84 protein-coding genes, 1 other RNA gene and 1 pseudogene (1 of these 86 running past the window's edge) are annotated in these 94,045 nt (G+C 70.2%); 46 read left to right on the plus strand and 40 right to left on the minus strand.

Annotated features, from left to right (window positions below):
• Positions 1-507, plus strand: partial view of a bifunctional SulP family inorganic anion transporter/carbonic anhydrase gene (locus tag ABZ911_RS19890; RefSeq protein WP_358057349.1) — the end only. It extends 1,728 nt beyond the left edge of the window; only the last 507 of its 2,235 coding nucleotides appear in the window; its start codon lies off the left edge, out of view; the stop codon is at positions 505-507.
• A 34-nt stretch (positions 508-541) separates the two neighbouring features.
• Positions 542-1,588, plus strand: coding sequence for an NAD-dependent epimerase/dehydratase family protein (locus ABZ911_RS19895; protein WP_358057352.1), 1,047 nt, complete (start codon positions 542-544; stop codon positions 1,586-1,588).
• 58 nt (positions 1,589-1,646) lie between these two features.
• Here ABZ911_RS19895 and ABZ911_RS19900 read toward each other — a convergent pair whose 3' ends face one another.
• On the minus strand, positions 1,647-2,327 hold the full coding sequence (locus tag ABZ911_RS19900; RefSeq protein ID WP_358057355.1) for a GNAT family N-acetyltransferase: 681 nt from the start codon (positions 2,325-2,327) through the stop codon (positions 1,647-1,649).
• 48 nt (positions 2,328-2,375) lie between these two features.
• Here ABZ911_RS19900 and ABZ911_RS19905 point away from each other — a divergent pair, with 48 nt between their 5' ends.
• Entirely contained in the window at positions 2,376-2,852 is a 477-nt protein-coding gene (locus ABZ911_RS19905; protein ID WP_358057358.1) for a hypothetical protein, read from the plus strand.
• 157 nt (positions 2,853-3,009) lie between these two features.
• Here ABZ911_RS19905 and ABZ911_RS19910 read toward each other — a convergent pair whose 3' ends face one another.
• The 4 genes from ABZ911_RS19910 to ABZ911_RS19925 are packed head-to-tail and all read right to left on the minus strand — an operon-like array spanning position 3,010 to position 8,095.
• Entirely contained in the window at positions 3,010-3,858 is an 849-nt protein-coding gene (locus ABZ911_RS19910) for a carbohydrate ABC transporter permease (RefSeq protein WP_358057360.1), read from the minus strand.
• Positions 3,858-4,838 carry a sugar ABC transporter permease gene (locus tag ABZ911_RS19915; RefSeq protein ID WP_358057363.1) on the minus strand — a complete coding sequence of 327 codons (981 nt, stop codon included), beginning with the start codon at positions 4,836-4,838 and terminating at the stop codon, positions 3,858-3,860. Before ABZ911_RS19915 ends, ABZ911_RS19910 begins: the two co-directional genes overlap by 1 nt.
• An 11-nt stretch (positions 4,839-4,849) precedes the next feature.
• Positions 4,850-6,172: an ABC transporter substrate-binding protein gene (locus tag ABZ911_RS19920; RefSeq protein WP_358057366.1), complete on the minus strand. Its 1,323-nt coding sequence runs from the start codon at positions 6,170-6,172 to the stop codon at positions 4,850-4,852.
• Between the two features lie 42 nt (positions 6,173-6,214).
• Entirely contained in the window at positions 6,215-8,095 is a 1,881-nt protein-coding gene (locus ABZ911_RS19925; protein ID WP_358057369.1) for a DUF5107 domain-containing protein, read from the minus strand.
• A gap of 544 nt (positions 8,096-8,639) precedes the next feature.
• Between ABZ911_RS19925 and ABZ911_RS19930 the strand changes: the two genes are divergently transcribed.
• A complete protein-coding gene (locus ABZ911_RS19930; RefSeq protein ID WP_358057372.1) occupies positions 8,640-9,716 on the plus strand; it encodes an ROK family protein in 1,077 nt (358 codons plus the stop codon).
• A 69-nt stretch (positions 9,717-9,785) separates the two neighbouring features.
• Positions 9,786-12,773, plus strand: coding sequence for a discoidin domain-containing protein (locus ABZ911_RS19935; protein ID WP_358057375.1), 2,988 nt, complete (start codon positions 9,786-9,788; stop codon positions 12,771-12,773).
• A gap of 95 nt (positions 12,774-12,868) precedes the next feature.
• On the opposite strand, the gene rnpB is transcribed toward ABZ911_RS19935, so the two are convergent.
• The 4 genes from rnpB to ABZ911_RS19955 form a co-directional block, all read right to left on the minus strand.
• Positions 12,869-13,265, minus strand: an RNA gene (rnpB, locus tag ABZ911_RS19940) — RNase P RNA component class A.
• 234 nt (positions 13,266-13,499) lie between these two features.
• Complete coding sequence (locus tag ABZ911_RS19945) at positions 13,500-14,702, minus strand: bifunctional RNase H/acid phosphatase (RefSeq protein ID WP_358057378.1); 1,203 nt, start codon at positions 14,700-14,702, stop codon at positions 13,500-13,502.
• Positions 14,699-15,439: a C4-type zinc ribbon domain-containing protein gene (locus tag ABZ911_RS19950; protein WP_358057381.1), complete on the minus strand. Its 741-nt coding sequence runs from the start codon at positions 15,437-15,439 to the stop codon at positions 14,699-14,701. The genes ABZ911_RS19945 and ABZ911_RS19950 overlap by 4 nt, the downstream gene beginning before the upstream one ends.
• 2 nt (positions 15,440-15,441) lie before the next feature.
• The gene (locus ABZ911_RS19955; RefSeq protein WP_358057384.1) at positions 15,442-16,251 is read right to left on the minus strand and encodes a Nif3-like dinuclear metal center hexameric protein; all 810 of its coding nucleotides are present in this window, start codon (positions 16,249-16,251) and stop codon (positions 15,442-15,444) included.
• Positions 16,252-16,349: 98 nt separating this feature from the next.
• On the opposite strand from ABZ911_RS19955, the gene ABZ911_RS19960 reads away from it, so the two are divergent.
• From ABZ911_RS19960 to ABZ911_RS19985, 6 genes are all read left to right on the plus strand, one after another.
• Positions 16,350-17,834 carry an NAD(P)/FAD-dependent oxidoreductase gene (locus tag ABZ911_RS19960; protein ID WP_358057387.1) on the plus strand — a complete coding sequence of 495 codons (1,485 nt, stop codon included), beginning with the start codon at positions 16,350-16,352 and terminating at the stop codon, positions 17,832-17,834.
• 14 nt (positions 17,835-17,848) lie between these two features.
• Positions 17,849-18,871, plus strand: coding sequence for a dipeptidase (locus ABZ911_RS19965; protein ID WP_358057390.1), 1,023 nt, complete (start codon positions 17,849-17,851; stop codon positions 18,869-18,871).
• Positions 18,868-19,950: a M20 family metallopeptidase gene (locus ABZ911_RS19970; RefSeq protein WP_358057393.1), complete on the plus strand. Its 1,083-nt coding sequence runs from the start codon at positions 18,868-18,870 to the stop codon at positions 19,948-19,950. The genes ABZ911_RS19965 and ABZ911_RS19970 overlap by 4 nt, the downstream gene beginning before the upstream one ends.
• A gap of 19 nt (positions 19,951-19,969) precedes the next feature.
• On the plus strand, positions 19,970-20,752 hold the full coding sequence (locus tag ABZ911_RS19975; protein ID WP_358057396.1) for a GNAT family N-acetyltransferase: 783 nt from the start codon (positions 19,970-19,972) through the stop codon (positions 20,750-20,752).
• A gap of 83 nt (positions 20,753-20,835) precedes the next feature.
• Positions 20,836-21,792: a YafY family protein gene (locus ABZ911_RS19980; protein WP_358057399.1), complete on the plus strand. Its 957-nt coding sequence runs from the start codon at positions 20,836-20,838 to the stop codon at positions 21,790-21,792.
• Positions 21,793-21,827: 35 nt separating this feature from the next.
• Positions 21,828-22,952 (plus strand): C45 family peptidase, encoded by a 1,125-nt coding sequence (locus ABZ911_RS19985; protein WP_358057402.1) that lies wholly within the window; start codon positions 21,828-21,830, stop codon positions 22,950-22,952.
• On the opposite strand, the gene ABZ911_RS19990 is transcribed toward ABZ911_RS19985, so the two are convergent.
• Genes ABZ911_RS19990 through ABZ911_RS20000 form a run of 3 tightly spaced genes read right to left on the minus strand, consistent with a single transcriptional unit; the run spans position 22,938 to position 26,616 of the window.
• A complete protein-coding gene (locus ABZ911_RS19990; RefSeq protein WP_358057405.1) occupies positions 22,938-24,437 on the minus strand; it encodes an AMP-binding protein in 1,500 nt (499 codons plus the stop codon). The two genes, ABZ911_RS19985 and ABZ911_RS19990, sit on opposite strands and share 15 nt — an antisense overlap.
• A complete protein-coding gene (locus ABZ911_RS19995) occupies positions 24,437-25,480 on the minus strand; it encodes an acyl-CoA dehydrogenase family protein (protein WP_358057408.1) in 1,044 nt (347 codons plus the stop codon). The genes ABZ911_RS19990 and ABZ911_RS19995 overlap by 1 nt, the downstream gene beginning before the upstream one ends.
• Positions 25,477-26,616, minus strand: coding sequence for an acyl-CoA dehydrogenase family protein (locus ABZ911_RS20000; RefSeq protein ID WP_358057411.1), 1,140 nt, complete (start codon positions 26,614-26,616; stop codon positions 25,477-25,479). The genes ABZ911_RS19995 and ABZ911_RS20000 overlap by 4 nt, the downstream gene beginning before the upstream one ends.
• Positions 26,617-26,775: 159 nt before the next feature.
• On the opposite strand from ABZ911_RS20000, the gene ABZ911_RS20005 reads away from it, so the two are divergent.
• From ABZ911_RS20005 to ABZ911_RS20040, 8 genes are all read left to right on the plus strand, one after another.
• A complete protein-coding gene (locus ABZ911_RS20005; protein ID WP_358057414.1) occupies positions 26,776-28,113 on the plus strand; it encodes a HAMP domain-containing sensor histidine kinase in 1,338 nt (445 codons plus the stop codon).
• 2 nt (positions 28,114-28,115) lie between these two features.
• Positions 28,116-29,474, plus strand: coding sequence for a HAMP domain-containing sensor histidine kinase (locus ABZ911_RS20010; protein WP_358057417.1), 1,359 nt, complete (start codon positions 28,116-28,118; stop codon positions 29,472-29,474).
• A gap of 14 nt (positions 29,475-29,488) precedes the next feature.
• Complete coding sequence (locus ABZ911_RS20015) at positions 29,489-30,088, plus strand: TetR family transcriptional regulator C-terminal domain-containing protein (RefSeq protein WP_358057420.1); 600 nt, start codon at positions 29,489-29,491, stop codon at positions 30,086-30,088.
• Positions 30,089-30,146: 58 nt separating this feature from the next.
• Positions 30,147-30,374 (plus strand): hypothetical protein, encoded by a 228-nt coding sequence (locus ABZ911_RS20020; protein ID WP_358057423.1) that lies wholly within the window; start codon positions 30,147-30,149, stop codon positions 30,372-30,374.
• 281 nt (positions 30,375-30,655) lie between these two features.
• A complete protein-coding gene (locus tag ABZ911_RS20025; protein ID WP_358057426.1) occupies positions 30,656-31,627 on the plus strand; it encodes an ATP-binding cassette domain-containing protein in 972 nt (323 codons plus the stop codon).
• On the plus strand, positions 31,624-32,379 hold the full coding sequence (locus ABZ911_RS20030; protein ID WP_358057429.1) for an ABC transporter permease: 756 nt from the start codon (positions 31,624-31,626) through the stop codon (positions 32,377-32,379). Before ABZ911_RS20025 ends, ABZ911_RS20030 begins: the two co-directional genes overlap by 4 nt.
• Positions 32,380-32,487: 108 nt before the next feature.
• Positions 32,488-33,231 carry a copper resistance CopC family protein gene (locus tag ABZ911_RS20035; protein ID WP_358057432.1) on the plus strand — a complete coding sequence of 248 codons (744 nt, stop codon included), beginning with the start codon at positions 32,488-32,490 and terminating at the stop codon, positions 33,229-33,231.
• On the plus strand, positions 33,228-34,265 hold the full coding sequence (locus tag ABZ911_RS20040) for a CopD family protein (protein ID WP_358057435.1): 1,038 nt from the start codon (positions 33,228-33,230) through the stop codon (positions 34,263-34,265). Before ABZ911_RS20035 ends, ABZ911_RS20040 begins: the two co-directional genes overlap by 4 nt.
• On the opposite strand, the gene ABZ911_RS20045 is transcribed toward ABZ911_RS20040, so the two are convergent.
• Both ABZ911_RS20045 and ABZ911_RS20050 read right to left on the minus strand, forming a co-directional pair.
• Positions 34,223-35,371 (minus strand): hypothetical protein, encoded by a 1,149-nt coding sequence (locus tag ABZ911_RS20045; RefSeq protein WP_358057438.1) that lies wholly within the window; start codon positions 35,369-35,371, stop codon positions 34,223-34,225. The genes ABZ911_RS20040 and ABZ911_RS20045 overlap by 43 nt on opposite strands.
• Positions 35,372-35,451: 80 nt before the next feature.
• Positions 35,452-36,798, minus strand: a complete 1,347-nt coding sequence (locus ABZ911_RS20050) for a cytochrome P450 (protein WP_358057441.1) — start codon at positions 36,796-36,798, stop codon at positions 35,452-35,454.
• 52 nt (positions 36,799-36,850) lie between these two features.
• Here ABZ911_RS20050 and ABZ911_RS20055 point away from each other — a divergent pair, with 52 nt between their 5' ends.
• The 4 genes from ABZ911_RS20055 to ABZ911_RS20070 all read left to right on the plus strand — a co-directional run bounded on the left by ABZ911_RS20055 (position 36,851) and on the right by ABZ911_RS20070 (position 43,590).
• A complete protein-coding gene (locus tag ABZ911_RS20055; protein ID WP_358057444.1) occupies positions 36,851-37,258 on the plus strand; it encodes a PaaI family thioesterase in 408 nt (135 codons plus the stop codon).
• A 120-nt stretch (positions 37,259-37,378) separates the two neighbouring features.
• Positions 37,379-40,006: a CocE/NonD family hydrolase gene (locus tag ABZ911_RS20060; RefSeq protein WP_358057447.1), complete on the plus strand. Its 2,628-nt coding sequence runs from the start codon at positions 37,379-37,381 to the stop codon at positions 40,004-40,006.
• Positions 40,003-40,884: an ABC transporter permease subunit gene (locus tag ABZ911_RS20065; protein ID WP_358057450.1), complete on the plus strand. Its 882-nt coding sequence runs from the start codon at positions 40,003-40,005 to the stop codon at positions 40,882-40,884. Before ABZ911_RS20060 ends, ABZ911_RS20065 begins: the two co-directional genes overlap by 4 nt.
• A gap of 663 nt (positions 40,885-41,547) precedes the next feature.
• Entirely contained in the window at positions 41,548-43,590 is a 2,043-nt protein-coding gene (locus tag ABZ911_RS20070; RefSeq protein ID WP_358057453.1) for an AAA family ATPase, read from the plus strand.
• Positions 43,591-43,597: 7 nt separating this feature from the next.
• On the opposite strand, the gene ABZ911_RS20075 is transcribed toward ABZ911_RS20070, so the two are convergent.
• Positions 43,598-44,602: a hypothetical protein gene (locus ABZ911_RS20075; protein WP_358057456.1), complete on the minus strand. Its 1,005-nt coding sequence runs from the start codon at positions 44,600-44,602 to the stop codon at positions 43,598-43,600.
• Between the two features lie 63 nt (positions 44,603-44,665).
• The gene (locus ABZ911_RS20080) at positions 44,666-45,058 is read right to left on the minus strand and encodes an ankyrin repeat domain-containing protein (protein WP_358057459.1); all 393 of its coding nucleotides are present in this window, start codon (positions 45,056-45,058) and stop codon (positions 44,666-44,668) included.
• Positions 45,059-45,174: 116 nt separating this feature from the next.
• On the opposite strand from ABZ911_RS20080, the gene ABZ911_RS20085 reads away from it, so the two are divergent.
• Together ABZ911_RS20085 and ABZ911_RS20090 are read left to right on the plus strand one after the other, a co-directional pair.
• A complete protein-coding gene (locus ABZ911_RS20085; RefSeq protein ID WP_358057462.1) occupies positions 45,175-46,086 on the plus strand; it encodes a PAC2 family protein in 912 nt (303 codons plus the stop codon).
• A gap of 37 nt (positions 46,087-46,123) precedes the next feature.
• A complete protein-coding gene (locus ABZ911_RS20090; RefSeq protein WP_358057465.1) occupies positions 46,124-47,170 on the plus strand; it encodes a Gfo/Idh/MocA family oxidoreductase in 1,047 nt (348 codons plus the stop codon).
• 11 nt (positions 47,171-47,181) lie between these two features.
• Here ABZ911_RS20090 and ABZ911_RS20095 read toward each other — a convergent pair whose 3' ends face one another.
• Positions 47,182-47,973 carry a tyrosine-protein phosphatase gene (locus tag ABZ911_RS20095; protein ID WP_358057468.1) on the minus strand — a complete coding sequence of 264 codons (792 nt, stop codon included), beginning with the start codon at positions 47,971-47,973 and terminating at the stop codon, positions 47,182-47,184.
• A gap of 100 nt (positions 47,974-48,073) precedes the next feature.
• On the opposite strand from ABZ911_RS20095, the gene ABZ911_RS20100 reads away from it, so the two are divergent.
• Positions 48,074-48,946 carry a hypothetical protein gene (locus ABZ911_RS20100; protein WP_358057471.1) on the plus strand — a complete coding sequence of 291 codons (873 nt, stop codon included), beginning with the start codon at positions 48,074-48,076 and terminating at the stop codon, positions 48,944-48,946.
• Here ABZ911_RS20100 and ABZ911_RS20105 read toward each other — a convergent pair.
• Positions 48,927-51,482, minus strand: a complete 2,556-nt coding sequence (locus ABZ911_RS20105) for a tetratricopeptide repeat protein (protein ID WP_358057474.1) — start codon at positions 51,480-51,482, stop codon at positions 48,927-48,929. The genes ABZ911_RS20100 and ABZ911_RS20105 overlap by 20 nt on opposite strands.
• 238 nt (positions 51,483-51,720) lie before the next feature.
• Here ABZ911_RS20105 and ABZ911_RS20110 point away from each other — a divergent pair, with 238 nt between their 5' ends.
• The gene (locus ABZ911_RS20110) at positions 51,721-52,467 is read left to right on the plus strand and encodes a hypothetical protein (RefSeq protein WP_358057477.1); all 747 of its coding nucleotides are present in this window, start codon (positions 51,721-51,723) and stop codon (positions 52,465-52,467) included.
• 38 nt (positions 52,468-52,505) lie between these two features.
• Here ABZ911_RS20110 and ABZ911_RS20115 read toward each other — a convergent pair whose 3' ends face one another.
• Complete coding sequence (locus ABZ911_RS20115; protein WP_358057480.1) at positions 52,506-53,798, minus strand: transposase; 1,293 nt, start codon at positions 53,796-53,798, stop codon at positions 52,506-52,508.
• Between the two features lie 59 nt (positions 53,799-53,857).
• Positions 53,858-55,954, minus strand: a complete 2,097-nt coding sequence (locus ABZ911_RS20120; protein WP_358057483.1) for a M6 family metalloprotease domain-containing protein — start codon at positions 55,952-55,954, stop codon at positions 53,858-53,860.
• A 107-nt stretch (positions 55,955-56,061) separates the two neighbouring features.
• Between ABZ911_RS20120 and ABZ911_RS20125 the strand changes: the two genes are divergently transcribed.
• Together ABZ911_RS20125 and ABZ911_RS20130 are read left to right on the plus strand one after the other, a co-directional pair.
• Positions 56,062-57,201: a helix-turn-helix domain-containing protein gene (locus ABZ911_RS20125; protein WP_358057486.1), complete on the plus strand. Its 1,140-nt coding sequence runs from the start codon at positions 56,062-56,064 to the stop codon at positions 57,199-57,201.
• Positions 57,202-57,260: 59 nt separating this feature from the next.
• Positions 57,261-58,322: an amidohydrolase family protein gene (locus tag ABZ911_RS20130; protein WP_358057489.1), complete on the plus strand. Its 1,062-nt coding sequence runs from the start codon at positions 57,261-57,263 to the stop codon at positions 58,320-58,322.
• On the opposite strand, the gene ABZ911_RS20135 is transcribed toward ABZ911_RS20130, so the two are convergent.
• Complete coding sequence (locus ABZ911_RS20135) at positions 58,265-58,696, minus strand: MarR family transcriptional regulator (RefSeq protein ID WP_358057492.1); 432 nt, start codon at positions 58,694-58,696, stop codon at positions 58,265-58,267. The genes ABZ911_RS20130 and ABZ911_RS20135 overlap by 58 nt on opposite strands.
• Positions 58,697-58,748: 52 nt before the next feature.
• Between ABZ911_RS20135 and ABZ911_RS20140 the strand changes: the two genes are divergently transcribed.
• From ABZ911_RS20140 to ABZ911_RS20160, 5 genes are all read left to right on the plus strand, one after another.
• On the plus strand, positions 58,749-60,482 hold the full coding sequence (locus ABZ911_RS20140) for an ABC transporter ATP-binding protein (RefSeq protein ID WP_358057495.1): 1,734 nt from the start codon (positions 58,749-58,751) through the stop codon (positions 60,480-60,482).
• A gap of 69 nt (positions 60,483-60,551) precedes the next feature.
• Positions 60,552-61,244 (plus strand): Crp/Fnr family transcriptional regulator, encoded by a 693-nt coding sequence (locus ABZ911_RS20145; RefSeq protein ID WP_358057498.1) that lies wholly within the window; start codon positions 60,552-60,554, stop codon positions 61,242-61,244.
• A gap of 69 nt (positions 61,245-61,313) precedes the next feature.
• Positions 61,314-62,024 (plus strand): hypothetical protein, encoded by a 711-nt coding sequence (locus ABZ911_RS20150; RefSeq protein ID WP_358057501.1) that lies wholly within the window; start codon positions 61,314-61,316, stop codon positions 62,022-62,024.
• Positions 62,021-64,153, plus strand: coding sequence for a hypothetical protein (locus ABZ911_RS20155; protein ID WP_358057504.1), 2,133 nt, complete (start codon positions 62,021-62,023; stop codon positions 64,151-64,153). Before ABZ911_RS20150 ends, ABZ911_RS20155 begins: the two co-directional genes overlap by 4 nt.
• Positions 64,153-64,920, plus strand: a complete 768-nt coding sequence (locus ABZ911_RS20160) for a hypothetical protein (protein WP_358057507.1) — start codon at positions 64,153-64,155, stop codon at positions 64,918-64,920. Before ABZ911_RS20155 ends, ABZ911_RS20160 begins: the two co-directional genes overlap by 1 nt.
• Positions 64,921-64,924: 4 nt before the next feature.
• On the opposite strand, the gene ABZ911_RS20165 is transcribed toward ABZ911_RS20160, so the two are convergent.
• The gene (locus ABZ911_RS20165) at positions 64,925-65,431 is read right to left on the minus strand and encodes a hypothetical protein (RefSeq protein ID WP_358057510.1); all 507 of its coding nucleotides are present in this window, start codon (positions 65,429-65,431) and stop codon (positions 64,925-64,927) included.
• A 179-nt stretch (positions 65,432-65,610) separates the two neighbouring features.
• Here ABZ911_RS20165 and ABZ911_RS20170 point away from each other — a divergent pair, with 179 nt between their 5' ends.
• Both ABZ911_RS20170 and ABZ911_RS20175 read left to right on the plus strand, forming a co-directional pair.
• A complete protein-coding gene (locus ABZ911_RS20170; RefSeq protein ID WP_358057513.1) occupies positions 65,611-67,080 on the plus strand; it encodes a gamma-glutamyltransferase in 1,470 nt (489 codons plus the stop codon).
• Between the two features lie 32 nt (positions 67,081-67,112).
• Positions 67,113-67,430, plus strand: coding sequence for a DUF5709 domain-containing protein (locus ABZ911_RS20175; RefSeq protein ID WP_358057516.1), 318 nt, complete (start codon positions 67,113-67,115; stop codon positions 67,428-67,430).
• A gap of 21 nt (positions 67,431-67,451) precedes the next feature.
• Here ABZ911_RS20175 and ABZ911_RS20180 read toward each other — a convergent pair whose 3' ends face one another.
• The 3 genes from ABZ911_RS20180 to ABZ911_RS20190 are packed head-to-tail and all read right to left on the minus strand — an operon-like array spanning position 67,452 to position 68,915.
• Positions 67,452-68,102, minus strand: a complete 651-nt coding sequence (locus ABZ911_RS20180) for an HAD family hydrolase (protein ID WP_358057519.1) — start codon at positions 68,100-68,102, stop codon at positions 67,452-67,454.
• A complete protein-coding gene (locus tag ABZ911_RS20185) occupies positions 68,063-68,275 on the minus strand; it encodes a DUF5360 family protein (RefSeq protein WP_358057522.1) in 213 nt (70 codons plus the stop codon). The genes ABZ911_RS20180 and ABZ911_RS20185 overlap by 40 nt, the downstream gene beginning before the upstream one ends.
• Positions 68,276-68,321: 46 nt before the next feature.
• The gene (locus tag ABZ911_RS20190; RefSeq protein WP_358057525.1) at positions 68,322-68,915 is read right to left on the minus strand and encodes a DedA family protein; all 594 of its coding nucleotides are present in this window, start codon (positions 68,913-68,915) and stop codon (positions 68,322-68,324) included.
• Between the two features lie 60 nt (positions 68,916-68,975).
• Here ABZ911_RS20190 and ABZ911_RS20195 point away from each other — a divergent pair, with 60 nt between their 5' ends.
• Entirely contained in the window at positions 68,976-69,848 is an 873-nt protein-coding gene (locus ABZ911_RS20195; protein ID WP_358057528.1) for an enoyl-CoA hydratase/isomerase family protein, read from the plus strand.
• A 2-nt stretch (positions 69,849-69,850) separates the two neighbouring features.
• The gene (locus ABZ911_RS20200) at positions 69,851-70,471 is read left to right on the plus strand and encodes a TetR family transcriptional regulator (RefSeq protein WP_358057531.1); all 621 of its coding nucleotides are present in this window, start codon (positions 69,851-69,853) and stop codon (positions 70,469-70,471) included.
• Here ABZ911_RS20200 and hrpA read toward each other — a convergent pair.
• From hrpA to ABZ911_RS20220, 4 genes are all read right to left on the minus strand, one after another.
• Complete coding sequence (gene hrpA, locus ABZ911_RS20205) at positions 70,461-74,333, minus strand: ATP-dependent RNA helicase HrpA (RefSeq protein WP_358057534.1); 3,873 nt, start codon at positions 74,331-74,333, stop codon at positions 70,461-70,463. The genes ABZ911_RS20200 and hrpA overlap by 11 nt on opposite strands.
• Positions 74,334-74,473: 140 nt before the next feature.
• Positions 74,474-75,193 (minus strand): polyphosphate--glucose phosphotransferase, encoded by a 720-nt coding sequence (gene ppgK, locus ABZ911_RS20210; protein WP_358057537.1) that lies wholly within the window; start codon positions 75,191-75,193, stop codon positions 74,474-74,476.
• A gap of 61 nt (positions 75,194-75,254) precedes the next feature.
• The gene (locus tag ABZ911_RS20215; RefSeq protein ID WP_358057540.1) at positions 75,255-75,851 is read right to left on the minus strand and encodes an HAD-IA family hydrolase; all 597 of its coding nucleotides are present in this window, start codon (positions 75,849-75,851) and stop codon (positions 75,255-75,257) included.
• A 10-nt stretch (positions 75,852-75,861) separates the two neighbouring features.
• A complete protein-coding gene (locus ABZ911_RS20220; RefSeq protein ID WP_358057543.1) occupies positions 75,862-77,373 on the minus strand; it encodes a carboxylesterase family protein in 1,512 nt (503 codons plus the stop codon).
• Between the two features lie 142 nt (positions 77,374-77,515).
• Between ABZ911_RS20220 and ABZ911_RS20225 the strand changes: the two genes are divergently transcribed.
• Positions 77,516-78,334: a DUF4253 domain-containing protein gene (locus ABZ911_RS20225; RefSeq protein ID WP_358057546.1), complete on the plus strand. Its 819-nt coding sequence runs from the start codon at positions 77,516-77,518 to the stop codon at positions 78,332-78,334.
• A 165-nt stretch (positions 78,335-78,499) separates the two neighbouring features.
• A complete protein-coding gene (locus ABZ911_RS20230) occupies positions 78,500-78,859 on the plus strand; it encodes a hypothetical protein (protein WP_358057549.1) in 360 nt (119 codons plus the stop codon).
• Positions 78,860-78,902: 43 nt separating this feature from the next.
• Here ABZ911_RS20230 and ABZ911_RS20235 read toward each other — a convergent pair whose 3' ends face one another.
• Entirely contained in the window at positions 78,903-80,825 is a 1,923-nt protein-coding gene (locus tag ABZ911_RS20235) for a Xaa-Pro dipeptidyl-peptidase (protein ID WP_358057552.1), read from the minus strand.
• Positions 80,826-80,915: 90 nt separating this feature from the next.
• Between ABZ911_RS20235 and ABZ911_RS20240 the strand changes: the two genes are divergently transcribed.
• The gene (locus ABZ911_RS20240) at positions 80,916-81,905 is read left to right on the plus strand and encodes an ADP-ribosylglycohydrolase family protein (RefSeq protein WP_358057555.1); all 990 of its coding nucleotides are present in this window, start codon (positions 80,916-80,918) and stop codon (positions 81,903-81,905) included.
• Here the strand turns inward: ABZ911_RS20240 and ABZ911_RS20245 are convergent.
• Positions 81,868-82,545, minus strand: coding sequence for a class F sortase (locus ABZ911_RS20245; protein WP_358057558.1), 678 nt, complete (start codon positions 82,543-82,545; stop codon positions 81,868-81,870). The genes ABZ911_RS20240 and ABZ911_RS20245 overlap by 38 nt on opposite strands.
• Positions 82,538-83,284: a hypothetical protein gene (locus ABZ911_RS20250; RefSeq protein ID WP_358057561.1), complete on the minus strand. Its 747-nt coding sequence runs from the start codon at positions 83,282-83,284 to the stop codon at positions 82,538-82,540. The genes ABZ911_RS20245 and ABZ911_RS20250 overlap by 8 nt, the downstream gene beginning before the upstream one ends.
• A gap of 255 nt (positions 83,285-83,539) precedes the next feature.
• Between ABZ911_RS20250 and ABZ911_RS20255 the strand changes: the two genes are divergently transcribed.
• Positions 83,540-84,067, plus strand: a complete 528-nt coding sequence (locus ABZ911_RS20255) for a carboxymuconolactone decarboxylase family protein (RefSeq protein WP_358057564.1) — start codon at positions 83,540-83,542, stop codon at positions 84,065-84,067.
• A gap of 35 nt (positions 84,068-84,102) precedes the next feature.
• On the opposite strand, the gene ABZ911_RS20260 is transcribed toward ABZ911_RS20255, so the two are convergent.
• Positions 84,103-85,257 carry a 4-hydroxybenzoate 3-monooxygenase gene (locus ABZ911_RS20260; protein ID WP_358057567.1) on the minus strand — a complete coding sequence of 385 codons (1,155 nt, stop codon included), beginning with the start codon at positions 85,255-85,257 and terminating at the stop codon, positions 84,103-84,105.
• A gap of 71 nt (positions 85,258-85,328) precedes the next feature.
• Here ABZ911_RS20260 and ABZ911_RS20265 point away from each other — a divergent pair, with 71 nt between their 5' ends.
• The gene (locus ABZ911_RS20265) at positions 85,329-86,105 is read left to right on the plus strand and encodes an IclR family transcriptional regulator (RefSeq protein WP_358057570.1); all 777 of its coding nucleotides are present in this window, start codon (positions 85,329-85,331) and stop codon (positions 86,103-86,105) included.
• Here the strand turns inward: ABZ911_RS20265 and ABZ911_RS20270 are convergent.
• The 5 genes from ABZ911_RS20270 to ABZ911_RS20290 all read right to left on the minus strand — a co-directional run bounded on the left by ABZ911_RS20270 (position 86,069) and on the right by ABZ911_RS20290 (position 90,178).
• Positions 86,069-86,665 carry a DUF4872 domain-containing protein gene (locus tag ABZ911_RS20270; protein WP_358057573.1) on the minus strand — a complete coding sequence of 199 codons (597 nt, stop codon included), beginning with the start codon at positions 86,663-86,665 and terminating at the stop codon, positions 86,069-86,071. The genes ABZ911_RS20265 and ABZ911_RS20270 overlap by 37 nt on opposite strands.
• A gap of 95 nt (positions 86,666-86,760) precedes the next feature.
• Positions 86,761-86,943: a hypothetical protein gene (locus ABZ911_RS20275; RefSeq protein WP_358057576.1), complete on the minus strand. Its 183-nt coding sequence runs from the start codon at positions 86,941-86,943 to the stop codon at positions 86,761-86,763.
• Between the two features lie 422 nt (positions 86,944-87,365).
• Complete coding sequence (locus ABZ911_RS20280; RefSeq protein WP_358057579.1) at positions 87,366-89,570, minus strand: germacradienol/geosmin synthase; 2,205 nt, start codon at positions 89,568-89,570, stop codon at positions 87,366-87,368.
• A 117-nt stretch (positions 89,571-89,687) separates the two neighbouring features.
• The gene (locus tag ABZ911_RS20285; RefSeq protein ID WP_358057611.1) at positions 89,688-89,804 is read right to left on the minus strand and encodes a BBE domain-containing protein; all 117 of its coding nucleotides are present in this window, start codon (positions 89,802-89,804) and stop codon (positions 89,688-89,690) included.
• 236 nt (positions 89,805-90,040) lie between these two features.
• Positions 90,041-90,178 (minus strand): hypothetical protein, encoded by a 138-nt coding sequence (locus tag ABZ911_RS20290; protein WP_358057582.1) that lies wholly within the window; start codon positions 90,176-90,178, stop codon positions 90,041-90,043.
• 298 nt (positions 90,179-90,476) lie between these two features.
• Between ABZ911_RS20290 and ABZ911_RS20295 the strand changes: the two genes are divergently transcribed.
• Positions 90,477-90,764: a hypothetical protein gene (locus ABZ911_RS20295; protein WP_358057585.1), complete on the plus strand. Its 288-nt coding sequence runs from the start codon at positions 90,477-90,479 to the stop codon at positions 90,762-90,764.
• Between the two features lie 377 nt (positions 90,765-91,141).
• Here ABZ911_RS20295 and ABZ911_RS20300 read toward each other — a convergent pair whose 3' ends face one another.
• Complete coding sequence (locus tag ABZ911_RS20300; protein WP_358057588.1) at positions 91,142-91,525, minus strand: hypothetical protein; 384 nt, start codon at positions 91,523-91,525, stop codon at positions 91,142-91,144.
• Between the two features lie 328 nt (positions 91,526-91,853).
• Between ABZ911_RS20300 and ABZ911_RS20305 the strand changes: the two genes are divergently transcribed.
• Positions 91,854-92,174 (plus strand): GYD domain-containing protein, encoded by a 321-nt coding sequence (locus ABZ911_RS20305; RefSeq protein ID WP_358057591.1) that lies wholly within the window; start codon positions 91,854-91,856, stop codon positions 92,172-92,174.
• A 617-nt stretch (positions 92,175-92,791) separates the two neighbouring features.
• Here the strand turns inward: ABZ911_RS20305 and ABZ911_RS20310 are convergent.
• Positions 92,792-93,556, minus strand: coding sequence for a transposase family protein (locus tag ABZ911_RS20310; protein WP_358057594.1), 765 nt, complete (start codon positions 93,554-93,556; stop codon positions 92,792-92,794).
• Between the two features lie 124 nt (positions 93,557-93,680).
• Here ABZ911_RS20310 and ABZ911_RS20315 point away from each other — a divergent pair.
• Positions 93,681-94,045: pseudogene (locus ABZ911_RS20315) on the plus strand (IS5/IS1182 family transposase); the annotation flags it as partial.

Below are 94,045 nucleotides of genomic sequence, written 5' to 3' on the forward strand. Positions count from 1 at the left end.
ACCTGCGCCGACTCGCGGATCATCCCCAGCCTGATCACCGCCAGCGGGCCGGGCGACCTGTTCACCGTGCGCAACATCGGCAACCTCGTGCCCCGGCACGGCTCGCCGCACAGCGACGACTCCGTGGTGGCCGCCATCGAGTACGCCACGCAGGTGCTGGGCGTACGGACGATCACCGTATGCGGGCACTCCGGGTGCGGCGCGATGGCCGGGCTGCTCAGCGCCGGGGTCCGGGCGGGCGGCCTGCCCGGTCTGCGGCGCTGGCTGCGGCACGGCAACCACAGCCTGGCCAGGTTCATCGCGACCGACGCCGACGGGAGTGAGCAGGGGCCGCTCGACCGGCTGTGCCGGGTGAACGTGATCCAGCAGTTGGAGAACCTGCGCACCTATCCGAAGGTGGACCGGCAGGTCCGGGAGGGGCGGCTGGAGCTGGTGGGGCTGTACTTCGACATCGGGTCGGCGCGGGTGCACATGCTGTCGGCTCCTACGCTCTCGGTGAAGCCATGAGGGGTATCGCGTGCCGTACCCGAAGAATGCAGGTATGAGAGTTCTGGTTATCGGAGGTTCGGCGTTTCTCGGGCGCGCGGTCGTCGAGGAGGCGCTTCGCAGGGGGCATGAGGTCACCACGTTCAACAGGGGGCGCAGCGGCGAGGATCTGCCGGGGGTGGAGGCGGTGCGCGGCGACCGGGAGGTCGGCGCGGATCTGGCTCGGCTCGTCGAGGGGCGTCACTGGGACCTGGTGGTGGACACGTCCGGCTATGTACCGCGGGTGGTGGGCGACTCGGTGCGCGCCCTGTCCGGACACGCGGGGACCTATGCCTTCATCTCCACCATCTCCGCCGTCGCCGGTTTCCCCGAGAAGCCGGTCTCAGAGGAGTCCGGGCTGCAGGAGTGCCCGCCGGACGCCGGGCCCGACTTCGCGGACGGCGACTACGGGGTGTTGAAGGCCGGGTGCGAGCGAGCCGTCGAACAGGGCTTCGACGGCAACGCGCTGATCATCCAGCCCGGTCTCATCCTCGGCCCGCACGAGAACGTCGCCCGCCTGCCCTGGTGGCTGACCAGGATCTCGCGCGGCGGCCAGGTCCTGGCGCCCGGCGACCCGTACGTGCCCATGCAGCTCATCGACGCCCGGGACATCGCGATCTTCACGCTCGACCGGGCCGGCACCAGCGACCGCTTCATCGTCACCGGGCCGGAGGGGAACGCGACCTACGGCGGTTGGCTGGAGATGTGCCGGGAGGTCACCGGGTCCGACGCGGAGTTCGTCTGGGTGGACGACGCCTTCCTGCTGGAGCGTGAGGTGGACGTATGGTTCGAGTTGCCGTTGTGGGCACCGGCCGCACCGGAGACGTCCAGCTTCTGGCGGGCTTCGACGGCCAAGGCGGAGCGGGCCGGGCTGCGGTGCCGGCCGGTGGCCGAGACGGTCGCGGACACATGGGAGTGGTTGCGCCACATCCCGGTGGAGTCCCGGGTCTTCGGGGCGAAGCGGGAGCACGGCATCGCGGCGGACAAGGAAGCGGCGATCCTGGCTGAATGGGCTGCCCGTTCTGTGGATTCCTCCACAGAACGGGAGGGCGGGGCGCACTAGCGTCATCGGTGCCGCAGGCGGTCATTCGACCCCCGGACACCGCCTGCCGGCACGGTCCTCACTCCCAGGGGCCGAGGGGCGGAGGCGTCGGCGCCTCCGCCCCATCACGCGGACCTATTGCGGGAACCAGCAGCGCTTCGGCACCCATCGGGACATACCCCGCGGCCAGGAAGGCTCTGACGCTGGCGGCGTTGCCCGGCGCGATCTGCGCCCACAGGGGCCCGGGGGCCAGGTGCCGCGCGGCGCGGGCGAGCGCCCGGCCGGCCCCGCGCCCCTGGTGCTCGACCTCGACCTCGACCGCGACCTCCCACCGCCCCGCCACCCCGCGCCCGAGCACCACCACTCCGGCTTCCCCCGCCCACACCCGCACGTCGTCCCGATGCGACCGGGCCCGCTCCACCCGCGGATGCCCGCTGTCGGTGATCTCCCGCAACGCCACAGGCACCCCACCCTCCAGCGGTACGGCCAGCGCCAGCATGTCCACGTTGTCCACCCTGCGCCCCGTCTCCTTCTCCAGCGCGTTGAGAAAGGGCGGGTTGAGCGGAGCGGACAGGTCGTCGCCGGGAAGGTGCCCGCTGATCCAGTCCGGATCGACGTCAGCGAAGATCACATTGTGAGCCGTGAAGGCGATGACCCCGGCGTCCCTGGGCGAGGGTTGCGGGAGGATCGTCGGCCCACCTCCCGGGACCGGCATCACCCCGTTGGCCGCCTGAGCGAGCAGTTCCGCCAGCACACCCATCCCTCCAAATCGTCAAGAACTCCTGACGCGTCAAGGTATCTTGACGGCATGAGCATCGTCTTCAGCGACATCCCCGGCCACGAGGGTTTCGCCGCCCCCGTCCTCGCCGACGGCACACTGTCGCAGACCTCGGCGGCCTTCGTACAGAACTGCTTCGGCTACCAGGCGGCCTGCTCCTGCGGCTGGACCCACAGCCGCCGGTACCCGCCGACCCCCGAAGGCGCCAAGTCCGCCGAGGACCAGTGGTACCGGCACGCCCAGCCCCTCCTCGCGCTCGCCCCGCCGAGCTGGGTCGTCGTCAAGGCCGACCTGCTCTGCCAGGAGGTGGCCCGCGTGGTCCAGGAACGCCCGCGGGCGGCGCTGTCCCTGCTGGCCCGGGTGGACTCCTGGCAGCGCGCGCTCACCCAGCAGGCGGTCGCCGCCGCCCGAAGCGAGGGCGCGTCCTGGGCCGACATCGGCACCGCCCTCGGCATCTCCAAGCAGGCCGCCCACGAACGCTTCCGCGATTCAGACGTCTCCGGATAACGATTGGCAACGCTTTGACGACGCCTTGATACCGGTCCTGTCAGCCGGGCGCGAAGGACTGGTAGCGTCCCACGCCAAGAGCTCGTCCAGCCTTCCCCTCAACTGGACGCGACGGAGCCCCGGCCGCCACCGCCTTGGCCGCCGGGGCTCCTCCATGTCACTTATCGGCGCCCACCGTCATACCCTCGATAATCCGGCTGCCCAGCCAGATGTAAACGATGATGATCGGCAGCACCACGATGACGACGCCGGCGAACAGACCGCCCCAGTTCGACGTGTACTGCATGGTCTGATAAAGGCCGAGTAATGCCTGCGGCAGGGTGTACTTGTCGTTCTCCACGATGAGCATCAGGGCGAGGAGGGTCTCGTTCCACAGGCTGACCACCGTGAGGATGAGTGCGGTGATCAGGCCTGGCTGGGCCAGTGGGAGCATGATTGTGGCGAATATGCGCAGTCCGCCGGCTCCGTCGAGAGCGGCCGCCTCCTCCATTTCAGGAGGCAGCGTTCGGAAGAAGCCGGTCAGCAGAAATATGCTGAAGGGCAGCGACATGGCCACGTAGATGACGTAGAGGCTGATGCGGTCGTCCCACCAACCGAACGTGTCGCTGAATATCAGCGACACGTTCTGCATGAGGACGAAGATGGGAATGATCGCGGCCTGGAGCGGTATGCCCATGCCGACGGCGAAGAAGGTGGTCAGTGGCCCGGCCGAACGCATGTCGCGGCGGCTCAGCATGTACGCGGCTGGAGCTGAGAGGGCGATCGTGGTGACTGACGCTGCCGCGACGATGACGAGCGAGTTGATGAAGCCTTCGCCCATCTGCGACACGCTCCACGCGCTCTCATAGTTGGCCCATTGCGGGCTGGCCGGGAGCTTGAGCGGTGCGTCGAAGACTTCACGGCTGCTTTTCAGCGACGTGAACGCGATCCAGGCGAACAGGAAGACGTTGAATGCGGCCCACAGCCACACGAGGCTGCGTGCCGTACGGACCAGAAATTTACTCATCAGAACGTCACCGCCTCGCGGTGCATGACCCGCCGTATCAGCACGACCAGAACGACGATCAGCACCACCATGGCGACACCCATCGCGGACCCATAACCCATTTGGTATGCCGGATTACGGCCGCCCATTGTCATCACGAACTGGTAGATCGGTACTGTGCGCGCCTGCTCGGGTGGAGCGTCGGTGGTGCCGGTGAAGGCGTAGACGAACTCGAAGATCTTCAGCGAGTTGATGACCCAGAGCACCGCGGAGATGGCGACGACGTCCCAGCTCAGCGGCAATGTCACGTACCACCACTGCTGAAATTTGTTCGCGCCCGCCAACTCGCTGTCCTCATAGAAGTACCCCGGGATCCGGTCAGCGCTGGCCATGAGCAGCATGACATAGAAGCCGGCGGTGACCCACACGATGCCGACCAGGATGGTGGCGAACAGGCGGTCCGGCGACAGCCAGGGCTTGGCGAGCGACGAGAGGCCCACTCCTCGCAGCCCGGTGTTGACCAGGCCGTTCGGGTCCAGGAGAAGTCCCAGCCCCACACCGATGGCTATCGGCGAAATGATGTAGGGAAGGAACAGCAGCGCTTGCAGGCCCTTGCGGAACTTCATTTCACGGAGAACCGCGCTGATCACGAAGGCCAGGACGAAGATGGCCACGCCGCAGACGACCAGGATCTTCAGGGAGTTGCCGAACGCGGTCATGAAAGCGGTGTCGTTCCACAGGCGCACATAGTTTCGCGTGCCGACGAACCGCATCTGGTCCCCGGAGCCGCGCCACGACTGGAAGCTGATCCAGATGCCGGTCAGTGCCGGGCCGAAGAAGAGCGTCAGGTACACCACGAGGGCCGGTGCGACGAACGGCCAGTACAGCTTTCTGCGCTGCCGGCTCAGGGCACCGACCTGCTTCGGTGGGGCCGATCTCCGGGAGGAGCCTGAGGTCTGGGCGGCGGCAGCGCCACCGCCGCCCGCGATGTTGTCGCTCATGAGCGGATCTGTCAGCCGTTCTCGTAGAGCTTGACGGTCTCGTCCTTGAGCCGCTTGACGAAACCAGCCGCGTCCAGCTTGCCGTTGAAGAAGTCCGCGTTGGCCTGCTCCCACACGTTGCTCACCCACTGCGGCGCGACCGCGGAGGCGTTGTCGCCGGGCAGGAAGAAGTTCGAGCCGGCGGCCAGGAACTCCTTCTGGTAGTCGGCGAGCGCGGCCGGAGCGGCAACGTCGGCACGCGGGGTGAGGTTCTTGGCTTCGGACGAGATTCCGGCGAGACGATCCTTGTTCATGAAGAACTGAATGAACTTCTTGGCTTCAGCCGCATGCTTGGCTTTGGCCGGAATCGCGAAACCGATGACCCCGGCATCGGCGGCGCCGTTGCCCTTGCCTCCGGCGACCGAGGGGAAGGGGAATGAGCGGTACTCGAACCCGGGCGCGGCCTGCGGACCGGTCTCACTCGGCGCCCAGGTGCCCATGAGCAGGATGTCGGTCGGCGTCTTGCCGGCGGCCCAGTTGTTCTGCTGCGCCGGCCACTTCGTTCCGTTGAAGTCCTTGACGATGTAGCCGCCCTTGATCAGCTTCTCGATGTCCTTCGCCGCCGCGAGGAACGCCGGGTCGTCGAACGTCGCGCCGGTCTTGTCCTGTGCGGCCTTGTTGAGCAGGCCAGGGCCGCCGTGCCGGATGATGGACCAGGTGGTCCAGTAGGCGTCGTAGAACTTGATGTCCCCGTCGAGCGCCAGCGGCGTCCGGCCCTTCGCCTTCTGGGCGTCGAGCCAGGCGATGAATTCATCCCAGGTCCCCGGCGGCTTGGCGGCCAGGCCGTTGTCGGCGCCGGCGTTGTACCAGATGGTCGAGCCCACGACCTCGTAGGGCACGATGTAGGGCTCACCGCCGCTCGTCTTGTACGTGTTCAGCAGGCCGGCGGGGATCACGTCGCCCACCTTCTTGCTCTCGCCGTCGATGGTCGCGGAGTACAGGTCACCGAGGCCCATCACGCCGTTGACCTTCGCGAGGTTGCCGGCGATCGCGCCGCCGTCCTGGTCGGTCAGGTCAGGCGGGTTGCCGGTGTTCAACCTCGCGGCGACGGTCTTGAGCACGTCGCGGCCACTCCACTGGACATTGACCTTGATCTTGGTGGTTTTGGTGAACTGGTCGATGGCAGCCTGGAGCACCTTCTGCTGATCCTCGCCCTGCTTCCACATGGACCAGTAGGTCAGCTCGCCACCCGCTTCGGTGGCGGCCCCCTTGCCACCACAGGCGGCAAGGGGTGCCGTGACCAACATCGCGACCGCGACGGCGCGGAACACTCGCCGTTGCCGGAAAACCTTCATGGACATCCTTCTTCCAGTTGAGACAGTCCGTTTGGAGCCGTGTCACCCCATCCGGAAGTCGTAGGGTCTGGGGACAGGGTTCTCTTCACGCACACGCTGCGGTGGCAGTGAAGAATGACGGGCCTCGTGGTAGCGGAACCACAGTTCGCCGAGAGAGTCCTCGCCCTCGCGCAGGTCGTCGACGACCAGGCTGGCGTCGGCCATGCGCGTTGCCCGTTCCAGTCGGCCGGCCCCGACCGCGGCCGTACATTCGAGCATGCGGATCCGGCCATGTGTGCGCAGCTCGGGGGCGAGCTCGTCGATGAACGCCAGTGCTTCTGCGGGATCGATTTCCAGAAGCGCGTCCACGGCTTCCACGGCGAGCGCGCGCACGAGCGGCACCATGCCGTGTGCTTCGCGAAGCAGGTCTGCCGCCAGGTGGATGTCGCCGGACTGCCGCGCGAGCACGGCCAGATTGCGCAGTGCCCATGGGTTGCGCGCACTGGCCACCGACGACGTCCATGCCGAGAACGCGCCGTCGGGGTCGCCGGAGTGGTGCAGCGCGACGCCCAGATGCAGCAGCGTCACCCAGTTCGGGGTGGCCGCCTCCAGGAGCGCCTGCCACGCGGGGCCGACCTGGTAGGACACCGGCGCCTTCGTAGGCGATCCCGCGGTCATCTGACCGGTTTCCAGCAGTTGCCGCCAAGGCTCCTGATCCGGACCCAGAGTGGAAGCGGCGAAGGGGGTACCGGGCAAGTCGAGCCTGCGCAGCCGGGACTCCAATGCGCCCCAGCCGGAACCCGCGTAGAGCATTTCGGTGGGTGGCTGGTCGAGGCATCCCTCAATACCGTCCACAGTGGACCTCGGCAGCATGGCCTCCAGTGCCGCCTCTGGATCGCCGTCCGCACGCAGCAGCCCATAAGCCTCGACCCACGACCAGCTTTCGCCGGCAGGCAGGGGAAGGTGCTCCAGTTGCGTACGGGCCAGGCCCCCTTGAATCTCCAGATAGGGCAAGCCCGGCGGGGACAGCCACTCCTGCCAGCGTTGTCCGCCAGTGCCCTGGCCCCACACGAACAGCTTCCGCCCGGCCAACCGGTCCGTTGACGTGTGCACCAGGCCCGAACCGTCCGCCATGAGCGCGGCGATCCACTTTCTCTGCTCGCGGGGGATATCGAAGAAGTGATCAGTAGCGCGCTTCAACGCGAAGGGATCATCATCGGGGGCGGTGACGTACTCAAGCGTCACGCCGTCATGCCCGCGCCAGGCGTGGGACGCGGGCGCCAGCACGCGCATGCCCGGTTCCTCGGGGACGGCGATGTTGGACCACCAGTAGACAGGCACCTCGTGCGGATTCGGGTTGAGGATCCTGACCTGGACGAACAAGACCGGTGAGTCGGCCGGGGCCCATACGTCGAGCTGATACACCAGCCCGCGCATCCGTTCCCACTCCCACAACCGGAGCACCTCGATGCCATCCGGCCGGAGGACCCGAGCGGCGTGTACGGGCGCGCAGGTCAGCGCGGTATGGCCGGTCGTGCCCAGATTCCACTCGACACCACCGGCGAACCAGGCGTTCCGCAGGGACAAGTTCGCCAGTTGCACCACGGGGTTGCGGTGCAGCAACTCCCGCCCGGTCGGCTTGTGCACAAGCGACCACATCCGCCCGCCCAGGCCAAGAAGGAACTCGGCCCGCAGGACGTTGCTTTCGACAACGGCGGTCGGGAGTGCCCGGTCGGTCAGGTCCCGGGGGTATCCGTCCTGAATGGTGTACGGCAGCACGGACGCCACCCGCCCGTAGCCCAGGTTGCGGGCCATAGTCTCGTCGGCCTCCGCCACCTGTGCGGGAGCGGTGACCAACTCCGTGGTGACCAGCGAGGGCAGCGGATTGTCGTCGCCCAGATCAGCCACTGGGATTCTCATAGCCGACAAACGGACCTTGCTCATCGGCCCACCTCAGCGACGGGTCGTCCTGTCGGAGTGACCACAACGACCACTGCCCATGTCGCCTTCATTCGCCAACCACCTTCACGATCGGATCGATCGACCTGCCGGAGACGAGGGTCGCCCGCAGACTTTTAGATGTCACATAAATAAGTGCTCGAAGTAAAAGTCCAGTCCATGCGCGTCGTCAAGGGGTGGCGGCCATGCCGTTACCGATTCGTTCCCCGGCGGGCCGGCAGGCGGACAGGGTGCGACGCCGTTGCTACGGCTTGACAGGCAGCCCAGCATGGGACGGCGCTCACTTCGTCAACATCGGTGGCTTACGGCATGCCTGCGGACTCCAAGCCGCTCAGCACCCGCAGGTCCTCATGTATTTTCGTAGTCGCATACAAATAGCGGGAAGGACCGCAAAGCCCAAGGTGGATGTCAAGGAGAGAGCAGGGTCGTGACCGAGCCGATGCCAAGTGCCGCCAGGGATCAGACGATAGTCCGCCGAGCCAACGAGCTGTCAGTGCTGGCCGTGCTACGTGATGGGACACCTCGGGTCATGCGGGAGATCGCCGACCAGACCGGGCTGTCGTGGCGCACAGCGAACGTGGTGACCGAGTCGCTGGAGGCGCACGGCTGGCTGGCCAGCAGCGAGGCCGGTCCGAACGGGAAACGCCTGGGGAGGCCGGCGCGCGGGTACCGGTTCCGGGCCGACGTCGGCCATGTGGCCGGGATAGACATCGGAGCGCACGCGATCTCCGTCTACGTCGCCGACCTTGCCGGGACGATCGTCGGCAGCCACCGCGTCAAGGTGTCGCCGTATGATTCCGCGCCCGACCGGCTGGCCGCCGCCGAGGCCGTACTGCGGGCAGCGCTTGCCGCCGCCAAGCTCGACGAGGTCGGCGTGTGGGCCGGGGCGGTGGGGACCACGGGCATCGTCGATCCGGAGGGCGGCGTCACCAAGTCGGCCGTGCTTCCCGGCTGGGTGGGCGTCAACCCCGGCAAGCACCTGGCCGGCATTCTGCGCTGCCCGGTCTCCGTGGCCAACGACGGAAACCTGGCCGTCCTGGCCGAACGCTGGCGTGGGCACCACGCGGACACCATGATCTACCTGCTGACCGGTGTACGGCTGGGGGTCGGGCTGGTCATCGCCGGCCAACTGCACCGCGGCTCGGCCGGCGCCGCCGGCGAAATCGGGGAGATCCACGAGTTCGGCTGGCACGACGCCGCAGAACGGCTGGCCGCGGCCGCACCCGACCCGGTGAGCGATCGCAGCCATGCCGCGAAACAGGTGTTCCAGGCCGCACGCGACCACGACGCCACCGCCGTCGCGGCCGTGGAGCAGTTCGCCACCGATGTGGCCCGCGGGCTGACCGCCATGGCCTTGACGATCGACCCCGATCTGGTGGTGCTCGGCGGCGGCTTCGCCTACGCCGCCGACCTGCTCCTCCCCCTCCTCGGCGAACGGCTGGCCCGCAGTTGCCCCCACAATCCACGCCTGGAGGCCTCCCAGCTGGGCGAGGAGTCGGTGGGCTTCGGCGCGGTCCGGCTGGCCTTGGACACTGTTCAGCAGCGCATATCGACACTGGACAGCGGCACCCAGCTGACGCCGGCCGCGATCCGGATGGCCCCTTGACAACCTGGCGGACCCACCTCTTTACTCAAGGCACTTATTTATGTGCCTCCGAAAATACAGGGAGGGTTCATGTCAGGCTTAGGCCAGATTCTCGCAGCCTTCACCACCACCGTCGCGACCACCGCGGTCGTCGTGACGGCACCGGTGGCCGCGTGGGCAGCACCCCCGCTTCCCCCGGACACCACGTACAGCGTCACGACGGGGGCCTCAGGCCGCAACCAGTACGTCAGCGACTCCCCGGCGTCGCTGTTCGTCGACAAGGACGGCACCTTCTACACCCAGCAGTCCGCGGCCCTGTACGGCCCGAAAGACCCGCGGCACTGGGACTTCTTCACAGGCACGAATCTGGACGACGCATCACGATCGTCAGCGATCAGCGACGCCGTGAACCCGGCCAACAGCCTGGACCGCAACAACGACACCACCTGGCGCTGCAACAACAGCCCGACGGGCCGCATCGCCACCACTCCCGCCGGGAGCACGCTCCAGAAGAACTACTGCGATCTCATCGGGACCTGGGTCGATCCCGACACCGGCGACTGGATCGGCCTGGTGCACAACGAGTTCACCATGGGCCCGTTCGGCGACGGGATGCACTACGATTCGATCGACTACGCCGTCTCGACCGACCAGGGTAAAACCTGGGACATCAAGGGCCACGTGCTCACCTCGCCGTACAGCACGAACCGAGGTGACACCGCGGCGTTCCCGAACCAGACCTACTACTACGGGGACGGCGACCAGCGCCTGTTCGTCGATGCGGCATCCGGCTACTTCTACGTCTACTACGGCTCCACGATCATCAACAAGCCCGGCGGTTCCGGCAACTGGAGCATGCGGTACGAGCATGTGGCCAGAGCGCCCATGTCGGGCAAGATGGCGACCGGAACCTGGCAGAAGTGGTTCGACGGGGCCTGGGGCGAGCCGGGCGTCGGTGGCAAGGAAAGCAACATCGTCCCGGTGACGTCGTCGAACCCCAACGGCTACACCCCCGTCGCCGACGAGTACGACCCGGCCAACACCGGCTACATCGACGAACAAGTTGCCGCCGGCAAGATGCCCGGCCAGTCGCCACTCCTGTACATGAGCGTCACCTACAACGCCTACCTGGGCTTGTACCTCGCCGCAGCCAACCCGATCAACCCGAACGATTCCCGGCATGCCGAGCCGCTGTTCGTGACCGATGATCTCTCCACGCAGAAGTGGCACCAGATCGGCGACACCGGAGACATCACCTACGGCGACTACTGGTACCACTGGTTCGCCGATACGGGAAGCAAGACCAGCGGGACGATCGTGGGCCGCACCTACCGCGAGTACTGCGACTACAGCTGCCCGAGCGGGCGTGCGGAGTGGCGCGAGATCACCATCGGCACCTCCAACCCGGCCGCGCCGGTCGACCCAAGCCTGTCGTACCGGATCACCAGCACCTCCGGCAGGACTCTCGCCCAGGTGTCCGGCTCATCGGCGACCACATCCGTGTCCTCACCCACCGGCTCCGCCCTGAAAGCCTGGTCATTCCACCCAACCGGGGACGGATCTTACACCATCATCAACTCCGGCACGGGGCACGCCCTCGGAGTCGACTCCTCCACCACAGCCACCCGCGCATGGGCGACTCAGCTCACCGCCACCCCGGTGAACTGGAGTGTCGGACAGCAGTGGTTCATCATCAAGAACACGTCACCCTCCAATTCCTACCGGCTCGTCAACCGGTACAGCGGCCTCGTTCTCGGTATGTCGTCGGATTCCGACCGCCTGGCCGAGACCACCCCGTCACGGTCCTGGACGGATAAGACCGGCAGTCCGGTGGGCGACGCCCGCAAGGCATCCGAGCAGACGCTCAAGCTCAAGCCGGTCGGGCAAGCCCCCAATCTGGCCCTGGACAAGCCGGCCACGGCCCAGAGCAGCGAGCCTGGCGCCACCCCAGAGCGAGCCGTCGACTCGGACACAGGCTCCTACTGGGCGGCCGGACCGCTGCCGCAGTGGTGGCAGGTCGACCTGCAGAACGTCTACGACCTGAGCAAGGTCACCATCGCCAACCACGTGCGCGGCGCCCGCTACTACCACTACGACATCCAGGCCAGCATCGACGGCACCACCTGGACCACCGTCGCAACCAAGAACAACGACACTCGGGCCACCAAAAAGGGTGACAGCTACGCCGTCCATGCGGCTGCCCGATACCTGCGGGTCAACATGACCGCGAATTCCACCGGTTCCAGCGGATACATCACCAACTTCACCGTCAACGGACTACCAGCACCCAATCTGGCGCTGGACAAGCCCGCCACGGCCCAGAGCAGCGAATCCGGCGCCACCCCCGAGCGAGCCGTCGACTCGAACCCGGAAACGTCCTGGGCCGCCACCGGGCCGCTGCCGCAGTGGTGGCAGGTCGACCTGCAGAACGTCTACGACCTGAACAACGTCGCCATCACCAACTCCGCGGACGGCACGCGCTACTACCGCTACAACATCCAGGCCAGCACCGACGGCAGCACCTGGACCACCGTCGCAACCAAGGACAACGATTCTCCGGCCACCAGCACCGGTGACAGCTACGCCGTCAACACGACAGCCCGATACCTGCGGGTCAACATGACCGCCGGTTCCGGCGGACACATCACCAACTTCACCGTCAACGGACTACCAGCACCCAATCTGGCGCTGGACAAGCCCGCCACGGCCCAGAGCAGCGAGCCCGGCGCCACCCCAGAGCGAGCCGTCGACTCGAACACCGGCTCCTACTGGGCGGCCGGACCGCTGCCGCAGTGGTGGCAGGTCGACCTGCAGAACGTCTACGACCTGAGCAACGTCACCATCACCAACTACGCGGACGGCACCCGCTACTACCGCTACAACATCCAGGCCAGCACCGACGGCACCACCTGGACCACCATCGCCACCAAGAACAACGACACTCGGGCCACCACCACCGGTGACAGCTACGCCCTCACCACAACAGCCCGATACCTCCGGGTCAACATGACCTTCAACTCCGCCAACCCCAGCGGACACATCACCAACTTCACCGTCAACGGGAAGCAGCACCCCTAGGGATGTGAACCAAGACAGCCCCGATCCCCCACAGGGCGGATCGGGGCACCCGTTCCTGAAACCTCGCGTTCGCGAGGCGCGGCCGGAGGGAGAAGAAGACGAGCCGGCCTGTAGGCCGGGTTCTGTGATCGGCTTGCGCCGACCGGCGACCATCCATCTAGGGCCGTCGTTGCCGACGGCCTCAAGCGGTCTACCCGCGCGACTCGGACGGGCCGTCCTCGAACGCCGCGCGCGGAACGTCTCTTACGAGGCGCCCCTTCTTGACCTTGCTCCGGGTGGGGTTTACCTAGCCGCCCACGTCACCGTGGGCGCTGGTGGTCTCTTACACCACCCTTTCACCCTTACCTCCCGCAGGCGGGAGGCGGTCTGCTCTCTGTGGCACTTTCCCGCGGGTCACCCCGGGTCGGTGTTACCGACCACCCTGCCCTGTGGAGCCCGGACCTTCCTCGGCGGGCTCCCGGAGGAACCCGACGCGGCCGCCCGGCCGGCTCGTCTGCGCACAGCTTAGCAACCCCCAACCGATCTCCAACCGATCGACAAGATCAACAAGGTGGAATGGTCCACGTCACCGCCTGAGGGGGCGGTGGCGCCCTTCGGCCGCGCCGGGCCACCTGGCGGTGTCCGGCGCGGCCGACCATACGGTCGGCGGGGATCCACGACCACCGGAGGGGCGACGGGGCGGGTGCGGCCCGCCTTCAGCCCGGTGGTCGAGGTACGGCTACCGCTTCAGCGCAGGTGTGAGGTGTCGTTGAACGCCTTCACGACCTCGTTGCCGTCCGCGTAGTACTCGATCAGGGACAGGCACGCCAGGTCGAGATGCATGCGGTACAGCGCCTCCGGCGGCGCCATCAGCGCGAACCGCAGCAGCAGCTTGATCGGCGTGACGTGCGAGACGGCCAGGATCGTCCGGCCCTCGTAGCGTTCGACCAGCCTGTCCCTGGTCGCCTGGACCCGCCGCGCCGCCTCCTGGAAGCTCTCCCCCTCCGGCGGCGCGACGGCCGGGTCCGCCAGCCAGGCGGCCAGTTCGGCGGGCCAGCGTCGCTGGATCTCGGTGAACGTGTAGCCCTCCCAGGCGCCGAAATCGGTCTCCCTGAGCCCTTCGTCCACGACGACGTCGAGCCCGGCCCGCCCGGCGACGGCCTCGGCGGTCTGCCGGGCCCGCTTCAGCGGCGAGCTGACGATGACATCGATCCGGTACGGCTCGCGCGTGAGCCTCTCGGCGGCGGCGGACGCCTGGGCCAGGCCCCTCGGCGTGAGTTCGGGATCGCCCAGGCCGGAGAACCTGCGCTCGACCGACAGCGGGGTCTCGCCGTGCCTGAGCAGCAGCAGCGAGGTGGCCACCCTGGTCGGCGGCGCCCAGCCGGTGCCCTTGGTCCGCTCGCCGGAGACCTGCGAGGCGGACGGAGCCGACAGATCGGAAATGTCGCCCGAGTCAAGCAGATCGGTCTGCTCGTGCGCCCCGGTCCGCGGCGTCCGGGAGGGGGCGGTCGTGCCGCTCGCCTTCCAGGTCAGGCCCTTGGCGGCGGCGTCCATGGCCTCGTTCGCCAGGCGGTCGGCGTGCTTGTTGCGTTCGCGGGGGATCCATGTCCACTCGCGGACGCGCAGGCGGCGCGCCAGGTCGCGGGCTTCGAGGGCGAGCGGGCGCAACCCCTCGTTCTTGATCTTCCAACGGCCGGCCATCTGCTCGATCACCAGCTTGGAGTCCATCCGGACCCGGACCTCGGCCCCGTCCCCGGCCAGCCGCAGCACCTCGGCCAGCCCGGCGATCAGCCCCTTGTACTCGGCGACGTTGTTGGTCGCGACGCCGATCGCCTCGGCGGCCTCGGCCAGCACCTGGCCGTCGGCGGCGTCCATGACCACGGCGCCGTACCCGGCGGGGCCGGGGTTGCCCCGGGAACCGCCGTCTGCCTCGATGACGTACGTGGTCACAGGCCTGACTCGGGGGTCCGGACCAGGATCCTGCGGCACTCCTCGCAGCGCAGCACCTCGTCGTGCGGGGCGGCCTTGATGCGGTTCATGTCGGCGATGGACAGCGACACCTTGCAGCCCTGGCAGCGTCCGCCGTGCAGCATCGCGGCGCCCACGCCGTACTGGCCCCTGAGCTTCTCGTAGAGGCTGAGCAGGTCGGCGGGGATGTCGGCGGCGAGGGTGCCGCGCTTGGCCTGGGCCTCGGACGCCTCCTTGTCGATGACGACGAACGCGGCGTCGCGGCGGTCCTCGGCGGCGGCGCGGGCGGCGGACAGCTCGTCGCGCTGCGCGCTCAGCTCGGTGACCTTGGTGTCGGCCGCCTCGCGGCGCTCCATGATCTCCAGCACGACCTCTTCGAGGTCGCCCTGGCGGCGGTGCAGGGAGGCGATCTCGGACTGCAGGCTGGACAGGTCCTTCGGGGAGGTGACCTGGCCGGAGTCGAGGCGCTTCTGGTCGCGTTCGGCGCGGGTGCGCACGGTGTCGACGTCGCCTTCGGCCTTGGTCTGCTCGCGGGCCAGGTCGCCGGCCTCGGTCTCGGCGGCGATCACCTGGGTGGCGAGCTTGGCGTGGCGCTTCGACTGCTCGTCGATCTCCGCGAGCTCGGGCATGGTGCGCCGGCGGTGCGCCAGGCGGTCGATCACCGAGTCGAGCGCCGCCAGGTCGAGCAGTCGCTTCTGGGCTTCAGGGGCTGCTTTCATGATCAATATCCTCTTGTCCAAGCATCGGTGACCGTGGCGGAGACGCGCGTCTCAACGTTAACGCCACTCGAGGCCAGGATGGACGCCGCGCTGTCGAGCCAGGGCCACTCGGTGGCCCAGTGCCCGGCGTCGATCAGGGCGGGGCCGCCCGCCTCGACGAACTCGCTGACCGGGTGGTGGCGGAGGTCGGCGGTGAGGAAGACGTCGACGCCGGCGGCGCGAGCCGTACCGAGGAGGGAGTCGCCCGCGCCCCCGCTGACGGCCACCCTGGAGACCGGGCGGGACAGATCGCCGGCCACGCGCAGGCCGCCGGGCGCGCGCGGCAGCCCGGCCGCGGCCTGCTCGGCGAACTCGCCGAGCGTCATCCGCCGGGGCAGGTCGCCGACGCGGCCGAGGCCGCGCCACGGGTCGTCGTCGAACGGCCGCAGCGGCACCAGGTCGCCGACCAGGCCGACCGCGCGGGCCAGCGCGTCGGAGACGCCGGGATTGGCGACGTCGGCGTTGGTGTGGGCGGTGTAGAGGGCGATGTCATTCTTGATGAGGGTGTGCACCAACCGACCCTTGGGCGTGGTCGCGGCGACGCTGGTGGTGCCGCGCAGGTACAGCGGGTGGTGGGTGACGATCAGGTCGGCGCCCCAGTCGAGCGCCTCGTCGGCCACCGCCGCCACCGGGTCGACCGCGAACAGCACCCGGCGCACGGTCAGGGCGGGGTCTCCGCACACCAGGCCCACCGCGTCCCACGATTCGGCCCTGGCCGGCGGGTAGGCCGCCTCCAGCTTTTTGATGACATCTGTCAGTGTCGCTCCAGCCACCTGGGCAGACTACCGGCCGGGGAGCATGAACACCGGGACTGTCATCCGAACATGGTTCGGCGTACGGTAAGCGCATTCTGACATGCGGAGGGGCGGGTATGACGCCAAGGGTCGCGATCATCGGCGCGGGATTCGGCGGGCTGTGCATGGCGATCCAGCTCGAACGGGCCGGGATCACGTCGTACACGGTGTTCGAGAAGGCGGGCGATCTCGGCGGGACCTGGCGGGACAACACCTATCCGGGGGCGGGCTGCGACATCCCCTCGCATCTGTACTCCTTCTCCTTCGAGAAGTACGCGAGCTGGACCCGCCGCTACCCCGAGCAGCCGGAGATCCTCGAATACCTCAACCGATGTGCTGATAAATACGACGTCAGGCGAAAAATCCGGTTCGGCACCGAGGTCGCGTCCGCCGCGTTCGACGGCTCCCGCTGGCAGGTGACCACGGCTCCCACGACGGCCGGCGCGCCAGGCCCGGCGGCGACCTCCGCGCCGGTCTCCCCGGCGACGGAGTCGTTCGACGTGGTGGTGGCCGCGGTAGGTCAGCTCAACCGCCCCGCCCTCCCCGACATACCCGAAATTTCCACCTTCGAGGGCACGAGTTTCCACTCGGCCCGCTGGAACCACGCCCACGACCTCACCGGCAGGCGCGTGGCCGTGATCGGCAGCGGCTCCTCCGCCGCCCAGTTCATCCCCCGCATCGCCCCCAAGGTCGCCCACCTCGACGTCTACCAGCGCACCCCCAACTGGGTCATCCCCAAGGCGGACGCCACCTTCGGCCCCCTGACCAGGCTGGCCTTCCGCGTCGTCCCCGGCCTGCAGCGCGCCTACCGCGAGTGGATCTACCGCTACGCCGAGGCCGTCCTGTACTCCGCCCTGGCCCGAGGCTGGTCGGAGAACCTGGCCAGGAGAAGCGCCCTCGGCCACCTGCGCGCCCAGGTCCCCGACCCGGAGCTGCGCGCCAAGCTCACCCCCGACTACCCCCTCGGCTGCAAGCGCGTGGTCATCGACAGCAGCTTCTACCCGGCCCTGACCAGGCCGAACGTCGAAGTGGTGACCGAGAAGATCAGCCGGATCGTCCCCGCGGGGGTGGAGACGGCCGACGGCGAACTCCGCGAAGCGGACACGATCATCTACGCCACCGGCTTCCGGACGACGGAGTTCCTGTCGCCGATCGAGTTCACCGGACGCGGCGGGCGCACGCTGAGCGAGCAGTGGCGGGACGGCGCCGAGGCGTACCTCGGCATCGCGGTGCCGAACTTCCCGAACCTGTTCCTGCTGTACGGCCCCAACACCAACCTGGGCCACAACTCGATCATCTTCATGCTCGAATGCCAGGTCAGGCACATCATGTCCTGCCTGCCACACCTCACGGAGCACGGCCCGATGGAGGTCAGGCCGGCGGCGATGGCCGCGTGGCGCGGCCGGCTCGACGCCACGCTGGAGACCATGGTGTGGGGCGACGGCTGCCAGAGCTGGTACCAGAACGCGGCGGGCCGTGTCACCAACAACTGGCCGGGCCCCACTCCGCTCTACCGCAGGCTCACCGGCATGCCCCCGCTTCCCGCCTACCGCTTCGGCTAGATAACGTCGCCGTCATGACGTTGCACCACAGGGCCGTCGTGGCCGACACGCATAACGACCTGCTCATGGCGGTCTCCGCCCGGCCTCCCGGGCGATGGTCCGCCTTCTTCCGCGAGCGATGGCTGCCGCAACTGGAAGCGGGCGGGGTGAACCTCCAGGTGCTGCCGGTGTTCATCGACAGCGAGTACCGCCCCGAGGGCGCGCTCAGGCAGACCCTCCGCATGATCGAGTGCGCGCACGTCCTCGCCGAGGGCAACGCCGACCGGGTACGGCTCTGCCGCGACTCCGCCGAGATCGACCAGGCCCTGGCCGACGGCAGGATCGCCCTGGTCCTGGCCATGGAGAGCATGCCCGGCCTGGACGCCAGCGTGGAACTGATCCCGACGCTGTACCGGCTCGGCGTCCGGGTCGCCTCCATCGCGCACTGGGGCCGTACCCCGCTGGCCGACGGCAGCGGCGAGGACGCCACGGGCAGCGGCCTGACCTCGCACGGCGTGGCCGCGCTCCAGGAGATGGAGCGCCTCGGCATCGTCTTCGACGTCTCCCACCTGGGCGCCTCCGGCGTGACGCACGTGCTGGAGCTGGCCACCAAACCGCTCATGGCCACCCACTCGGCGGCCCGCGCGCTGCGCGACCACCACCGCAACCTCACCGACGAGCAGCTCAGGGGCGTGGCCGCCACCGGCGGCGTGGTCTGCGTGAACTTCCTGGCCGCCTTCCTCACCGAGGACGCCCGCTCGTGCACGATCGACCACCTGGTCGACCACATCGAGCACGTGGCGCAGGTCGCCGGCATCGACCACGTCGGGCTCGGCCCGGACTTCATGCGCGAGGTCACCACCGACCTCACTCCCCCGTGCTGCGACGACGCCAGCTACAGCGGGATCGATTCACTGGCCGCCATCCCCGGGCTCGAAGGTCCCGAGGGCCTGCCCATGGTCACCGACGCCCTGCTCAAGCGGGGTTTCACCGAAGAGGAGATCGTCAAGGTGCTCGGCACGAACGTCCAGCGGCTGTTCAAGGCGGTGCTCGCGTGATCGAGGACCTTGAGGAACTGGTGCGCTGCGAGTCCTTCTCCGCCGACCTGGAGGCGGTCGCGCGCAGCGCCAAAGTGGTGGCGGCGCAGGGCAGCAGGCTGCTCGGCGCCGAGCCCGAGTACATCGTCATCGACGGCGTCACCCACCTGCGCTGGACCTTCGGCACGCCGAGGGTGCTGCTGGTCGGCCACCACGACACGGTGTGGCCGATGGGCACGCTGGAGCGGCACCCGTGGTCGCTGGTCGACGGCGTCGCGCGCGGACCGGGCGTCTTCGACATGAAGGCGGGCCTGGTGCAGATGTTCCACGCGCTGTCCGGGCTCGGCTCGCTCGACGGGGTGAGCGTACTGATCACCGGTGACGAGGAGGTCGGGTCGATCAGCTCCACGCCGCTGATCCAGGACAGCGCCCGCGGCCTGGCGGCCGCGTTCGTGCTGGAGGCCAGCGCCGACGGCGGCGCGCTCAAGACCGAGCGCAAGGGCACCTCGATCTACCACCTCGACGTGTACGGCAAGGCCGCGCACTCCGGCCTGGAGCCGTGGAACGGCGCCAACGCGGGCGTCGAGCTGGCCCACCAGATCCTGCGCATCGCCGGCATGGCCGCCGAGGAGGGCACACCGGGGGTCACGGTCACCCCGACGGTCCTGTCCGGCGGCACCACGCTCAACACGGTGCCCGCCGAGGCGCGGGTGGGCGTGGACGTGCGGGTGCCGACGGTACGCGCCCAGACCCGGCTGGACGAGCTGATGCACGCCCTCACCCCGCACACGGCGGGCACCCGGTTGGAGGTGCGCGGCGGGCCCAACCGGCCGCCGCTGGAGGCGGCGAGTTCGGCGGGGCTGTTCGAGCTGGCCCAGTCGATCGCGGCGCGGCTCGGTCAGCCGCCGCTGCTGTCGGCGTCGGTGGGCGGCGCCTCGGACGGCAACTTCACCGCCGGGGTGGGCTGCCCGACGCTCGACGGCCTGGGCGCGGTGGGCGGCGGCGCGCACGCCGACCACGAGCACGTGATCGTGGCCGAGATGCCGCACCGGACGGCGCTGCTGCGCGGCCTGGTCGAGGCGGTGCTAGCGACGTCCTGAGCCTGGGTAGGTTCCAGGCGTGGACTACCAGCAGGCGGCCGCCAGGAGCGGCGTGGAGATCCGCGAGCTGCGCGAGATGCGCGAGTTCGCGGAGGTCTTCCGGCTGTTCGACGTCATCTGGCGGCCCGAGCCCGGTAACCCGCCGGTGACGGTCGAGCTGATGAAGGTCATCTCGCACGCCGGCGGGTACCTGGCGGGCGCCTACGAGGACGGCGCGCTCGTCGGGGCGTCCGTCGCGCTCCTGGCGGCGGGCGGCGGCCTGCACTCGCACGTCACCGGCGCGTCGATCGGCCGGGGCATCGGGTACGCGCTCAAGCTGCACCAGCGGGAGTGGTGCCGGGAGCGCGGCATCGGATGGATCACCTGGACGTTCGACCCGCTGGTACGGCGTAACGCGCACTTCAACCTGGTGAAGCTGGGCGCCATGCCCGGGGAGTACCTGGAGGACTTCTACGGCCCGATGGCCGACGCGATCAACGAGGGGGACGCGTCGGACCGGGTGCTGGCGGTGTGGCGGCTGGAGGAGGAGCAGGTTCCGGCGCGGGAGCCGTACCGGGGCGTGGTGGGGTTGCGGGAGGTGGAGGGGCGGCCGGTGGCCGGGACGGTCGAGGGGGACGTGGTGCTGGTGGGCACGCCGGAGGACATCGAGAAGCTGCGCCACACCGACCCCGAGGCCGCCAAGGCGTGGCGGTTCGCCGTACGGGAGGTGCTGGGCGGGCTGATGGCCGCCAGGGGGAAGGTCGTGGGATTCACCCCCGAGGGCGAGTATGTGGTTAACCGGGGGATTCACGGGGATTCCTGAGGCTGCTGGAGTCCCAAGAGCTAGTCGGCAAGGCCGTCCTATCGCGGAAGGCATTCTTCCGCGATAGCGGGCAAAATGGACGCATGCTGGAAACCTCGGCCCGCCTGCTCAAGCTGCTCTCCCTGCTGCAGGCGCACAAGGACTGGTCAGGGCCGGAGCTGGCGGAACGGCTCGGCATCTCCACCAGGACGGTGCGCAACGACGTGGAGCGGCTGCGCAGCCTCGGCTATCCGGTGCACGCCACCCCGGGCGTCTCGGGCGGCTACCGCCTGGGCGCGGGGGCGGCGCTGCCGCCGCTGCTGCTCGACGACGACGAGGCGGTGGCCGTCGCGGTCGGGCTCGGCCGCGCCGCGGGCGGCGGGGTGGCCGGTATCGAGGAGACCTCGGTGCGCGCGCTGGCCAAGCTGGAGCAGGTGCTGCCGTCCCGGCTGCGGCGCCGGGTGAACGCGCTGCACGCCTACACGGTCCAGATCCCCGGCACGGCGCCCGAGGTTCCGCCGGAGACGCTGACCACGATCGCGAACGCCGCCCGGGACCGCGAGCGGCTGCGCTTCGACTACACCGGGCACGACGGCACGGCGACGACGCGCGACGTCGAGCCGTACCGGCTGGTGCACCGGCGTGGCCGCTGGTATCTGGTGGGCTGGGACGTGGAGCGGCAGGACTGGCGGACGTTCCGGGTGGACCGGCTCGTCCCGCGCACGCCCACAGGGCCGCGCTTCGCGGCGCGCCAGCTCCCGGAGGACGGGGATTTCGCCGGGTACGTGGAGAAGGGCATCAACACCGCGATGTGGCGGTACCAGGCGACGGTGCTGCTGCACGCGCCCGCGGAGCGGATGCGGGGGCTGCCTGCGGGAATGGACATCGAGCCGGTCGACGAGCGGAGCTGCCTGATGCGGACGGGCGGCGACGACCTGACGGCCATCGCGGTGTGGATCGGCTACCTCGACGTGGACTTCGAGGTGCTGGACCCGCCGGAGCTGGCCGACCGCCTGCTGCGCGTCGCCGCCCGCTACCAGCGCGCGGTCAGCGGCCGGTAAGGGGACGGTCAGCGCCCCGCCGCACGCTGTACGGCATGGACATCAAGCAGATCGCGGGCAGCAGGAACGACTTCCAGCTCGTCCGCCACCTCACCGTCACCGGCAGCCAGTTCGAGATCGGCCGGGCGCTGGCCGAGGAGGCCAGGCGGCTCGGCTGGGCCCCCGTCCCCGGCGATCCGGTGGTGAACCGGGCCCGGATGGCCTGGTTCGAGCGGCACTGGCCGCAGCACCACGCCCGGATGGACGGCGCCGCCGCCGTGCTCGGCCTCGACCCGAACCAGGACGACCTCGTGCTCGACGGGCAGTACGGCCTGCCGGTGGACTCCGGCTGCTCGGCCCTGTGGTGCCCGCCGTCCGCCTCCTCCGACGGCCATGGACGGATCGGCCGCAACTACGACTTCTTCACCAGCACCACCGGCGAGGTGATGGGCGGCGCCGCCACCCCGGGCGAACTGCCGATGGCGGCCAGGCCGCACGTCATCACCACGCTGCCCGACGAGGGCCTGGCCAGCACGGTCATCACCATGATGGACCTGGACGGCTGCATGGACGGGATCAACGAGGCGGGCCTGTCGGTGGCGCTGCTGATGGCCGACGTCGCCACCGCCGAACCGCCGCAGGACTCCACGGCCCAGGTCGGGCTCGGCCAGCTCCACCTCCCCCGGTTCCTCATGGACACCTGCGAGAACGCCGAGCAGGCCAAGCAGGCGCTGCTCGGGGCCAAGCAGTACGACCACGGGCTGCCCTGCCACTACCTCGTCGCCGACGCGAGCGGGCGGGCGTTCGTGTGGGAGCGCGGCTCGGACGGCCGGGAGCACATCGTCGACCTCGGCGACGGGCCGCTGTGCGTCACCAACCACCTGCTGCACCGCCACCCGGATCCGATGAACCTGCCGGAGGACACCGAGCTGACCTTCGACACCTTCCGGCGGCTGCGCACGCTGCACGAGCGCAGCAAGGGCGTCACGATGTCGCCGGACGACCTGCGGGAGAGCATGCGGGCCGTCCAGGTGGACGCCGATCCGGCCAAGCCGTGGCGGACCACCTGGAGCAGCGTGTTCGACACGGCGGACCGTACCCTGTCCACCCGCTTCTACCTGGGCGACGGCCCGGACGGTCCGCGTTACACCGAGGAGGTCGTGCTCTCAGCCGCCCGCTGAGGCCAGGTACTGTTCGCGGACCTTGCCGCGCGACAGCTTCCCCGTCGGCGTGCGGGGCAGCTCGTCGCGGTACTCGACCACCTTGGGGTGCTTGAACCTGGCGAGGCGCGGCACGCAGTGCGCCATCAGCCCGGCGGTCAGCTCGGGGCCGGGCGTGACGCCCTCCACGGGCTGGACCAGCGCGACCACGTTGTGCCCCCACTCCGCGTCGGGCACGCCGATGACCACCACGTCGGCGACGGCCGGGTGCTCCAGGAACGCGGCCTCGATCTCGGCGGGGTAGATGTTGACCCCGCCCGAGACGATCAGGTCGGTGCGCCGGTCGCACAGGAACAGGAAGCCGTCCTTGTCCAGGAAGCCGATGTCGCCCGGGGTGTACCACTCGCCGCGCATGCTGGAGGCGGTCTTCACCGGGTCCTTGCGGTACTCGAAGGTGCCCAGCGAGGACTTGATGTAGATCATGCCGGGCTCGCCCGCGGGCAGCTCCATGCCGGCCTCGTCGAGGATCTTCGCCTCGAACGTGGGCGCGGGCCTGCCGACGGTGCCGGGCCTGGCCAGCCAGTCGCGCGGCTTGACGGCGAAGGCGATGGCGGACTCGGTGGAGCCGTAGTACTCGTACAGCACCGGCCCCCACCAGTCCATGATCCCCTGTTTGACCGCGATCGGGCAGGCGGCCCCGGTGTGGATCACCTGCCGCAGCGAGGACACGTCGTACGCCGCCTTGACCTCGTCGGGCAGTTGCAGCATCCGGTGGAACATGGTCGGCACCATCATCGCGTTCGTCACCCGGTGGCGTGCGACGAGTTCGAGGATGCCGACCGGCTCGAACTTCGGCGTGATCACCACGGTGTGCCCCAGGTGCAGCGCGAACTGGGTGTGCGCGCAGGGCGCGGAGTGGTACATCGGCGAGGTCACCAGGTGCACGCCGTCGCCCGGCCTCAGGTCGCACACCTCGCCGAGGAACCAGGTGTAGAGCGGCACGACCGACTCCGGCGGCGCGCCGGGCAGCGCCCGCTGCACGCCTTTGGGGAAGCCGGTGGTGCCGGAGGTGTACCACATGACCGCCCCGGAGGTGCGTTCCGCGGGCGCGCCGGTGGGCTGCCCGGCGGCCAGCCCTTCCACCCCGACCTCGGCCCCGGGTACGGCCCGCGCGTACGCCTCCCCGGCCACCACCACCCGGGCTTCGGAGTCGCCCAGGATGTAGGCGATCTCCGGCTCGGTGAGGTGCCAGTTGACCGGCACGTGGTAGAGCCCGATCTGCCCGGTCGCCATCAGCATGACCACGGCGTCCAGGCCGTTCGGCAGCACGCCCGCGACCACGTCCCCCTCGCCCAGGCCGCGGGCCCGCAGGCCGTGCGAGACCTGGTTGACCCGGGCGAGCAGTTCGCCGTAGCTGGTCGTGCAGCCGTCGGCGTCGATCACGGCGGGCCGGTCGGGGTCGGCCTCGGCGATCGCGTAGAAGCCTGGCGACTGGCTGATGTCCATCACAGCTCCAGCAGGTCGGCGAGTCGGACGCGGTGCGTCCTCGGCGGGCCGAGCAGGACCTCGTCGGCCTTGGCCCGCTTGTAGAACAGGTGGGCGTCGTGCTCCCAGGTGAAGCCGATGCCGCCGTGCAGCAGCAGGTGGTCGCGGGCCACCTCGAAGCAGGCCCGGCCGACGTAGGCCTGGGCGAGGGCGGCGGCCTCGGGCAGCTCCGCCGGGGACTCGTCGGCGGCCCAGGCGGCGTAGCGGACGATCGACTCGGCCTGTTCGAGCTTGCCGTGCATGTCGGCGAGCTTGTGCTTCACTCCCTGATAAGACCCGATATATCGGCCGAAAGCCACCCGGACTTTGGCGTAGGCGACGATGGCGTCCAGCGCGGCCCTGAGCACGCCGAGCTGCTCGGCCGCCAGCGCGACCGCGAACAGGTCCCGGATCCCCTCGACCGGGCCGGGGATCACCCGCGCGCTCGCCCGCTCGAAGGTGACCCTGGCCTGGCGGCGGGTGAGGTCGAAGGTGGTGAGGGCTTCGCGGGCGACCCCGGAGGCGGTGGCGTTCACGGCCACCAGGCCGTGCTCGGTCCCGGCGAGGATCACGTCCGCGTCGAGGCCGTTGATCACCTGCTCGGCCACGCCGTCGAGCAGGAGCTCGCCCTGCCCGCCGGGCCCGCCGGTGAGGGCGCCGTCCAGGAGGTAGGTGGCGGTGATCCGGCCCTCGGCGATGCCGGTGAGCAGGTCCTTGTCCGGGGCGCGGGTCAGCGCGATGGTGGCGAGGACGGTGGCCAGGAACGGGCCCGGGAGCAGGGCGGCGCCGGTCTCCTCCAGGGCGACGGCGAGGTCGGCGTGGCCCGCGCCGGCTCCGCCGTACTCCTCGGGGATGATCAGGCCGGACAGGCCGAGTTCGCCGTTGAGGCGCGCGTAGACGTCGCGGTCGTAGCCGTCGGCCGAGTCGAAGGCGGCGCGGACGGCGGGCAGCGGTGCGGCGGAGGCGAGGAAGGAGCGGACCGCGGCGCGCAGTTCCCGCTGTTCCGGGCTGAGGACGAGTTTCACGCCTGGGTCCCCACCTTCAGGTCCTTGAACGGCACGGTCTTGTCCACGCGGGGCTCGGGCGGCAGGTTCAGCACGCGGTCGCCGACGATGTTGCGCATGATCTCGTTCGTGCCGCCGCCGAGGGCCATCGCGGGCGCCAGAGCCAGCGCGTGGGCCAGTGGGTCGTCGCCGACGAGCGCACCGGGCCCGGCCAGCGAGGTGGCCAGGTCGGCCTTGAACATGGTCAGCTCGGCCAGCAGCAGTTTGGCGGCGCTGCCCCGGGCGCCGGGGAAGATCCCCGCCCGGGTCTCCTGCGACAGGCGCTGGTTGAACAGGGCCAGCGCGCGCGAGCGGATGTGCAGCTCGACGAGCTGGTCGCGGACATAGGGATCGGCGGCGTCGACCCTGCGGCGCAGCGCCTCCAGCGAGGTGGGGTCGTCCTTCTGGCCGCTCATGCCGACGCCCGCGGAGATCGACAGCCGCTCGTGCAGCAGCGTCGTGACGGCGACGCTCCAGCCGTCGTCGGCCTCGCCCACCCGGTGCGCGTCGGGGACGCGCACGTCGTCGAAGAAGATCTCGTTGAAGAAGGCCCGCCCGGTCATGTCCTTCAGCGGGCGCACCGTCACGCCGGGATCGCGCATGTTCACCACGAACATGGTCAGGCCCCGGTGCTTGGGCACGTCCACGTTGGTGCGGGCGAGCAGCAGGCCCCAGTCGGCGTGCTGGGCGACCGACGTCCAGACCTTCTGCCCGTTGACGATCCAGTCGTCGCCGTCGCGGACCGCGCGGGTCTGCAGGCTGGCCACATCGCTGCCCGCCCCCGGCTCGGAGAAGAGCTGGCACCAGACCTCCTCGCCGCGCAGCAGCGGCCGGACGAAGCGCGCGCGCTGCTCGTCGCTGCCGCGGTCGACCAGGGTGGGCCCGGTCATGCCGAGGCCGATGGAGAAGATGTAGAGGGGCAGCGAGTAGTGGCGGGCCTCGGCGGCGAAGGCGCGCTCCTCCTCCTGGGTCAGGCCCTGTCCGCCCCACTGTTCCGGCCAGGTGATGCCGGAGTATCCGGCGTCGTAGAGCTTGGCCATGAATTCCCGGGGGTCGTCGGTGCCCGCGTTCTCCGCGAGCCAGGCCCTGGCCGTGCGCCGGTAGTCATCAAGGTTCACGACGTCTCCTTGGCATCAGTGTTCACTTACTCTAACCAGCCGCCCCGGAGCCGTACAGAGCATTGCTCTGTAGGGAGATTTGTTGGCTTTTGGGGTCGAATCTCCGAAAATTGGAGGTGAGGCCACCTAGTGTGATCATCTGATCACCGGGGGGAAGGCGTGGTCAAACGGTTCGGGGGCTCAGTGCGCGCCCGGCTGACGCTCATTGCCAGCGTCGTCATGGCGCTGCTCTGCATCGTGGTGAACTCGCTGCTCCTCTACGCGGTGAACGACGCCGCCGTGGAGTACGAGACCAACCGGGTGACGAGCGCCGCGATGCGGGTGATCCACCTGCTCAAGCGCGGCGAGCTGCGCCCGGTGGTGGTCGTGGACGTCTACGGCGCCCAGGTGGTCAACAGCACCGGGCAGGTGGTCTCGGCCTCACCGAACTTCGTGGGCCGCCCGCGCATCATCCAGGACGAACCAGACATCGACGCCACCACCCACCACCGGACCTACTGCGACATGCCGGAGCTCCCCGACACCTGCCTGATCGTCTCGGCGTTCCGCGTCTACCAGGACGACGGCGACTGGGTGGTGTACGCCTTCGGGGAGACGGTCCCCTGGTACGTCCACCCCTGGGGCCTCGCCTTCCTGATCGGCATCACGATCTGCGCGGTCGCCATCACCTGGTACGGCACGTCCCACACGATCGCCAGAACCCTCGCCCCGGTCGACGCCATACGCGCCAAACTTGCCGACATCACCGCCACCGACCTCGGCCAGCGCGTCCCGGTGCCGGACGACGACGACGAGATCAACGCCCTGGCCCGCACCGCGAACCAGACGCTGGACCGGCTGGAGGCCGCCGTCGAGCAGCAGCGCCGGTTCGCCTCCGACGCCTCCCACGACCTGCGCAGCCCCATCACCGCCATGCGCGCGCAGGTCGAGGAGACCCTGCTGCACCCCGAGGACGCGGACTGGCCGCACATGGCCGAGGCGCTGCTGGCCAGCCTCGACCGGCTGCAGGCCATCGTCACCGACCTGCTCATCCTGGCCAAGCTCGACGCGGGCGCGCCGACCGCCCAGGAGCACGTCGACCTGGCCGAACTGGTCTCCTCCGAGCTGGCCACCCGGCACGGCGACAAGGAGATGGCCACCGATCTGCGGCCAGGCGTGACGGTGGTCGGGGACCGGCTGCGGCTGTCCAGGCTGCTGGCCAACCTGCTGGACAACGCCGCACGGCACGCGGAGAAGGTCATCACGATCAAGGTCAGGTCCGAGAACGGCGACGCCGTCCTCGAAGTGCTCGACGACGGCGCCGGGATCGCTCCCGAGCAGCGCGAGGTGGTCTTCCAGCGCTTCACCCGGCTGGACGCCTCGCGCAGCCGCGACGCCGGCGGCACCGGACTGGGCCTGCCCATCGCCCGCGAGATCGCCCGGGCCCACGGGGGCACGCTGCGGATCGCCGACTCCGCGGGCGGCGCGCGGTTCGTCCTGCGGCTCCCAGGAGGCTGACCATGCTGACGAACTGGTCGGTACGCCGCCGCCTCACCATGCTGGCCACGGTGATCTCGCTCGCGGTCTGCCTGCTGGGCGGGACCCTGATCACGGCGCTGGGCCACCTCGTGCTGACGGAGTACGCGACCGAGCGGGTGGCCGGCGCGGCCCGGCGGATCACCTACAACGTGGAGCGCCTGGCCCCCGACGGGATCAGGGGCATCACCACGACCGAGCAGATCGACCTGATCCAGGTGGTCGACGAGCAGGGCCGGGTCCAGCAGGCCAGCCTGCGGCTCGTCGGCGACCCGCCGCTGACGACCGCGAAGCCCCCGGGGGACGACGGGCGCGTCGACGGCACGATCTGCACCACCGAGGTGCCGGGCGAGCGCTGCCTGATCATGGTCGGGTTCCGGGTCCGGGTGGAGGACGCCTACTGGATGGTCTACGCCTTCACCGGCACGATCCCCTGGTACATCCATCCCCTCTACCTGCCGATCATGGGCCTGGTCACGCTGCTGATCGTCGGCCTGATCACCTGGATCACCTCGCTCACCGCGGGGAAGGCGCTGCGGCCGGTGAAGACCATCAAGAACGAGCTGGCCGAGATCACCACCACCGACCTCGGCCGCCGGGTGCCGCCCACCCCGCACCGGGACGAGATCGGCGACCTCGCGCTGACCGTGAACCAGACGCTGGACCGGCTGGAGGCCGCCGTCGAACAGCAGCGCCGGTTCGCCTCCGACGCCTCCCACGACCTGCGCAGCCCCATCACCGCCATGCGCGCCCAGGTGGAGGAGGCGATGCTGCATCCGGAGGACGCCGACTGGAACGCGACGGGCGAGGCGCTGCTGTCCAGCCTCGACCGGCTGCAGGCCATCGTCTCCGACCTGCTCACCCTGGCCAAGCTCGACGCGGGCGCGCCGGGGGCCAAGGAGCCCGTCGACCTGGCCGAGCTGACCACCTCGGAGCTGGCGCGGCGGCAGGTCGGCAAGCGGATCGTCCACGACCTGGCGCCGGGCGTCGTGGTGACGGGCGACCGGCTGCGGTTGGCCCGCCTGCTCACCAACCTGCTGGACAACGCCGAACGGCACGCCGAGACCACCATCACCGTCACCGTGGCCCGAGGCGAGGAGGGCGCGGTCCTGGAGGTGCAGGACGACGGCGCGGGGATCGCCGCCGAACAGCGCGAGGCCGTCTTCCACCGCTTCACCCGGCTGGACGCCTCGCGTAACCGCGACGCCGGCGGCACTGGACTGGGCCTGCCCATCGCCCGCGAGATCGCCCAGGCCCACGGCGGCACGCTGTGGCTCGCCGACTCGGGGAGCGGTGCACGGTTTGTCCTTCATCTGCCCCTACGCAACAGTTACCATGAGTAATACAGTTTTCCTCTGTGACACGGGGTTTCAGCCGATTGCGGCGCGACGACTTACTCAAGACCGCCTGCGAGGTGATCTCGGCCAGGGGGTTCGGGCACACCAGGACGCTGGACATCGCCCGCGAGGCGGGGGTCAGCCAGGCACTGCTCTTCTACCACTTCGAAAGCAAGGACCATCTGTTCGCGCAGGCCTTCGCCTACGCGGCCAGGCGCGACATCGAGGCGCTGGCCAAGCTGGAGCGCTCCGGAGGCTCGGCGCTCGACCGGCTGCGCGCGCTGCTGCGCCTGCACTCCCCCACCGGGTCCGCCAAGAGCTGGCGGCTGTGGATCGACGCCTGGGCGGAGTCGATGCGCAGCACCGACCTCGAGGAGACCACCCGCCGGCTCGACCTGCGCTGGCAGGAGGCCTTCCAGGCGATCGTCGAGGACGGCGTGGCGGCGGGGCAGTTCGTCTGCCCGGACCCCGAGGGGACGACCTGGCGGCTGCTCTCGCTCTCCAACGGGCTGGCGGTGCAGGTGACCGTACACAAGAAGGTGCTGCCGCGGCGGCGGGTGGCCGAGCTGCTGCGTACGGCGGCCGCCACCGAACTGGGGCTCTCCCCCGAGGACCTGTGAGCCATCCGTTTCACCGCTACCGAATAGGACATAAACGCCTATATCGGGAGGTGGTGTCGTGAGCTCCAAGTCACGCAAGACGCGTGAGCAGCACGAAGAGAAACACGAGAGCCGTCAGATGGAGGCGCCGGTCTCGCTGTCCAAGGCGCGAGAGGCGTCACGGGCGATGACCGAGCGCACGGCCTCCGGTGGTGCCCTGTCCAAGCGGCTGGCCAAGCAGTCGCTCCCGCTGCGCAGAGGGCAGCGCGGCGGCACCAACAAGCAAGGCGGAGGCCGCCAGAGCTAGCTGGTGAATCCCAAGATGCCGGTCCCGGGCCATCCCTCGGACGCCGTCTGGCCTGACCGTCCCAGGCCTCGGGACCGGTACACCGGGAAAGTTTCCTAAGAGCCTGGTCAGAGCTCTCAGCCTTCCGACCTCTATGACGTTTCCGCAGGTCAGAGCAAACATGAACGCACGTTTCACGTTTGCCAAACGCGGATCTCCTGGTCAAGGATGAATCATCACCCAGACGAACCCCCCAAGAGGGGTGTGTTCGCCGTGCCCGCCGATCCCCCGAGGACGCGATGATGATCCATGCCCGTGGGCTGACCAGGCGATTCCGAATCAAACGCGAGAGCGTCGACGCCGTTCGCGGCATCGACCTGGACGTCGGGAAAGGCCAGCTCGTGGCCTTCCTCGGCCCGAACGGCGCAGGCAAGTCCACCACCCTGCGCATGCTGACCACCCTGCTTCCCCCGACCTCCGGCACCGCGACCGTCGCGGGCCTCGACATCGTCGCCGACCCCGCGGCCGTGCGCGCCCGCATCGGCTACGTCGGCCAGAAGAACAGCGCGGGCGAGTACTTCCGCGTCCTGGACGAACTGGTCACCCAAGGCCGCTGCTACGGCATGACCAGGACCGAGTCCCGCCGCCGCGCCGACGAACTGCTCGACCTGCTGGACCTGCGGCCGCTGGCCGCCCGCAAGCCCGGCACCCTCTCCGGCGGCCAGCGCCGCCGCCTGGACATCGCCATCGGCCTCATGCACCGGCCCGCGCTGCTCTTCCTGGACGAGCCGTCGACCGGCCTCGACCCGCAGAGCCGCGCCAACATCTGGGCGCACATCCTGCGCCTGCGCGAGGAGCAGGACACCACGCTCTTCCTGACCACGCACTACCTGGAGGAGGCCGACAGCATGGCCGAACGGGTGGTGATCATCGACCACGGCCGGATCATCGCCGACGGGACGGCCGCCCAGCTCAAGAGCGACCTGGCCGGTGACCGCATCACCGTCACAGTGCCCGACCCGGCCTCGGCCGCGCGGGCCGCCGACCTGGCCGCGCGGGCCGTCTCGGCCAGCGAGGCCGTCACCGAGGACTCGACGGTACGGCTGCGCGTGCCCCGCGCCGACACCGCCCTGCCCGAGTACCTCCGCGTTCTGGAGGCGGCGCAGATCAAGGTGTGCGCCGCCGAGACGGCCAGGCCGACGCTCGACGACGTCTTCCTCGCCCTGACCGGCCGTACCCTGCGCGAGAGCGACGCCGAGGGGGTGGCGGCGTGAGGGCCTTCGTCCGCGACACGCTCACCGTCTTCGAGCGCGAGATCGCCCCCAGCCTGCGCGAGCCGCTCGGGCTGCTGTTCACGATGGCGCAGCCGCTGCTGTTCCTGTTCCTGTTCGGCCCGCTGCTCGGCGGGACGCAGGGGTTCTCCGGCGGGTCGCCGTGGCAGTGGTTCGTGCCCGGCATCCTGATCATGATGTGCCTGTCGGGTCCGATGATGTCCGGCTGGAACCTGCTGGTCGAACTCCTCGGCGGATCACTGGAGCGGATGCTGGTGACGCCGCTGAACCGGGCGGCGATGCTGGTCGGCAGGACAATGAAGGAGTTCGTGATCCTGTTCGCCCAGGCCGTGCTCATCATCGCCCTGGCGCTGCCGCTGGGTTTCCGGCTGCATCTCGGGGGCGTGCTGGCCGGGATGGCGCTGCTGGTCGTGTTCGGGGTCGGGCTGGGCGCGCTGTCGTTCCTGCTCGCGCTGCGCTCCCACCCCGGCGGCGACCTGTTCTACGGCGTCACCCAGATCATCATGTTCCCGCTGATGCTGCTGTCCGGGGTACTGCTGCCGATGGACTACGGCCCGCAGTGGCTGCAGACCGCGGCGGCGATCAACCCGGTCTCGCACATCGTCGCCGCCGAACGCGAACTGTTCGCCGGCCGCTTCACCGACATCTCCCTCGTGTACGGCACGCTCGCGGCCTGCGCGGTCGCCGCGCTCGGCCTGTGGCTCGGCACCCGCGCCATGCGCAAGGGCATCTGAGCTTTACTCACAACGGTACGGAAGGGCTTTCCCAGACGAGGGTCTGCGCAGGTCGTGACCAGTGGGAGCATGTCTTGGTCAAGACGGTTCAAAGGAAGGTCACGATCGGTGAGGCGGCTACTCACGGTTCTGCTGCTCGCGTGCTGCGCGGTCGGTGTCGGGGCCGGTCCTGCGCAGGCCCACAACAAGCTGGTCGGCAGCGACCCCGCCGACGGCGCGCGGCTCGCGGCCGGGCCGTCCCGGGTGACGCTGGAGTTCGACCAGCCCGCCCGGCAGGGGTACGCGGTGGTCTCGGTCACCGGGCCCGGGGGCGGGCGGTTCGAGAGCGGCGCCGCGACCGTGCAAGGGGTCAAGGTGGGCATCGGGGTGAAGCCCCTCGGGGCGGCCGGTGAGTACGTGATCGGCTACCGCATCCTCTCCTCCGACGGCCACCCCGTCTCCGGCAAGATCACTTTCACCCTGACCGCCGCCGCGGCACCCGCCGAGTCCGTGCCCGCGCCGTCCGCCGGCGGTGATGCCGCGGCCACGCCCGCCACCTCGACCGCCGACCCCGAGTCCGCGTCGGAGCCCGCTCCCGCGACGGACGCCACCGCGCGGCCCGGGGCGGGTCCCGCGGACCAGGACCTCAGCGCTCAGGCGGCCGAGGCGGCGGCCAACGGCGGCGCGGGGATGGCCATCGTGTGGGTCGTCGGCGCCCTTCTTCTGCTCGGCGCGGGCACGATCGTGGCCCTGCGGCGCGCCGGCACCTCCGGCCCGGACTCCGGTCCCGCGGACTCGGGTTCCCCGGACGCCGGAGGCGGGGGCGACGGGCACGAGGGTGCGGGAGCCGTACAGCGTGGGGGTTCGGTGTGAGTGCTGTGGTGAGTGTGCCCGTCGCCGCGACCGGGCGGGCCCGTGGGTGGAGTGTGGTCGGGGGGCTGGTCTTCTCGTCGGTGGTGGCCGTGGTCGTGGGCAGTACGTTCACCGCGGAGGAGGCGGTGCCGGGGATCGTGATGCCGGGGCCGGTCGTGGAGTACGGCCTGCCCGTCGTGCGGGTGCTGCTCGATCTCGCCTCGGCGGCCGTCGTCGGGCTCAGCGTGCTGCCCAAGCTGCTCGGGTTCGACGATCCGGACCGTACCGAGCCGGTGATGCGCAGGGCCCGGTCCTACGCGGTCGGCGCCGCCTGGCTGTGGGCGATCACCGCCCTGGTCGCCGTGGTCTTCTACACCGCCGAACTGAACCCGGGCGGGGTGCCCACGCTGGGGATGATCGCCGCCTACATCGGCTCCGTCGGCGCGGGCCAGGGGCTGCTGTTCACGATGGCGTGCGCGCTCGGCTACGCGGGCATCGGCCTGCTGGCGGTGCGGTTCGGCGAGAAGGTCCCGGCCGAGCTGCGGATCGTGGTGGCGCTGTTCGGGCTGCTGCCCATCCCGGTCACCGGCCACGCGGTCGACTCCGTCTGGCACGACCCCATCATGATCTCGATGGAGCTGCACGTGATGGGCGCCGCCGTCTGGACCGGCGGCCTGCTCGCCGTGGCCGCCCTGGTCGCGCGCGACCGCGAGCTGCTGGCCAGGGCGCTCCCGGGATTCTCCAGGCTCGCCACCGTCAGCCTCGCGCTGGTCAGCGTGTCCGGCCTGGTCAGCGGCCTGTCCACGATGGCCCTCACCACGGGCGTGGAGCTGCCCGGCGACATCCTCACCACCGGGTACGGCCTGCTCGTGGTGGCCAAGGTGGCGCTGGTCGGCCTGCTGATCCCGCTGGCCGCCAACATCCGGTACCGCCTGATGCCGCGCATCGCCCGCCTGGAGGGCACCTCCGTCGCCGCCTGGGCCGCGACGGAGGTGGCGGTGATGGGCCTGGCCTACGGCGTGGCGGTGGCCCTCACCCGGGCGCCGATCGGCTGATCGGCGGCCCGCAGCTCGAACCGGGTGACGAACCACTCCATCACCAGCCAGGCGACGGCCAGCCCGGCCCCCGCGTAGACCGCCGAGTACACGGCCAGGGGCGGGGCGGCCAGCACCTGCTCCTGCACCATCAGCGCGCCGTACACGGCGGCGGTGGCGAGCACCGCGCCGAGGACGGCCCGCACGGCGGGCAGCCGTACCAGGAAGGCCAGGTCGACGCAGATCGCGGCGATCACCAGGAAGTACGGCACCGCGGACGGCGGGAAGTCGCTGACGGTGAGCAGCGGCCAGATGAGTGAGCGGTAGGCCACCAGCGCGCCCGCGACCAGCGTCGCCGTGCCGAACCTGCCGGTCATCATCCGGGCGGCGACCAGCACGATCAGGCCCGCGACGGTGAAGTAGACCGGGTAGAGGAAGTCGGGGACGGGCAGCGAGAAGGCCACCATCATCGGCCGGTCGATGTCCCGGCCCATCTGGTCGGCGGCGAACTGCAGCAGGATCGGCTCGGCGTACGGCTGCTGGCGGTCCCAGGCGGCGATGGACAGCACGCCGTACTCCTGGTGCTGTGCCGGGAAGAGCACGTTCTCCAGGAAGAAGACGAAGAAGGCGCCCAGGATCAGTTTGCTTCTGGAGTCCGATGGGGCGCCCTGGTACCAGCCGCGGATGATGCCGGCGATCATGAAGAAGGTGCCGACGTACAGCATGATGTGCGACGGGCTCCACGAGGTGATGTCGAGCCCGTTGACGCGGTGGTTGATCAGGTCGAGCGGCACGGCGACCAGGAAGATGCCGGTGCCCCACTGGATCAGCCGCAGCGCGGTCCTGTCGACGCCGTAGCCGGTGTAGCCGTGGATGACGGTCAGCGCGAGGGCGAGGGCGGTGCCCACCGAGTTGAGCAGGTGCGGCGGGGCGAGGTCGTCGCGCAGCCATTTGAAGTGCCAGGAGACGTCCCAGGACGATCCCAGCACTTTGAAGGTGAACGCCACGAGCCATCCGTAGTAGAGGACTCTGAACAGGTCGGGCGGCGTCTCGCGCCCCGCCGGTCCACGGGTCCAGTAGGGCATCGCCCAGGTGACCGCGGATTTGAGGACTGCTTGTGGCTTCACGCCTGGACATGATGCCGGGCCTTTACCTTCTCCGCAATCGGGGCACAATTGCGACATTTCACCTGAGTGGGGAGTTTTTCCTAGGGCTGTCTCGGGCGAAGCCGTACAGGGAGGTGTTTGAGGCCGTTCTGGAAGTTGGACGTCAGCCTGACCGGGGTGCCCGCCAGGTCGACGTCCCAGGCGAGCAGCCGCCTGAACACCGCGCGCAGCTGCACCCTGGCCAGGTGCGCACCGAGGCAGAAGTGCGGGCCGAAGCCGAAGCTGACGTGGTCGTTGGGGGTGCGGGCGATGTCGAAGCGGTCGGGGTACGGGAAGACCGTCTCGTCCCGGTTCGCGGAGGCGTGGTAGACGACGACCTTCTGTCCCGCGGCGATCGGCACGCCGCCGAGTTCGAGGTCGCGCGTGGCGGTACGCCGGAAATCCATCACCGGCGGCCAGAACCGCAGCATCTCCTCCACCGCCGAGTCCAGCAGCGACGGGTCCGCGCGCAGCCTGGCGAACTCGGCCGGGTGCCGCAGCAGCGTCAGCAGGCCGCCCGGGATGCCGTTGCGCAGCGTCTCGTTCCCGGCGACCGCGAACAGGAAGAACATGTTCTCGAACTCGGCCTCGGTCAGGCCGCCCGCGAGCATCCTGGACATCACGTCCTGGCCGTTCCCGCCGCGCGCGGCCAGCGCGTGGGCGTACGCGAACATGTCCGCCAGCGCCGCCCGCGACCGCGGATTCACCCCCGGCCGCGGCTCGGGACGCGAAGCGCAGGCCAGGCGGCCCATCAGACTGAGCGAGCCCACCTCGGCCGTCGACAGGCCCGCGTAGTCGGCGTCCTGGTAGCCGATCACCCGCGACGCCCAGTCGTACAGCAGCCGCCGGTCCTCCGCGGGCACCCCCATGACGTGCGCCAGCGTCCACACCGGCAACTCCGCCGCCACCTCCACGAAGTCGCACTCCCCCGCCGCGAACAGCTCGCCCGCCCGCGCCTCGACGGTTTCCTCAAGCGCCCGTACGGCCCGCGGCGTGAACGCGGCGGCCACGATCCGGCGCAGCCTGGAGTGGTCCGGCGGATCGGTGTTGAGCATCATCGCCTGGACGAACGCCAGGTCGGAGGGCGTTTCGGGGTCGCGGATCTGGGTGGCGCCCAGGTGCGAGGAGAAGTCCTCGGGCGTACGCAGGACGTGCTTGACGTCGGCGTGCCGGAAGACCGCCCAGTACCCTGTTCCGGCGGGCCAGGGACCTATCGCGGGCTCGTCGATCCAGCAGACCGGCGCGTCTCGGCGAAGCCGGGCGAACACCTCGTACGGCACTTCCGAGGCATAGGTCTCCGGCAGGAACACCTCGACCGGCCCTGTGCTTCCATTCCTCTGGCCCGCTTGGCGGCCACCTGCCGTCCGCTCCATGTCCACAGCCGTTCCGTCCTCGGGCGTGTCGTCCACAGGCCCGCGTCCGCCGCTCCCCAACACGCTCTCCAGCCTGCATGATGAGCGCGTGACACCTGAAGAAGGCGACGCGATCCTGAAGGACTATTTCGCCCCCTGGGTCCAGGATCTGGGGTTGCGCGTGGAGGAGGTGGGCGAACGGCGGGCCGTGCTCAGGCTGCCGTGGTCCGGCCGGCTCGCCCGCGAGGGCGGCGGCATGTCGGGGCAGGCGCTGATGGCCGCCGCCGACACGGCGACCGTCATCGCGATCGCCTCCGCCCGCGGCGGATTCGTCCCGATGACGACCGTCCAGCAGTCGACCACCTTCCAGCGCCCGATCATCGACGCCGACGTGCTCATCGAGGTGCGCGTCACCAAGCTCGGCCGCACCCTGGCCTTCTCCGAGGTCACCCTGACCCCGGAGGGCTCCGCCGATCCGGCGGCGCACGCCTCCACGGTCTACGCGATCCTGGGCTGACCTGGGGCGGGGGAGCGTCTCAGGAATCTCTCAGGTCGTGAAAGTAGGCTGCGCCCAGGTGCGAGCGCGGCGGGTCAGGCGAGCGGGTGCGTTCGCCATGACCATCTCCGAGGGGAACGCATGAAGCGAGTCGTCGCGCTGGTCGCGGCCGTGGCCGTCATCGCCATGACGGCATGGTGGGTGTGGCCGTCGGCTCCGGAGCCGCGCGGTCAGAACCAGCGGATCGACGTCGTCGACGGCCCCGCCGACGACCAGCGGATCACCCTCGACGCCACGTTCTTCGCACCCGCCGACGGCGGCAAGGCTCCCGCGATCCTGCTCGCGCACGGCTTCGGCGGGAGCAAGCAGAGCGTCAGGGAGCAGGCGAGCCGCCTCGCCCAGGACGGCTACGCCGTCCTCACCTGGTCGGCGCGCGGCTTCGGCGCCTCCACCGGCCAGATCGCACTCAACTCCCCCGACTACGAGGTCAAGGACGTCAAGCAGCTGATCGACTGGCTCGCGAAGCGTCCGGAGGTGCGACTCGACGCGGCGGGCGACCCCCGCGTCGGCATCGCCGGCGGCTCGTACGGCGGAGCCATCGCGCTGATGACCGCCGCCCACGACGCCAGGGTCGACGCCATCGTCCCCATGATCACCTGGCACGACCTGGCCGACGCGCTCTTCCCCGACGCCACCGGCGCGGGCCCCGCCAACGGCGTGTTCAAGCGCATGTGGGCGGGCCTGTTCTTCAGCCGCGGCGCTCCCGTACAGGGCCAGGGCGGGCTGGGCGGGCTGGGCGCGCTGAGCGAGACGCCGCGCCCCGTCTCTGCCGAGGAGGCCCGCTGCGGCCGGTTCCTGCCCGCCATCTGCGAGATGTACCAGCAGGTCGCCACGACGGGCAAGGCGACGCCCGAGGCGATCGAGACGCTGCGGAAGTCGAGTCCCGTCTCGGTGGCGGGCCAGATCAAGGCGCCCGCCCTGCTGCTGCAGGGCCAGCGGGACTCGCTGTTCCCGCTGAGCCACGCCGACGCCAACGCCAAGGCGATCGCCGCCACCGGCACTCCCGTGCAGGTGGCCTGGTTCGACGGCGGACACGACGGCGGCAACGGCGAAGTCGACTGGCTCCACGAACAGACCCTCGCCTGGTTCGACCACTGGCTGAAGGGCACCACCCCGGCGGCCGGCGGCGGCTCCGGAACCGCCGCGGGCGCGAGCGCAGTGGGCGCCGCGCCGCCCGGGCAGCAGTTCACCGTCACGCGTGACGCCGGGCGCGATCCCGGAACCCGGCAGCGAGTGCGGGCGCATCCGGGCGCCGACCGCTACCCGGGCCTGTCCGGCACTGCCACGACGCCCGTGACCCTGACCGGCCCCGAGCAGAACGTCGCCACCCCGCCCGGCGGCTCGCCCGCCTCCATCTCGGCGGTGCCCGGCTTCGGCGGCCTGCTCGGCGGCGGCCAGTCCAACCTCAGCGTCTCCCTCGACATGCCCGGCCAGAGCGCCGCCTTCGAGTCGGCCCCGCTCACCGCGCCGCTGCAGCTCACCGGAAGCCCGACCGTCAAGGTCAAGGTGCGGGGCAAGGGCGAGGTGACGCTGTTCGCCAAGCTGTACGACGTCGCCGACAGCGCCCAGCCGCCCAACCTGCCGCAGGGCCTCGTGGCCCCGGTGCGGGTGACCGTTCCCGAGGGCGGCGACTCGGCCGAGGCGACGATCACCCTGCCCGCCGTCGACCACCTCTTCGCCGTCGGGCACAAGCTGCGACTGACGCTGACGACGACCGACCTGGCCTACTCCGCGCCGAGCCAGCCCGCCACCTACCAGATCGGCCTGGCCTCCCCCACCCTCACCGTCCCGACCGTCGAGGCGCTGACCACCCCGGCGACCGGCCCCGCGTGGTGGACCTGGGCCATGCCCTTGGCGGCCGTCGCGCTCGCCGCCGGTCTCCTGCTCCAGGGCCGCATACGAGCCCCCTCAGGCAGGCCGGCGGGTGGGACACCGGTGGACCTGCCCGGCGGTTCCGAGGGTGGGGCCGCGGGCGGGATTCCGCTGGAGATCAGCGGGCTGACCAAGGCGTACCGCAACGGCGAGCTCGCCGTCGACGGGCTGTCCTTCACGGTGGAACAGGGGCAGGTGCTCGGGCTGCTCGGGCCGAACGGCGCGGGCAAGACGACCACGATGCGGATGATGCTCGGCCTCATCCAGCCCGACGCGGGCGAGATCCGCATCTTCGGCGACAAGGTGACACCGGGTGCCCCGGTGCTGTCCAGGCTCGGCTCGTTCATCGAAGGCGCGGGGTTCCTGCCGCACCTGACCGGGCGCGACAACCTCGACCTGTACTGGAAGGCCACCGGCCGGCCCGCCCAGGACGCCCACCTGGAGGAGGCGCTGCAGATCGCCGGGCTGGGGTCGGCCCTCGACCGCGCGGTGCGCACCTACTCCCAGGGCATGCGCCAGCGCCTGGCCATCGCCCAGGCCATGCTCGGCCTGCCCGACCTGCTGGTGCTCGACGAACCCACCAACGGTCTCGACCCGCCCCAGATCAGGGAGATGCGCGAGGTGCTCAAGCGCTACGCGCTCACCGGCAAGACCGTGATCGTCTCCAGCCACCTGCTGGCCGAGGTGGAGCAGACCTGCAGCCATGTCGTCGTCATGCACCGCGGCCGGCTGATCAGGACGGGCCCGGTCGACGTCCTGCTGAGCACCGCCAAGTCCAACGGCCACGGCCCGCGCCTCGAGGACGTGTTCCTCGATCTGATCGGAGAGAACTCATGACGACCGCGCCCGCCCCGGTGCGCTCGCGCTCCACGACGGCCCCCGGCTACGCGCCCGGCCGTACGCTGACGCTGCGGGTGGAGATCGTCAGGCAGTTCAAGCGCCGCCGGACGATCGTGATGTTCGGGCTGCTACTGGCGCTGCCGTGGATCCTGGTGATCGCCTTCAAGTTCGGCCCCACCCAGGGCGGCTCCCAGCAGGCGTCGCTGCGCATCTCCGACCTGGCGACGGCCAGCGCGCTCAACTTCAGCGCCTTCGCCCTGTCGGTGTCGGCCGGCTTCCTGCTGGTGGTCGCGGTGGCGCTGTTCTGCGGCGACACCGTGGCCAGCGAGGCGAGCTGGTCCTCGCTGCGCTACCTGCTGGCCGCCCCGGTGCCGCGCGACAGGCTGCTCCGCCAGAAGCTCATCGTCGCGCTCGGCTACTCCGCGCTGGCGGTGATCTGCCTGCCACTGATGGCGCTGCTGGCGGGGACACTCGCGTTCGGCTGGCACGACATCCAGGTCCCCGGCACCGGCGAGACGATCCCCGCCCTCGACGTCCTGCCCCGCTTCGGCATCGTGATCGGCTACGCCCTGGTCAGCCAGCTCGTCATCGCCTCACTGGCGTTCCTGCTGTCCACGGTCACCGACTCCCCGCTGGGCGCGGTCGGCGGCGCCGTCGGCCTGGTGATCGTGAGCAACATCCTGCAGGCGGTCGAGGCGCTCGGCGCGCTGCGCGAGTTCCTGCCGACGTTCTGGAACACGGCCTGGCTCGACGCCCTCGCCCCGGAGCTCGACTGGAGCGGCATGACCAAGGGCGCGGCGGTCTCGGTGACGTACTCCGCCATCCTGATCGCCATAGCCTTCAGACACTTCCGCAAGAAGGACGTCGTCAGCTGAGCCCCCCTCCCTCCACGCTCGCGTAGTCGGGCCGCAGATGCGGCTTCATAGGCGGCGGGGCCATGAGGTCGGGGCTTCTGTGGAGCCGATGCAGGCTGTGGGTCTCGGCGCACTCGAAGATCGCGCTGTGAAGGGCGATCTCGGGCCGAGGGGTGGCGTCAGCCCCAGTGCGGGGGCTTGTCGTCGAGGTAGTGGGCGTCGTCGAAGGCGGAGGAGTCGTCACCCCAGCCGAGGTCGGTGTCGTCGCCGGTCTGTTCGGGCAGGTGTTCACTCACGCCAACCATGCTATCCGGGGCAGGAACCGCGGCGTGGAGTCGCCGGTCGGCGGCGGGTACAGGCCCGCCGCCAAGATGATCGCGGTGATCGTCCCCTCGGCCATCTGGGCGACGCGCGCGGATGTGGATTCACCCCAATGCCCCCTATTGGGGTTCCGGTTATGTCAAAAGGGGTGGAGGGGCTGCTACCTGGAGGGGGAAACGGTTGCCCCGTACATGTGCGGCACAAAGGACAGTGATAGTCGCCCGGGGTACAGTGAATCAGCGGGTCGGCGACGGCGCGCGCAACGTGAGATGCAGGTGTCGGCTACCCCCCGTGAGGCTGCCCATGGCCACCCCGACAGGTTGGCGTCGCGAAGGCAATCTACCCGCAGAGCTCACGAGTTTCGTGGGTCGCACCCGCCTGCTCGCCAACCTCAAACGCCACCTCTCCGAGTCACGCCTGGTGACCGTCACGGGAATCGGCGGTGTCGGCAAGTCGCGCACGGTGCTCCGGCTGGCCCACCAGGTGCGCTCGCAGTACGACGACGGTGTCTGGTTCGCCGACCTGGCCAGGCTGCAGGACGCGGGGATGGTGAAGCACACGATCGCCTCCGCCCTGGGCATCGCCGACCAGTCGTCGCGCGCGGCGTCGGAGACGCTGTCGGAGTGGGTGGCCGACCGCAACATGCTGCTCATCATCGACACCTGCGAGCACCTGGTGGACGGCTGCGCGGAGCTGGTCGACGAGCTACTCACCGCGAATCCGAACCTGAAGGTGCTGGCCACGAGCCGGCAGTCGCTGCATCTGCCGTACGAGCATGTGGTGCCGGTGCCGCCGCTGGTGGTGCCGGGGGATGATCCGAACGAGAGCCTGTTCAACAACGAGTCGGTGCTGCTGTTCGCCGCGCGGGCGGGCGCGGTGGTGCCCGATTTCGTGCTGGACGAGCACAACATCGGCGCGGTGGCGGAGCTGTGCCGCAGGCTGGACGGCATCCCGCTGGCGATCGAGCTGGCCGCGGTGCGGCTGCGGGCGCTGTCGGTGGAGCAGATCCTGGGGCTGCTGGCCGACCGGTTCAGCCTGCTCGCCGGTGCGAGCCGTACGGCGCTGCCGCGGCATCAGACGCTGCGGGCGGCCATCGGCTGGAGCCATGAGCTGTGCGAGCCCGCCGAGCGGCTGCTGTGGGCGCGGCTGTCGGTGTTCGCGGGGGACTTCGAGCTGGACGCGGCCAGGTTCGTCTGCTCGGACGCCCGGCTGCCGTCCGAGGCGATCACCAACCTGGTGACCGGCCTGGTGGAGAAGTCCATCCTGCTGATCAGGAGCGACCACGCGGGCGTGCGGTACAAGCTGATCGACACGCTGGCGGAGTACGGCGAGGAGTGGCTGGACAAGCTGGGCGAGTCCGAGCAGCTACGCCACCGCCACCTGGAGTACTACCTCGGCCTGGCCGAACGCAGCGAGGACGCTTGGTCGGGCCCGCGGCAGGTGTACTGGTTCGTGCGCATGCGCCAGGAGCACGACAACGTCCGCATGGCGCTGGAGCACGCGCTGCGCACGCCGGGCGAGTCGCTGCTGGCGCTGAAGCTGTTGTCGTCGCTGTGGTTCATGTGGGTGTGCTGTGGTTTCGCCCGTGAGGGCCGGGTGTATCTGGAGCGTGCCCTGCACGCCAACCAGACCCCGAGCAAGGAGCGCTGCAAGGCGCTCTGGGTGCTGTCGTACGTGCGCAGCGCGCAGGGTGACAGCGCGGGGGCGCTGCAGGCGGCCGAGCAGTGCAGCACGGAGGCGGTCAGGGTCGGCGACTCCCGGGCGGTGATCCTGGCCTCGAAGATGCAGGGCACCGCGGCGCTGCTGCAGGGCGACCTGCAGAAGGCGAGCGCGCTGCTGGGCGTGGCGATCGAGTTCAACACCGACAACAAGGAGCTCAACCCCGGCCTGCTGCCGGCGATCGTGGAGCTGTCACTGGTGCTGAACGCGCAGGGCGAGCTGTACGAGGCGGAGTCGCTGCTGCTGGACTGCCTGCAGGTGTGCCGGGAGCGCGGCGAGCTGTGGGTCAGCTCGTACGCCAACTGGGCGCTGTCACTGCCGAGGCTGGCGGCGAACCGGACGGCCGAGGCGCTGACCTGCGCGCAGGAGGGGCTGCGGATCAAGCGGCACTTCCACGACACGGTGGGCACGCTGCTGGCGCTGGAGACCACCGCCCGGATCTTCGTCGCGCAGGAGCAGGCGAAGCTGGCCGCCTGCCTGCTGGGCGCCCTGCACCAGAACTGGAAGACGTCGGGCCTGCCGATGCTGGGCGCGCCGTTCCTCACGGCCGATCACGAGAAGTGCGTCAAGGAGTGCCAGAAGCTGCTCGGCGAGGAGGAGTACCTGGTGGCTTTCGCGCAGGGCGCGCGGCTGGACCTGGACGAGGCGTCCTCGCTCGCGCTCGGCGAGCTGGACGCCCCGTCGTGATCCGCGCTCAGACGGCCTCGGGCCAGCGGGTGTCGCTCGGCCAGGCGTGCACGTAACGGGCGCTGTTCAGCGAGTAGTCGATGTGCCCGCGCACCCAGTGTTCGAGCCCGCGCACGTACCTGCGGACGGGCAGTGACGCCCAGCCTTCGAGTACGGCTCGCCGTTCGATGAAGCCGGCGAGCGTGTCGTTGTGCATGGTGGACACCACTTCGAGCGCCTTCTGCAGGTCGTAGGAGCGGTGCGTGGCCAGCACGGTGACGAGGTTGTGCCTGGCCTTGTCCCGGTCGCGCTCCTTGGCGTACGACAGCAGGTCGTTGTCCCAGCCGATCAGGTCGCAGGCCAGGTCGGACAGGGCTCTGACGTCGGGGTGGTGCCATTCCTCCGCTTCGAGGCGGTAGCCGCCGCCGATGTCGATGAGGGCGAGGCAGGTGAAGGTGGCGCCGGTGATGCGGCGCATGAGGACGTAGTCCTTGGGCGTGGGGATGAGGTCGACCTCCCGGTTGGCCGCCTCCCAGATCTGGGCGAAGAGGTACTCCTTGACCGTCGTCCGCCAGCGTTCGAGCTGGGCGGGCGTGCCCACCTGGGCCAGGCGGGCCTGCACCTCGTTCAGGGCCAGCCCGAAAGGGTCACTCCGGAGGGGTTCCCGGCGGCCGTCGAGGATCTCCAGCAGCGGCGGCAGGGCGCGGGCCAGGGCGGAGGCCCGGTGGCCCATCAGCTCGCCCTCGCAGAAGGCGTCGTCGAAGGCGAAGAGCCAGTTGTACCAGTCGGTGATCAGGCGGAGGCTGTCGCGGGAGACCAGGGGGTTGGTGCGCGCGGCGAGGTGCCCGATCTTGGATCGTTTGAAGTGCTCCAGCGTGTCCAGGCCGGGGAGCATGCCCGAGGCGGCGAGCCAGGCGTGGCTCTCGGCGTCGGCCTCGTCGGCGTGGACGTTGATCTCGCTGGGGAAGGGGCAGGGGAGGGAGGGGATGCGGAGTGGTCGACCGCTGAACGTGTGCGCAGAAGTTGTAGCCACGCGTCCAGCATGACGATCGACCATTCGAAAAGCCACAGTATAGATGAACCACCATATTTCCTACTAATTCTCGTGGAACCACGCCAGAAATTGCTCGTTCGCGAACATCCGCGCGGTGTCCACCGCCGACGGGGTGCCCGCCTCGGGGTCGGCTCCCGCGTCCAGCAGTGCCCTGACCACGGCCGACTCCTTCTTGAACACGGCGCCGGACAGCGGCGTCTGCCCTCGGTCGTTGGCTCTGTCCGGGTCGGCCCCGTGCTCCGCCAGCATCCGCACTGTCGCGGCGTGACCGTGATAAGCCGCCAGCATCAGCAAGGTGTCACCGTTGTGGTTGGCGAGATTCGCCGGAACCCCGGCCTTCACATAGGCAGCAAGTGCCTCCGTCTCCCCGGCCCGAGCCAGGTCGAACATCTTGGTGGCGAACTCCTCGAGCTCCGGATCTTCGGCTGTGTCCATGCACGTATTGTGCCCGTGTCCGAAACCCTCGCCCGCCTCGATAGGGTGCGCTGCACGGAATCGTTGCGGCTCGCCGTAGGTTCAGGAAAGAGTACCGACGGAAAGGCTGATCAACCGTGTTCGACCCGACGGATCTCTACCGGCTCGCGGAGGATTCCCCCGAGCTGACCGATCCGGTGCTGCTCTACCACTTCGACGGCTTCGTCGACGCCGGCGGTGCCGGGCGCCTGGCCGTGGGCCACCTGCTGGCCGAGCTGGAGCACCGGGTCGTGGCGACCTTCGACGTGGACCGCCTGCTCGACTACCGCTCCAGGCGGCCGATCATGACGTTCGACACCGACAGGTGGGTCGACTGCGAGAGCCCCGAGCTCGCCGTCCACCTCGCGCACGACTCGACAGGCACGCCGTTCCTGCTGATGAGCGGCCCCGAGCCGGACCGGGAGTGGGAGCTGTTCACCCGCGCGGTCGGCGCGCTCGTCGAGGAGCTCGGCGTGAGCAAGATGATCACCGTGCACGGCATCCCGATGGCCGTGCCGCACACCAGGCCGCTCGGCGTCACCGCGCACGCCAGCAGGCCCGACCTGATCAGCCCGCAGACCAGCTCGTTCGGCCGGGTGCAGGTGCCCGGCAGCGTGGCCGCGCTGCTGGAGCTGCGACTGGGCGCCGAGGGCCGCGACGCGGTGGGCTACGCCGTCCACGTCCCGCACTACCTGTCCCAGGCGGAGTATCCGCAGAGCGCGGTCTCCGCGCTGGAGGCGGTGACCAGGAGCACCGGCCTGGTCTTCCCGATGGAGAGCCTGCACGAGGCCGCCGAGCGGACCACGGCGGAGATCGAGGAGCAGATCCGGTCCTCCACCGAGCTGTCGACCGCGATCAGCGGCCTGGAGCAGCAGTACGACGCCTTCGCCGGGGGCGCGGAGCGGGAGAACCTGATCGCCGAGTCGACGCCGATGCCCACGGGCGACGAGCTGGCCGCCCAGTTCGAGCAGTTCCTGGCCGAGCGCGACGACCGCGACGGCCTGGGCTGAGCCAGGGAAGATCGCCCGCGGGGTCTAGGCTGGGCCGATGAGCGAGATCCGGGTCGGCCTGGTCGGATACGGCCCCGCGGGCGCCTTCTTCCACGCCCCGCTGATCCACGCGACGCCGGGCATGCGCCTGTCCGCGGTGGTCACGCGCAATCCCGAACGCGCCGCCGAGGTCGAGCGGCGGTACGGCGCCGCCACGGTGGCCGAGGCGGACCACCTGTGGGAGCGCAGCGACCTGATCGTGATCGCCGCGCCGAATCGCACCCACGTCCCGCTGGCCACCGCCGCCCTCACCGCCGGACTCCCCGTCGTGGTCGACAAACCACTGGCCGGGACGGCCGACGAGGCCCGCTCGCTGATCCGGCTGGCGCATGAACACGGCCTCATGCTGACCGTCTTCCAGAACCGCCGCTGGGACGGCGACTTCCGCACGCTGCGCGCTCTGGTGGCGGCGGGCGCGCTGGGCGAGGTGTACCGGTTCGAGTCGCGTTTCGAGCGCTGGCGGCCCACGCCGAAGGGCGGCTGGCGCGAGGCGGGCGGCGTGGACGACCTCGGCGGCCTGCTCTACGACCTGGGCAGCCATCTGGTCGACCAGGCGCTGCGCTTGCTCGGCCCGGTCACCGGCGTCTACGCCGAGTGCGACGCACGCCGGCCCGGCATCGCCGCCGACGACGACACCTTCCTGGCGCTCACCCACGCGAACGGCGCCAGGTCCCACCTGTGGGCCAGCGCGGTGGCCGCCCACCTGGGCCCCCGCTTCCGGGTGCTCGGCTCCTCCGCGGCCTACCTGAAGGAGGGGATGGACGTGCAGGAGGAGCGGCTGCGCGCCGGGACGAGGCCGGACGAGCCCGGGTTCGGCGAGGAGCCCGAGGACCGGTGGGGCGTGCTGGGCACCGCCGAGTCGAACCGGCGGGTGCGCACCGAGCCGGGGGCCTACCTCGACTTCTACCAGGGCGTCGTGGCCTGCCTCAGGGCCGGCGGGCCGGCGCCCGTGGACCCCGCCGAGGTCGTCGAGGCGCTGGAGGTCCTGGAGGCGGCCCGGCGCTCGGCCACCGAGCGCCGAGTGGTCAGGCCCGGGCAGGCCTGACCGGGCCCGGGTCAGTCGCGCAGGCGGGCGCGCAGCAGGGTGGTGTCCGCGTCGGTCCAGCCCTGGGCGGTCAGCCAGCCCAGTGGCCCGCCGAAGCGGTCGTCGAGCACCTGCAGGAACCGCTCGATGTAGGCGCTTCTCGGCATGTGGTCGTCGGCGGGCCTGGAGTCCAGGTCGTCGCGGTAGGTGGCGCTGCCGCGCAGCCGTACCAGGATCCGCTCCAGGCGGTCGCCGGTGGCCGTGTAGTCGGCCACGATCGACTCGCGGGTGGCGCCCGCGATCTCCAGCGCCAGCGCGCTCAGCACGCCCGTGCGGTCCTTGCCGGCCGCGCAGTGCACCAGCGCGGCGCCGTCGCCGACGGCCATGACGCGCAGCGCCTCGACCACCGAGTCGGGCCGCTCGCGCAGGTAGCCGTAGTAGTAGCCGGTGACCCTGAGGTCTTCGTCCTCGGCCCGCTCCCGCCAGGGCAGCACCTTGTCGGCTTCGATGGTGTCGGCCTCGACGTCGGTGTGCCGGCCGCCTTCGGCGAACAGCGACAGGTGGTGGATGCTCACCTCGGGCACCGCGTTCAGCGGTCCGGGGCCCTCCAGCGACACCTCGGCCCCCGAGCGGAGGTCGACGACGTGCCTGAGCTTGAGTTCCCCGACGAGCAGGGCGATGTCGGCGGGGGTCAGAGCCTGCAGATTGTCGGATCTGAGGATGCGTCCCGGCCGGGTGGTCCCGCCGTCCACGGTGGGCAGGCCACCGAGGTCGCGGACGTTGACGGCACCCTGCAGGTCGATCCATCGTGTGAAGTTCGTCATCAGCAACGATCCTATATATCCGCATTAATCTGTGCGGATCGACGTTTCATAACGCAGCATGAAGAAAAAGGGAACCTGTCTCAAGGGGCAAGGAGGTCAGGTGGATCCGCGCGCGTTTCCCCCGCGGCTGGTCGTGGACCCGTCGCTACCGCCGGAGGTCTCGGCCCAGTTGCGCGCCGCGCCACACGCGATGCGGATGGCCAGGCAGGGGCGCAAGCACGAACCCGCGCGCAACTCCGCCCTGCTGTTCGTCCTCCCGGGCTTCCTCATGCTGATCTGGATGCTGACGAGCACCTCGGGCATGATCGTCGCCTTGGTGTGCATGGGACTGATCTCGCTGATGAGGTGGATGGCTGTGGACGAGACCAACCGCACCGCGCGCAGGCGCGTGAAGCTGGCCTACGAGCACGCGGGCAGGTACGTCCTGCCCGAGGATCTCGACTACCCCTGCCAGGTGCTCCTGCGCAGGGCGCAGAACGCCACCGACACGATCCTCGCCTCGGAGGTGCACCGGGCCGGGCTGATCGACACGATCGACAACCGGGTGACGCTGCCCGAGGAGGTCTGGCAGATCGCCAGGCGCCTGGCGAAGCTGTCGGCGATGCACTACGAACACGGCAGGATCGTTCCCAAGAACGTTCCCCAGGGGCTGGCCGAGGCGTTCCAGCCGTACACCACCGCGCTCGACACGGCCTGGACGTCGCTGTCGCAGCGGGTGCGCCATCTGGAGGAGTACGCCCTGCAGGTGCTGCGCGCCGACGACGTCTTCCGGGCGCACCGGCGGCTGGAGGTGCTCATCCAGCGCACCCCCGACTACCAGCGGCTGATCGCCGACACCGTCCGCGACGACCTGGCCCGCCAGCAGATCGAGCGGCTGTCCGACCAGGCGAGGCACGTCCGCAAGCTGTTCGAGGAGAGCATCGAGCAGGCCCGCCGGGCCGCCGGGCACCTGGTCAGGACTCCGCTTTCCTGAGCAGTTCGAGCGTTCTGCGCATGCCCGCCTCGTTGCCGAGGCTGCGGTAGATCTCCCTGGCCTGCCGCAGCGGCCCGGTCGCGGCCTTCCGGTCGCCCGCCTCGAGGTGCGCCTCCCCCAGACAGCGCAGGCTCAACGCCATCCGCCACCGGTCGTCCAGGGCCTCGAAGGCGTGGACGGCCCGCAGCAGATCCCGCTCGGCCTCCTCGCCCCTGCCCAGCCTGGCCAGTGCCCGGCCCGACGACAGCGCGCAGCGCGCCACCCCCCAGGAGTCGCCCAGCGCCCGCAGGATCTCCTCGGCCCGCCGTACCGACTCCAGCTCGGGTAAGCCGTTGCCCGGGTCGCCGACCTCGCCGGCCGCGCGCAGGCAGCGGGCCTCCTCCCACAGCTCACCGCGGAGCCTGAACATCTCCGCGGCCCTGCCGAGGTTGAGCGCCGCCCTGGTGAAGCCGTCGCCGGCGGCGCGCAGCTCGCCGTCTCTGCGCAGGCCGCGCGCCTGGGCGGCGAGCACCTCGCCGTAGACGCGCAGCGTCTGCGCCTCGGAGTAGCGGTTGCCGTCGCGCTCGAACACCGCCAGCGCCTCCTCCAGCAGCTCCCTGGCCTCCTCGGGGCGGCGCTGGGCCAGCCGCAGCTCGGCCAGGTTGCGCTGGGTGCGGGCCATCCACCAGGGGTCGTCCTCGCGCCTGAAGGCGGCGACGGCGCCGAGCAGGTCGCCCTGGGCGCGATCGAGGTGGCCGGCGCCGAACAGCGTCATGCCGATGGTCCGCATCGCCCGGGCCATCCACCAGGACTCGCCCAGGTCGCTGAAGATCTCCAGGGCCCGTTCGGCGTCCGCGCGCCCGCCGTCGTGGTTGCCGAACCCGCCGAGTACGGCCGCGCGGTCGAGCAGCGAGATGCCCAGCGCCCGCCGGTCGTCCATCCGCCGCGCGGCCTCGCAGGAGATCTCCGCGACGGCCTGCCAGTCCGACCAGTAGGCGCGCAGCGAGTGGCAGATCGAGCAGAACGCCCGCGCGAGCCCCCAGGCCGGCTCCCACAGCTCCAGTGTCCTGGCCAGGTTGACCATGGCGACCAGGCTGAGCCGTTCGGCGTTCAGCCACTCGGCCGCGGAGGCCTGGCCCTCGGGGGTGGTGGAGCGCCCGCCGCGGCCCCAGTCCTGCGGCCACCTGCCCTGGGCCACCGCCTCGGCCCTGCGCCGGTAGCCGGCCAGCACCCGTTCGACGGCGGCCAGCCGCCGGTCGGCGTCCTCGTCCTGCTCGGCCAGCTCGGCGGCGAAGAGTTTGACCAGGTCGTGCAGCCGGTAGCGCATCGTGCCGGTCTGGTCGGTGCCCGAGCACTCGGCGAGCTGCGCGTCGATCAGCGCCTCCAGCTGGTCGGCGCCGTCGAGGCCGGAGATGTCCAGCAGCTCGCCGGCCACCCAGGCGGGCACGTCGGGCGAGGTCAGCGAGCTGAGCAGGCGCAGCAGGCGGCGCTGCACGCCGGTGCAGTCGTCGTAGCTGAGCTGCACCGAGGCGCGCACGCTGGTGTCGATCGTGGGCGCGAGTTCGAGCTGGTCGAGGCGGCGGCGCTCGTCGGTGAGCCGGTCGGCCAGCTCCAGCAGCGACCAGGAGGCGCGGGAGGCGAGGCGTCCGCCGCAGATGCTGATCGCCAGCGGCAGGTGGTCGCAGATCTTGACGATCTGCCTGGCCGAGTCGAGGTCGTCGACCACCCGCGAGCCGCCCGCCAGCCTGGCCAGCAGCTCCACGCCCTGCGCCTCGCTGAACACGCTGAGCTGGGTGTCGTAGGTGTTCAGCAGGAACAGCGGCTGCCGCGAGGTGACGATCACCGCGCAGCCGGGTTCGGCCGGGATGAGCGCCTTGACGTGGGCGCTGTCGGGCGCGTTGTCCAGGCCGATGAGGATGCGGCGGCCCTTGGTCCAGGTCAGCCAGAGCTTGCGCAGCTCGTCGAGGCCGCCGGGGTCGGTGGTGAGCCGGACGCCGAGCGCGCGCAGGAACCCGGTCAGCACCTCCTCGGGCCTGACCGGCGCGTCGAGGCCGCCGCGCAGGTCGGCGTAGAGGCGGCCGTCGGGGAACCAGTCGGCGGCCTCCTGGCCGAACCTGGCCATGAGCGCCGACTTGCCCACGCCGCCCCTGCCGTACACCGAGACGACCAGGGGCGGGGCCACGTCGCCGGAGCCGCGGCGGGCGGCGAAGACCTTGCGCAGCTCGGCCAGGGCCTCGGTGCGGCCGGTGAAGTGCTCGGAGACCGGCGGCCACTGGTCAGGGGGCCGCCGCTCGTCTTCGGCGGCGCCCTCCGCCTTCGCGGACTTGGAGGTCAGCGTGGTGGCCCAGGTCGCCAGCCCGACCAGCAGCGCGGCGGCGAGCGTCACCCCGATCTTCGCCACGCCGGGCAGCTCCCACTCCAGAGACGCGGCCAGGATGCTCGCCGCGGCGGCCGCGCCCCCGGCCGCCACCGGCGCCGCCAGCGACGACGCCCGCCCGCGCCTCGGCTTCGGCGCCTCCTCCCCCTCACGATCGGGAAGCCGCGTATACCCCGCCAACACCCACCCCCTCCGAAGGAGATTCAAACTGATCGCGTACGGCTCGCGCCACCCTCCCGTGGAACCTGTGGACAGGGCCGAGCGTTGACCCTCTGAATGAGCGCGCGGACCGAGACCTCCCAGCCATTCGCCCTACTTTCCGCCTAGTCGTCGGTCCCGCATTTCCGAAGGGAGCTTGATGAAGGCCGTGGCAGCCGTCCCCCCGTTACGCCGGCCGCACTGGAACATCCGTTCAGCCGTGCGGCTCCTTCTCGCCGTCGCCATCCTGGCCACCGCCGGCTGCTCCAGCACAGAGGTCAAGGGAACCTACCGCCCCGCCTTCCTCCCGGTGCGGCTCGAATGGGGACCTGCTGGACTCAAGATCGCTGGTGAGGCCTCGCTCGTCACCCCGGTCGGCGTGTTCTCCATCGGCGCCGACTACCAGCTCCCCGACGACGGGGACGACGGCATCTACGTGATCGTGCGCAACGCCAACGAGGTCCCGCCAGGCCAGAGTGACGTGGGCTTCGATCACATCTACAAGCTCAGGAGCGGCTCGGGCGAGTTCACCGCGGTGGTGAACGGCACGACGACCATCCAGGTGGTCGACCGCCAGGTGCTCATCGACGTCACCGAGGGCGACGTGCGGAGCATCCAGTTCAAGCAGGCCGAGATCGCCGTCCAGGAGCACCGGCCCGGCTTCGGTGAACGCTGGCAGACCTACTGGGACACCTCGTTCTACAGCCCGTTCTCGCTGTCGCGGTGGGCCTACGACGACTCGACGATGTCGAAGTGGATGGGGTTCGGCTTCCTCTGGTTCCTGGTCCGTCTGGTGGTGGCGCTGATCCTCGGCGTCGTCGACCTCCTCCTGACGGTCGCCTGCTTCCTCGCCGCGGTCGCCTTCGTCCTGTTCGGCCCGACCGGCCAGAACATCGTCTACGGCGTCGAGGCCATCCTCGGGATCATGTTCAGCCTCGGCTTCCTGTCGTTCTGGCTGGATCCTTGACATCCTCCTCTGCCTGAAGCAGGGGATTCCAACGGCGACTACCCCACGGGAAGGAGGTCGCGTTGAGATTCACGGTTCACAGGCTCCGGCAACCCGGCGCCTCCCCGTGCGGCCACCGCATGCCCTGCGGCAGTGTCTCGAACGTTTTTAGCCGCGTTGACGTCGGCGTTGTCCCGCCACCCGCAGGCCACACACAGGAAGAGAGCTTGGCTCTCACGACTCTCCCCGGCGACATGCTTGCAGGCGTTGCAGGTCTGCGACGTGAAACGCGGATTGATCTTCTGCACGCGGCCGGGAGCCTTGTGCTCCAGCCGTTCCACGAGCAGGCCCCACCCGTTGGCGAGGATGCCCCGGTTCAGACCGGCCTTCTGCCGGACGTTTCGGCCAGGCTCGGCAAGAGTGCCCTTCGCCGAACGGGTCATGCCGCCGATCTTGAGGTCTTCGACCGCGATCACATCGAAACGGCGTGCCAGATCGGTGGACGTCTTCTCGACCCAGTCCTTACGCCGGTCCACCTCACGCGCCCGCAGCTTCGCGATCGCCGTCTTGACCCTGCCGCGCCGGTTCGAGCCGCGCTTGGCCCGCGCCAACCCGCGCAACAACCGCCGCAGACGGGACTGCTCGCCGTCGCGCAGCGCGGGCACATTCAGCAACTCGCCCATGGACAACGCCGCCGACACACTCACACCACGGTCCACACCGACAACCCCACCGGTTCCAGGACCGGGCACCGGTGCGGGAATCGCGGCGAACGCCACATGCCAGCGCCCCGCGGCGTCACGGGTGACCCGATACGACCTCACCCCGCCGGGCACCGCACGCGACCAGCGAAACCGCACCCAGCCCACCTTCGGGACCCTCACCTCACCCACCTTGCGCGACACGCGGCGCACATCACCCACCTTGACCGCCACGATCCGGAAACCCTCACCCCGCCCACGCCGACGCCACCCCGGCCTGCGATGCGTTCCACCGAAGAAATTCGCCAACGCCTGCGCGAAATCCTTCAACGCCTGCTGCTGCACGACGATCGACCCAGCGCGCAGCCACCCGAACTCTGCTCGCGCCTCGGTGAGCTGGCGGCACTGCTCGGCGAAACCGGGCGCGGACTTCAGGCCGGGACGCCAGTGCGTGTGCTGCTCAACCGCCAGATTCCACACAAACCTCGCATGCCCGCAATGCTCCAGCAGCGCCACCTCCTGGGCAGGCGTCGGCTGAAGCCGGTAACGGGACACGCCGAACAAACTACCGAACGTCACCGACAAAAGCAGGAGAACACAGTGACCCGAAGCACCGCGCTTCCTCCCCAACCTGAAGGACAGGGCATCCACGCTGTAGATGATCGGTGAAGCCCCGGGGCCGGGGAGCGGCGCTCCCCGGCCCCGCGCGATCAGAGGCCGATCACGTGGCAGGTGGTGGTCATCGTCTTGGTCGGGTCGGACTCGGAGGTGGCGGTCAGCTTGACCTTGGCCAGGCGGCTGGCGCCGTCACCGCGCTGGGCGTGCACGCTCACCAGGGCGTGCTTGCCGGACTCCACCGACGCCAGGGCGTTCGGCACCACGGCGGTCCAGCCGCGGCCCTGCACCTCGGCCTTGAGGCGGTAGACGTCGGAGCCCAGGTAGGCGCTGACGTCCTCGGGGTGCTGACCCTGGGCGGGAGCCTTCCTGCCGGTGTTGAACAGCGGGAACTTGCAGGTGGACAGGTTCTTGCCGGCGGGCACACCGACCGCGGGCAGCACCCGGACGCCGCGCTTCTGCGGGCCGGCGCCGTCGAGCGAGCGGATCGCCACGGTGTAGGACAGCACGCCCTTGCGGTCGCGCTTGACGTCGGTGACGTAGAAGTGCAGCCGGTTGGCCGCGTCGACGTACTCGTACTCGCTGCCCGAGTCGGTGCCCGCGTGGAAGAGGGCGTCGGAGAGCTGGCGGTAGTCGCCGACGGTGATCGGGACCTGGGTGCCGTCGGGCAGAACGTAGTCGGTCATCCCGATGTCCTGCGGGTTGGCGTCGACCACCCACTCGAACGGAGCGCGGTCCTCGTTCTTGGTCTTGGCCAGCAGGACGCCGGAGTCGGGGGTGAAGGAGTCGGTGCCCATCCGGTCGACGACCTCGACGGTGTAGTTCTCGTAGCCGCCGCCGTCGCAGAGCGGGTCGGTGGCGGTGCTGCAGGCCGGCGACTTGTCCCCGGTGTCGAAGGAGACGTTGACGCCCGCCAGGCCGCTCTCGCCGGGGTCCACCGCGCGGGCGATCACCTTGGCGGTGACCAGGCCGGACTCGTCGAGCGCCTCACGCGACAGGCGCAGGACGTTCTTCTCGTCGACCATCTCCAGCTTGATCTTGTTGCGCAGCATGTGCTGGGCGCCCATGGAGCCGCCGGAGGTGGGCGGGATCAGCCAGCGGCTGTGCGGGCCGCCCGGGCCGTTGAAGCTGCCCCGGCTGAGCATCTCCCAGATGCCGGTGTAGGCGCGGCGGGCGGGCACGCCGTACGGGTTGTTGTAGTTGTCGGCGATGCCCATGATGTGGCTGAGCTCGTGGGCGTAGACGCCCATGCCCGAGCTCTCGGCCTGCACGGAGTCGACGCCGAAGCGGGCGTTCGGCCAGAAGGTGGAGCCGGCCTGCCAGGAGGTCCAGTCCACGTACCGGGTCTTGGACCAGTTGGGCAGGTTCGGGTCGTCCGGGCCGAACTCGTCGGTGACCTCCTCCTTGGTGGGGAACTTCATCATGCCGAACTCCTGCCAGGTGGACGACTCGTCCTGGCCGGCGCTGAGGTAGAAGACGAAGTCGTACTTGGCCGCCTCCTCCGCGCCCACGGCGGCGATCCAGGCGGCGTTGCCGTCCGTGCGCAGGTTCTTGGTGCAGGTGTCGCCGGCGGGGCAGGCGTCGCGCTGGTACTCCATGGCGTACTCGTGGTCCTTGCCCGCCATGGTGTACGGGCCGTACCCGGTCAGGTCCACGCCGTAGCGCCCGCCGGAGTCCTCCATCCAGTACTCGTGGATGGTGTGGCCCCGGTTGACCTCGTTCGGGGTGTTGAGGAAGTCCTGGTAGAACTTCGCCACCTGGTCACGCGGGATGTCGTGGGCCGTGGCGGCGGGGTTCTTGAAGACGGTGGAGCCCTGCGGCTGGGTGACGACGAACGGCTGGTTGGGGTAGTCCAGCAGCACCAGCGCGCCCTTGAAGGTGCGCTTGGAGCCCTTGACGCTCGGGTCGGCCCAGTTCGTGTCGGGGATCTTCTTGTAGTCCGCCCACGTCATGTGGTCGGGGTTCTTCCAGTTCTGCGGGTCGATCGGCTTGGCGGTGGCCGGCCGGCCGCGCAGGGCCGCGTCCGGCGCGGCGTCCTGCTGCCAGGGCTGGGTCTGCGGCCAGTGGTTGTAGCGCCAGGGGTGTTCGGGGTCCGAGGGCGGTTCTGCGGAAGCGGGGGTGGCCGAGAGGCCCACCGGGATCAGCACGAGCGCCGCCAGCAGTCCCTTCAGCAGCTTCTTCGGGAGAGTCACGATTGGACGCTATAGACGCCCTTGACGGAGATCATCGATCAGTTGTAGGGAAGACTCGTACCTTCAGTTACGACATCTGATGAAAAGTCCAGATAGGACGGCGGGTTGTGGCTGATCTCCAACGGGCCGTGGACGACCTCGCCGCGCGGCTGGGCCGCCCGCTGCTGCTGGAGGACCGGCGCCAGCACGTGGTGGCCTACAGCACCCAGGACGGCGCGATGGACGAGGTCCGCCGCGACTCCATCCTGCGCCGCCACACCACCCCCGAGGTCCGGCTGTTCCTGCGCTCGGCCGGGATCGACGAAAGCGTCGTGCCGCTGCGCACCCCGGGCGTGTCGGCCATGGGGCTGCTGCCCCGGGTGTGCGTGCCCGTCCGGCACGAAGGGCGGCTGCTGGGGTTCCTGTGGTTCATCGACGCCGAGCCCGCCATGTCCGACGCGGAGATCGCGCTGGCCTCGGCCAGCTCGCCCCCGCTGGCGCTGGCGCTGTACCACGAGAGCGTGGCGACCGGGCTGGCCTCGCACCGCGAGCTGGAGGCGGTCACCGGGGTGCTGCGCGGCGAGCCGGAGGCGGCCCGCACACTCATCGAGGCGGGCGCCTTCCCGCAGGGCGAGCAGGTGCGCGTGCTGGTCGCCAGGTCGGCGGCCGAGCCCGGCGAGCCGTTGCGGCTCACGCTGGAGCAGGGACTGCTCGCCGTACGGCGCCGCCTGGCCGGGCACCACCCGCTGCACCTGGTCAGGTACGACCACGGCGTCCTGCTCACCTCCGGCGCCCTGGTCCACGCCGACGACCTGCACGCGGCGGTGGCCGCGCCCGTGGTGGTGGGCGTGGGCGGCGCGCGCCGATCACTGGCCGAGGCGGGCGAGTCGTACGCCGAGGCGCTGCGGGCGGCGGAGGTGGCCGCGCGGGTGCCAGGGCTCGGCCGTACCGTGGAGTGGTCTCGGCTGGGCGTCTACCGGCTGCTGGCGCAGGTGCCCGCGATGGAGCTGCACCCGGGCCTGGAGCGGATGCTGACCGACGAGCAGCACCTGCCGCTGCTGGAGACGCTGGAGGCCTATCTCGACCTGGCGGGCAGCGCGGTCGCCACCTCGCGGCTGCTGAGGCTGCACCGCACCTCGCTCTACTACCGCCTGCAGCGGGTGGAGGAACTGGCGGACACCGATCTCAAGGACGGCGGCGAGCGGCTGTCGCTGCACCTCAGCCTCAAGCTGGCCCGGCTGTCCGGCCGCTATCGCCCGCGCGTGTGATTGCCAGGCGCCGGTCGCTGCCGTTTAATCGCACAGAAGAAGATCCGACGGGAGCCGTCATGCCGTCCGCGCCGCGTTCCGGGCAACGCCTGGGCGCCCGCGCGCCCGCTCCGGTCGTCCTGCACTCCGCTCCGCTGGTGCTGCCCATCTCCGCGCCGCCGATCCGGGACGGCGCCGTCGCCGTCAGGGGTGACAAGGTGCTGCAGGTGGGGGCGTGGGCCGAGCTCCGGGCCTGTTTCCCCGTCCAGGAGGAGCGGCGCTGGACCGGGGTGATCGCGCCGGGCCTGGTCGACGCGTTCCAGGTGGCGCCGTGGCCGGGCGCGCTCGCGCACGGGGTGACCGCCGCCGCCGGGGTGATGGCCGACCCGCACGACTGCGACCCGCACGGCGGCATCGCCTACCTGGAGGTGCGCGCCACCGGCGAGCGGGCGTGGGAGGACCACGACCGCGACGCGCTGATCACCGCCCTCCGCGAGACCGACCATCCGGGCGCGCTGGGCCTCGCGCTGCACACGCCCGACCCGCACGTGCTGGAGGACGTGGCGATCCTGGCCAGGACGTTCGGGCTGCGGCTGCTGGCCGATGTGGACAGGCACTCCCCCGCCTTCCTCGACGAGGCGGGCGCGCTCGGGCCGCACTGCCATGTGGCCTGCGGCGGGCCGCTCGATCCGGGCGAGCGCAAGCTGCTGCGGCTGCGCCGGGCGACCGTGGCGATCAAGCCGCCGATGCTGAGCCCCGGCGACGTGCTGGCGCTGCTGGAGGAGGGCGATCGGATCGCGTTGGGCAGCGGCGCGGGCCGTACTCCGCCGCTGGCGCTGGCCAGGGCGATCCGTGACCACGCGCGGGCGCGCGGGGTGCGGACGGCCGCGCTGGACCGGACGCTGGTGGAGGCGGCCACGCTGGGCGGCGCGCGGGCTCTCGGCCTGGACACCGGGCCGGGACGGATCGGCACGCTCGGTCCCGGCAGCAGGGCCGACCTGGCGATCTTCGAGGCGCGCGGGCGCGGCCCGTACGCGGCCCTGCTCGACCACGGGCGCTGCGTCGGCACCGTGCTCGCCGGTGCTCAGGCCCCGCCTTCGCCCGCGCCCTCGTCGAGGATCAGCAGCAGGTCGCGAAGCTGATCGCGCTGCTCGCCGGTCAGCACCGCGAAGACCCGCTCGGCCGAGCGCCTGCGGGCCTCGCGCACCCGCTCGTAGACCCGCTCCCCCTCGGGCGTCGGCACCAGCAGGGTGGCCCGGCGGCTGGCCGGGTCGACCTCCCGCCTGACCAGCCCGGCCTGCTCCAGCGCGTCGACCAGCGGCGTCACCGAACGGGGCACGACGCGCAACTCCTCGGCGAGCCGCACCATCCTGAGTGGGCGCTCGGCCACGATCACCGCGCGCAGCGCGCGGGCCTGGCCGGGGGTGAGCCCGAGCGGTTCGAGCTGGTCGACGTAGCCCCGGCGCAGGCTGCGGGTCACCCGGTGGAAGAGCTCGGAGAGCTCGATGTCTTCCATGGGAACAATTATGAGGCACACTCTGTTTGAGTGAACATCAGAAAGGAGTTCCATGACGGACGAACCCCGCGCGCCCCTGCGGCGCATCATCGCCCTCTTCCGCCCGTACCGCGGCCGCCTGGCCCTCGTGGGCGGGCTCATCCTGCTGTCGTCGCTGGTCTCGCTGGCCTCGCCCTTCCTGCTCAGGGAGGTGCTCGACGTCGCGATCCCCACCGCGGACACCGTCCTGCTCACCCTGCTCGCGGCCGGCATGATCGTGGTCGCGGTCACCACCAGCGTCTTCGACGTGATCCAGACGCTCGTCTCCACCACCGTCGGCCAGCGGGTCATGCACGACCTGCGCACCTCGGTCTACAGCCACCTGCAGCGCATGTCGCTGGCGTTCTTCACCCGCACCCGCACCGGTGAGGTGCAGTCGCGCATCGCCAACGACATCGGCGGCATGCAGTCGGTGGTCACCTCGACCGCCACCTCGATCGTCTCCAACCTGACCACCGTGATCGCCACGATCGCGGCCATGCTCGCGCTCGACTGGCGGCTGACCGTGGTCTCCCTGCTGCTGCTGCCGCTCTTCGTGTGGATCAGTCGCAAGGTCGGCCAGGAGCGCAGGAGGATCACCTCCGAGCGGCAGCGCAAGATGGCCGCGCTCTCCTCCATGGTCCAGGAGTCGCTGTCGATCAGCGGCATCCTGCTCGGCCGGACGATGGGCCGCGCGCCCGAGCTCACCCGGCGGTTCACCGACGGCTCCGGCGAACTGGCCGACCTGGAGGTGCGCTCCAGCATGGCCGGGCGCTGGCGGCAGTCGTCGATCCAGATCATCATGGCCGCGATGCCCGCGCTCATCTACTGGGCGGTCGGGTTCACCGGGGCGATCTCGGTGGGCACCCTGGTGGCCTTCACCACGCTGCAGATGAGCCTGTTCCGGCCGGCGGTCTCGCTGCTGCGCCTCGGCGTGGACGTACAGAGCTCACTGGCCCTGTTCGGCCGCATCTTCGAGTACCTCGACCTGCCCGTCGAGATCCACCCCGGCACGCGCACGCTCCCCCCGGTGCGCGGCGAGGTCCGCTACGAGAACGTCTCCTTCTCCTACGGCGAGACCCCCGCGCTGGACGGGATCGACCTCTCCGTCCCCGCCGGGACCAGCCTGGCCATCGTCGGCGAGACCGGATCCGGCAAGACCACACTGAGCTACCTGCTGCCCCGCCTGTACGACGTCACCGGCGGCCGGGTCACCATCGACGGGGTGGACGTACGGGAGCTGAGCTTCGAGACGCTGGCCGAAACGGTCGGCGTGGTCTCCCAGGAGACCTACCTCTTCCACGCCTCCATCGCCGACAACCTCCGCTTCGCCAAGCCGGACGCCACCGACGAGGACCTGGTCGCGGCGGCTCGGGCGGCACGCATCCACGACCACATCGCCTCCCTGCCCGACGGGTACGACACCATGGTGGGCGAGCGCGGGTACCGCTTCTCGGGCGGCGAGAAGCAGCGGCTGGCGATCGCCAGGACACTGCTGCGCAACCCGCCGGTGCTCATCCTCGACGAGGCGACCAGCGCGCTGGACACGCAGACCGAGCGAGCCGTCCAGGAGGCCCTGGACACGCTGTCCGAGGGCCGCACCACGCTGACCATCGCCCACCGCCTGTCCACGGTCCGCGACGCCGACCAGATCGTCGTCCTCGACCACGGCCGCATCACCGAAACCGGCACCCACGAGACCCTACTCTCCCAAGCCGGCCACTACGCCGCTCTGGTGAGCCGCGACCAGCCACTCATCCCGGCCTGACAGTCCGTTGATGAATCCTTCGCCCGATGTCATATTCGCGGTGACGACGGAGTCTGCGAAGGGCACGGAATGGCGGGCCACTATCCTGTCTCGACCTTTCTCTGGTACCTGCCCGAAGACGCCCGTGCCCGGCTGCTCTCCCTGGGCACCACCGTCGGGTACGGCCCCGGCCACGAGCTCATCTCCCAGGACGAGCAGAGCCATACCGTCTTCCTCCTGCTGAGGGCGGTGGTCAAGGTGACCGGCAGATCCGAGAACGGCATCGAGACGCTGCTGGCCGTACGGGTGCGCGGGGACGTCATCGGCGACATGGCCGCCATGGCCGACGCGCCGCACTCGGCCACGGTCACCACCTGTGGCCGGACGACCGCCGTCGTCGTCAAGGGCCCGGTCTTCCTCGACTTCGTCCGCCGCTCCCCCGCGGCCGGCCTGGCTCTCAACCGGCTGGTCGGTGATCGGCTGCGCTGGGCGAACGAGCGCCGCCTCGATGTCGCGGGGTACGGCGCGGGCGTTCGCCTGGCCCGGGTCCTGCTGTCGCTGGCCCACCGGCACGGTGTGCAGACCGCCGAAGGTCTGGACATCGGTGTGCCGCTGACGCAGTCGGAGCTGGGCGGCCTGATCGGAGCCAGGGAGGCGACCGTGCAGAAGGCCCTGCGTGAGCTCAGCCGCGCAGGCTTGGTCGAACGCGGCTCCCGCCGGGTGGTCATCACCGACGCGCGCCGGCTGACCGCGTTCACCTCGTATGCCTCCGACCCGGATTAATCCGGGTCGGAGGCCGATGAACAGCCCCACTGTGGATGTCTCCATCCGCGCACACAGAGGGGTGATCCCATGGAGCCGCGCAGCGAGCACAGGATGATGCTCGGCACCGACATCGAGCGCTACAGCGACCGCAACGGGAGCGACCAGAACAGGCTTCAGTGGGCTCTGGTCAGCTCGCTCACCCAGGCGGCGACCGCGGCGAAGCTCGCGTTCCCCGAGTGGGAATGCCAGCCGCAAGGGGACGGGCAATTCGTGGTGCTCCCCGTCTCGACCGACCGGTACGCCGTGCTGGGGGCGTTCATCACCGCTCTCGCCGAGGCCGTGGCCGCGCAGCAGACGGCCACGTTCCGGGTGCGGATGCGGCTGTCCGTCCACGAGGGACCGATCCAGCTCGACGGGCCCAACGGCTATCCCGGGGACCACGCCGTACAGACCAACCGACTGGTGGGCGCGCAGTCGCTGCGGGCCGCGCTGGCCGCGTGCCCGGAGGCGTGGCTGGGCGTGATCATCTCTGACCGGGTGTTCGCCGACTACGTGGGGCAGCGGCCTGGCGGGCCGCCACGCGACCAGTTCCGCCGTGTCGACGTGGCTGAGAAGAACCAGCGCTACGTCGCCTACCTTCACCTTCCCGGTCACAACGTCCATGCTCTCGATCTGGCTTCCGCTCCGCCCGCGAATCCGCCGGGCGGAGCGGCCGGCCCGGTGTACAACTTCAGCGGGACCGGAAGCAATGTGGCGGTGCACGGCGACCAGACCAACCACCAGACGTTCCGGTCATGAGCGCCGAAGCCCCCCATGATGGGGGCGAACCTCCCGCTGCGCCTGAAACGCCGCCTGACGGCCCTTCGGATGGTTCTTCGCCTCCGAGTCCTTCACCCGAGGCCCCGGACGAGCCGCCCGCCGCCGCTTCAGCGCCGGAGGTGGAGGTGTTTGACGAGCTATCGCCGGAGGACGCGGCCCGGCAACGACAGTTCCGCATCGACGGGCTGTACTCCCTGGTGCCGTCGTACAACATCGCCGGAGCGGGTTCCAACACCGCCACCTACGGCAATCAGACGATCAACCAGAATTTCGGTTTCTCCGGTAAACCGGCGCAGCTCATCACGCCTCTGACCCCCGGGAAGATCAAAGAGCTGGCGCGGCACACGGCGCCGACGCGGTCCCTGTCCCGGCTGATCGAGTTGCTCGCGGATGATCCGGTCGTCCTGCTCAGGGGCCGACCGGATTCCGGCCGGAGCACGACCGCCTACTCCGCACTGCTCACCTGGGCGGGCAGCTCCGGCACGCCGCCAGCGATGATCAACACAAGCGCCGACACGAATGAACTCACCGGTGCCGACCTGTCAGGAGGACGGGCGTTCCTCTTCGACGCGAGCCAGCAGCCGTGGCTGTCAGACCCGGCTCACGTTCTTGCCCGCCTGCAGTCCGCGGCCCATGAGGCGAAGTGCCGCATCGTGGTACTCGTGACCGACGAGTACACCGCCGGCGGCTGTGTCGTCGTCCACGACCCTCCCGAACCGCTGGCGGTACTGCGCGCCTGGTTGGAACACGACGGCATCTGGAAGGCCGGCGACCTCGACTCCCACCTGACGGAGCTGATGGACTTGCTGGACGGCTGGTCCCTCGGTCAGGCAAGGCAACTGGCCCGCGAGTTCGCCCACGGGCTCAAGAACAGGGAAGCGGGAGACGCCCAGGTCGAGGGGATCGTGGGCGCGATCCTGAGAGCGCAGCGACAGGACTCTCGCGAGCGCCTGCGCGAGGCTCTGCTGCAGAGCAAGACCGACCTTGGCCGCTGCTTCCTCATCAGCGGCGGTGTCCTCTACAACCTCAGCGAGACGCAGGTGTCCAAGGCCGCGCTGCGCCTGGAGAGCCTGGTCCGCGAGCAGGAGAACGAGAGGCGGCGTCCGGGGCCGCAGATCTGGGAACCGCTGCGGGAGTGGTTCGGCTACGGCGTGCGGACCGAACCGCCCTCCGCGGCGGGCGACGGCTATCGTGTGTGGCTCAGTCCCGAGATCAAGGCCCAGATCCTCCAGGTGGCCTGGCAGGAGGCGCCCGCACTGCGGGGGTTGCTGCACACCTGGCTCGGTGAGCTGACCGAAGACGACGACGAGTACACGGCCACACGCGCGGCGCAGGCCGTCGGCAAGCTCGCGACGTGCGACTTCGACGCCGTCAAGGCGGAGTTCCTGGAACCGTGGTCGAAGAGCCCCCGCAGCCGCAGACTCGCCATGGCCGCCCTCGAGGTGGGGGCTCTGGACGCCGAACTCCACGAGCGCGCGCACAGGCTACTGGCATGCTGGGCGTCGGGCAATCAGGACCAGCGCATCACCGCGGCCATGACCTACGGCTCGCAGATCGGCGTGCTGGCGATCGAACAAGCGCTGCCCGCATTCCGCCAGATCGTCGAGCGCTACGCGAACAAGCAACTCCACGCGCTCGTCGGCAGAGCCGTCGCGGAGGTGTACACCGCGTCCACGGCAGACCAGGTCGTGGACGAGATCCACCGGTGGGCGAACTCCCAGTCTCTCGCGCTTCAGCGCACTGCCGCGATTGCCCTGCGGTCGCTTGCCTACGTCCCCGAAGACCTGGCCATCCGACCCGCGCTCATCGACACCGGTCGTGACGCGGAACTAGCCGCTCTGTGGTGCAACGCGCTCGATTGGTCGCATTCGTTCCGTATTGATCCCCGCCGCGCGCCCACACCTCCGGTATGGGACCTTCTCACCCACTGGGCAGGGCGGACTGTCTGCTGGCCGATCATCGAAGGGATCTTCGGAACTGTCATGGTCCGCTGTCCGCGGCTCGGTCAGCCGCTCCAACTCCAGGCGCGTGCGTGGCAAGCCCGCGGCGTCATCACCACTGAGCAACGCGCGGCTCTCCGCGACCTGCTGAAACGAGGAGATCGATGATGAACTGGTTCGTCCGGCGCGTGGACAACACGCTCGCTGAGTGTCCCGACTCCGAGTCGGAGATGACCTTCGAGACTCCGGCCCTGGGCGAGGCGTTCGTCTTCGCGGTCGTCGCGCACTGCACCTCGCTCGCCGGTGGGAAGAGGCACCACGGGGGCGTTTGGGTGGACCTCATGGAGGAAACGGCCATCGCGCACAGTCTCGTCCGGAGCGTGGTGCGCGAGGTGTGCCGCCGCCACTCCGCCTTCACCCCGTCCTCGGCCGAGAACGCCGCCAACGAAGAGCTACGCCGCAGGTTCGCCGGCCACAAAGCCCTCCGCGAGCGCTGGTCGGTGCGAGTCGAGGTCGGAGTATCCGAGGAGATCCGCGAGGTCCAGCGCGAGGCCCTGGTCGAGCAGCAGAAGATCTCGGCGAAGGCGGAGGCGGACATACTCAGGCTGCGGAAGCTGGCAGAGGTGAGTGAGGTCGGCGAGGCTTTCCTCTCAGCCGCCAAGGAACGGTGGATCGCCCGCTACGCCGTACGGCTGGCACAGGGAACCGACGACGCGGCGGTCATCCTCAGTGAGCTCATGGACGAGCGTCAGGCGGGGGCCGAGCGGCTCATCCGCCTGGTCAACGAGATGGCCGCCGCGCACAAGGGGGCAGGGGTCTACGACCTCGTCATCGCCAGCGAGGGTGTGCTTCGGCACGCCCTGAAGCAACTCGGCGTGGACGTCCCCGCTCTGGAGTCGGACCCGTTGTTCTCCTCCGAGGAGCTCGCCGTGTGAGCCGTCACAGGATGGCGCCCAAGGCGATCCAGCCGACCAGGGACGCCAGCATGAGGCCCATCCACGGCATTGCCCGCCGTACCCGCCGGTGTTTGTGCAGGGCCACCTCGCGCAGGACCTCGACCAGCAGGTGGATCTCCTCCAGTTGTTCCGCGACGTTGGCGGGATGGCGTGCCGTGCCGGTCGGGCGGACGAGCCCGAAGTGACCGCCGCGCTCCGGGGCGCGAAGATCCGGTCTGAGCGCGCGGAGCAGGTGGTGGCCGGCGGTGAGGAAGCCCGCCACGAACGCGGCCAGCAAAGCCGCCACCGCTCCGGCGGCGGGCAGACCAGCGGCCCACAGAGGCGTCAGTTCACCCGCTTGGGCCGCCGCCAGGGCGGTGGCGCCGAGGTGGACGGTCACCATCGTCGTAACCTTGCTCTCGGCTTGCTGGATGTACCCGTTGAAGGTGGCCAGTTCGGTCAGGGCGACGGACAGGGAATCGGCGGGGGTCAGGCGTGCGGGGGTTCTCACCAGTGGTTCTCCCTTCGCGGTCTCCGTCAAGCTGACCACGGCGGCGATCGGTGGGCCTCGGATATATCTGGGTCCGTGCCGTAGGTCTTGAGTACGCTCTGGGAGTGCAGAACACCCGATACGCCCGCTCTGGCATGGTTTGTAGTGTTGATCATCTTGCCTCCGCCGCCGGGGTCGCGATGTTGGAGCGTGGTGGGTCGGCCGCCGACGCGGCCATCGCCACCAACGCCGTCCTGGCCGTCACCGCGCCGCACATGTGCGGGCTCGGAGGTGACCTGTTCGCGCTGGTGCACGCCGGAGAGCGGGTCACCGCGCTGAACGCCTCCGGCCGGGCCGGGTCGGGGGCCGACGCGGGGCGGCTGCGGGCGGAGGGGCACGAGCGGATGCCGCATCTGCACGACATCCGGTCGGTGCCGGTGCCGGGCTGTGTGGACGGGTGGCTGGCGCTGCACGACAGGTACGGCAGGCTCCCCCTGGCGACGCTCGTCGAACCGGCGGTCAGGCTGGCCCGGAACGGCTTCGCCGCCTCACCCCTGCTGGCGCCGGGCGCCCAGGCGGTGGCCGGGCAGCCGGGAGGCGGCGACTTCGCGCAGGTGCGGGCGGCGGGTGACGTGATGGCCAGGCCCGGCGTGGCCCGTACCCTCGAAGCCGTCGCCTCGGGCGGGCGGGAAGGCTTCTACCAGGGCGAGTTCGGGGAGGGGCTGGTCGCGCTCGGCGCCGGTGAGTACACCGAGGCCGATCTGGCCAAGCCGCTGGCCGACTGGGTGGAGCCACTGCGGGTGGGCGCGTTCGGGCACGACGTGTGGTCGATGCCGCCCAACTCCCAGGGCTACCTGCTGCTGCTCTCGCTCGGCGTCACCGACGGCCTGGAACTGCCCGGCTCGCCGGACGACCCCGCCTGGGCGCACCTGCTGGCCGAGGCGGCGCGGATCGCCGGGTACGACCGGCCGGCCGTCCTGCACGAGAACGCCGGAGACCTGCTCGACCCCGCGGAGATCGCGCGGCGGCGGGCGCTGATCGATCCCACGGGCAGGCTGCGGGTACGGGGGCTGACCGAGGCGGGCGACACGACGTACCTGTGCGCGGTGGACGGTGACGGGATGGGCGTCTCGCTGATCCAGTCGAACGCGTCGGGGTTCGGCAGCCTGCTGTTCGAGCCGCGTACCGGGATCAACCTGCACAACCGCGGCATCGGCTTCTCGCTGGTTACCGGGCACCCGGCCGAGTACGCCCCGGGCCGCCGCCCGCCGCACACGCTCACACCCGCGCTGATCACCAGGCCGGACGGCTCGCTGCGCTCGGTGGTCGGCACCATGGGCGGCGACGCCCAGCCGCAGATCCTGCTGCAGGTCATCACCCGCCTGCTCCGCCACGGCCAGGCCCCCGGCGAGGCGATCTCCGCGCCCCGCTGGAAGCTCGGCACCGGCGGCACCGGCTTCGACACCTGGGACGCCCCCGACGAGACGGTGCTGGAACTGGAGGAGGGCGCCCCGTGGGCCGGCGGGCTCGGCGCGCTCGGGCATCCCGTCGCGGCCAGGCCGTACGGCTCGGGGTTCGGGCACGCGCATCTCATCGACGTGCTGCCCTCCGGTGTGCTCGCGGGGGCCGCCGATCCGCGCTCGCTGATCGGTGCCGCCGCCGGAAGATGAGATTTCGGTCGTTTCCCGGGTAAGTAGCACACATGACCGAAAAACCACCGGACCGGTACGGCCTGAGCGACGAGCAGGGGATCGAGGTCGAGGAGTGGGCCGACGACCTCGGTCTCGAGCACGAGATCGCCGAGGACGACCCGTCCCACTCCGACACCCTGGACGAGCGGCTCTGGCGGGAGGCTCCGGAGGGCAGACGGCGGGTGCCGCGCGAGGGGCACCGCCTGGTGGCCCCCGACGAGGGGCTGGGGCCCGACCTGGAGAGCGAGGAGGTCGGCGACGACCTGGGGGCCGACGACGGCGACCTGTCCGCGGAGGAGCGGGCCATCCACATCGAACGCGACCGGTGACACCCGCCGCCCGCCGGTTCGTCAGAGGCCGGGCAGAGCGGGCAGCAAGGCGTGGAGGTCGTCGATGATCAGGTCGGCGGTCGCCGCCTCCGGGCGGTCCGCGTGCAGGTATCCCCACGGTCCCCGGCGGATCAGCGCGGTGCGCATCCCGGCCCGGGACGCCGGGAGGACGTCGTTGTCCAGCCGGTCGCCGACGTACAGGATCTCGGCGGGCTCGCGGCCGACCACGGCCGCCACCTTGGCGAAGAACTCGGGCGCCGGCTTGGCCAGGCCCCAGCCGTCGGAGGTGTGGATCGAGTCCGCGGGCAGGTCCATCGCGACCAGCGCGTCGTACGCCTGGACCGGCTGGTTGCCCGCGATGACCACCTCGTAGCCGCCCTCGCGCAGCCCGGCCAGCGCCGCGCGGACGTCGGGGTAGAGGTCGTCCTCGGCGAAGTTCTCGCGCAGGCTCGCGGGGTCCTCTTCGCGCCACCTGTCGATCTCGGCCCACATGTCGACGCCGGGGCGCAGGAGCTCGAAGGCGTCCTGGTGTGGGCGATCCAGCGCGGCCATCCCGCCGAGCAGGCCCATGAACGCGAAGCGCGAGACGCCCAGCCGGTCGGCCCACCTGGACCAGATGCGCGTCTCGTCGATCAGCGTTTCGCCGACGTCGAACACCAGTGCCCTGACCACAGAAAACTTCCTCTCGCGGTGCTTGTACTCCAGTCAACCTTATGGCCGCCGATCAGCCGCCCGACCGCTGGGACGGGGAAGAGCAGCAGGTACAGGTTGGGGATCCACCAGGCGAGGGTGAAGTCGCCGCGCAGGGAGCCATCAGCGGGTTGGCGTAGTCCGCGAACGCCCACGCGAGCGGCAGCAGGCCGAGCCCTGCATGGCGCCCAGCTGACCGGTTCAGTTACGCCGTACTCGCCCGGCCAGTTCGCCGACCGCGATCACGACCGCGGCCAGGGCAAGCGCCACGAGGAGGCCCTTCACCGGCGAATCCTGGAAGGCGGTGCCCGTGAAGTAGCCGAGCAGCGCTCCCGAGACGCCCCAGAGCAGCGCGCCGGCCGCGTCGAAGGCCGTGAAGGCGCGCCGCGGGAACGCGGTCGCCCCGGCGGTCAGCGTGGTGACGGAGCGCATCCCGGGGACGAACCGCCCGGCGAGCACGATGACCCCGCCCCGCCGTTCGAGGAGGGCGGACAGGCGCTGGGCGGCGCCGTGGCGCTTCGTGCCGGGGCGCAGGCGGCCCAGGACGGGCGGGCCGAGGCGCCGCCCGATCAGGTAGCAGAGGTGGTCGCCGGCGAAGGCTCCGGCGGACGCCGTCAGGGCGACCAGGACGACGTCGGGATGTCCGGTGGCGGCGAACGCCCCGCTGACCAGCAGCATGGCCTCGCTGGGCAGGAAGGGCAGGACCCCGTCCAGCGCGGCGCAGAGGAGCAGCACCAGGTAGAGCCACGGAGAGCCCATCACGCCGCGGGCCAGGTCGAGCAGAGTGTCGGTCACGGTTCCCCCAAAAGTGATACTAATCTTGTTTGAGACTAGTATCACGAAAGGAAGTGGCCCATGTCCGAGAAACTGTCCGCCTGGGACGGCCGCGTGCGCCCGAGCACGTTCGAGGAGTACTCCAGGAAGTACGAGGAGTTCTTCGTGATGACCCGCCGGGACGGGATCATCGAGCTGCGGATGCACACCGACGGCGGGCCGTTCAGGCACAGCTGGGTCGGCCACAACGCCTGGCACCAGGCGTGGGCCGAGATCGGCAACGACCCGGAGAACGAGGTCCTGATCATCACCGGCACCGGAGACCGCTGGCACACCGGCGACCCGGCCGAGCTGTGGCACACCCCGTTCCCCGAGTGGAGCACCGACAGCCAGCTCAAGATGTACGGCGACATGCTCAAGCTGCTGGAGAACATCGTGTTCGGCGTCGACATCCCGACGATCGCCGCGGTCAACGGCCCGGGAACGCACTGCGAGTTCGCCACCGCCTGCGACATCACCCTGTGCGTGGAGGACGCCGACTTCTTCGACCCGCACTTCATGGGCGGCGGCGTGCCGGGCGACGGGATGGGGCTGACCCTGCAGCACACCATCGGCACCAAGCGCGCCTCGTACTACATGTACACCGGCGAGCCGATCGACGGGCCCACCGCGCTCCGGCTCGGACTGGTCAACGAGGTGCAGCCCCGCGAGAACCTGCTGCCCCGGGCCTGGGAGATCGCTGAGATGATGATGGCGCGGCCACGCGCCTCACGGCGGCTCACGCACGCGATCGCCGGACGGCCGTGGAAGCGCGCTCTCGTCGACGACCTCGGTTTCCATGCCGCCCACCAGCTCTGGGGCATGGCCATCGGGGAGGCAGGGCAGCTCGACAAGCTGCGGCAGATGGCCGGGCGATTCCGTGGCCCGCAGGAGGGCCCGACCAGCGAGGAGTAGTGGTGGCGAGACGACGGCCGACCGGCGACACCGGCCAGATGTCGCTGCGGGAACGCAAGAAGGCCAGAGCGCGGGCCTCGATCCAGCGCGAGGCGATGCGCCTGTTCACCGAGAACGGCTACGAGGCCACCACGATCGACGAGATCGCCGAGGCCGCCGAGGTCTCCCGGGCCACCTTCTTCCGCTACTTCCCCTCCAAGGCCGACGTCGTCCTGCATGACATCGCCGACCTCATGGTGATCGACGCCCTCCCGCAACGCCTCGACGAGACCGGCCTCATCGAGGCGTTGCGCGCGGCGATCACCACGCTCGCCGGCGACGCCACCCCGGAACAGCAGGCGCTCTACCGGGAGCGCGAGGAGTTGCTGCGCCGGGTGCCCGACCTGCGGGCGCGGGTGCCCGGCCACCTCGCCGCCGCGCTGCCCCTGCTGACCGAGACCCTCGCGCTGCGCCTCGGCCGCCCGGCCGGGGACGTCTTCGTGCTCACCGTGTCGGGCGCGGTCATCGGGGTCGCCATCGCCGCCTGGAACGCCGCCGCGAACGACCTGTCCGAAGGGTTCGTGCAACGCCACCGGCGGCTGCTGGACGAGGGGCTGGCCCGCCTCGGGACGCTCAGGGGATGAGCTTCTCCAGGGCCTTGGTGATGCGCTTCTCCGAGACCGGGGTCGGGGTGCCGAGGGTCTGGGCGAAGAAGCTCACCCGCAGCTCCTCGATCATCCAGCGGATCTCCCGTACCTCCGGATCGCCGCGCCGCGCCGGCGGCAGCCGCTCCAGCGCATCGAGGTAGTCGTCCTCGACCTTGTGCACCCGGTCCATCCACTCCACGTCCCGCCACGGCTCCTCGGGCAGCTTGGTGAGCCGCCGCTCGATGGCCCGGATGTAGCGGGACAGGTCGGCCAGGCGCCTGGAGCCGGTCGCGGTCACGAAGCCGGGATAGACGAGCTTGCCGAGCTGGTCGCGCACGTCCTCGGTGGAGGCGCTGGAGGGCAGGGCGTCCAGGCGGGTGCCGACCGCGTGCCAGCCGGTGAGGATCTGCTCCACCTTGTCCAGGACGGCGGCCGAGGTGTCGTACAGGTCGGCCCGTACGTGCTGGTAGAGCCGGTCGAAGCCGACCGGGTCCCAGGCGGGGCCGCCCACGTCGGCGATCAGCTTGTCGGCCGCCGCGGCCACCACGTCGTCGAACAGCGCCACCGCGCCGCCGTGCGGGCTGCGCGACAGGGCCAGCTTGGCCTGGTTGGACAGGCCGCCGAGCAGGGACTTGGCGGGGCTGGTCACGTTGAGCAGGGCCAGCCGGCGGGTGCCTGGCCACATGGACCTGCGCTGCTCCGCCTGCGTCTCGAAGATCTTGATGGAGACCGAGTCGCGGTCGTCGACGAGGGCGGGGTAGCCCTTCAGCCGCCCCTGCTCGAACACCTTGGGCAGGGTGCCGAAGCTCCACGTGGTCAGCCCGGACCGCTCAAGGTCGTCGCCCGCCGCCGACAGCGTCCTGCGCAGCTTGGGCGCCAGCCGCTTCTTCAGCGCGGTCAGGTCCTTGTCCTCGGCGATGGTCCGCTTGCGCTCGTCCACCACCCGGTAGGTGACCCGCAAGTGGTCGGGGAGCTGGTCGAACTGCCAGGCGTCGCGCGGCACCCGGACGCCGGTCAGCCGCAGCAGCTCCCGCTCGACCGCCTCCAGCAGCGGCTCGCCGCCCGGCTTGACGGCGGCGAGCACCTGCTTGGCGTAGTTGGGCGCGGGCACGAAGTTGCGCCGGACGTGCTTGGGCAGCGACCTGATCAGCGCGGTCACCAGTTCCTCGCGCAGGCCGGGGATCTGCCAGTCGAAGCCGTCGGCGCTGACCTGGTTGAGCACCTGCAGCGGCACATGCACGGTGACGCCGTCGGCCTCCGTGCCGGGCTCGAACTGGTAGGTCAGCTTCATCCGCTGGCCGAGCTGCTGCCAGGTGCTCGGATAGTCCCGGGCGCTGACGTCGGCGCCCTCGTTGACCAGCATCTCCGGCGAGAACGTCAGCAGGTCGGGCCGCTCGTGCCTGGCCTTCTTCCACCAGCCGTCGAAGTGCCTGGCCGACACCACGTCGGCGGGCACCCGCTCGTCGTAGAAGTCGTACAGGGCCTCGTCGTCGACCATGATGTCGCGCCGCCGGGCCCGGTTCTCCAGTTCCTCGACCTCTTCGAGGAGCTTGCGGTTCTCCTGCAGGAACTTGTGGTGGGTGGTCCAGTCGCCCTCGACCAGGGCGTGCCTGATGAACAGCTCGCGGGACAGCTCCGGGTCGATGCGCCCGTAGTTGACCTTGCGGCCGACCACCAGCGGCACGCCGTACAGCGTGACCTTCTCCAGCGCGACCACCGCGCCCTGGTTCTTCTCCCAGTGCGGCTCGGAGTAGGTGCGCTTGAGCAGGTGCTGGGCCAGCGGCTCGACCCAGTCGGGTTCGATCTTGGCGTTGACCCTGGCCCACAGCCTGGAGGTCTCGACCAGCTCGGCGGACATCACCCAGGCGGGCTGCTTCTTGGCCAGCGCCGAGCCGGGGAAGATGGCGAAGCGGGCGTTACGGGCGCCGATGTACTCCTGGATGGGGCGGCGGCCGTCGCCGGTGTTCTTCTTCTCCACCACGTCCTTGACACCGATGTGCGACAGCATCCCGGCCAGCAGGGACACATGCACGCGGTACGGCTCGGCGGGCTCGCTGTTGGGCTGCGCCCCCATCGCCTGGCGGAGCTGGCTGAAGATGTCCTGCCACTCGCGCACCCGCAGGTAATTGAGGAACTCGGACTTGCACAGCCGCCGGAACGCGCTGGAGGACAGCTCCTGCTGTTTCTCCCGGAGGTAGTTCCACAGGTTCAGGTAGGAGATGAAGTCCGACTCCTTGTCGGCGAACCTGCGGTGCTTCTCGTCGGCGGCCTGCTGCTTGTCCGAGGGCCGCTCGCGCGGGTCCTGGATGGACAGCGCGGCGGCGATCACCATGACCTCGCGCAGGCAGCCGTTGTGGTCGGCCTCCAGCACCATCCGGGCCAGGCGCGGGTCGACCGGCAGCGTGGCCAGCTTGCGGCCGACGCCGGTCAGCTTGCCCTCCTGGTCGAAGGCGCCGAGCTCCTGCAGCAGGTTGACGCCGTCGCGCACCTGGCGCTGGTCTGGCGGCTCGACGAACGGGAAGGCGCTGATGTCGCCGAGCCCGATCGTGGTCATCTGCAGGATGACGGAGGCCAGGTTGGTGCGCAGGATCTCCGGGTCGGTGAACTCGGGCCTGCCGAGGAAGTCCTCCTCCTCGTACAGCCTGACGCAGATGCCGTCGGAGGTACGGCCGGAGCGCCCCTTGCGCTGGTTGGCGCTGGCCTGCGAGATCGCCTCGATGGGCAGGCGCTGCACCTTGGTGCGGTGGCTGTAGCGGGAGATGCGGGCGAAGCCGGGGTCCACGACGTACTTGATGCCGGGCACGGTCAGCGACGTCTCGGCGACGTTGGTGGCCAGCACGATGCGCCGGCCGGTGTGCCGCTGGAAGACGCGGTGCTGCTCAGGGGCCGACAGCCGGGCGTAGAGCGGCAGGATCTCGGTGTTGCGGAACTCGGCCTTGCCGAGCGCGTCGGCGGCGTCGCGGATCTCCCGCTCGCCGGACAGGAACACCAGGATGTCGCCGGGCCCTTCGAGCACCAGCTCCTTGCAGGCTTCGACGATGCCCTGCGTCTGGTCGTCGTCCTCGTCGAGCGGCCGGTAGCGAACCTCCACCGGGTACGTCCGGCCGGACACCTCGACGATCGGCGCGTCGCCGAAGTGGCGGGAGAAGCGCTCGGGGTCGATGGTCGCGGAGGTGATGATCACCTTGAGGTCGGGGCGTTTGGGCAGGAGCTGCTTGACGTACCCGAGGATGAAGTCGATGTTGAGGCTGCGCTCGTGCGCCTCGTCGATGATCAGCGTGTCGTACTGGTCCAGCAGCCGGTCGTTCTGCAGCTCGGCCAGCAGGATGCCGTCGGTCATCAGCTTGACCAGCGTGGAGTCACCCGACTGGTCGGTGAAGCGGACCTTGTAGCCGACGACCTCGCCGAGCTGGGTGCCGAGTTCCTCGGCCACGCGTTCGGCGACCGTGCGGGCGGCGATCCGGCGCGGCTGGGTGTGCCCGATCAGGCCGCGTACGCCCCGGCCGAGCTCCAGGCAGATCTTCGGGATCTGGGTGGTCTTGCCGGAGCCGGTCTCGCCCGCGATGATCACGACCTGGTGGTCGCGGATCGCCGCCAGGATGTCGTCCCTGCGCTGGGAGACGGGCAGTTGCTCGGGGTAGGTGATCTCGGGGACGATCTCGCGGCGCCGGACCACCCGCTGTTCGGCGCGCTCGATGTCGGCGAGGATCTCGGCGGCGATCTTGGCCTGGGCGTCACGGCCGCGCACCCGGCGCGCCCCGTCGAGCCGGCGGCCCAGCCTCCGCTGGTCGCGGGGCATGAGCTCGGGCAGGCGGGACTGCAGGGCGGCGAGTGATGAAGGCAAGGAGGACGTTCCCATACTGCTATCAGGATATGTAGGCGGCACAGGACAGGCGCCAACGGCTTATCGTGCCTGACCGCCCTCCCTGACCGCACCCCATTATCCCGCCGGAACGACACACCTCGCGTGCCGACCGTGGTCAGCGGGCGCGGACGGCGCTACCGGGTCCGGGCCACGGTGGCCGCGCCGATGATGCCCGCGTCGTTGAGCAGGGCGGCGGGGATCACGGGGGTGTCGATGTGGATGTACGGCAGGAACTTGGCGGACTTCTTGCTGATGCCGCCGCCGATGATGATGAGCGAGGGGGACAGCAGCATTTCGACGTGCTTGAGGTACTCCTCCAGCCGTTGGGACCACTTCTCCCAGTTCAGGCCCTTCTCCTCGCGGGCCCGTTCGGAGGCGCGCTGCTCGGCGTCCTTGCCGCGGAGTTCCAGGTGGCCGAACTCGGTGTTGGGGACGAGCGCGCCGTCGAGGAACAGGGCGCTGCCGATGCCGGTGCCGAGCGTGAGCATGAGCACCACGCCCTTCCTGTCCCGGCCCTCGCCGAACGTCATCTCGGCGAGGCCCGCCGCGTCGGCGTCGTTGACGACGCGGGCGCCGCCGAACAATTCGGCCGCGTCGACGCCGATCCACGCCTGGTGCATGTTGGCCGCCGTCCTGACGACCCCGTCCACGACGACGCCGGGAAAGGTGATGCCGACGGGCCCGCTCCACTTGAAGTGCTCGACGATCTGCGCCACCACGTCCGCGACGGGGGCGGGTTTGGCGGGCTGCGGGGTGAGCAGGCGCAGGCGCTCCTGGACGAGCTTGCCGGCCTTGACGTCGACCGGCGCCCCCTTGGTCCCCGTTCCCCCGATATCGATGCCCAAGACGTCCATGTCTGCGATCTGCCCGCTATCAAGTAAAGAAACCTGCCACAGAGCGCCCGCGTATCTCGCGTCAGGCGAGCAGGTGGGCCAGGTCGGCGGGGGCGCTGTAGTGGACGCCGGTCATGCCGAGGGCCCTGGCCGCCTCCACGTTCTCCAGGCGGTCGTCGATGAACACGCACCGCCCAGGCACCGCCCCCGCCCGCTCGGCGGCGATCTCGTAGATACGCGGGTCGGGCTTGGCCGCCCCCACTCTGGCGCTGCTGACCACGTCGTCGGCGAAGTGCGTGAGCCCGAGGCGGTCCAGGTCGTCCTCCAGCGCGGTGGTGGCGTTGGTGACGAGCACCACGGGCACCTTCTCCTGGAGCCTGCCGAGGATGGCCATGACCTCCTCGTCGACGCGCTGCGGCGCGGACTGGAACGCCTCCACCAGCAGGCGCCCGCGCTCCTCGCCCACCATCGCGGCCAGCGGGACGGCCACGGACGCCATCCACTCCTCCTGGGAGATCCGGCCGAGCGTGGCGGGAACCACGTACTCGGGGGCGAGGGCGAGCTTCAGCACGGTGCCCTCGGGCAGGCCGTACTCCCGTTCGAGCGCCTCGTGACCGCCCTGCCCGTGGTGCCGCAGCACTCCATCGAAATCGCACAGAACCGCGTCGAATCTGATCACAGCCGACAGGCTAGTTCCAGAAGCCGAGCCTGTGCTCGGCCGCGTAGTCGATCGGTTTGATCGAACCGGGCGCGAGCGACTGGGTGCCCTCGGCGACCTGCGGCCAGGCGGGCAGGCCGGGGCCGTTGGGCGACCCGGTGCGGGCGAAGTTCGTCCAGTACGCGGTCATCTGGCCGGCCAGCTCCCGCTGGGCGGGCGTGAGGCGGGCCGCCTTCTCGGGGAACAGGTACGGCAGGTCGCCCGCGTGGTAGGCGCCCCAGTCGAAGTCGGCCTCCAGCGGCAGGAACATGGGCGCCCGCCGGTCGGCGAACTCGTAGCCGTAGACGGGGGCGTGCTCGGCCAGCAGGGTGTTCTGCTCGTGGGTGCCGCGCGCCCACATGCGGTCGGTGAGCACGGCGGCCCACGCCTGGCTGGGCGACCTGTGGGCGGCGTACTGGCGCTTCACCCGGGGCGCGTCCTTGCCGAAGGCCTCGCGGAGCAGCGTGCCGTACTGGCGTTCGGTGAGCGGTTTGCCTGCCGCGTCGTAGTTCATCCCGACGAAGATGCGGTGCTCGTCGCGGGTGGCGCCCGCCAGGACCGGCATCCGGTGGAAGCGGCCCGCCCTGATCGCCTCGGGCGGGGAGTCGGGCAGCACGTCGTTGCCGTAGGCGTACACCTGGAAGACGTTCATGATCTGCGGGATGGCGAGGATGCGCTGCACCGGGAGGGCGCGCAGGCAGGCCAGGTCGGCGCAGCCGAGCTGCCTGGCGTAGGTCCGGCCGAGGGCCGTCACCTCCTCGGTGGAGCGCCAGGCGAAGGACGGGTAGGCGGGCAGGCTGGGGAACAGACTGCCGGCCACCATGTCCATCATGGTCTCGCCGCTCTGCATGGCCACCCGCTGGAACAGGCCCTTGGCGCCGGGGGAGGTGAGCTGGCCGCCGAGCGCCAGCGCCCCGTAGGAGACGCCGAAAGCGGTCACGTTCGACGGGTCGCCGCCGAAGGCCGCCGCGTTGCGCCTGACCCAGCGCAGCGCCTCCTGCTGGTCCTGCAGGCCGTAGGTGCCGGAGTTCGCCAGGCCGGGGTAGCCGAAGCCGCTGAACACGCCCAGCCGGTAGTTGATCGTGACCACCACGACGCCGCGGGAGGCGAGCGCGCGGGCGTCGGAGAAGTGGCCGGCGCCCAGCGCGCCGTCGCCGTGGATCCACACCATCACCGGCAGCTTCCCGGCCACGGCCCTGGGCGTGGTGACGTTGAGGTACAGGCAGTCCTCGGTCGTGCTGACGGTCTTGGCGTAGGGGGAGCCGACCTGCGGGCACATGTGGCCCGGCTTGGTGGCGTCTTTGGTGCCGCTCCACGCCCGCACCGGTCGTGGTGCGGCCCAGCGTCCAGCGGTGGCGTAGCGGATGCCCTGGAACAGGCGGTGCTCGGTGGTGACGGCGCCCCGTACGGCTCCGGTGTCGGTCCGCACGACCGCCGGGTCCCGGGCCGGCGGGGCGGCGGCGCAGCCGGAGAGCAGCACGGCCGTCGCGAGGAGGATTCTCATGCCGTCCACGGTGTCGAATCCCCGGCCAGGTCAGAAGGTTCGTCGATCCTGGATCGCCCAGGACAAATGTCACGGGCCTGCGGGCGTCCGCGACGCTCGGCACTACCATCTCCGAGACGGGATCCAGATCGGAACGGAAGACATGAACGATCACCAGCTGCCGGCGAGCCTCCGCCAGCTGTTCGCCGACGGCGGCCGGGGCCGTACGCTCTCCGTCGGGCTGCCGGAAGGCGACATCGTGTGGCCCGATCCCGGATACACGCGGCGGCCCGAGGCGAAGCGGCCGGCCTTCTGGATGAGCGACGAGCCGGTGAGCGGCGCCGAGTGGGCCGCCCTGCGGGCCCAGCACCACCGCTCGGGGCTGTGGCCGGTGCTGCTCGACGAGTCGGCGCAGCCGTGGTCCACCGGGCAGGTGATGCCGGACGAGGTCGCGCTGGTCGACGGCTTCACCGCGGCGGGGTTCATGGCCGAGGTCTGGGCGGAGTGGGTGGCGCAGATGCCGCCCGACTCGCTGGCGGAGATCGAGCCGTTCGGGGCGCTCTGCCCCGGGCTGGCCGAGCCGGGCGAGCTGCGGGCCGGTCCCGGCGAGGTGGCCGACTGGTACGCGGGCGAGCTGGCCGCCCGCGCCATGCCGATGGGCCTGGCCGCGGCCAACCGGAGCGCCGACGCGCTGGCGGTCATGGGCTGGCAGGGCGCGCTGCACCACAACGAGTGGATGGTCCCGCTGGCGGCGGTGGTGCGCAGCTGGGAGGACCGGTTCGGCGCCCGCGTGGTCGGCATGGGCTTCAACACCCTCGACCTCAGCGTGGCCGCGCCGCCGGTCGGCCGCGACCACGCGGTGCACGTGGCCGCCGAACACTGGACGTTCTGCCCCGACAACATCGTCCAGGGCCCCGGCGACCTGTACGGCTACGCCGAGCAGATCCGGGGCCGCCACCACTGGTCCTTCTGGTGGGACTAGCCGGGACTTTTACCAGGCCGCCGGGGGCGCGGACGTTGACTCGCGATCATCGCGTGCGAAAGATCGGGGTTCACCGGTCATTCCGCCATGAAGGGTTTCAGCCGTGCTGAAGATCACGGCTGGGCCGGCGACTCCAGGCGTTCGCACGAGAGGGCTCACGAAATCATGGCCGATTACAACGTCGACGTCCAGCTGACGGACGCGGCCGATGCCAAGTCCGTCCAGTTCATCAACATGACCATCGGGTCGGCGCCGCCCGGCGCCAAGCAGTTGCGGGGCGAATGGCGCGGGGCGTCGGTGTTCGTGCCGTCCGCCCAGGGGGAGTTCGACTGGGACGGCCGCCCGGGGCAGAACGTCGCGTTCGTCTTCGACGGGCCGTCGGCCGGGGCGCGACTGGTCGTCGGTCTCAACGACTTCGCCACCTCGCAGGGCGGCCTCCCGCAGCGGGGCGCCACGGGCGGCGGTACCGTGCTCGACCCGGCCAACCCCGCGTTCCTGGGGACCATCCGGTGGAGCATCATCTGAGACCGGGGGCCCGGCCGGACGGGTCCGGCCGGGCCTCGGACCGTTAGTAGAAGGCGTTCTCGGGTTCGGGCAGTTCGATCTCCGGCGGGCCGACCCACATCGACCTGCTCGTGGCCATGTCGTTAGCGGTCAGCGGGGCGGACAGGACGAGCGGGATGACGATCTTGCTCTTGGCCAGGTCGACGGTGACGTTGGCGCCGGTGGCCGCCTCACCGCTGTAGGTGGAGTCGGTGCCCGCCAGGACCAGGGCCATCCGGTGGCCCTTCTTGAAGACGTAGTCCTGCGGCAGCGTGTCCCACTTCACCCGGCCGTAGGTGCCCGCGGGCAGCGGCTCGGGGGTGCTGAGCGAGTCGCGGTTCTGCACATCGATCCAGCCGCGGGCGACGATCTCCATCGGGCGGGTGGCCACGTTCGTGACGACCTTCCGGTAGCAGGCGTCGTCGGCGGCCGTGCTCTCGCCGTGGCAGCTCTCCTCGGTGAGCGTGGTGATGCCCTGGCCGCGCCGCCAGTCGACGCGGGTGTCGTCGCCGAAGTCGACGAGCAGCGCCGTCAGGTTCGAGGTGGGCTTGTCGAGGGCGACGCGCAGATCCACGGCGGGCGTGCCGGACAGCCGCAGGTCGAGCGGGAGCGGCCCGGTCGTGTACGCCAGGCGGCCGGGCTTCGGGACGCCCACGTCGGCCACCATCGCCGTCTCCGACTGCCGGACGTCGGTGAAGGTCGCCGTGCTGCCGCGGCCGGCGGGCACCAGGCCGAGCGAGCCGTCGGCGGCCGGGCGCATCGGCACCTTCAGGGCGTGCGGGGCCGGCCAGTCCCGCTGGGTGATCCAGCGGTCGGGGCCGATCTGCACGTCGGCGCGCGGCTCGCGCATGATGCCGTTCTGCACGCCGTACAGCCAGTGGTCGAACCAGCGGTGCAGGGTGTCCACCCACAGGTCGCGCCGGCCCTCGAAGTCGAACGGGTCGACGTGCTGGTACTGCCCGACCCACACCTTGCGCGGCACGCCGCGGTCGGCGAGCGCCTGCCACCAGCGCGACCAGGTGTCGGGCTTGACGTTGAGGTCGTTGACGGTGTGGACGGCGAAGACGGCCGCCTTCACCTTGGAGACCCTGGCCAGCGAGCCCGCCACGTAGTCGCGCTCGGCCCAGAAGGCGTTGTAGTCGCCGGTGTCGTCGCCGTCCTCGGCGTCCTGCCGCGCCCGCACCGCCGCGCACTTGGGCTCGGGGTCGGTGTCGACGTAGTTGGCCAGCCAGGAGGAGTAGTCGTAGTTGTAGACGACGCCGTTGGAGCGCTGGTACTGGTACCACGAGCTGATCGCGGAGATCGGCACGATCGTCTTCAGCCCGTCCACGCCGGTGGCGGCGACGCCGTTGGCGAGCGAGCCGTCATAGGACTTGCCGATCATCGCGGCCTTGCCGGTGGTCCAGGTCGCCGCGACGCGGTTGCCGTCGGGGCCGAAGGCCCTGGCCCGGCCGTTCAGCCAGTCGATGACCGCCTTGCCGCCGAGCACGTCGGCCCGGCCGCCGGTGTCGGGGCAGCCGTCGGACTTGGTGGTGCCCACCATGTCCACGTGCAGCACGCCGTAGCCGCGCGGGACGAAGAAGTTGTCGTAGTAGAGCGGGAACCTCTCCACATTGCCCGCGGCGTCGTAGACCTTGCGCTCGGCTTCGTTTCCTCTGCCGGAGTTGTCGTAGTAGGGGCTCTCATCGATGATCACCGGGACCTTGAATCCCGGCCCCGACTCCTTGGGCCTGATGATGTCCACGCGAACCCGGTCAAGGCTGCCGTCGGCGTCGCTGTCCACACTCGACTCGACGTAGACGTGCTCGCGGACGGCGTCGGCGTAGGAGAAGACCGGCTGGGTACGGCCCTGCTCGATCTTGACGCCCGGCGGGGCCGCCGCCATGGCGGGGGTGGCGCCCGTCGCGACGACGGCTAAGGCGATGAAGGCTGCTCGTAACTTTGGCACCGCATGTCCTCCAGAAAATCAGGGGAAACATGCGCAATATCCATGATTGATCGTGCAATGACAAGGTAGTTCCGCCCTATGGTGCGAATCATGACATTCCGTGGCTGTCTGCTCGGTGGCGCTATCGGTGACGCCCTGGGCGCGCCGATCGAGTTCCAGTCGATGCGGGAGATCCGCATGCACCACGGTCCCACCGGCGTGGAGGGGTACATCCACGACTGGCGCGGCCGGCTGGGCCTGATCACCGACGACACGCAGATGACGCTGTTCACCGTCGAGGGCCTGCTCCACGGCCTCGACCCCGAGCCGGTACGGCAGGCCTACCTGCGCTGGCTCGACACCCAGGAGCACACCGCTCCCCCGCCCGCCGACCTGCCGCACCGCACCGGCACCCTGCGGCACGAGAGCTGGCTCTACTCCAGGCGGGCGCCCGGCAACACCTGCCTGTCGGGGCTGCGCAGGGACTTCCCCGGCCCGGCCGCCGGCGGGCAGCCCGGCCCGGTCAACCCCGGCTCCAAGGGGTGTGGGACGGTGATGCGGTCGGCGCCGTTCGGGCTGGCCGTGGCCGATCCGAAGGCGGCCTTCGACCTGGCCGCCGCGTGCGCGCAGATCACCCACGGGCACCCGACCGGGTACCTGGCGGCGGGGGCCTTCGCCGCGATCATCCGGTACCTGGCCGACGGGGATCCGGTCGCGGTCGCCGTCCAGCAGGCTCGCGAACTGCTGGCCACCTACCAGGGGCACGAGGAGACCGCCGAGGCGCTGCGGCGGGCCGTGGAGCTGGCCGGGCCGGGCGGCCCCGCCCCCACCCCCGAGCTCATCGAGTCGATGGGCGGCGCGTGGGTAGCCGAGGAGGCGCTGGCCATCGGCGTGTACTGCGCGCTGGCCGAGCCGTCGTTCGAGGCGGCGCTGCTGCTGGCGGTCAACCACTCCGGCGACAGCGACTCGACGGGGGCGGTGTGCGGCAACATCCTCGGCCTGGTGCACGGCGAGGCGGGGCTGCCGCGGACGTGGGTGCGCGAGCTGGAGGGCCGGGAGACCATCATCCGGCTGGCCGACGAGCTGGCGCGGTACGCGTGAAGTCGGACAGGCGGTACCAGGCCGCGTAGTCGCCGTACACGATCAGGTTGTCCTGGTAGCTGTGGCGGGCCGGGTCGTAGTGGCCGCCGCAGGTCACCAGCCTGATCGCCGGGCCGCCCGTGGTGCCGAAGACCTTGCGCACCGGGAAGGCGTCCTTGCCGACCTCCTGGACGGCGGTGGTTCTGAACACCACGACCCTGCCGTCCTCGCGCACCACCGCGACCGTGTCGCCCTTCTTCAGCTTGCTGAGGCTGGCGAACACCGCCGGGCCGGTCCTGGTGTCCAGGTGGCCGACGAGGACGGCCGCGCCCGGCTCGCCCGGCGTGGGCCCCCGCCGGTCCCAGCCGGCCAGGTTGGCGTCGGACAGCGGCGGCGCGGACAGCTTGCCGCCCGCGCCGCCGTCGATCTCGACGACGGGGGCGTTCACGCCCGCGCGCGGGATCACCACGCCGAGCGGGTCGGCCTCGCCCGGTTCGCCGGACTGCGGGTCAGGCCAACCGTTGTCCTTGACCTGGGCGGGCACCACCACGCCCGGCTTGACCGCGTACTCCGCCCTCGCTCCGGATACCGCCTTGCAGCCGGTGAGCGCGACGACCGGCAGGAGCAGGACGGCCGCCAGCGCACGACGCCGCTCAGCCACGCATCCGCGCCCGGCGCCTGGCCACCACCAGCGCGGCGCCCGCGAGCACCGCGCCCCCGCCCACCAGCCAGCCGACCTGGCCACCGGCGCTCTGCGCGGGCTCCTCCCGCTGGACGGCCTGCTTCCGGTTCGCGGTCAGGGCGAGGCCGCCGCCGCCGGTGTCGGGGCCGAAACCGTCGACAACCATGAAGAATCCGACCGAGCGCCTGCCACCATCGCCGAACCCGCCGTCAGCGAACCCGCCGTCAGCGAACCCGCCGTCGCCGCACCCGTCATCGCCATCCCGGCACCCGAACCCGCCGTGACCGCATCCATTGCTGCCGCCCCGGCACCCGTCACCGCACCCGTCACCGCCACCTCGGCACCCGTCACCGCACCCGTCGCCGCCGCCCCGGCATCCGTTGCCGCCGTCGCAGCAGTCGTCGTAGTCCTCGCAGCTCACTTCCACGACGTAGCGGCCGGGGTCGGCGTACGGTGCCACCTCGGCCTCGTCGCTGACCCAGAAGCCCTCGCCCTCCTCCTCCAGTTCGACGTCCGTGTCGAAGCCGTCCGACTCGGCGAAGGCCGATCCCGCGCCCTCGCAGCCGAAGGCCTCCACGATCAGGGGGTCGCCCGGCTCGGCCCTGTAGGGGGAGATGCTGACGTCGTCGCCCCGGCTCGCCGAGGCCGAGCCCGCCGTACAGGCCAGCACAAGACCGGCCATCCCCACCGCCACGCCCATCCGCGCCCGAAACGCCATCGTCCCCCCCAGGAAAGGATCTACCTCTGGCGGCTTCCTACCCGTTCCCGCCATCGACGCCCGCCCACCAAGGGCAAAGTCCTCACCAGGGGCTTTGATGACCAGTTTTGTTGGGTTTTCCTCCGCACCTTGGTTGGGACAGGGCGCAGTCAAGAACCACCGGCGACCTCAAGTGATTTTTCGTGATCTGGCCGACCTGTCCCGGATATGCATCGTGCCGGGAATACCCCTGGGTGGTATCTGGTTCATGCGATCATGACCCGTTTTGAGGCTCTCACCCCCGACACCGCCACGGGGGCCGCGAAGGACATGCTCGCCGACATCGTGGAACGGCACGGCTCGGCGAGCAGGATGCTCAGCACGATGGCGCACTCGCCCGCCGTGCTCGGCGGATACCTCGGCCTGAACAAGGCGATGAAGCGCGCCAAGCTCGACCGCCGCGTCAGCGAACGGATCTCGCTGGCCGTCCAGGAGGTCCAGGGGTGCGCGCTCTGCCTCGGGGCGCACGAGCGGTCCGCCAGGTCCCTCGGGGTGAGCGAGGAGGAGATCGCGCTGGCCAGGAAGGGCACATCGGCGGACCCGGCCGTCGCCGCGATGGTGGAGTTCGGGCTGCGGGTGTACACCTCGCCCGCGACCATCACCAGCGAGCAGGTGGCCGCGCTGCGGCGGCACGGGTACGGCGACCGCGAGATCGCCGACGTGGTCGGAGTCGTCGCGATCAACATCATGACCGGCGCCTTCAACCTCGTCGCGGGCCTGGAGCCGGACCAGCACGACTCCTGACGCGTGGGCGCCCGGCCGACGGCCGGGCGCCCGCCTCACATCCCCACGTAGTTCTCCGCCAAGGTGGTGGCCGCCGCCTCGGAGGAGGTCACGTAGTCCAGGTGGGAGGTCTGCAGCCGCGTGCCGTACGCGTCGTCGGACTCGAAGGTGTGCAGCAGCGTCGTCATCCACCACGAGAAGTGCTGGGCCCGCCACACCCGGCGCAGGCAGGCGTCCGAGTAGCCGTCCAGCAGCCCGGTCTCTCCTTCGCCGAAGAACGCGGCCAGGGCCTCGGTCAGCACCCGCACGTCCGAGACGGCCAGGTTCATTCCCTTCGCCCCGGTGGGCGGGACGATGTGCGCGGCGTCCCCCGCCAGGAACAACCGGCCGTACCGCATGGGCTCCACCACGAAGCTCCGCATGGGCGTCACCGACTTCTCCAGGATCTCCCCGGTGGCCAGCGTGAACCCGGGCACGGTCTCCAGGCGGGTCTTCAGCTCGGCCCAGACGCGCTCGTCCGGCCAGGACTCCAGCGGTTCGCCCGCGGGAACCTGCAGGTAGAAGCGGCTGATCTCGGGCGATCGCATGCTGTGCAGCGCGAACCCGCGTTCCGTGCGGGCGTAGATGAGCTCCGAGGCCGACGGTTTGACCTGGGCGAGGACGCCGAGCCAGGCGAAGGGGTAGTCGCGCGAGAACTCGGTGAGCGCCCCGGCGGGGACGGACGGCCGGGACACCCCGTGAAAGCCGTCGCAGCCCGCGATGACGTCGCAGTCCAGCCGCCCGCCCTCGAAGGTGATGGACGGGGAGGCGGTGTCGAGGCCGTGCAACGCCACGTCCCGCACCTCGAACCTGACGTCCCCGCCGACGGCGAGCCTGGCCGCGATCAGGTCCTTGACCACCTCCTGCTGGCCGTACACGGTGACGGAGCGGCCGGGCACGAGCCGGTCGAAGGCGATGCGGTGGCCCGCGCCGCCGTACCTGAGCTCGATGCCCTGGTGCACGAGCCCCTCGCGGAGCAGCCGGTCGCCGACGCCGGACGCGACGAGGGTGTCGACGGTGCCCTGCTCCAGGACTCCGGCTCTGACGCGGCGCTCGACGTGTTCGCGGGAGCGCAGCTCCAGCACGACCGACTCGATGCCGCGCAGGTGCAGCAGATGGGACAGCAGCAGTCCCGCGGGCCCCGCCCCGATGATCCCGACCTGAGTACGCATGGGGCGAGCATCCGGGCAGACGCGACACAAGGTGTAGCCTGTGCTTCCGCTCAGCGGAAGAGGTGAGGCGAATGTCCGGCGGCGCCCGCGAGCCGGGTCGCACGGTGACCTCCCGCGTCCTGGCCATCCTCGGCGCCTTCGACGCCGACCATCCGCGGCTGACGCTGACCGAGATCGCGCGGCGCAGCGGCGTGGCGCTGAGCACGGCGCACCGGCTGGTGGCCGAGCTGGAGGAGTGGCACGCGCTCAGCCGTACCGCCGACGGCCGGTTCCACGTCGGCCTGCGGCTGTGGGAGCTCGGCCAGCTCGCGCCCGGCCTGCTGCACGAGGTCGCGCATCCGTGGCTGCAGGAGCTGTTCACCGCCACGGGCGAGCACGTCCACCTGGCCGTCCGCGACGGCCTCGAGGTCTTGTACGTCGACCGGGTGTACGGCAGGCGCGCGGTGCCCATCGTCGCCCGCGCGGGCGGCCGGCTCCCCATGCATCCCACCGGGGTGGGCAAGGCGCTGCTGGCGTTCGAGGCGGACTGGTTCGTGGCCTCGTACCTGGCGCGCACCCTGGAGCGGCCCACCGCGCACACGATCACCGAGCCCGGCCGCCTGGCCCGCGAGCTGCGGCACGTGCGCGAGCGCGGCTACGCGGTGACGCACGAGGAGATGACGCTCGGCTCCTGCTCGGCGGCGGCGCCCGTCCTGGTGGGCCGCCGGCCGGTGGCTGCGGTGGGCATCGTCGTGTCCTCGCGCCGGGCCCGCGAGCTGCCCAAGCTGGTCGACCCGCTGCTGGCCGTCACCGGCCGGATCGCGCACACCTATCAGTCGACGCTGGCCCGCACGGCCCCCGACCGCTGAAGGGCCTCCGCGGCCCGCTCCTCCACCGCGACGGCACGGGCCGCGAGCGACGCCAGCTCGTCCAGTCCGTCCAGCGGATCACCGCGCACGACGTCCTCGGCCATCGAGTCGGCCGCGGCGGCCATCGCCGACCAGCACCCGCCCGCCTCCCGGTACAGTCCGGCGGCCTCAGCGAGGCCCGGCGACACCAGAGGCGCCGCCTCGTCGAGGAATCCGGCGTACAGCGGCCGCATCGCCCCCGGCGCCCCGTACTCCTCCTCCAGGCACAGGCGCAGCCGCGTCAACGCCGAGACCAGCTTCTCCGGCGTCGCGAACCTGGCCCGCCACCCCTTCCTCGGATCGCCGAGCTGCGCGGCCAGCTTGCGCATGCCCGACAGCCCGAAGTTGACGTCGAAGGCGTGCCCGAGCACCGGCCCGGTGAGGTGCCGGTAGGTGGTGGTGACGGCGTCCCGGATCGCCGCGGGCAGGTCGAGGTCGTCCGGCCGCCCGGTCACGGCGATCAGCCGATGCCGCCCCTTGCGATGCCCGCCCCAGGCCGCCATCAGCACCTCCAGCGCCACCTGCTCCGGCCGCGGGCCCTCGTCGTCGACGAGGACGAGCTCCCCCCTCGACCCCGGTCACCGCGATCTCGTAGGCGTCCCCGAACGGCATGCCCTCATGCCACGGCAGCCGGAACCGGTCGACCAGGCACAGCGCCGCCCGCCCGCCCGGCGACCTCCCGCAGGTTCCGCTCGGCCACCCGCGCGCTCCCGGTCCGCCTGATCTCGTACGGCACACCGGCCCGCTCCAGCGCGGCGGGAACGAACGGCTCAGGATGATGCTGCGCGACGACGGTCATCGTGGGGAACTTGCCGTAGTCGAAGACCGCATACTTGACATCCTCCCCACGAACAAACCCAGGGGATTCCAGCCCTCACGGGTCGGATCTTCCTGCTTCACGGGCGACTGCCCACGCACACCCGAAGGCGGGCGACCGGTCTCACGTGGCCTCCACAGGCTTCACATCCCGCCAGCCCGGCGGTAGGTCCGAACAGGCCAGCCTGGTTGTCACCAGCCCATCCGAACACACGAACGATACCAAGGAAGTGGCCACCGTGACGCGGAACAGAAATGGTCACCGCACCGCTCGGGCCTTGACGGCCCTCCCGCGCTCCCGATTCCTCCCCAGGGCCGAAGCCCGGGGTCTCCTCGGGAGTCACCGATGAACCCGATCCCCCCACCCAGCCCGGCGACCATCGCGGTGACCGGGGCCGCCTTCGCCTACCGCATCAGCCGCACCGCGGAGGTGCCGAGACCGGTGGGCAGGAACGAGAACGCGGCGCTGCGGGTGCGCCGCAGCTCGGCGTCGGTGTAGCGGGCGCACTTGGCGTGCCACTCCAGGATGCCCGACATCCAGTCCTTGAGGTCCTCGGCGTGGCGGAGGAGCAGGTCGCGGGTCGCCTGCTCCAGGTCGGACGCGTCCAGCATCGCGGGCAGGTCGTGGTCGGCGAGATGCTCGAACTGCCGCATCCGCTCGGCCATCAGGTCGGCCACCACGTCGCGGGCCCGCATCCGGTCGATGCCGAGGAAGTTCTCCACGACGAGGACCAGGTTGTGCACCTCGCCCTCGTACTCGATCTCCTTCTGGTAGGAGAACAGGTCGTTGGTGAAGCAGGCGTAGTCCTGGGCGGCGGTGTCGAGTTCGCGCAGCACGCGGGTCTGGTAGATCTCCTCGGGCACCTCGTCGGAATGCGCGAGCCTGGCCAGCGCCATCGTCATGTCCGAGCCGAACGTCTTGCGCCGCATCTCGATGTAGTCGACCGGGTCGGGGATGCGGTTCTGCGCCTGGTTGTTCAGCTCCCAGAGCCAGCTCGAGGTCATGTCCTCGACGGTGGCGCGGAACTGCCGCCTGGCCTCCGGCGACATCGGCCCCGCCGTACGCTGCCACAGGTCGGCCAGCCCCCGCTCGATCTGGTTGACCGGCACGGGGACGGGCTCGCCGTCCAGCGGCATGAACGCGGGCAACCGGTCGTTGCAGAGCTTGGCCGCCGCCAGGCCGCGGGTGGTCCCGAACACGGCCGGGAAGTAGTCGTCGGCGTAGGTGCCCCAGGCCAGCCAGTCGGAGGAGAGGTTGAGCTGGTCCCGCTCGGCGTCGGCGTGGATCATCGCCGCGCAGTGCGCGAAGTCGAAGCCCTTGAAGCGCCGCTCGTCCCACAGCGCGCCCGTCTGCAGGCCCGGCACCACGTCGAAGAAGCCCATCCGCCCTGCCCAGTCCAGCCCCCAGCGGCGCGAGGCGTCGAGGTGGGGGCTGGTCCGGTAGGCGTAGGGCATGTACAGGTCGGGGATCGGCAGGTGCCCGACCGGGGCGAACAGTGTGTTCGAGTGCCGCCTGGCCCTGGCCTCCACGCCCTGGCGCAGCGACGACAGCACCTGCCTGACACCCTCGGTGCCCAGGCCCGTCGGCCCGGCGAACGGGTCGGCGACCGCGCCCTCGTTCATGTACCTGCTGGAGCGGGCGTGCCACTCCTGGCCGCCCGACTGCCAGTCCTGCAGGCCCTTGACGTAGGCGGCGACCGCCGCCGCCTCCTGCGGCCCGGCGGCGTACTCGGCCAGCAGCGCCGGCACCTCGACCAGCGCGGTGTCCTCGAACTGCTGCATCCGGGAGGTGAGCACCTCGTTGACGAGCTCGGCCGCCTCCTGCGTCGAGCAGTCGAAGAAGTGCTCGAAGACCAGCACGGCGTTGGAGTTCTCGCCCTCCTCGCGGACCTCGCGCTGGTAGGAGAACAGGTCGTTGCGCAGGTGCACGGCGTCGGAGAAGGTGTCCGACAGCACCCGCATGGGCCTGGTGGCGGCGATCGCGTCGGGGATCTCCGCGCCCGCGGCGTACTCCACCAGGTTGGCCGACCAGGGGGCGCCGCCGACCCGGCGGCGCATCTGGATGTACTCGATGGGGTTGGCGATCCGCCCCCTGTCGATGTTGTCCAGCTCCCACATCGACTCGACCATCAGGTTGTGCGTGCTGGTGATGAAGCGCCGCCGCCAGTCCTGCGACATCGACGGCACGGTGCGCTCCCACAGGTCCTTCAGCCCCGCCTCGGCCGGGTTGGTCACCTCCGGCGGCTCCTGGCCGTCGTAGGTCATGAACAACTCCAGCCGGTCCAGGTACGCCTGGGCGCCCGCGAGGTCGCGGGAGTACTTGAACTGCTCCAGGAAGTCGTCGTCGAAGAAGAACACCCACACATACCAGTCGGTGATCAGGTCGAGGGTGGGGCCGTCGCAGTCGGGATGGGTGTAGGCGCACATGAGCGCGTAGTCCATCCTGGCCAGCGCCTCCTCGTCCCAGACCAGGCCACCGGCGGGAGTGGGCGTGTCGAGCATGCCCATCCGCTTGGCCCAGTCCATGCTGTGGGCGCGGGTGCTCTCCAGGTGGGGGTTGAGCCGGGCGGGATACGTCAGGTAGAACTCGGGCAGCGTGAAAGCCTGCATGGGGGTGCCTACTCTCGTGGACCGACTCCGTCACTATAAGTGATGACTCTGGCACCTGGAGTAGGGGGACGCAATCCCTCCGAGACCGCTTCGCGAGCGCCCCTGCGCCGAGCCCCCTCACCCGCCAGGCAGAGACTGGGGGAACCGGAACACCCCGTCCGGGTCGTAGGCGGTCTTGGTGCGGCTGAGTCTGGGCAGGTTGGCGCCGTAGTAGGCGCGCCCCCAGTCCGGCAGGGACGTGCTGGGCCGCTACAGCACACCACCCGAAGGTGGAGCCGGGTACCCGCTTCGGACGGCTTCTCCATGATGCGCCCGGGGTGTCCAGTAGGCCGTTGGGCGGTGCGCGGCTCTCGTGGAGTTCGCGATCTGGTGTCCGGAATCGCACAGGTCCCGTCTCGCACCGCAGGCCGGAACACCTCCGAACATGCGAAAGCCCTCAAAGCCTGAGGCGTTCGAGGGCCTGGCGACTATCAATCCATTTGGTACAGCCTGGTCAGCGTTTCGGTCAGGTCGACACGCGGCGATTCGGTCGCAAGCTCGCGAAGCTGGTCAGCGAATGCGAGCGCCTGCTCGCGGGACAGACGCGGCTCGATGCCCGTGTAGAACACCAGGATGTCGCCCCAAAGGCGAGCGCACGGCAGAGAACGGGACTGGAGGGGAGATCACCATGATGGAAATGAGTCTCCCCTACCCGACCGACACTTTCGCTACCGATTCAGGCCCGGCGCGACCTCACATCGTCGCGCCCCGCATGCCGCACTCCCCACGCCGGTAGGTCTTCACCGGCTCGCCCTCACCTTCGTCAGCTCGCTGTACGCCTTCCGCTACGCAAGGCGAACGGTTCGACGAGGCGGCCAAGGCGTTCTTCTGCTGCATGACCAGGGACGTCGCACAGGCTTCTGATACATGACCAGGGACGTCGCGCAGGGGGGCAGGCCGTTCGAGCCGCACACCTTCGGGACGAAGTCCGACCTTCGCAGCTCCGGGCGCATCGCGTTGCCTCTCGTCTCCCCGCGCGGCGACGACGTCGCCTGGTTGGCGAAGTGGCTGCACCTCCACCTCTCCAGCCTGCTGCGGGCCAAGTCGTCCTCCGCTGAGGAGACGACCTACATCGGGCTGGAGGCTCCCACTGACCTCCCGGAGAGGGCTCGGGTCTACCCGCTTGCCACCCTGCACGAGCTCATTCCGGCCTGATACCGTGGGCGGCGCAAGGCCATGGGAGGGCTTCCTTCTCACACCTCACGGAACCGGTCAGCCCGTATGGGCGCCGGTAGGATCTAGCTCTCCCGCTTTCCTTGCACTCAGGCAGATGAGGCCATTCGCGGGCTTCCTTCTATCCTGGTCCAGGTAGGCCCATATGGGCCTGCCGGAGTTCCCGAGCCTTCCTCAGGCCAAGTTGCGGGCCTTGTAGATCTCATACGACCGTATCCGAGAGAAGCCCGGCCGTCAGAATGGCGAAGGCGATCACCGTGGCCCAGCCCCCGGGGTCGCTTGGAGCATGGATGCACAAGGGTGTTCCTTACGGCGCAACACGTAGGCGCGGATGGCGGGCTCGTCGAAGTCGAGGAGACTCACAACTCGGGCACGGCTGGCGCCTCGCCGTACAGGCGTAGGGTCGCCACCATCTCACCTGCCGGGTCCTGCCAAGCCTGAACTCTCGGGTCGTCGTAGTAGAGGCTCGGGTCGCGGCTTTCGTTCGACGACGCCACGTGCTTCTGGAACAGGTCGTTCAGGTCGTCGATTCGGCGCCACTGCTCGTCCGCCAGATCGTGGACCTGGAACACCTCGGGCTGGTCGGCCGGCCATGAGTCCGACAGGACGGCCGCGAACCAGAAACGGCGGCCCCGCCACTGCAATGCTCCGGAGAGCGGGCCGTCGTAGTAGTCCCAGACGAACAGGACTTCGACCTCCTCACGCGTGAGCTGAGGCAGGTCCGGGTGATGTTCCAGCCTCATGGGCGACTCCTCCTTGAAGTGGTGGTCACGCAGGACCGGCGCGTGAACGTCCAAGAGGCTGCGAACGGCGGCGCGAGAGAGTGGTCACGGCGGGTCTCCTGGGGGGAGCAGCTTCCGAAAGCCGGTGCGGTCGTCCAACGGCGTACCAACGTGTCAGTACCGCCGTCAGCCACTCCCTGCTGCAGGTGTCGTCGATCTCCGTGCGGACCTCCAGACACAAATCAGTGCACCGGCCGAGATTATCCTCACCCGAACCTGAGAACTCCATCCACGTGATCGCATTCATAGCCGTTCCCGAGGGAGCGGCGGTACGCGAAGGAGTTCAACCATGCCCAAATACCTCATTCAGGCGAACTATTCCACGAACGGCATCAAGGGGGTGCTACGAGACGGAGGCACCTCACGACGCCAGGCCGTGCAGCGCATGACCGAGAGCGTCGGCGGCCGGGTCGAGCAGATGTACTTCGCGTTCGGCGACAGCGACGTCTACGTCATCGTCGACATGCCGAACAACGTGGCCTCGGCCGCTGTGGGCCTCACCGTGTCGGCAGCCGGAGGAGCACGAACCAAGACGGTTGTCCTGCTGACTCCGGAGGAGGTCGACGAGGCCGCGCGACAGGAGGTGGACTACCGAGCCCCCGGTACATGACAGCACCTCAGCGAGAGTCATGGTCGCGCCCAGCCTCACGCGATACCGGAGGGCGTGCGGAATCGGACTGGCGCACGCAGGACGCGCAGAACCTGCGTTCGGTCGAGCACCGGTGCGCCTCGATCACGGCGGCGACCTCCATAGCGTGGGCTCTCGTCGTACCTGGACGGCGAGGATGGGAGCGACAACCTCAAGTGCCACGACGCGGCCGGCCGGCACCCGGACGCGAAGGGACACTCTGCTCATCCCGTCCTCGCCGATCTGGCGGAGGCCTTATGGCCGGCACAGGTGCGCCGTTCGTAGCCTGCGGCGGTGCCAGGTGAGGGACTTGTGGCGTCGGAGGAGCGGCTGGGGTATGAGCTGCCGGACATTGTTGGCACGTACTCCCACATCTCGCCCGCGATGGTGAAGCAGATCGTTGACGGTCTCCAACGGTTGAGCGAGGACGCTTTCAAGGAGCGAGCGAAAATCGCGGGCGGGCGCTCTCCGATGCCGCTTCTAGATGAGCTTTCTGACGCTTCACAGGAATCTCATTTCCGAAGATCGTCCCAATCCCGTTTCCGAACACTGGGGTCTCTGCAGGTGGGCGGTACTGATATCGAACCAGTGAACGTTTTTCATCTCGATTCGCGGAGTTGGAGGACGAGGATGGCTTTGACGAGTTGCCCTGTCAGGAGTGGGCAGCAGCGGAGTTTGCGCAGGATGCGCCAGGTCTTCAACTGCGCGTTGGCGCGTTCACCGGGGCTGCGGAGCTTGGCGTGGGCGGAGTTGGCGCTCTTCTGTGAGGTTGGCTTGTCGCGGCCTTTGTAGGGCACGCGCACGTGCTCACCGGCGCCGACGTAGCCCTTGTCGGCCAGAGTGATCAGGCCTGCGGCCTTCAAGCGGCGCGGGATGCCCCAGATCCGGGCGGCCTTCAGGTCGTGTACGGAGCCTGGCAGGGAGCCGGAGGTCCACAGCGGGGTGCCATCGGGAGTGGCCAGGACCTGGATGTTCATGCCGTGCTGCTTGTGCTTGCCGGAGCAGAAGGGGCGATCGGCGGCCACCCGGTCGATCGGGATGAGGGTGCCGTCCAGCACCAGGTAGGGGTAGCCGGCGCGTTTGGCGGCCCGTAACGCCTGGTCCAGGCGGGGTGAACGGTGGGCGAGCAGGGCGATGGCCTCGCGGATGTAGCGCCAGGCGGTGGCCACCCCGATGCCGAAGCCTGCGGCGATCTCTGTCAGAGTCTCGCCTTTGCGCAGGTGGACGAGCACGAGCAGGGCCTGCTGTCCAGGGTTGAGGCGCCGCCATGGCGACTTGATCGTCTTGCGGTGGCGGCGGATGAGGCCGGCCACGTAGTTCAGCGTTGAACGCGACAAATCGACCGCAGCGCGATAGAACAGCACCCAGAGCTCCTGGTGGTGACGGTGATGGTTGTGGTGATCAACCCGTCTACCAGGAGCTCTGCTACGTCATGAGGGGAAAGCCAGACCCGCGATCATGCTGTGACCCAGCCATCCGCCGCCAGGGATGGAAAAGGCTCACTACGTCGCCCGACTCCTGCAGGAAGAACGCCGACTACGCGGCACTCCGAAAGACAGCCGGGCCCTGACCCCGTTCCGCCAGGCGGTCATGGTGCTTGGCTGGTTCCGCGGCGAGCGCGACATTCCCAAACTCGGCCGCGACCACCGCGTCTCCCGGGCCACCGCCTACCGCTACATCCACGAGGGCATCAAGGTCCTGGCAGCTCAAGCACCGGACCTGCCCGAAGCCCTCGACCGCGCACAAGCCGACGAACTCCCCTATGTGATCTTGGACGGCACGCTGGTCCCCATCGACCGATGCGCCGAGCAGACCCTCAGCGTCAAGGGCGAGCCCATCGACGTCTGGTACTC

The sequence above is a fragment of the Nonomuraea sp. NPDC046570 genome, from assembly GCF_040645915.1.
In the GTDB taxonomy this organism is placed as follows: Bacteria; Actinomycetota; Actinomycetes; order Streptosporangiales; family Streptosporangiaceae; genus Nonomuraea.

Excerpts from the sequence above, each read along its gene's own strand:
- ABZ911_RS20060 (WP_358057447.1), top strand. The coding sequence starts at position 37,379 with ATGAAGCGAGTCGTCGCGCTGGTCGCGGCCGTGGCCGTCATCGCCATG.
- ABZ911_RS19900 (WP_358057355.1), bottom strand. The coding sequence starts at position 2,327 with ATGGGTGTGCTGGCGGAACTGCTCGCTCAGGCGGCCAACGGGGTGATG.
- ABZ911_RS19960 (WP_358057387.1), top strand. The coding sequence starts at position 16,350 with ATGACGCCAAGGGTCGCGATCATCGGCGCGGGATTCGGCGGGCTGTGC.
- ABZ911_RS19930 (WP_358057372.1), top strand. The coding sequence starts at position 8,640 with ATGCGGGAGATCGCCGACCAGACCGGGCTGTCGTGGCGCACAGCGAAC.
- ABZ911_RS20300 (WP_358057588.1), bottom strand. The coding sequence starts at position 91,525 with ATGAGGCTGGAACATCACCCGGACCTGCCTCAGCTCACGCGTGAGGAG.
- ABZ911_RS20090 (WP_358057465.1), top strand. The coding sequence starts at position 46,124 with ATGAGCGAGATCCGGGTCGGCCTGGTCGGATACGGCCCCGCGGGCGCC.
- ABZ911_RS20170 (WP_358057513.1), top strand. The coding sequence starts at position 65,611 with ATGTTGGAGCGTGGTGGGTCGGCCGCCGACGCGGCCATCGCCACCAAC.
- ABZ911_RS20295 (WP_358057585.1), top strand. The coding sequence starts at position 90,477 with ATGACCAGGGACGTCGCGCAGGGGGGCAGGCCGTTCGAGCCGCACACC.
- ABZ911_RS20195 (WP_358057528.1), top strand. The coding sequence starts at position 68,976 with ATGTCCGAGAAACTGTCCGCCTGGGACGGCCGCGTGCGCCCGAGCACG.
- ABZ911_RS20025 (WP_358057426.1), top strand. The coding sequence starts at position 30,656 with ATGATCCATGCCCGTGGGCTGACCAGGCGATTCCGAATCAAACGCGAG.
- ABZ911_RS20280 (WP_358057579.1), bottom strand. The coding sequence starts at position 89,570 with ATGCAGGCTTTCACGCTGCCCGAGTTCTACCTGACGTATCCCGCCCGG.
- ABZ911_RS19895 (WP_358057352.1), top strand. The coding sequence starts at position 542 with ATGAGAGTTCTGGTTATCGGAGGTTCGGCGTTTCTCGGGCGCGCGGTC.
- ABZ911_RS20305 (WP_358057591.1), top strand. The coding sequence starts at position 91,854 with ATGCCCAAATACCTCATTCAGGCGAACTATTCCACGAACGGCATCAAG.
- ABZ911_RS20140 (WP_358057495.1), top strand. The coding sequence starts at position 58,749 with ATGACGGACGAACCCCGCGCGCCCCTGCGGCGCATCATCGCCCTCTTC.
- ABZ911_RS20130 (WP_358057489.1), top strand. The coding sequence starts at position 57,261 with ATGCCGTCCGCGCCGCGTTCCGGGCAACGCCTGGGCGCCCGCGCGCCC.
- ABZ911_RS20175 (WP_358057516.1), top strand. The coding sequence starts at position 67,113 with ATGACCGAAAAACCACCGGACCGGTACGGCCTGAGCGACGAGCAGGGG.
- ABZ911_RS19925 (WP_358057369.1), bottom strand. The coding sequence starts at position 8,095 with ATGAGCAAGGTCCGTTTGTCGGCTATGAGAATCCCAGTGGCTGATCTG.
- ABZ911_RS19950 (WP_358057381.1), bottom strand. The coding sequence starts at position 15,439 with ATGAAAGCAGCCCCTGAAGCCCAGAAGCGACTGCTCGACCTGGCGGCG.
- ABZ911_RS20160 (WP_358057507.1), top strand. The coding sequence starts at position 64,153 with ATGAACTGGTTCGTCCGGCGCGTGGACAACACGCTCGCTGAGTGTCCC.
- ABZ911_RS20010 (WP_358057417.1), top strand. The coding sequence starts at position 28,116 with ATGCTGACGAACTGGTCGGTACGCCGCCGCCTCACCATGCTGGCCACG.
- ABZ911_RS19915 (WP_358057363.1), bottom strand. The coding sequence starts at position 4,838 with ATGAGCGACAACATCGCGGGCGGCGGTGGCGCTGCCGCCGCCCAGACC.
- ABZ911_RS20240 (WP_358057555.1), top strand. The coding sequence starts at position 80,916 with ATGACATTCCGTGGCTGTCTGCTCGGTGGCGCTATCGGTGACGCCCTG.
- ABZ911_RS20260 (WP_358057567.1), bottom strand. The coding sequence starts at position 85,257 with ATGCGTACTCAGGTCGGGATCATCGGGGCGGGGCCCGCGGGACTGCTG.
- ABZ911_RS20145 (WP_358057498.1), top strand. The coding sequence starts at position 60,552 with ATGGCGGGCCACTATCCTGTCTCGACCTTTCTCTGGTACCTGCCCGAA.
- ABZ911_RS20265 (WP_358057570.1), top strand. The coding sequence starts at position 85,329 with ATGTCCGGCGGCGCCCGCGAGCCGGGTCGCACGGTGACCTCCCGCGTC.
- ABZ911_RS20150 (WP_358057501.1), top strand. The coding sequence starts at position 61,314 with ATGGAGCCGCGCAGCGAGCACAGGATGATGCTCGGCACCGACATCGAG.
- ABZ911_RS19980 (WP_358057399.1), top strand. The coding sequence starts at position 20,836 with ATGCTGGAAACCTCGGCCCGCCTGCTCAAGCTGCTCTCCCTGCTGCAG.
- ABZ911_RS20080 (WP_358057459.1), bottom strand. The coding sequence starts at position 45,058 with ATGGACACAGCCGAAGATCCGGAGCTCGAGGAGTTCGCCACCAAGATG.
- ppgK (WP_358057537.1), bottom strand. The coding sequence starts at position 75,193 with ATGGACGTCTTGGGCATCGATATCGGGGGAACGGGGACCAAGGGGGCG.
- ABZ911_RS19990 (WP_358057405.1), bottom strand. The coding sequence starts at position 24,437 with ATGGACATCAGCCAGTCGCCAGGCTTCTACGCGATCGCCGAGGCCGAC.
- ABZ911_RS20225 (WP_358057546.1), top strand. The coding sequence starts at position 77,516 with ATGAACGATCACCAGCTGCCGGCGAGCCTCCGCCAGCTGTTCGCCGAC.
- ABZ911_RS19985 (WP_358057402.1), top strand. The coding sequence starts at position 21,828 with ATGGACATCAAGCAGATCGCGGGCAGCAGGAACGACTTCCAGCTCGTC.
- ABZ911_RS19935 (WP_358057375.1), top strand. The coding sequence starts at position 9,786 with ATGTCAGGCTTAGGCCAGATTCTCGCAGCCTTCACCACCACCGTCGCG.
- ABZ911_RS20220 (WP_358057543.1), bottom strand. The coding sequence starts at position 77,373 with ATGAGAATCCTCCTCGCGACGGCCGTGCTGCTCTCCGGCTGCGCCGCC.
- ABZ911_RS19910 (WP_358057360.1), bottom strand. The coding sequence starts at position 3,858 with ATGAGTAAATTTCTGGTCCGTACGGCACGCAGCCTCGTGTGGCTGTGG.
- ABZ911_RS19965 (WP_358057390.1), top strand. The coding sequence starts at position 17,849 with ATGACGTTGCACCACAGGGCCGTCGTGGCCGACACGCATAACGACCTG.
- ABZ911_RS20250 (WP_358057561.1), bottom strand. The coding sequence starts at position 83,284 with ATGGCGTTTCGGGCGCGGATGGGCGTGGCGGTGGGGATGGCCGGTCTT.
- ABZ911_RS20155 (WP_358057504.1), top strand. The coding sequence starts at position 62,021 with ATGAGCGCCGAAGCCCCCCATGATGGGGGCGAACCTCCCGCTGCGCCT.
- ABZ911_RS19920 (WP_358057366.1), bottom strand. The coding sequence starts at position 6,172 with ATGAAGGTTTTCCGGCAACGGCGAGTGTTCCGCGCCGTCGCGGTCGCG.
- ABZ911_RS20255 (WP_358057564.1), top strand. The coding sequence starts at position 83,540 with ATGACCCGTTTTGAGGCTCTCACCCCCGACACCGCCACGGGGGCCGCG.
- ABZ911_RS20135 (WP_358057492.1), bottom strand. The coding sequence starts at position 58,696 with ATGGAAGACATCGAGCTCTCCGAGCTCTTCCACCGGGTGACCCGCAGC.
- ABZ911_RS20095 (WP_358057468.1), bottom strand. The coding sequence starts at position 47,973 with ATGACGAACTTCACACGATGGATCGACCTGCAGGGTGCCGTCAACGTC.
- ABZ911_RS20230 (WP_358057549.1), top strand. The coding sequence starts at position 78,500 with ATGGCCGATTACAACGTCGACGTCCAGCTGACGGACGCGGCCGATGCC.
- ABZ911_RS20275 (WP_358057576.1), bottom strand. The coding sequence starts at position 86,943 with ATGACCGTCGTCGCGCAGCATCATCCTGAGCCGTTCGTTCCCGCCGCG.
- ABZ911_RS20065 (WP_358057450.1), top strand. The coding sequence starts at position 40,003 with ATGACGACCGCGCCCGCCCCGGTGCGCTCGCGCTCCACGACGGCCCCC.
- ABZ911_RS19905 (WP_358057358.1), top strand. The coding sequence starts at position 2,376 with ATGAGCATCGTCTTCAGCGACATCCCCGGCCACGAGGGTTTCGCCGCC.
- hrpA (WP_358057534.1), bottom strand. The coding sequence starts at position 74,333 with ATGGGAACGTCCTCCTTGCCTTCATCACTCGCCGCCCTGCAGTCCCGC.